Raw genomic sequence first — 113000 nt, 5'->3', positions numbered from 1 at the left:
CAATGCCTGGGAGAACAACGACTTCGTCGAGGCGGTGAAGAAGACCGGGCGCAAGAAGCTGATCGTCGCCGGCGTCTCCACCGAGGTCTGCGTCACCTTCGTCGCTCTCTCGGCCATCAAGGAAGGCTTCGATGTCTATGCCGTGATCGATGCATCGGGCACTTGGAACAAGCTTGTTCAGGAAGTCGCGGTCGCTCGCATGGCGCAGGCTGGCGTCAAACCGATCACGTGGGTCGCGGTTGGAGCGGAGTTGCAGGGCGATTGGCGCAGCGCGACCGGCCCCCAGCTTGCCTCCATCATGGGCGAGCACCTGCCGTATTACGGAAACCTGATTAGCAGCTTCAATGCGGCGAAGGGGCAAACCAAAGCGGCCTAGCCGAAGCTCCAGGATCTCGCCGCATTCTGCGCCGGGATCCTCTCATATTCCCTATGCGGAGATGCGATCATGCTGAAGATTATGCGCGCTGATTCAAGCCAAGTATTCCGGCGCGGTCCATTTCAAGTACGGCGAAATCGTCCGGGTCTTGTTCTGGGCTCCAACGTCGACGTGGCATTTGGCCCGCTAAGCGTGATCGATCACGCCAATCTTGGACCGGGTACCGTCGTTCGCATGCATGAGCACAATAATGATGAGATTTTGAGCTACATGTGGCGCGGCACGATGATCCATGAGGATTCCGCTGGCCATCGCATCCCTATATCAGCGCATAAGCTGATGATGATGAATGCTGGCCGGAGTTTCTGGCATGAGGAATCGACGCCGGACGGGCCGGTTGAAATGTTGCAGATCTTCATCCGGCCGCGCGAGGCCGATCTGCCGGGCGATGTGCAGTTCTTCGATCGGCCGGACAACATCATGGACGGCAGGTGGCACCTGGTCGCCGGACCGCAGGCCAGCGACGCTCCACTGAAGATCCGCCAACAGGTGACAGTCTATGACGCCAACCTCCGCGCAGGGGACGAGATCGCGTTGCCGACCGTGCAGGGCCTTTCTCCCTGGGTCTACGTCATGGACGGGATCGTCACCATTGGTACCGAGACACTCGCCAAGGGCGATGCCGTCACCGATCTCCATCAGCCCCTCCCGACTCTCCGGGCAAAAGGACCCACCACCCTTGTCGGCTTTCTGGTCGACCGGACCGCTCCTGCGACACAGGCTGGCACGATCAGCGGAAGATAGGTGGTCAATGACCAAGGCATCCGAGTTTCGGGAGCAGGCGATGAGCGGGCTGGCCAGGCGGTGTCCCGAAACGACAATCGTGCCGAGCTCCTGCGGATGGCACAGCATCTCTCGCCGATCGATTACGAACGGAAGACCGCGATGACCCAGTGACCGCAAGCCCGGGACTGTCCACAAAGCCGGGACAACTCCACAAACCCGGCCAATGAAGGAAAAGGGGCAGATCTGCTGTTAATCGCGGGGATGGCTGCGGATCGCACGATGTGGGCGCAAGTGTGCGCATCGCTGTCCGAACACTTTCGCACCATCGCCTTCGACAACCGCGACGCCGGAGAGAGCACTATTTGCAGCGATAGTTATGTCATGCTGGCGCGAACTAGCTGCTCTTGATAGGCGGTCCGGCAAGACTGATCGGGGACTCTCGCAGTGCGATGGCCAGTGGAATCGCAAAAGCGGGTTCTGTTACCCGGACATCCTCGATCGGGTCCACGATCCCGACACTCCTCGGCGGCGCACTCGTGACGATTTGGGCAATCTCAGCCTTGGCCATCCGCTGATCGTCACGCAGTTGGCGAGCTAGGCGTCGTTCGGATTCCCTGAGGATGACGCCGCAATTTGGCCAGCCGGGCTGAGTGCACGATGCAGGATGTCGCCGGCCGCTACCAAATTCCGCAGTTCTTCAAACAGCTTTTGATTTCAATGCGTTCGCCCAAGGAGGCGGGCTGCAATGTGACATTTTCCGGAATGTCACAGGTCCCGCGCGCCATACGTTTCGCGCTCGTAATGCGCCAATCTGTCCCGTGTTCGCGGCTAGCGGAAGCCGGACGATGCGATACCCTCTTTGAAAACTCAGGGAGGGAAGCATGATAACGAAATTTACCCGCCGCCACTTTATCGCAGCCGGTACGTCAGCTGTCGCGATGCCTGTCCTCTTGCGCGGGGCCTCTGCGCAAGCCGCGTGGCCGTCTCGGCAAATCCGCATGATCTGCAGCTATCCGGCGGGAGGGCAGACCGACCTGCTCGCGCGCGCCTTCGGCGAATTCATCTCCAAGCAGGTGGGACAGACTGTCGTCATCGAAAACAAGGCAGGGGCCTCCGGCTCCATAGGCGCGGCGGAAGTCGCGCGCGCGGAGCCCGATGGCCACACCATCCTCTGCTCGATCTCGACCACCTATGTGATGAACAGGGTGATGATGAAGACCCCCGGATACGACATGGACAAGGACCTGACGCTTGTCAGTATCATTCCGGGCGCCGGCTTGCCGCTGGTCGCAAGCCTGAAGTCCGGGGTCACAACGCTGGATGAATTCGTCGCTTTCGCGCGCAAGAACGGCAAGGTGAACTTCGGCACCTACAGCGCAGGTTCTGCCCCGCACATGACGATCAATGAACTCAACAAGCAATATGGTCTCAACATCGAGCCGATCCACTATCGCGGCGAAGCGCCGATGTGGACGGGGCTGCTGGAAGGCACGCTCGATGTCGCGATGGGCAGCTACACGGCAGCGCAACCCGTGCTGCAAAGCAATCGTGGCGTTGCGTTCGCGGTGCATTCGAAGAAGGTCGGCGCGATTCCGAACGTCAAGACCCTGCCTGAGCAAGGCGCGACATCTAAGTTCTTTACAGTGAGCGGCTTCACCGGCTGGGCGTTGCCGAAGGCGACGCCGCAGCCGATCGTCGATCGGCTGGCGCAACTCTGCGTGGCGGCCAATAGCGATCCGAAGGCGAAGGAAGTTCTCGGTACCTTCGTGCTGGAACCGGCGCTCGGGTTTAAGGAAACCAATGCGTTGTATCAGCGCGAATTGCCGGTCTGGATGGAGAGCGCGCAGTCGCTAGGCCTGCAGCCCGTCTAGATTGAGCTCGGAAACGATGGCAGCCGACAGGTCAGCGCCCGCAACTTGTCGGCACCGCGCGGGTTTCGTGCGGCTCATCGCATGGGCCGGACCCGACAATCTAGAATTTGCTCAGCGATCGTTGGATCAGAGACAACGAAAGATGCGCTCGCGTCTGTTTCGGCGGAAATCAAGTGGACCCTCTCTCTGACCAGGGGTTTCGAAGAACGGACAACCAAAACAGGCAAATGGAGGAGATGCACAATGACGCGCAAGCAAGGCTCTCTGAATCCGTTGTGCGGTTCAATCACGCGGTCGCGGGCGCCCGGCGCGACGCGACGCCGACTGATGTCGCTTGCCTGCGCCGCGATATTCCTGCCGCTGATCGATCGGCACGCACGAGCGGCGAGTTGGCGCCCGACGAAAAGCGTTCGCCTTGTCGTTCCTTTCGCCGCAGGCGGCGCCAACGACATCATCGCGCGCGTACTTGCCGAGCGCCTGAGCGCGATGTGGGGTCAGCAGGTCTATATCGAGAACAAGCCTGGCGCAGGCGCCAATATCGGGACGACTGAAATCGCGCGGGCCGATCCGGACGGACATCATCTCCTGATCACATCGAGTGCGATTGCGGTAAACCGCTTTCTTTTCGACAAGTTGCCCTTTGACCCGATCGCAGATTTCGCGCCGGTATCGCTGGTGGCGGTCATTCCCAATGTGATGGTGGTCCCGACCGCCTCGCCGGCGCGAAGCGTGACCGACTTTATCGCAATGGCAAAGGCGAAGCCGGGGACATTGAATTTTGGCTCCGCCGGCATCGGCTCATCGCTGCATCTGATCGGCGAGTTGTTCAAACGCTCCGCTGGCATTGATATGAAGCATGTGCCTTATCGCGGCGCGGCGCCCGCGATGAACGATCTGGTGGGAGGGCGTCTCGACGTCATGTTCGATACGGCGACCGTATCCATGAGCCAGATTCGCGGGGGCACGATCCGCGCGATCGGCGTTTCGACGCGCGAACGCATTCCGGCCCTGGCCGAGGTACCGCCGATCGGTGATACCGTGCCCGGTTTCGATGTCGGCTCCTGGTTTGCGCTGTTCTACCCGGCGAAGACGCCGCGCGATGTCGTCGAAAGAGTATCGGAGGACGTGCGGGCGGCCTTGCAGCACGACGCGGTGAAGGCCCGGCTGGAGGATCTTGGCGCTCGCGTCGCGGGGTCGACCCCGGATGCCCTCGCGGCCCATGTGCGCGCCGAGATGGACCGGTGGGGCGTGGTCATCCGCGAAGCCGGCATCAAGTCGCAGGACAATTGATCGGGCCAACGGGTTCGCGTGCCTTTGGTGATGGACAATCGACTCCAGAGTCGGGTAGCCATACGTTCTGCCAAAGGAGGCCGTCGTGGCTCGCTGGAATAACGCCGTTGCCAGCGCAACGGAGCTCAAAAATCTTCGGAAGGATGCGCTTTACCGCGAGGCGGCGAAGGCCTTTCGCCGCAATGGCTACCATGGCACCTCGCTGGATGAGATCGCCGAAGGTCTGGGGATCAGCAAGCCGACCCTCTATCACTACGTCAAGACCAAGCGGGATCTGCTGTACCAGTGCCACATGGCCGCGGCCGAGCAGGCGCTGTCGACGGTGTGCCGGGACGAGGGGATCACCGGCATCGAGAGGTTGCGGCGGACGACGTCGGCCTATGTCCGATCAATGATCGGCGAGCAGAGCTATAGCGTTATTATCCTTGAAGAAAAATCGCTTTCTCCGGTCCAGCTTTCGACCGTCGTGCACGAGCGCGATCGGTTCGAGGGCGCTCTGATCTCGATGGTGCTGGAGGGTCAGCAGGACGGCACGGTCCTTCCGGGAGAACCGCGGTTCGTGGTCTTCAACGTTCTTGGCGCCGTCAACTGGGTCACCAAATGGTACCGGCCCGGTGGCTCCTGGAGCGAGGCGGATGTCGGCGAAGGGGTCGCGGGCTTTGTCTGCCGGGGCCTTGCGTCGCCTGGCGTCACGATTGATGGTAGTCAGTTACTGCCACGGTTGCCGTTGACGGCAACAATGTCGGTGCGGAAAACCCTGTCCACCTGACCATCCTGTTGACTTTCGACTCTGCAGTCGATTAGTCGTACCTGTAGTTGAGGCGGCCGATGAAGAGCGCGCCGGGTATGGCAGGACGTTGTGGCGGACCAGGTACGAGACGGAACGAGCCCGGCAGGGGCAAACAGCTCTCCTCCATTGTTGCGGGCAGTGGGACTCTCGAAGCGCTTCGGCGGCGTTCAGGCGTTGCGTGATGTGTCGTTCACGGTGGATCGCGGACAGATCGTCGGACTGATCGGGCCAAACGGCTCCGGCAAATCGACATGCGTCAATCTTCTCTCCAGCAATCTGCCCGTTAGCGCCGGTGAAGTCTGGCTCGACGGTGAATTGCTGACCGGCAAGCCGATTGATGCTGCCGTCGTTAAAGGCTTGTCGCGCACCTTCCAGAGCACGCAGATTTTCCCGGAAGACACGGCGCTCGAAAACGTGATGCTCGGGTGTCACACGCTGTTCAAGCAGGGCCCTGCGAAATCCGTTTTGCGCACCGCTTCGGCCAAGCGTGAAAATCTCGAACTGGTCACCCATGCAGAGCACTCGCTCGCACTGGTCGGCCTTGCCGCGCGCCGGGACCAGATCGCCTCGACGCTGTCCGCCGCCGAACAGCGCCTGCTGATGATCAGCGTGGCGCTGGCGTCAAAGCCCAAGGTCATTCTGCTCGATGAGCCGGCGGCCGGCATGGTCGCCAGCGAACGCCGCGCCTTGGCGGGCATCATCCGCGCCATGCCGTCGCACGGCATCAGTGTGCTGGTGATCGAACATCACATGGGGCTGATCATGGAGGTCTGCGACCGCATCGTCGTGCTGAACTTCGGCCAGAAGATCGCCGAGGGTACCCCGGCTGAAATCCGTAACAATCAGGCGGTCATCGACGCCTATCTTGGGCATCGCGATCATGCTTGAAGTCTCGGACTTGCGTATCGGTTACGGCCAGGTCGAAGTCGTACATGGTGTTTCGTTCAATGTGCGCCAGGGCGAATGCGTCGCGCTGATCGGCCCGAACGGCGCCGGAAAATCCACCATCCTCAAGACTGTCTGCGGGCTGATGTCGCCGCTCGGCGGTTCGATCATGTTCGATGGCCGTTCCACGGCTGGCCTGCCCGGTCACACGATTGCGGGGCTTGGCATTTCGATGTGCCCGGAAGGCCGCCAGGTGTTTCCGGAAATGACCGTGATGGAAAATCTGCAGCTCGGCGCCTACACGCGCCGGCGCCACGCGATCAAAGATGACCTTGATGAAATGATGACGCTGTTTCCGCGTCTGCGCGAGCGCGCCGGGCAATATGCCGGAACGCTGTCGGGCGGCGAGCAGGAAATGGTGGCGATCGCACGTGCGCTGATGGCGCGCCCGAAACTCTGCATTTTCGATGAGCCCTCGCTGGGCATTGCGCCGCGCGTGGTCGATGAAATCGAACAGACCCTGCTGGCCATCAAGGCACGCGGCGTCACCATTCTGCTGGTCGAACAGTCGGTTTCGATGGCGCTTCGCGTCGCCGACCGCGGCTACGTGATCGAGGCCGGGCTGATCGTGCTTAAGGGGTCGTCGACCGAACTCGCTGGCAACAAGAACGTCCAGAACGCCTATCTCGGTTTTTGAAGCAAGAAACTCACAGGAGGAGATACTGATGAAGAAATTGTTGGGAGCGGTGCTGTCCGCAGCGCTGATCGGAGCGCCCGGCGCATTCGCCGCCGAAAAGACGCTGACGATCGGTTACAGCGATGCGCTGACCGGCGGCGGCGCCGTCTATGGCGTGCCGCAGAAGAAGGCGATCGATCTTGCGATCGAGGAGATCAACGGCGCCGGCGGCATCAAGGTCGGCGCGGACAACTACAAGATCAAGACCATCGAGTATGACGACAAGGCGGACTCGACCGAAGCCACCAACGTCGCGCGCAAGCTGATCGATCGCGACGACGTCAAGTTCATCCTCGGCTATTGCTGCTCCGCCTCGGGCGGCGCGATGGCCTCGTTCATCGGCCGCGAAGACGTCGTCGTGCTGGTCGGCACCGCGGGGGCGCGCTCGATCACGTCGATCGGCAACAAGAACGTGTTCCGTACCCGTCCGCCCGGTGATTACACCGGCGCGGCCGCGGGCAGGTTCATCGCCCAGCAGGGCGTAAAAACGCTCGGCGTTCTCGCCGTGCGCGACGTGGCGCTGTTCACCCAGTACCGGGATGCGCTGGTCAAGGCATTCGAGGAAGCAGGCGGCAAGGTCGTTGCGATCGAGACCTTCGGCGGTCAGGACCGTGACATGACCGCCCAGCTGACCAAGCTGCGCGGCCTCAATCCGGATGCGCTGTTCATTTCGGGCTACGTCGAGCAGGCTGCCTTCAGTCATCGTCAAGCTTCTGAACTCGGCATCAAGGTTCAGCGTTACGGTTTCTCCGGCGGCAGCGCCGAGCAGTTCACCAAGGTTGCCACCGCCGAGCAGATGAACGGCGCGTGGGACCTTCTGGCCATCGAGTTCAATGCCGACGTCCTCGGCCCGAAGGCGGTCGCCTTCGCCGAACGCTACAAGAAGAAGTACAACGAGAACCCGACGCCGAACCTGGCCTATGCCTATGATCAGGTCTATGTGCTGCGCGACGCGCTGCAGGCCGCGCAGACCACGACCGACCTGAAGAAGATTCAGGACACGATCCGCGCGCTGCCGGTCCCGAAGGAGGCGTTGTTGAAGTACCTGCCGATCAACGGCCGGATGTTCGACGACAAGGGGCAGGCCTACATCGCCAACGGCGCGTTCCAGTGGAAGAACGGCAACTGGGCGTTCGTCAAGGAGCTCCCGTCGGATGCCGCGGCCTACTCGAACTTCCTGAAGACGGTCAAGGATTGATCGCAGACCTAATTCAGCCCGCGGAATTTTCCGCGGGCTGATCATCGGACCAGCTCATGCTCATCGATTTCATCCAGCAGATCTTCAACGGCCTCGTCGTCGGCAGCATTTACACGCTGATCGCGCTCGGCCTGACGACGATTTTCGGTATTCTCGGCATCGCGCACTTCGCGCATGGCAGCGTCGCCATGTTCGGCGGATACCTGACCTACTTCCTGATCTCCGCGCTCGGGATCGGCCTGTTGCCGTCCTTCATTCTGGCGATGGCTGCCGGCGCGCTGCTCGGCATTATTCTTGAGCGCGTTGCATATTATCCGGTGCGCAATGCGCCGCCGATCAACTCCTTCATTATCGCGCTCGGTCTGACCCTGATTATCGAAAAGCTGAATCTGCTCGCGTTCGGTATCGATCAGGTCATCATCCCGACGCCGTTCGTCAATGTCATCAATGTCGGCGGCGTGACCATGCCGGAGCTGCGCATCTATGTGCTGGCGATCGCGGCGATCCTGGTCATCGGCATGACGCTTCTGATCCAGCGCACGTGGATCGGCATGGCGGTTCGCGCCGTCGCGCAGAACCGCGCAGCGGCCGTCCTGATGGGCATCAACGTCAATTCCGTATCGATGTTCGTGTTTGCGCTGAGCTCGGCGCTCGGCGTCGCGGCCGGCACGCTGGTCGGCGCGCTGTTCGCGGTTGCGCCGGGCGTCAGCAGCGGCCTCGTCATCAAGGGTTTCGCGGTGCTGATCCTCGGCGGCCTCGGCTCCATCCCCGGCGCGATTGTCGGCGGCATGGTGCTCGGCGTGTCCGAAGCGTTCGCGGCGGCGTTCATCTCGTCGGCGTATAAAGATGTGATCTCGTTCCTGCTGATGATCCTCGTTCTGCTGGTGCGACCTGAAGGCCTGATGCGCAGGAGCAGCCGCTGATGTGGACGCGATTTGCCATTGTTGCGGTCATTGCTGCCGCAATCGTCTTTCCGCTCTTCGTGACGGTGAACTACTTCATCCACCTCGCGATCCTGGCGATGATTTTCATGATCGTCGCGCAGGGCACCAACGTTATTCAGGGCTATACCGGCTACGTCTCGATCGCGCAGGGCGCGTTCATGGGCATCGGCGCCTATGCCTCGGCGTTGCTGAGCATGCGTGCCGGATTTCCGGTGTGGCTCTCGATGCTTGTGGCGCCGGCCATCACGGCGGTCGCCGCGGCGATCGCGGGCTATCCGTCGCTTCGGGTCAAGGGCCACTACTTCGCGATCGTGACGCTCGCCATGAACATGGTGGTGTTCACGGTGCTGGTGAACTGGATTTCGCTGACCAAGGGCGAGCCCGGCCTGCCGAGCATTCCGGCGCCCGAGGCGATCAATCTCGGCTTCATGGAAATCGCGTTCGAGAAGCGCCGCGCCTATTACTATCTTGCGCTGGCCGCGCTGGTTCTCGTGATGTGGATCGTGGCGGCTGTGGTGCGGTCGCGGGTCGGCCGGGTGCTGCTGGCGATCCGCCAGAACGAGACCTTTGCCGAGGCGGCGGGCATCGCCTGCTGGAAGTACAAGCTGTTCGCGTTCATTTTCAGCGCGTCGCTGGCCGGTTTCGGCGGCGCGGTCTACGCCCACTACATGGGCTTCATCAATCCGACGCCGTTCTCCGCGGACGCTTCGCTCAATGCCATTCTTGCGGTCATTCTGGGTGGCAGCGGCACGCTGACCGGCCCGCTGATCGGCGGCGCATTGACGGTGATCCTCCCTGAAGCGCTGCGCGTGGCTGAAATCTATCGCCTGATCGCCTATGGCCTGTTGCTGATCCTGGTGGTGATCTTCCTGCCGCGCGGTCTGGTGCCGGCGGTGGTTGATGGTGTCAGGTCGATCACGGGCAAGGGGAAGAAGACTCCGTGAGCGTGCATATCGGCAGCTTCGTTCGGCACCACGCCATCTCGCAGCCCGATGCGCCGGCGTTGCGGGTGGGCGAGCAGGCGCTGAGCTATCGCACGCTCGACCGCCGTGCGGCCGGCTGCGCCGTGCGGCTGCGCGATTTCGGTGTTGCCGCCAATGACCGCGTGATGTTCGTGCTGCCGAACTGCGTCGAATGGGTCGTGCTCTATCAAGGCACGCTTCAGGCTGGTGCGATTCCGGTGCCGGTCAATCCGCTGCTGGCGGCGGCCGAGCTGGCCGCGATCATCGCCGATTGCGAGCCGCGCGTGGTGTTCGCGCGCGCGGCGATGGCGGCGCAGTTGCGCCAGAGCATCGGCGGCATCAGTTCCGTGGTTGATATCGACGCGCAGCCGTGCACGTCTGGCGAAGCCGACCCGCAGCCGTTACCGCGCGCGGGCTCCGACGATGTCGCGCTCATTCTCTATTCATCCGGATCGACCGGGCTTCCGAAGGGTATCGAGCTTTCGCACGCCAACATCTTCTGGAATGCGCAGGCCTTCGCCTTCGATCTGCTGCGGCTGACGCCGCAGGATCGCGGACTGACAGGTCTGCCGCTGAGCCATGTGTTCGGTCACAGCTGTCTCTACACGGCGTTTCTGTTCGCCGGCGCATCAATCACGCTGGTTGAGCGTTTCGATGCCGCTGCGGTCCTTGCGATGATTCATTCGCAGCGGATTACCGTCTTCATGGGCGTCCCAACCATGTACTGGACGCTGCTGCGCGAGGAGGTTCCTGCCGGCTTCGATCTGTCGTCGTGGCGGGCCTGCGTCGCGGGCGGCCAGGCGCTGCCGGAAGATGTGCATCGCAAGTTCGAAGCCAAGTTCGGCGTCGCGATCTCCGAAGGCTACGGCATGACGGAAGCAAGCCCTTCCGTCACCGGCTGCCGTCTGTGGGGCGCGCCGCGCAAGTCCGGTTCGGCCGGACAACCTTATCTTGGCGTGCAACTGCGGATTGTCGACGACGAGGGTCGGGATGTTCCGCGGGATGAGCGCGGCGAAATTCTCGTCGCAGGCCCGGGCGTTGCGCGTGGCTACTTCCGTCAGCCGGAGCTGACCGCGCAGACCTTTCGTGAAGGCTGGCTGCATTCTGGTGACATCGGTTACGTCGACACGGACGGTTTCCTGTTCGTCGTCGATCGCAAGAAGGAGATGATCATCTCCGGCGGCTACAACATCTATCCACGCGAGATCGAGGAAGTCGCGCACGCGGTCGAGGGTGTTTACGAAGTCGCCGCGATCGGTGTTCCCGATGACCGGCTCGGCGAGCGCATTGTCGCCTACGTCGTGCTGGATGCCGGGGCTTCGGTGCCGGAGGCGACGCTGCTTCAGCGCTGCAGCGATCAGCTCGCGCGTTACAAGGTGCCGCGCGAAGTCCGCTTCATGGAAGCGCTGCCGCGTAATGCCACCGGAAAGATCGATCGCCGCAGGCTTCGCGACCTCGGCCGCGATCCGCAATAAGGACGGGTTTATGGATACGCAGGAATTCACCTCGCTGCTCGAGGAAATGACGCTGGCCGCGGAGGCCGCCGATGGCGAGCGCTTCGCGCGTTGTTTCACCGAGGATGCGATCTATTACGATTACATCTACGGCGCGCATCATGGACGCAAGGATATCGCGCACATGCTGCAGGACCTGTTCCGCCGCGATGCCGGCGACGACTACCGCTGGGAGATGATCGATCCAGTGTTCGACGGCCGCATGGGTTATGCGTGGTCGTTGTCGAGCTTCACGTCGCTGGTGCCGCAGTTCAAGGGCAACTTCGTCGTGATCGACGGTATGAGCCGCTTCATTATCCGCGACGGCCTGATCGCCGAGTATCGCGAATCCGTCAATGGCGGCGTGGCGATGCAGCAACTCGGCGTGGAGCCGGCGCGCATGGCGAAGATCTTCGCCCGCTGGGCCGGCTGGCTGAAAGAGCGCGCCGAGACCGTCACTTATCTTTCGAAGCAACCGAACTGGCGGAAGCGTCCACCGCAATCCTGAGCGAGGCCTTGTAGCATGACCTATCAGCACATCCTGTATGACGTTGAATCGCGTATCGCGACCATCACGCTGAACCGGCCGGATCGCATGAATGCGTGGACGCCGACCATGGAGCGCGAGGTGCGCCTCGCCATGGAGGCGGCAGCCAGCGATGACGGCGTGCGCGCCATCGTTCTGACCGGGGCTGGCCGCGCATTCTGCGCCGGCGCCGACATGGATGAACTGAAGACGCTCGATCCCAACGACATCAAGAGCGACCAGTGGATGAAGCCGTTCGACATGAACCGGCGCCCTGACTGGCAGACGCGCTATTCGTTCTATCCGGCGATCTCCAAGCCTGTCATCGGAATGCTGAATGGACCCGCTGCTGGTATCGGTCTTGTTCACGCGCTGTATTGCGATCTTCGCTTCGCGGCCGACAACACCGTGTTTACGACGTCGTTCTCCCGCCGTGGCCTGATCGCCGAGCACGGCATGAGCTGGATGTTGCCGCGCATCGTCGGCCATTCAAATGCGCTTGATCTGCTGATGTCCGCGCGGCGGGTCTTGAGCGCGGAAGCGCTGCAGATCGGTCTCGTGAACAGGCTCTATCCGGCGGCGGAGCTCCGCGCCAAGACGATGGAATACGTCAAGGACATGGTCGACTTCGCGTCGCCACGCGCGGTGGGCGTTATCAAGCGCCAGCTGTACGAAGTGCCGTTCCAGAGCCTTGCCGAGGCGACGATCTACGCCAACCGCGAGATGGAGCTTGCGGCCCGCAGCGACGATTTCCGCGAGGGCGTCGCGAGTTTCCTCGAAAAGCGCCCGCCGAATTTCTCGGGGACCTGAGGCACGATGGCACGTCTGTTCACGGTCGAGGAAGATGCGTTCCGGCTCACTGTCCGGAAATTTCTCGACGACAAGCTGCCGGCAGATCTGCGCCAGCGGATGCTGAGCGGCGAACGCCCGACCCGCGATGACAAGGTGACATGGAGCCGGTTGCTTCATGCGCGCGGCTGGGGCGGCTACACGTGGCCCGCCGAACATGGCGGCCCCGGGTTCTCGCCGATCCAGCGCTATATTTTTGAGGATGAGGCCTGGCAGGCCGGTGCACCGGAGGTCGTTCCGTTCGGCCTCAAAATGGTCGCGCCCGTGATCATGAAGTTCGGCAGCGACGCGCAGAAGCAACGTTTCCTCCCGCGGATCGCCTCGCTTGAGGACTATTGGTGCCAGGGTTATTCGGAGCCGGGCTCGGGCTCGGACCTTGCATCGCTGAAGACCCGGGCCGTTCGTGACGGTGACGACTATCTCGTCACGGGACAGAAAATCTGGACCACCGAAGCGCACGACGCCGACTGGATCTTCTGTCTGGTGCGGACCGCATCCGACGGGCGCAAACAGGATGGCATCTCGTTCCTGCTGATCGACATGAAGACGCCCGGCATCACCGTGCGTCCGATTATCACGTTCGACGGCGCACACGAGGTCAACGAGGTCTGGTTCGACAACGTTCGCGTTCCGGTCGCCAACCGGATCGGCGAGGAAGGGCAGGGCTGGACCTGCGCGAAGTATCTGCTCGAGAAGGAGCGGTTGAACTTCGGCGGTATGGGTTTCTGCAAGCGTGAGGTCGCGCGGCTGAAGCGGCTGGCACAGGCGAACGGGCGATCCCGGCTCGACAATCCGCTGTTTGCAGCGCGCGTCGCCGCGCTGGAGATGCGGATCGCGGCTGCGGATCTGACCAACTTGCGCTTCCTTCGTGCTGAAGAGCGCGGCGATGCGGTCGGGTTGCCCGCGCCCTACCTGAAAATCCTGAGCTCTCACCTGCAGCAGGATGTGCTTGAGTTGCAGGTGCGCTTGCTCGGACGAAGCGCGTTGCCGGTGCGGGGTGCCGATCTCAGCAACACGCCGCTGGCGCTCGATTCTGAACTCGCCAACGTCGCGCCGACCTACTGCAACTATCGCAAGACCACGATCTACGCAGGCTCAAACGAGATTCAGCGCAACATCGCGGCGAAGAGCCTGCTGGGGTGACATGATGTCCGACACCGCCAATGTCATTTTCGTTCCCAAGCAAGAGCACGGGCTCCTTGTTGACGCCCTCGATCATTTGCTGAGCGATCAGGCGCTGATCAAGGACGGCTGGCGGCCGTTGTGGCAGCAACTTGCAGAAGCGGGAATTCTCTCGGCGGCATTGCCTGAGAGCGATGGTGGTTTGCAGGACTCGCGGGCACTCGCACTGCTGGCCGAGCGGCTCGGCCGCAGTGGCGCGGTGTCGCCGTTCATTTCATCGGCTGCTGCGGCGACAGCGCTGCTCAGTCGCGTTCCGGCGGCTGATCGATTTGCGCAGCTTCGCGAACGCCTGGGTTCTGGCTCCGTCACCGTTGCAATGGACATTCCGGGAATAGCGCAAAGCGAGCGCGGCGCCGTCACGTTGACCGGCGGCAAGCTGAACGGTGTTGCCCGCCTTGTACCGTTCGGAGCCGAAGCAGATTTCATTATTCTGGTCGCGACGGGGAACGACGGCGAACCCGTGCTCGTTCTGGTGCAGAAGTCCAACATAGCGATCGAACAGTCCGTGATCGGAATCGATGGCGCGCCCTATGCGACGCTCCGCATCGACGGGGTTGCACTTCAGCCGGACTCGGAGCTTGCGCGCGGCGCGGAAGCCGAGCGGCTGATCGAATGGGGCAGGGATGTGCTTGTCACCATGCACTGCGCCGAGGCGCTGGGCGCGATGTCGATGCTGGTCGATCTGACCCGGGACTATCTCAAGGTCCGGCATCAGTTCGGCGAGCCACTTTCGGCGTTTCAGGTGTTGCGCCACCGGCTGGTCGACATGGACATGGCGCTGACCGAAGCGCGCTCGGTGGTCGAATGTGCCGCCGGTCTGATCGAGGAAGACGATGTTTCCTCCCGCAGGCAGGCCGTGATGGCGACGCACTTCACCGTGGCGCGTGCTGCCCTCAAGGTGTCGCAGGACAGCGTGCAACTCCACGGCGGCATCGGCATGGCCGAGGAGACCCCGGTTGGAGGCTATTTCCGCCGGTTGCTGACACTGCCGCTGCTGTTCGGCGACGAGGATGCCTGCGCGGAAAGCTATTCCAGCTAGCTGCTGCCTTCGCCAGTCTTTCCGGCGCGCTCGTAGGCTTCCACAAGATGGCGCCGCATCAGTTCGGCGGCGGCATCGCCGTCACCTCGGATCATCTCTTCGAGAATGCGGTCGTGTTCTTTCCAGACGCTGATCGACATGCCCGGATGGCGCAGCACTTCGCCCATCGCGCGGCGCAGGTGCCGCCAATGCAGCCGCATTGTCTCGGCGATCAGCGGATTGCCGGAGAGATCGTAGATGAATGAGTGGAAGTCCATGTCGGCCTGAAGACTGGCGCGGCTGTCGCCGGCCGCGACCAGCTTGCGACCGTGTTCGATCAAGGCGCGTCCGCGTGCGATCGACTCTTTCGTGAGGCGGGGCGTTGCCAACTTGACCGCAAGCGGTTCGACCGCCGAGCGGATCTGGTAAATCGCCTCGAAGAAATCCGGATCGACCGCAGTGACGGTCAGTCCCTGACGTCCCTGCGCGAGAAATCCCTGCACCTTCAACACCGCCAGCGCGTGGGTCACCGGCTGCCGCGATACATTCAGGCGCGCGGCGATGCTCTCCTGGGTGAGGCGTTCGCCCGGCTTGAACGTGCCGTCGCACAGGGCATCGAGGATCACCTCATAGACCTGATCGACCAAACTTTTCGGCGGGGCCAGAGACTCCAGCACTTCTCCTCCAGAGAATCGTCGCTGCGAACAGCATGGTTGCCGCTTGACAGGGTGGGGTGCAAGCCGCATCCTGAGTTTAGAATACTGAATTCAGAATGCAATATTGGCGTACCGTAAAACACGCCATTGACGGCCGAGAACGCAAAAAGCGTCCCTGAAAACAATGACAAGCCGGGAAGCGACCCAAGGAGAGCAATCATGAAATTGACCCCCGAGCAGCTCGAGCAATTCCGCACCGAAGGCTGGCTGTTCCTGCCGGAGCTTTTCAACGCCGAGGAAGTCGATGTCCTTCGCCGCGAGGCCATGTCGATTTACGACGAGCAGCGCCCCGAGGTCTGGCGCGAGAAGAGCGGTGCGCCGCGTACTGCCTTTGCCGCGCACCTTTATAATGAGGCGTTTCGCCTGCTCGGCGCGCATCCGCGCATGATCGAGCCGGTTGAGCAGATCTTTGGCGAGAAGGTCTACATGCATCAGTACAAGATCAACGCCAAATCGGCTTTCACCGGCGATGTCTGGCAATGGCATCAGGATTACGGCACCTGGAAGCGCGACGATGGCATGCCGTTGCCGCTCGCGATGAACATCGCGGTGTTTCTCGATGAAGTGATGCCGATCAACGGTCCGCTGATGCTGGTGCCGAAAAGCCAGAACGCGGGCGATCTCAAGGCGTCGCACGATCTTGCGACCACGTCCTATCCGCTCTGGACGCTTGACGAGGACACCGTGACGCGTCTCGTCAAGGAGGGCGGCATCGTCGCGCCGACCGGCAAGCCGGGCGGCATGCTGATGTTCCACGGTAATCTCGTGCATGGCTCATCCGGCAACATCACACCGTATCCGCGCAAGATCGTGTACCTGACCCTGAACGCGGTCTCGAACTACATCCGCACGCCGACGCGGCCCGAATTCATCGCCCATCGCGACTTCACCCCGATCCAGACCGTGGATGACGATGCGCTGGTCCGCTACGCACGCAGCCATCGTCAGGCCGCGGAATAAGGCAGGCGTTCTCAATTCGACACAGCGATGAAGCAATCCGGAACGGTTCTGGATTGCTTCACGTCGCGCGTCATGACGATATAGACTGACCGTCCCTCCTTAAGAGTTCTCGCAAATGAACCTGCATCACCTCCTCGAAAGGCGCCGCGCGGCGGGAAAGCCCGTGCGTGTGGCGCTGATCGGCGCCGGCAAATTCGGCTCCATGTTTCTCTCTCAGGTGCCGCATACGCCGGGCCTTGAAGTGCCGGTGATTGTCGATCTCGATCCGGAACGTGCGCGCGATGCCTGCCGGACGGTAGGCTGGGACGCTGCGCGGATCGCCGCTACCACCTTCACCAAGGATGGCGCTGCCGCGACCGGCGGCGACGTCGAGGTGATCGTCGAGGCCACCGGCAATCCCTCCGTTGGCATTCGTCACGCGCGCGCCGCGATTGCCGCGGGCAAGCATATCGTCATGGTCAATGTCGAAGCTGATGTGCTGGCCGGTCCGTTATTGGCCGAAGAGGCGCGCAAGGCAGGTGTGGTCTATTCGCTCGCTTATGGTGATCAACCCGCACTGACCGCCGAAATGGTGGACTGGGCGCGCGCCACCGGCTTCAAGGTCGTCGCCGCAGGGAAGGGCACCAAGTATCTGCCGATCTATCACGACGTGACGCCTGCCGGGGTTTGGGGGCACTATGGGTTGACCGCCGCCGAGGCGCAGTCCGCCGGGATGAATCCGCAGATGTTCAATTCGTTTCTGGATGGCACCAAGTCCGCCATCGAGATGGCTGCTATCGCCAACGCCACCGGTCTCGATGTGCCGTCAACCGGCCTTTTGTTTCCGCCCTGCGGCGTCGACGATCTGCCGCATGTGATGCGCCCGCAGGACAAGGGCGGCTGGCTGGAGAAATCCGGTGTGGTTGAAGTCGTCTCGTCGCTCGAGCGCGACGGCCGCCCGGTGTTCCGGGATCTGCGCTGGGGCGTCTATGTCGTACTCGAAGCACCGAACGATTACGCGGCGGATTGCTTCCGTCAGTACGGGCTGAAGACGGATTCGTCGGGCCGCTATGCGGCGATGTACAAGCCGTATCACCTGATCGGGCTTGAGCTGAACATTTCGGTGCTCTCTGCCGCGCTACGCAATGAGCCGACCGGACAGCCGCAGGATTTCCGCGGCGATGTCGCGGCCGTTGCCAAGAAGAATCTGCGCGCAGGCGAAATGCTGGACGGCGAGGGCGGTTACACGGTGTGGGGCAAGCTGATGCCGGCGGTAGAAAGCCTCAAGACCGGCGCGCTGCCGATCGGCCTGGCGCATCGCGTCAAGCTGACAAATGATGTCGCGCATGGCGCGGTGGTCCGGTGGGCGGATGTGGAGATCGATGCCAAGGACGATGCGGTCGCTTTCCGCCGTGCGATGGAAGCGAAATTCTCGCGCTAGCTGTTCAGCGCGTTACGTGGGCCGAGACCGCCAGCCACTGGCCGTCGATCTTGGCCCAGACGTCGGTGTAACGCCCGGCGCCCGTGCTGCCGTCCGGCATCTGGTAACTGGTGCGTGCGTGGATGATGGCGACGTCGCCGATGATCCGGATCAATACGTCTTCGGCCTTGAGATTCCTGATCGTCACGGGATTGGCGGTCTGCTTCAGAAACCCGGCGCGATCGACCAGCGAGCGATCGGGATTCGAGCAGTAGAAGTCGGGTGCGAGAATTTCATCGAAGCGGCGGACGTCGCCGTTCTGTACGGAATCAATGTAGTCGCGGTTGAGACCGGTGAGAGTGTCGTGATCCGATGTCATGGCAGGATCCCCTTCTGTGCTTTCGTCGTCGGCCAGATCAACGTGAGAACGTAGCGTCGTCCGATCAGCAGGCTGCGCAGTGCAAACCATCCGATGATCAGATTGGAGATGATGAAAATCGGCAGTGCCAGCTTCGAGATGATGCCGGTGTCGCCGCGCTCGACGAAACGGAACGCGGCGAGCGGCAATGCCGATACGCCGAAGCTGTAGGCCCAGGCCGCGAGCGAGAACGGCTGTTCGCGCAGCCACGGAATCAGCCGCAACATTACAAGGGCCTGAAACAGCGCGTAGCCGAACAGCATGTAGGCGAGATGATCGGGCGGACCGTTCGTCACGGAGAGATACGCCACGGCGCCGACTGCGGGCGGAGCGAGATGAATTCCCATCGTGGCGCGCAAAGCAACCGGCATACCATGCGCAATCAGCCGGTTGAGAATGACCGATTCCATCACGATGATGGAGAAGAAGCCGACCCCGAAGAACAGCAGTCCCGCATCGGGATAGCCGAACAGGCCGCAGGCGATGGCGCTGACGAAGCTGCCGCCGACGGTGGGCATGTAAAGCACTGGCGTCGTCGTCTCTGTGGTACGCCCGCCGACCCACAGCCCGCCGACACCCCAGACCGTGAAAGCGAGTTGCCCCGCTACGCCGCAGACGAAAAGTGCAAAAGCTATTCGCGGCAGATAGGGCGCGATCGACCATGCGACGATCATGGTCGTCATGGGAATGATCACGACGAAGAACGACTGGACGGGATGCCGGACTTCGGCCGCGGCTGCATCTGGAGCCTGAAGCCATTTCAGGATGTAAAGGATCAGCCATAACAGCCAGATCGATGCCGCGCTGAGCGCCAGGGTTTCGCCGATCAGCGCTGGCGCGTCCCAGACGTGGGAGGCCGCTCGCCAGCCGCTTCCGAGGCCGCCGATGCCAAGAACCATGCCGAACATGGTCGCGGAGAATTTGGAAATGTCGATACGCAACGCTAGCCTGCTTTTTTGTAATTGTGGGACAGGTCTTTAAGGCCGTAAGAACTCCTATCAAGCCAAAGGATCGATCACAATGGACTTCGCATTGAGCCCGCAACAGGAATCCATCCGCGATGCGATCCTGAAAATATGCGCCCGTTTTGGTGACGATTACTGGCTGGAGAAAGATCGCGCCGGCGGTTTCCCGCATGAGTTCTATAACGCGATGGCGCAGGCGGGCTGGCTCGGAATCTGCATTCCCGAACAGTTTGGCGGTTCCGGTCTCGGAATCATGGAAGCCGCGATCATGATGCGCGCGATTTCGGAGTCGGGCGCAGGCATGTCGGGCGCTTCCGCGATTCACATGAATGTGTTCGGGCTGAATCCGGTGGTGGTGTTCGGCGACGACGCGCAGCGCGCGCGCATGCTGCCCGGCATCGTCGAGGGCCGCGAGAAGGCGTGCTTCGGGGTGACTGAGCCGAACACCGGGCTGAACACCACGCAGTTGAAGACCCGCGCGGTGCGCAAGGGCGACAAGTATGTCGTCAATGGCCAGAAGGTCTGGATTTCGACCGCACAGGTCGCGCACAAGATTCTTTTGCTTGCGCGCACCACGCCACTGGAGGAGGTCAAGAATCCGACCCACGGTCTCAGCCTGTTTTACGCAGACTTCAACCGCGACCAGATCGCGGTGCACGAGATCGAGAAGATGGGCCGCAAGGCCATCGACTCCAATGAACTCTTTATCACCGACTTCGAGATTCCGGTTGAGGACCGCATCGGCGAAGAGGGGCGCGGGTTCGAATACATCCTGCATGGCATGAATCCGGAACGCGTCCTGATCGCGGCGGAAGCCGTCGGCCTTGGCAAGCTCGCGCTCGATCGCGCGGCGGCGTATGCGAAGCAGCGCATCGTGTTCAACCGGCCGATCGGACAGAATCAGGCCATCCAGCATCCGCTGGCGAAGAACTGGATCGATCTCGAGGCGGCGTGGCTGATGACGATGTCGGCGGCATGGCAATACGATCAGGGATTGCCCTGCGGTCCCGCCGCGAATGCCGCGAAGTATCTCGCGGGCGAGGCGGGTTTTGACGCCTGCCAGCAGGCGGTGATGACCCACGGCGGCTTTGGCTACGCCAAGGAGTATCACGTGGAGCGTTATCTGCGCGAAGTGATGATCCCGCGCATTGCGCCGATCAGCCCGCAGCTGATTTTGAGTTTCATCGGCGAGAAGGTTCTTGGATTGCCGAAGTCGTACTAGAGTAGCGATGGCGGGGCCATGCGGAGACAGTAGTATGGCATGCTGTTCCACGTCATTGACGATCACTGATATATCTGTTGACGTGCGATGAATGCAGCGCGTCTGCGGTATCAGCAACAACAATAACCGACGATAAGACAAAGAAGAGAACGGTCCAATGTCGCACGATCATCACCATTCCCACGACCACCCGCACGATCATTCCCACGCGCACGACGACGAGCGCTGGAAGCACGACGGCGTGCGGGTCATTCCCGGCAATCAACTCGATCCGAATGTGCCATCGACCGCGGGCATGGACCGCAAGGCCGCGATCAACTTTGCGCGCGTCGGTGCGCAGAAGCTGTGGGCCGGCACGGTGACCATCAGGCCCGATGCGAAAACCGGCGCGCATCATCATGGGCATCTGGAAAGCATCATCTATGTCGTGCGTGGCAAGGCGCGGATGCGCTGGGGCGAGCATCTCCAGTTCACCGCCGAGGCGGGGCCGGGCGACTTCATCTTCGTGCCGCCTTACGTGCCGCATCAGGAGATCAACGCCAGCCCGGACGAAGTGCTGGAATGCGTGCTGGTGCGCAGCGACGGCGAGGCGGTTGCGATCAATCTCGACATCGAGCCGGTCGAAAAGCCGGAGACCGTGCTGTGGGTTGATCCGATCCATCGCGATCCCGCGGAGAAGGCATAGTTTCGATTACGAGTTTGCCGCAGTCATGCCCGCGCTTGTCGCGGGCATTTGCGTTTCGGACGACGATACGCCGCGATCACTGTTGCGTGCATTTCAGGCTGTGATGGAGGCAATCGAGATTTTGCACTTCCCAATCAAGCATTTGCGGTGCGGCATTCTGACTTCTGACGATTATTGACATTCGTCAATCGTTATAAGATGCTCCCGGGAATATCCCAAGGGAGCTTCCGATGCGGCGTATCTATAAATCCTCCAGCCGAAACAATGGCTTGGCTGTTGTTGCCTTGATGGTTTCCGCTCTGGCGCTGGGTGCCTGCAGCAAGGAGCAGGCGCAGGAGGGCGAAAAGGGCCGCCCCGTCCTCGTGGCGACGGTCCACTACCAGTCCCAGTCCCCGGAGCGCAGCTTCGTCGGCACCATCCGCCCCCGCATCGAAACCGACATGGGTTTCCGCGTTCCCGGCAAGGTCGCCAAGCGCCTCGTCGAAGTCGGACAGATCGTCGATGTCGGCCAGCCGCTGGCGACGCTCGACGAGATCGATCTCAAATTGCAGGCCGAGCAGGCCGAGGCCGAATTCCGCGCCGCGACCGGCGTGCTGGCGCAGGCGAGCGCCGCCGAGGGCCGTGCCAAGGAATTGCGCGCAAAGGGCTGGTCCACCGAAGCACAACTCGATCAGGTCAAGGCGGCGGGCGACGAGGCGCGTGCGCGTCTCAACCGCGCCGAGCGTTCGGTCGAACTCACCAAGAACAGCCTGTCCTACGCCCATCTTGTTGCCGATACGCGCGGCGTCGTCACCGCGACGCTGATCGAACCGGGACAGGTGGTGGCCTCTGGGCAGACCGCGATTCGCGTGGCGCGCTCCGCCGAGAAGGAAGCCGTGGTCGCGGTGCCCGAAACGATGGTCGCCTTTGCCAAGAGCGGCGAGGCCAGCGTGACGCTGTGGTCGGAGCCCAACAAGAAGTATGCCGCGAAGCTGCGCGAGATCGCGCCGGCAGCCGATCCCGCAACACGCACCTATCTGGCGAAGTTCTCGCTGCCCGGCGCCGACGACGCGGTGTCGCTCGGCATGACGGCGACCCTGACGCTGGCTGACCCTGCGACCGAGCGGGTGGCGCGGCTGCCGTTATCGGCGCTGTTCAGCCAGGGCAACGGACCCTCGCTTTACGTCGCCGACGCCAAGACCGGCGAAGTGTCGCTGAAGCCGGTGGCCGTGAAGGCCTATGAGACCAAGGATGTCATTATCACCGGCGGTGTCGAGGAAGGCGCCAGCGTGGTGGTGCTCGGCGTGCAAAAACTCGATCCGGCCCAGAAGGTCCGTGTCGTCTCGTCGCTGTCGTTCTGATCAGGGCCTGACCCCGAAAAGTGGATACCGGTTTTCGGACAGGTCATGCCCAATAATAAGCGCATCCCCGCAGACATACCGAGGGTCCGATGAAGCGATTTAATCTCTCCGCCTGGGCCGTGGCGCACCCGACGCTGGTTCTGTTTTTCATCGTGATGCTCGGCATCGCCGGTTTCTTCTCGTATGAGCGGCTCGGCCGCGCGGAAGACCCGTCGTTCACGATCAAGGTCGTCATTATCAACGCGATGTGGCCCGGCGCCACCGCGAAGGAGATGCAGGAGCAGGTCGCCGATCCGATCGAGAAGAAGCTCCAGGAACTGCCGTATTTCGACAAGGTGCAGACCTACACCAAGCCGTCCTTCACGGCGATGACGCTGACCTTCAAGGACAACACGCCCGCGAAGGATGTGCCGCAGCTGTTCTATCAGCTGCGCAAGAAGCTTGGCGACATCAGGAATGATCTTCCACCGAACCTGATCGGTCCGAACATCAACGACGAATACGGCGACGTCGATTCAGTTCTCTACATGCTGACGGGCGAGGGCGCCGATTACGCGCAGCTCAAGAAAGTGGCCGAAGGCCTGCGCCAGCGGCTTCTCAAGACGGAGAACGTCACCAAGGTCAATCTGTACGGCACGCAGGATGAGCGCGTGTTCGTCGAGTTCTCGCACGCCAAGCTGGCAACGCTGGGCATCACGACGCAGGCGCTGTTCGATTCGCTGGCCAAGCAGAACGCAGTCGTTCCCGCAGGTACGGTTGAAACGTCGTCGCAGCGCGTGCCGCTGCGCGTTACCGGCGCCTATGACAGCGTCAAGGCGGTCGCCGAAACTCCGGTCGAGGGCAATGGCCGCGTGTTCCGGCTGGGCGACATCGCCATGGTCACTCACGGCTTCGTTGATCCGCCGAGTTATCAGGTGCGCCAGGAAGGCAAGCCCGCGATCGGCGTCGGCGTGGTGATGGCGAAGGGCGCCAACATTCTGGAGCTAGGCGAGGCGATCAAGAAAGCGACGTCGGAATTCATGGCGGCGGTGCCGCAGGGCATCGAGATCGAGCAGATCGCCGATCAGCCGAAGGTAGTCGAACACGCGGTCAGCGAGTTCGTGCATTCGTTTGTCGAGGCGCTGGCGATCGTGCTGTTCGTCAGCTTCCTCGCACTCGGCTGGCGCACTGGCATCGTGGTGGCGCTGTCGGTGCCGCTGGTGCTGGCGATTGTCTTCATCGTGATGAACGCGATGGGCATGGACCTGCACCGCATCACCCTCGGCGCACTGATCATCGCGCTCGGCCTTCTGGTCGACGACGCCATCATCGCTGTCGAGATGATGGTGGTGAAAATGGAGCAAGGCTGGGACCGCGTGAAGGCGGCATCCTTTGCCTGGGAATCAACTGCGTTCCCGATGCTCACGGGGACGCTGGTCACGGCCGTTGGCTTCCTCCCCATCGGCTTTGCCAATTCGTCCGTCGGCGAATATGCCGGCGGCATTTTCTGGGTGGTGGCGATCGCGCTGGTCGCATCTTGGTTCGTTGCGGTGATCTTCACGCCTTATATCGGCGTCAAGCTGCTGCCGAACCTCAACCACGGCAAGCATAACCACGATCCGCATGCGATCTACGAGACGCGGATGTATCGCGGCCTGCGCCGGGTGATTGAATGGTGCGTGCGCCGCCGCGGCACCGTGGTGCTGGCGACCATCGGCGTGTTCGTGCTGTCGATTGTCGGCTTCGGTCACGTGCAGCAGCAGTTCTTCCCGCTGTCGGAGCGCCCTGAACTGTTCCTGCAGTTGCGGCTGCCGGAAGGTACCGCGTTCAACGTCACGAAGGAAAGCGTGAAGAAGGCGGAAGCGCTGCTCAAGGACGACAAGGATATCGTGACCTACACGACCTATGTCGGACAGGGCTCGCCGCGTTTCTGGCTCGGTCTTAATCCGCAACTGCCGAACGAGGCGTTCTCGGAAACCGTGATCGTCTCGAAGGACGTTGCGGCGCGCGAGCGTATCAAGGCGCGGCTTGAGAAGGCCGTGGCCGACGGTGCGCTGTCGGAAGCGCGCGTGCGCGTCGACCGCTTCAACTTCGGGCCGCCGGTCGGCTTCCCGGTTCAGTTCCGCGTTGTCGGTCCCGACACCAAGACCGTGCGCGATATCGCCTATCAGGTGCGTGAAGTGATGCGCGCCAACGACAAGGTGGTCGATCCGCATCTCGACTGGAACGAGCAGACGCCTTACCTCAAGCTGGCCGTCGATCAGGATCGCGCCCGCGCGCTTGGCCTGACGCCGCAGGACATTTCGCAGTCGCTGGCGATGCTGATTTCCGGCGTGCAGGTCACGACGCTGCGTGATGGCATCGAAAAGGTCGGCGTGGTTGCCCGCGCCGTGCCATCGGAGCGGCTCGATCTCGGCCGTGTCGGCGATCTGACGATCTATTCGCGGGGCGGCGTCGCCGTGCCATTGTCGCAGATCGCCAAGATCGAATACGCCCATGAAGAACCGATCCTGTGGCGGCGCAACCGCGACATGGCGATCACCGTGCGCGCCGATATCGTCGACGGCGTGCAGGCGCCCGATGTCACCAATGCGATCTGGCCGAAGCTTGAAGGCATCCGCAATAGTTTGAAGCCCGCCTACCGCATCGAGATCGGCGGCGCGATCGAGGAGTCCGAAAAGGGCAATGCGTCGATCAACAAGCTGTTTCCGCTGATGGTGATCGGCATGCTGACGCTGCTCATGATCCAGCTGCAGAGCTTCTCGCGGTTGGTGCTGGTGTTCATGACCGCGCCGCTCGGCATCGTCGGTGCTTCGCTCGGGCTTAACCTTGCCGGCAGCCCGTTCGGTTTCGTGGCATTGCTCGGTTTGATCGCACTGGCCGGCATGATCATGCGCAACTCGGTGATTCTGGTCGATCAGATCGAGACCGATGTTGAGCATGGCCTGACCCGGCGCGAAGCGATCGTCGAAGCGACGGTGCGCCGCGCCCGGCCGGTGGTGCTGACCGCACTGGCGGCAATTCTGGCCATGATTCCGCTGTCCCGGTCGGCCTTCTGGGGGCCGATGGCCATCACCATCATGGGTGGATTGTTCGTTGCAACATTCCTGACCCTGCTGTTCCTGCCGGGTCTCTATGCGCTATGGTTCAGAAAGAGTCTGGACGAGCGGGGTGAGGGCGTGGTCCCGGCGCCCGCGCAACCCGGCCAGATCCGGCATGCGCCGCCGCTTGCGACCGCCGCCGAATAATCGAACCCTTGGTACGATGCTGATATGACACTGCTTCACGACGATACCGATTCCGAAAAGAAGGCGTGCATTCTCGCCACCGCGGAGCGTCTGTTTCGCGAGATCGGCTATCTCAAGACCACGGTTGCCGACATCGCCAGGACGCTCAAGATGTCACCTGCGAACATCTATCGCTTCTTCGATTCCAAGAAGGCGATTCATGAGGGCGTGGCGCGGCGGCTGATGGCCGAGGTCGAGGACGCGGCGGAGGCGATTGCAGCCAAGCCGACTCCGCCACGCGAGCGGCTGAAGGAATTGCTTGCAACGGTCAGCGTCATGAATGCCGAACGCTTCGTCGGTGATGCCAAGATCCACGAGATGGTTGCCATCGCGATGGAAGAAAGCTGGGATGTTTGCGATGCGCATATCCAGCGTATCGTTATGGCCATCGGCGCGGTGATCGCGGACGGCGCCAAGTCCGGCGTGTTCAACGTCAAGGACGTCGAACTGGCCGCCAAGTGCGTTTGCGCCGGGATGCTGCGGTTCTTCCATCCGCAGATGATCGAGCAGAGCGAGAAAAAGCCGGGGCCAAGCCTCGATCAAATGATAGACTTTATCATCGCTGGCCTTACGCTGGGCACGCCCGAACTGTCGGGCAGCGCACCAGCAGGCAAAGCAGTTCATGGCTGATTTTCACTACTACGAACCGTCGCAAGGTCACGGCCTCCGGCACGATCCCTTCAACGCCATCGTCGGCCCCCGGCCCATCGGCTGGATTTCATCGAAGGACGCCAAGGGACACGTCAATCTCGCGCCCTACAGTTTCTTCAATGCCTTTTGCTACGTGCCGCCGATCATCGGCTTTTCCTCGATCGGCTGGAAAGACAGCGTCGCCAATATCCAGGAGACCAAGGAGTTCACCTGGAATCTGGTGACCAAGCACATCGCCGAGCAGATGAACATGACGTCGGCGAGCGTGCCGCACGACACCGACGAGTTCACGATTTCAGGGCTGACCAAGGCCCCGTCGCGCAAGGTCGATGTGCCGCGGGTCGGTGAGAGCCTCGTCTCGTTCGAGTGCAAGTTCACCCAGATGATCCAGCTTGAGGGCGTGGGCGGCAGAAAGGCCGACGCCTGGGTGACCTTCGGCGAGGTCGTCGCCGTCCATATCGACAAGAGCCTGATCAAGGACGGCGTCTATCAGACCGCCGAGGCCTATCCGATTTTGCGTGCGGGGCGGATGGGCGACTATGCTCAGGTCCGGCCCGAGATGATGTTCGAGATGGTGCGGCCGCGGTAGCGGCATTTTGGCTCAAGTCTTGGTGATTTTGACGGTCTTGCCGATTGTTTAGGAGGCCGGCGCGGAACGTTGCGCGGCCGTGCAGGTTATTGAAACGTAGGTATTTTTGGGGGCTTTCGCTTCAAACGCGACATAACATCGAAGCTGGTTTTCAGCATTGCCGCCGCTAGGGTTGAGGCATGATTTTCCGGAATCCACTCCCGCATTTCGGAATCATGCCCTAGCATTTCAGCCCCGTGGTCACGCTGGCCTTTCCACAAAAAGGATCGTCCCATGAGTTTTTCCTTCCGCCGCGACCTCATCACCCAGCCGATCTTCGCGTGGGCGCACAAGGCGCTGCCGCCGATGTCCGATACCGAGCGCGAGGCGCTCGAGGCAGGCGACGTCTGGTGGGACGCTGATCTGTTCACCGGAAACCCCGACTGGTCGAAGCTGCTGGCCTTTGCACCGGCAAAGCTCACCGATGAAGAGACGGCATTCCTGAACGGGCCGGTCGAAGAGCTTTGCGCGATGATCGACGACTGGAAGGTCAACTGGGAATGGCGCGACCTGCCGCCCGACGTATGGGAGTTCATCAAGCGCAACAGGTTTCTCGGAATGATTATTCCGAAGGACTACGGTGGTCTCGGCTTCTCGCCCTACGCGCATTCCGAGGTCGTGCGGAAGATCTCGTCGCGCTCGGTGACCGCAGCGGTCACGGTGATGGTGCCCAACTCGCTCGGGCCGGGTGAACTGTTGATGCACTTCGGCACCAAGGAGCAGCGCGACAAATGGCTGCCGGGCCTTGCCGACGGCCGCGAGATTCCCTGCTTCGGACTGACCAGCCCGGAGGCTGGCTCCGACGCTGCTTCGATGATCGACACCGGCATCATCTGCAAGGGCACCTTCAACGGCAAGGAGACGCTGGGCCTGCGGCTGAACTGGCACAAGCGATACATCACGCTGGGTCCGGTAGCGACGTTGCTCGGTCTGGCCTTCAAGGCGTACGATCCGGATCACCTGATCGGCAATGAGGAAGAACTCGGCATCACGGTGGCGCTGATTCCGACCGATCTGCCGGGCGTCAGCATCGGCCATCGCCATCTGCCAGCGATGCAGGTGTTCCAGAACGGCCCGAACTGGGGCAAGGACGTTTTCATTCCGATGGACTTCATTATCGGCGGGCAGGAGCGCATCGGCCAGGGGTGGAAGATGCTGATGATCGCGCTGGCTGCAGGCCGCGGCATCTCGCTGCCGTCGCAGTCGTCCGCAGGCGCGGCGTATTGCGCGCGCGCCACCGGTGCCTATGCGCGTATCCGCGAGCAATTCCATGTTCCGATCGGGAAGTTTGAGGGCATCGAGGAGCCGTTGGCGCGTATCGCCGGCACGGCCTATCAACTCGACGCCGCGCGAAGGCTGACCTGCGCCGCGCTCAATCAGGGTATCCATCCGGCGGTGATCTCCGGCATCATGAAACTGCACGCCACAGAGCGCCTGCGCATCACGGTCGATGATGCGATGGATATTCACGGCGGCAAGGCGGTCATCGATGGCCCGCAGAATTACATGGGCAATCTCTATCGTTCGGTGCCGGTGGCGATTACGGTGGAAGGCGCGAACATTCTGACGCGCAACCTGATCGTGTTCGGGCAGGGATCGGTGCGCGCGCATCCCTATTTGCTGCAGGAGATGAACGCAATCGGCGAACCTGACCAGAAGAAGGGTCTGGCAGATTTCGATACGTCGTTCTGGAAGCACGTGGGTCATGCGCTCACCAACACATTCCGCGCCTGTGGCCGAAGCTGGACCGGCGGAGCGTTTGCGCCAGCGCCGGATGCCGGCGCCGCGACCGGCTACTACCGCCAGCTCTCGCGTTATTCCGCGGCGTTCGCGCTGTGTTCGGACATGGCGCTGTTGACGCTGGGCGGTGCGCTGAAGCGCAAGGAAATGCTGTCGGCGCGGTTCGGCGACGTTCTCTCCGAACTGTATCTGCTTTCGGCGGCGTTGAAGCGTTGGGAGGACGAGGGCCGTCAGGACGCCGATTTCGCGGCGCTCGAATGGGTGATGGCGAACGGTATCCGAACCATCGAAAACCGGCTGGCCGAGGTGATGGCCAACATGCCGAACCGCTTCGTGGCCGTGATCCTGAAGTTCCTGATTCAGCCGTTTGGCGCCAATCCGCTCGGACCCTCCGACAAGGTGGTGCATCGCTGCGCGCAACTGATCCTTGCACCGGGCGTGGTGCGCGACCGGCTGACCGAAGGATTGTATCACGCCAACGACGATGGACCACTAGCGCGGCTGGAGCGAGCATTCGTGCTGGTCACGGCGAACGAGGCAATCGAGAAGAAGATGCATGCTGTAAAAATCCGCGACTGGAGCGAAGCCGTGAAGCAGGGTGTCATCACCGCGGACGAAGGCGCAAAGCTCAAGGCGGCGCACGATGCCGTCGCGTTGGTGATCGAGGTCGATGACTTTGCGCCGGAAGCGCTGTCGCCGATTTACAAAGAGCGGCCTGATCTCAAGCAGACTTCGCCGGACCGGGCGGCAAGCTGATGGCGCGTCCAGTTTACATTATCGACGGCGCGCGAACGCCGTTCCTGAAAGCACAAGGCGGGCCGGGGCCATTCACTCCGGTCGATCTCGCGGTCCAGGCCGGGTGGCCCTTGTTGGCGCGGCAACCGTTTGCTCCCAGTGCGTTCGATCAGGTGATCCTCGGCTGCGTCAATGTCATCGCCGACGAGATGAATCCGGCGCGTGTCGCGGCACTCCGGCTCGGCATGGGCGAGCGCATGTTGGCGTTCACGGTGCAGATCAATTGCGGCTCCGGGATGCAGTCGATCGACACAGCCTATCGGTACATTGAGGCAGGAAAGGCCGACATGATCCTGGCGGGCGGCGCGGAGGCCCTGAGCTATGCACCGCTGGTGTTTCCGCAGTCGGGCGTGCGCTGGTTCGCGAAGTTCGCGTCTGCGAGGAACTCGATGTCGAAGATCACGGCGTTCCTGAAAGCGCGGCCTTCGTATTTCAAGCCGATCATCGGTCTTGAGCGCGGGTTAACCGATCCGATCACCGATCTCAACATGGGGCAGACCGCCGAAGTGGTCGCACATCTGATGGGCGTGACCCGTGAGCAGGCCGATGCCTATGCAGTGGAAAGCCATCGCAGGCTGGCCACCGCGCAGGCGCAGGGCTTTCTGCATGGCGAGGTCGAGACCGCATTCGCGCGTGACGGCAAGTTCTACGATCACGACGATGGCGTGCGGCCGGATTCGTCGATGGACAAGCTCGCGAGATTGAAGCCAGCTTTCGAGCGGCCATGGGGGCAGGTGACGCCGGGCAACTCATCGCAGATCACCGACGGCGCATGCTGGACCATTCTGGCGTCGGAAGATGCGGTCAACAAGTATGGCCTCAAGCCGAAGGCGATCATTGTCGACAGCCAGTGGGCGGGACTTGATCCCGGCATCATGGGCTTCGGTCCGGTGCTGTCGTCAACCGAGCTCCTGAAACGCAACAGGCTCAAGCTTGAGGACATTGAGACTTGGGAAATAAATGAGGCGTTTGCGTCGCAACTTCTTGGCTGTCTCGCCGCGTGGAACGATGACAGGTTCTGCCGCGAGGTGTTGGGACTTGACGGTGCAGCAGGTCAGATTGATCAGACGAAACTCAATGTCGACGGTGGAGCGATCAGTCTCGGACATCCGGTCGGCACCAGCGGCAACCGCATTGTGCTGCATCTTGTGAATGCCATGAAGCGGCTCGGCACCAAACGCGGCATCGCCACCGAATGCATCGGCGGTGGCCTTGGCGGCGCGATGCTGATCGAGACAGTGTAAGGGAACGGACATGGATTCACGCATCATGGATGTTCTCAAAGGCCGCGTCCTCGAACTCGGACCGGAGCCGGTCGCGGGACCCTACAGGAACTTCAAGCTGACCCGCGACGGCGATGGCATCGCGTGGCTGCTGTTCGATCGCGAGGGCACCAGCGCCAACACGCTGTCCGCGAGCGTCTTGGAGGAATTCGAGACAGTTATCGCCGCGCTGGAGCAGGATCGCCCCGCAGGCATCGTCATTCGCTCTGCAAAGTTCTCGGGCTTCATCGCGGGCGCGGACGTCAACGAGTTCCGCGGCGTCACCGATCCTCGCGATGTCGAAACTCAGATGGCGCGCGCGCATGCGGTCGTGGACCGGCTGGAGGCGCTGAAGGTTCCGAGCGTCGCCGTGATCCACGGCTTTTGTCTCGGTGGCGGCCTGGAGGTGGCGCTGGCGTGCAACACCCGCATCGCTATCGACAATGCGCGTTTCGGCTTCCCAGAAGTGATGCTCGGCCTGCATCCGGGCTTAGGGGGCACCGCGCGCTTCACGCATCTCGTCAGTCCGCTTGAGTCGATGACCATGATGCTGACCGGCAAGACCATCGACGCGCGCAAGGCGAAGACGTTGGGGCTGGTGGATGCTGTGACGCAGGAGCGTCATGTACGCGGCGCGGTCAAGGACGCGATCTTCGGGCGGCTGAAGCCACACCGGCAGGGCCTGCTCGCCAAGGCGATGAATCTCGGCCCGGTGCGCGGTTTGCTCGCAAACCGGATGCGCGGCGAGGCGGCGAAGACCGCGCCGAAGGAGCATTATCCTGCGCCTTACGCGCTGGTCGATCTGTGGGAGAAGCACGGCGGCGACCGCGCCGCGATGCTGGCCGCGGAGAAGGCTTCGTTCGCCAATCTGATGGTGACGCCGACCGCGCAGAACCTGATCCGCGTGTTCTTCCTGCGTGAGCAGATGAAGAAACTCGCCGACGGCAGGAACACGGTAAAACACGTCCATGTCATCGGTGCGGGTGCGATGGGTGGCGACATCGCGGCCTGGTGCGCTCATCAGGGTCTGCGTGTGACGCTGGCCGACATGAAGGCGGAACCGATTGCCGGCGCGATCAAGCGTGCGGCCGATCTGTTCGGCAAAATCATCCGCAAGACAACCGACCGGCGCGACGCGCTCGACAGGCTGATTCCGGATATGAACGGCGAGGGCGTGCGCAACGCCGATCTCATTATTGAGGCGGTGCCGGAAAAACTCGAACTGAAGCAGAGGGTCTATGCCGGGCTCGAGCCGGTCATGAAAGCCGGCGCGATCCTTGCCACCAATACGTCCAGTATTCCGTTGCAGGATCTGCGCACCACGCTGAAGAATCCCGAGCGGCTGCTGGGCCTGCATTTTTTCAATCCTGTATCGCGCCTGCAATTGGTCGAGGTGGTCAGCCACGACACCGTCGATCCGCAGGCGCTGGCGACCGCATTGAAGTTTGTCGGCGCCATCGATCGCCTTCCGCTGCCAGTGAAGAGTTCGCCGGGCTTCCTCGTCAACCGTGCGCTGACACCATACATGCTGGAAGCGATGGTCATGCTCGACGAAAAAGTTGACAAGGCGGTCATTGATGCTGCGGCCGAGAAGTTCGGCATGCCGATGGGGCCGATCGAACTGGCTGATCAGGTCGGGCTCGATATCTGTCTCGCGGTCGGGGACATGCTGCGCTCGAAATTCGGCGAAAGGGCATTGCCCGCCGCGCCGGACTGGCTGCGCGACAAGGTCAAGAAAGGTGAGCTTGGCCGCAAGACCGGCAAGGGCTTCTACGAATGGAAGGATGGCAGGGCGGTGAAGATGCCGTCGCCGGTTCAGCCGACCGAGGAGATGATCAACCGCCTCGTTCTACCGATGTCGAATGTCTGCGTCGCCTGTCTGCGCGAAGGCATCGTCGACAACGGCGACGTGGTGGATGGTGCGATGATCTTCGGCACGGGTTACGCGCCGTTCCGCGGCGGCCCGCTGAATTATGCCCGGACCCGTGGTGCTGCGAATGTCGCTACCGCATTGAGTGCGCTGGAAGCGAAGTTCGGCGAACGCTTTAAACCGGACGCGGGGTGGGATACCTTCGCCTGAGTCGCTCGGCTTCATTTGACGGATTCCACCGATGGCAGATACGCCTGTTCACGCCGCGCCCGCCCCAGCCGCGCCAGAGGGCGAACTGTCGATCCGCACCATGGCGATGCCGGCGGACACCAACCAGAACGGCGACATCTTCGGCGGCTGGCTGCTCAGCCAGATGGATATTGCGGGCGGTATTTTTGCGTCCAAGGTTTCGCAGAGCCGCGCCGTCACGGTCGCGATCGAGGCAATGACCTTCCGCAAGCCGGTCAATGTCGGCGACGTGGTTTCGGTTTTTGCACCACGGCCCGGCTCGGCCGCACCTCTATCACTGTCCATATCGAAGCGTGGGTGCAGCGCCGGAATGAATCGCAACTGATTCTCGTGACCGACGGGAACTATACCTACGTCGCTATCGACGACGAGGGCCGTCCGCAACCTATCCGTCAGCATTCGCAATCCGTCAGCGCCTGACGGAACGATTCGTCCTCAATGCACTAGGCAATTTTTCGCGACTGTGACGGTTGCACGAATTCGTTCGTCTCGTTTTGTGGCGTTGCACGTAACCGGCATTGCTATTTTGTCGCGGCGTGGTGACGATCTTCCGGCCTCTGCATTCCAGTTATAAAACTGTCGCGCGAAGCGCCTACAGGTGCGGCGGGCTGCTCGTGGAGAGTCAGTGCGCGTCTGTTTTGAAGTCATGTCGGATGGAAATCCGGCCTGAAGCGATGGCCCGGAATGTGCATAACAATCGGGGAGACGAGTGATGTGTTGGACAGCTCAGGGCTGAAACCTTTTCAGCCCTTCGGAGTTATTGCGCGTGAGGAACCCAAGACGGGGCACGGATAAGAAACATGTCGGACACCTACATCATCGAAGTCAGCTCGGAAGCCGCAGGCATCGTCGTTCGTGAGAAATCGGGTTTTCGTTTTTTCGCGGCGGTTCACAAATTCAATCCGCTTGATGGCCGCGTTTTCAAGAACGCGCGCGAGGCAGAGCGCGCCGCCACGAGATTCCTCGCCGGGCAGTTGGACCCGGTTCCCGCTTAACCGTTGATCTCAAGGCGAAGGCCGGGATCGCTCCCGGCCTTTTGAATTTGGATGTGCGTGATGGCCGGTTATTCGGCCGCGGCCTGACGCCCGAGCGCCGGATAGTCGGTGTACCCCTTGGCGCTCCCGCCATAGAACGTCGCCTTGTCGAAATCGTTCAGCGCCGCGCCGAGCTTGAGACGCTCCACAAGGTCGGGGTTTGAAATAAACAGCTTGCCGAACGCGATCAGGTCCGCCTTGTTCTTGTCCAGAACTTCCGTCGCCAGCTTGAAGTCATAACCGTTGTTGGCGATGTAGGTGCCGTTGAAGCGCTTACGCAGGCTGTCATGGTCGAACGGCGCGATGTCGCGCGGGCCGCCGGTCGCGCCTTCGATGACGTGGATGTAGACCAGCTTCAGCGCGTTAAGTTGATCGACGATGTGATCGAACAGCGGCTGCGGATTGCTGTCGGAAACATCGTTGGCGGGCGTCACCGGCGAAATGCGAATCCCGGTGCGGTCGGCGCCTGCCTCAGATGCGACGGCCTTTGAGACTTCAAGCATCAGCCGTGCGCGGTTCTCGATTGAGCCGCCATAGGCATCGGTGCGCTTGTTGGCGCCGTCCTTGGCGAACTGGTCGAGCAGATAGCCGTTCGCGCCGTGAATTTCGACGCCGTCGAAACCGGCTGCGAGCGCATTGGCGGATGCGCGCTTGAAGTTGTCGATGATGCCGGGGATTTCGCCGAGGTCCAGTGCGCGGGGCTCGGACACATCGACGAAGGTGCCGCCGACGAAGGTCTTGCCCTTGGCGCGGACTGCGGACGGCGCCACCGGTGCGCCGTCATTCGCCTGCAGCGCGGTGTGGGAAACACGCCCGACATGCCAGAGCTGAATGTAAATGTGGCCGCCACGTTCATGAACGCGGTCGGTAACTTTGCGCCAGCCTGCGACCTGCTCTTTCGTGTAGATACCGGGGGTGTCCTGATAACCCTGGCCCTGCTGCGAGACCTGGCTTGCTTCGGTGACGAGCAGCCCGGCCGAGGCGCGCTGCCCGTAATATTCGATAGCGAGCGGGTTGGGCACGAAACCCGCGACGGCGCGGTTGCGCGTCAGCGGAGCCATGACGGCGCGATTGGTCAGCGTGACGGCGCCGAGCTTGTAGGGGTCGAAAAGTTTGGAAGCGGACATGGCTGCTCTTTCCTGAGGCGATTTCGATGCAGATGCATGTAAGTATCGCGCGCGCGAAAATGCAAGTCACAGCCGATTGAAAAGTGCCCGTTCAGCCGCGCTGAATGGCAGACATGTGTTGGCCATCACGGAACAGCGATTGCGCTTCCTTAGAAGGATTCATTCGACCTCAGGAACAATGCAGCATGACCACCTCTCAACTGGAGGCCAGAAAGCCGAAAGGCGCTGTCGGCGCCATTGCGCGATGCTTCCCAGGCGATGAAGCGGTGGCGTCAGACTGCGCCGAGGAAATCTCGCTTGCCGAGTTCGACGCCGTTGTGACGAAGGATGTCGTAGGCGGTGGTGGCGTGGAAATAGAAACTCGGCAGCGCGAAATTGCTCAAATACCGTTGACCGCTGAGGGGCACGGGTCGTCCGGAACCAACGTCGACGGTGATGTTTCGTGTTTCCGCACCGTCGAACTGTGAGCGCTCGAATGCCCTCACATACGCGATGGTCTTCCCGATGCGTTGATTCAACTCGGCGAAGGTCGTTTCGGTATCAGCGGTTATAGGGATTTCAACCTGTGCGAGGCGTGCACAGGCCCTTCCCGCCAGATCGCAGGCATGCTGGATTTGGAGGGTGAGCGGAAACATGTCGGGAAACAGCCGCGCGCCGAGCAGGGCGTCCGGCTGAATTCCCCTGGCCTTCGCGTGGGCTTCTGCCTTGTCGAGAACCGCGGAAAGGCTGGTCAGGGTCTGAACAAACGCGGGCACTGACGAATCGAACAGCGACATGAAGGGTGCTTTCAGGACGTATGAAACGCGCTAGCTCTTACGCAACACCGAGGAAGTCGCGCTTGCCCAACTCGACGCCCTTGTGACGCAGGATGTCGTAGGCGGTGGTGCAATGGAAAAAGAACTGCGGTATCGCCGAGTGATTGAGAAACTGCTGGCCGGTCAGTGTCATGGTCTGGCCGGGACCGACGGGAAACGTAATCTCGCGCTTTTCGGCGCCTTCATACTTGGCCGGCGGCAGAGCCTCGATGTTCGCCAGAACCTTTTTGATCCGCGCCTGCAATTCCGCGAAGGTGGTCTCGGTATCGGCCATCACCGGCAATTCGGTTTGCGTGAAACGCGCGCAGGCCTTGCCGGAGAAGTCGCACGCGAGCTGAACCTGCTTCGTCAGCGGATACATCGTCGGATGCAGCCGCGCCTCAAGCAGGTCGCCTGGCGCGATCTTGTTTGCGGCGGCGTGTGCCTCGGCCTTGGTCAGAATGGCTGAAAGCGCGTTCAATGTGCGGATAAAGACCGGAGCTGAGCCGTCGTAGAATGAGATGGACACGTTGGGCAACCTTTCAGGGAAAATCTTGCCATGAAGTCAGGCTAGCCCGATGTAGATGTTCCCCGTGGCCTTACAAGGCCGATGTGTGACAATCAGCCGGGTCCGCCGCGCATCCGCGCCAGCAGTTCGGCGGTCGGCCACGAATCGGCGGGCAGGCCGTACTTCGTCTGCATGGTCTTGATCGCGATGCGGCTCTGCTGGCCGAGAATGCCGTCGATCTTGCCGACGTTGTAGCCTTGGCGTGCGAGCAGTTGCTGCAATTCCTTGATTTCGTTGAACGGCAATTGCGCAACGGGCGTTGCAGGTTTTCGCATCGGACCTGCGCCGGCGATGCGGGTGGCGAGATAGCCGGCGGTGGTGGAATAGATCAGCGAATTATTCCATTCGGTGTAGGCGGCGAAATTCGGATAGGCGAGAAACGCCGGCCCAAGGCGCCCCATGGGCAGCAGTACGGAAGCCGGCAGGTCGTCCTTCGGTAATGGACGTCCATCGGCATAGGTCACGCCCCATACGGCCCATTTCGAGCGCGGATGCTTGATGGTGAGATCTGCCTGATCCCAGGGAAGGTTCGCGGGCACGCGGATCTCCTGCAGCCACGGCTCGCCGCGCCGCCATTTCAATCCGTTCGCGATGTAGTTCGCGGTCGAGCCAATCACGTCGGGCGCGCTGCGCAGCATGTTGCGGTGGCCGTCGCCGTCGTAGTCCACGGCATAATCGAAGTAGTGGCGCGGCAGAAATTGCGCCTGGCCAAGTTCGCCAGCCCATGAGCCGATCATCTCGGCAGGCGAAAGATCGCCGCGGTCGATGATCTTCAGCGCTGCGATGGTTTCCTGTCGGAACATCTCGGAGCGGCGGCAGTCATAAGCCAGCGAGACCAGCGAGCGCAGCGTCGGCAGCTTGCCCTGAACCGCGCCGAAGTCGCTCTCCAGCGCCCAGAATGCTGTGATCACCGCAGGTGGTACGCCGTATTCCTTCTCGGCGCGCGCGAAGGCCTGCGCATAAGTCTGGATGAGCTGTTGGCCCCTCACGCGGCGGCCTTCGGAGGCCATACGACCAGAGAACTCGGTGAAGATCTGGCCGAAGACGCGCTGGCCACGGTCGCGGTTCACGATGCCCTGATCGTACACCATGCCGGGTGAGGCGGCGGCAATCGCACGCTGCGACACGCCGGCAGCGACCGCGTCTTGTTTCAGTTGCGTCAGAAACTGATCAAAGCTCTGGCCGTTGTGACAGCGCGCACCGGACTGTGCAGCAGCGGGCGTCGCGAACAGACCAAAGGCAATGAGAAGGGCAGAGGCAGGACGAAGGAGGGAGGAAATAGACATCGGGACCATATCAAAAAGGCAAAACGGGAATAGGGAAGGCGGTTGGCTAAAACCATCTGTACTCCAACACAAGTAAGCGATTTTCGCCATAGCGATCCCTGGGGATTTACTGTCGCAAAAGAAAATGCCCGGCCGAAGCCGGGCATTCTGTTTTTGTGATTGTGTCGTGCCAGATCCTTAGCCGAACTGGTTCATCGTGTTGTGGGCACCGCCCGCCTTCAGGGCCGCTTCGCCCGCGAAGTACTCCTTGTGGTCGTCGCCGATATCGGAGCCGGCCATGTTCTGGTGCTTCGCGCAGGCGATACCCTGGCGGATTTCCGCACGCTGAACGTTCTTCACGTAGCCGAGCATGCCCTGATCGCCGAAATATTCCTTCGAGAGGTTATCGGTCGACAGCGCTGCCGTGTGATAGGTCGGCAGCGTGATCAGGTGGTGGAAGATGCCGGCGCGCTTTGCCGAATCCGCCTGGAAGGTGCGGATGAGCTGGTCGGCTTCGATCGCCAGCGGCGTCTCGTCATACTCCACCTTCATCAGGTCGGCGCGGTTGTACTTGCTGACGTCCTTACCGGCGGCTTTCCACTCGTCGAACACCTGCCAGCGGAAGTTCAGCGTCCAGTTGAACGACGGCGAGTTGTTGTAGGCGAGCTTCGCGTTCGGGATCACCTCGCGGACGCGATCGACCATTTCGGCGATCTGCGCGATGTTCGGTCGCTCGGTTTCGATCCACAGCAGGTCAGCGCCGTTCTGCAGCGAGGTGATGCTGTCGAGGACGCAGCGGTCGACGCCGGTGCCGGAGCGGAACTGATACAGGTTGCTCGGCAGACGCTTCGGACGCAGCAGCTTGCCGTTACGGCTGATGATGACATCGCCGTTGCCGATCTTGGACGCGTCAACTTCGTCGCAATCGAGGAAGCTGTTGTACTGGTCGCCGAGATCGCCCGGCTTGTGGCTGACAGCGATCTGCTGGGTGAGGCCTGCGCCGAGCGAGTCGGTACGGGTCACGATGATGCCGTTGTCCACGCCCATTTCGAGAAACGCGTGGCGGCAGGCGCGGATCTTCGCGAGGAAGACTTCGTGCGGCACGGTCACCTTGCCGTCCTGATGGCCGCACTGCTTTTCGTCGGAGACCTGATTTTCAATCTGCAGGGCGCACGCGCCTGCTTCGATCATCTTCTTGGCGAGCAGATAGGTTGCTTCGGCATTGCCGAAGCCAGCGTCGATGTCGGCGATGACAGGCACGACGTGGGTCTGGAAATTGTCGATCTTCGCGATCAGCGCCGTTTCCTTGGCCTTGTCGCCGGCCTTACGCGCGGCGTCGAGTTCGCGGAAAATGTCGTTGAGTTCGCGCGAGTCGGCCTGACGCAGGAAGGTGTAAAGCTCTTCGATCAGCGCCGGCACCGAGGTCTTTTCATGCATGGACTGATCCGGCAGCGGTCCGAATTCGGAGCGCAGCGCCGCGATCATCCAGCCCGACAGATAGAGGTAACGGCGGTCGGTCTTGCCGCCGAAGTGCTTCTTGATCGAGATCAGCTTCTGCTGGGCGATGAAGCCGTGCCAGCAACCCAGCGACTGGGTGTACTTGGTCGGATCGGCGTCATACGCGGCCATGTCCGCGCGCATCACGTCCGCGGTGTAGCGGGCGACGTCCAGGCCGGTCCTGAAGCGGTTCTGCAGGCGCATGCGTGCAACGGCCTCGGCGGTGACGCCGTTCCATGTCGTGTGGCCCTTGAGGAGGGCCTCAGCCGCAGTGATCTCGGCCTGATAGGAAGCCGGGCCTTGAATTGCTTGGTCGGAAATTCCGCGCGATTGGTAATTCATGGTTGTGATCCCTTGTGAAGTTGCCACTGTTTCAACGCATCGCGCGGTCAATCGCTAGGGGTTTCGAAGATAGCTTGTCAGACTTTACAAACTTTAATTGTAATGCTGTAATTACTTTACAATTTGGCTGGTTTGGCAGGATGACCGCCCATGGCTACATCGACAATTCGCTCGGTTTTTATGGGGCCGCGGCTGCGGCGGCTGCGGCGCGATCTGGGGCTGACGCAGGCCGATATGGCGGCCGATCTGGACATCTCCGCGCCCTATGTGGCGCTTCTGGAGCGCAATCAGCGGCCGGTGACGGCGGATATGCTGCTTCGCCTGGCGCGCACCTACAAGATCGATCTCGCGGATCTCGCGGGCGATGGCGGCGCAGATCATACCGCGCGCATGCAGGCGGTTCTCAAGGAGCCGATGTTTGCCGATATCGATATTCCTCCGCTTGAAATCAGCGATATCGCAATCGGCTATCCGGGACTGGCGGAAGCATTCCTGCGGCTCTACACGGCCTACCGCGAAGAACAGCTCGCACTGGCAGATCGCAGAAGTCCCGGTTTGACCGGGACTGCATCGGGCTCGGGACGCGGCGGTTTGGACGTCAATGACCCGGTTGCGGAAGTCCGGCGGTTTCTGGCCGCGCGCCGGAATAATTTCGCGGATCTCGACGACGCGGCCGAGCGAATTTTGCATGGTCCTGCAGGTCAGGGCTGGTTTATCGAACGGCTGAGCAGCCGCCATAACCTGCGCGTTCGCCACCTGCCGCCCGATGTCATGCTCGGCTCGGTCAGACGGCTGGATCGTCACCGCAAGGAAATCCTGTTTGACGACTCGCTCGACACCGCGAGCTTCAATTTCCAACTGGCCCAGCAACTCGCCTATCTCGAATTTGAGGATGAGATCGGTGCCGCGCTGAAAGCCGGCCAATTCAGCACCAAGAGCGGCGAACTGCTGGCGCACCGGTCGCTTGCGAGTTACGCAGCCGCCGCGCTCATCATGCCGTATTCCGCATTCGCCAAAGCGGCGGAGACGCGTCGTTACGATGTTGAAGCGCTGGCGCGCCAGTTCGGAACCAGCTTCGAGCAGACGGCGCATCGCATCACGACGTTGCAGAGACCGGGTTCGGAAAAGGTTCCGTTCTTTTTGATCCGCGTCGATCCGGCTGGCAATATTTCGAAATTGCTCGACGGCGCAGGCTTTCCCTTCGCGAAGCACGGAGGAGCCTGTCCGCTGTGGTCAGTTCACGGAGTCTTCAAAACGCCGCGCCAGATCGTGACGCAGTGGCTGGAATTGCCTGACGGTCAGCGATTCTTTTCCATTGCCCGCACAGTCACCGCCGGTGGGGGCTCGTTCGGCGCGGTACGCGTGGAGCGTGCGATTGCGATTGGTTGCGCCGCTGAGCATGCCGAAAAGCTGATCTATACCAGCGATGAATCCGGGCCTCGCGCCGATGCGCCGACGCCGATCGGCGTCGCATGCCGCGTCTGCCATCGTCCGACATGCGCCGCGCGATCCGAACTTCCGATCGGCCGCGAACTTCTTCCCGACGATTACCGGCGGCTGAGCGTTCCGTTCGGGTTCTCGTCCGACTGATTGTTTGTGACGCGCCTGCGCGCTGTAAAATGATGCGAACCTGCAAACCGCCACACTGGATTAATGCAGAATTTGCATTACAAACGGCGGCAACGTGACTAGATAGGGTCCAGGATCAATACACGGCGCGAAGGTGCAAGCGGCTGAAATGCCGAGCATGAACCGGAAGTGGATTGATTTTCCGAAACGATCATGTTCACAAAACAGTCTATTGCACTTCAAGCTAACTGACGGAGACACAAATGAGCGGCAGCAATTTCTGGGTGATTGGCGGTGAGTTCGGCTCGATGAACTTCCACAAGCTCGTGGAAGGCTCGGCTCAGGTCCAGGGTCCGTTCAAGACCCGCAAGGAGGCCGAGGATGCCTGGCGTGTCGTCTCGGAAGAAAACCGTCATCGCGCGGGCGTGCGTTTCTCCATTGTGGAAGAACCTCACCGCACCAGCAGCACCTGACAGCTCCCGGGGCGAGGTTCGCCCGCCCGATTTACGGCCTTGTTCCGCTGGGAACAGGGCCGTTTTTCATTTTGGGACATGAACAACGCCATGAAATGGCACGCGAAAGCGCCTGGGACCTTTGCGGCGGAACAGGGTTACTGATAGATTAAGCGGGTCAAAATAATGCTATCGAACCCGAGGTCTTCAGATCATGGCGGAACAGAGCGTCCCGAACGATTTGGCGGGCAAACCGAGCCCGGTTCGGTTGCGCGATGCCTTGCGTAAAGCCCGTATCGAAGCCGCGGATCGGACCGGCGTCGTCGTCGATCTGCGCGACGCGGAAGTCGCCCGGCTCGAGATTTTGCACGAGGCGCTTGATTCGCTGTTCTCGGAAATTCCGCCGGGGGTCGACCTGTTCGATCGCGGCATCAGCCAGGGCGACACGCCGCGGTTGTGGATCGACGCCGTGGCGCATATCGCGATGGGGCGCGACAAGCGAATCTATCGCTTCACGCAGGACACCCGGTTCGGCCGAATCGTGATTGCTGAATCGCACGACATCCCGGTGATGGTTGATGCGGTAACCGACTATATCGCGCGCCGCTTGATCGAGCGCGAACATGCGATGGTGGTGACGCCAGCCCCGGCCCCCGCGCCAGTCGTGACAGCTGCCGCCGCTGCAACCGCCGCCCCTGTTCCCGCGAAGCGCCGCAGCGCTGTGTGGACGTTTGCGTTTGGATTCGCCGCAGGTCTCGCTGCGCTGTTCGGCTTCGCGCTGGTGATGGCGCTGCGCGGAATTTAGTTTTTACCGCAGCATCAAATTGGTTTCATAAATCACCCCACCCGGCTGACCTTTGGTCAGCCACCCTCGCCATCGAGGGGAGGGATGTGCCGTTGCAATGATGTGCCCCTTCTTCTCCCTCCCCTTGTGGGGAGGGTCGGCGCGTAGCGCCGGGGTGGGGGTGAGTGCAAATCCTAGATCAGCCGCTCGTCCCTGATCGCGCCGAGCGTCCCGTCGGTGAATCCGCGTACGCGGTGATCGCAGCGCCATGTGTCGCTGGCCCGTTCAATCGCAAACAGATTGTAGGCCGCGGGGTGATTGTGCCCGTGCGCCATGGCGGAGGCCGACGGCACGCCGATTGCGGGAATGCGTCCGCACGGTCCGTCGAGCCAGATGGTGGCATGACGATGATCGTGTCCGTGCAAGATCAGATCGACGCCGTAACGTGAGATCAGTTCGAGCAGTTCATCGGAATCGCGCAGCCGCGCCGCCCATCGCCCGGGCGACGTCACCGGCGGGTGATGGATCATCAGCACGCGAAACAAATTCTCGGTTGCCAGCTGTTGCAGCAGCTTCTCGAGATCGCCGCGCTGTTGCTGTCCGAGCCGCCCGGTCGCCATGAACGGCGCGGTCGGAACGGCAGTCGATACGCCGATCAGCGCCAGCGGCCCGCGGCGGCGTAAATAGGGAAAGGCTGTATCGCTGTTTGCTGCAATGCTGTCGCCGCGAAAATAGTCCGCCCACGAATAGGGAAAGTGCTCGCGGATGCCGCGCACATAGGCGTCGTGATTGCCTGGCACCAGCGAGACGTGATCCGGTGCGCCAACGCTCTCCAGCCACCTGCGGGCTTCGGCGAACTCGAGAGGGAGCGCGATGTTGACGAGGTCACCGGTGACGGCGATGTGATCGGGCTGTTGCGCGTGCATGTCGGCGACGAGTTCGCCGAGCACCTCGCGGCGATGGACCATGTGCCGCTTGCGCTGCCAGTTGAGATATCCGATCGCGCGCTTGCCGGCGAGTTCACGCAGCCGCGGTCGCGGCATCGGGCCGAGATGCGGATCGGACAGATGCGCGAGCACGAACGACGTCATTGAAACGTGACCGTCAGGGATCGAAATGCTATCACGCTCCAGTTCGCAACCACTCTCGCGTCCTCATGTCATGCGTTCGGGGACAGACTGACATAACACGATCGCCGGACGGAATCTCGCGCCATGAACATTCAGGACGCCCGGCTGCGGTTCGAGCCTTTGATCCGTCGCGTCTTTCATTTCTATTCACGGTTTGCCCGGGGCATGACGCTCGGCGTGCGCGCGGTTGTGCTCGATGGTGAGAACCGCGTGTTCCTGGTCAAGCACAGTTATGTCTCCGGCTGGCATCTGCCCGGAGGCGGCGTTGAAACCGGCGAAACCTTTCTGAGTTCGCTGAAGCGCGAATTGATCGAGGAAGGCCGGATCGAGATGACCGGCGAGCCGCGGCTGCATGGCCTGTTCTTCAACCGCCGGGTGTCGCCGCGCGACCATGTCGCGGTCTATGTCGTGCGCCAGTACCGGCAGGACCGGTTGCCCGAGCCCAATCATGAGATTGTGGCGTGCGGGTTTTTCGGGGCGGCCGAACTGCCGCCCGAGACCACCCGCGGGACGCGGGCGCGGATCGCGGAAGTGCTGGAGAACCATCCTCTGACCGAAGACTGGATTTAACCATTTGGGTCATTCCGGGGTGCGAGCACGACGCGAGCGAGCCCGGAATCCACCTGTTCTGGATTCCGGGTCAGCGCGTGAAGGACGCGCATCCCGGAATGACGGCGGGTAAAGCTCCATATGATAGAGAGAGATTCACTCCGACGACGCGTTGAACCAATGGACCGTGCCCGCGCCAGATGCTATCTGCGCGTCTGATATGTCCGATCTTTCCCTGACCATCCTGGCCGAGACCCCCGGCGACGAGCAGGCCATTGAGCGCCTGCACGAACGCACGTTCGGCCCCGGCCGTTACGCACTCAGCGCCTATCGGCTGCGCGAGCATGTCGATCATCTGCTCGACCTGTCGTTTACTGCGCGGATCGGCACGCTGATGGTCGGCTCGGTGCGGCAATTGCCGATCTGTGTCGGCAATACACCGGCGCTGTTGCTCGGGCCGCTCACTGTCGAGCCGCCGTTTCGCGATCGCGGTGTCGGCCGGGCGCTGCTCGACCGCGCCCTGAAAGATGCAAAAACCAAGGGACACAGTCTCGTGCTGCTGGTCGGTGACGAGGCGTACTACAGCCGTACCGGTTTCAAGCGGATTCCGAAGGGGCGTGCGACGATGCCGGGGCCGGTCGATCACGCGCGGCTTCTGGTGCGCGAACTGGTTGACGGCGCATTCGAAGGCGTCAGCGGCGCCATCCGGCCGGACTGGACATTCGTTCCCTCTCCCCGCTGAGCTGCATAACCGATGTCATCCCCGCGAAAGCGGGGGTCCATACTCCCTAGAGGTTGAGTTTGTGTGCGGGACGTTGCCCCTCTTTGCACAACAGAGAGGCCGGTGGTTATGGGTCCCCGCTTTCGCGGGGACGACATCGTGTGTGAGGTTAGCCAAACCCTCGGCCTCAATACTTCACATTCGCGAACATACGCACGCCGATGCCCGGCAGCAGGACCTGATCCTTGCTGTAGGAGACGGAGTTGCGGATGTCCTCGTTGAGCAGGTTGTCGCCGACGACGCCGAACGTGACTTGCTGTGCGCCCCACCAGTCGCTCTTGGCGAGTTTCGTGGTGTAGCTGAGTTCGGCCTTCAGACGATTGTAGCCGGGCGTCGATGTTTCGATTCCGCCGATGTCGTTCTGTGCGAAGGCATGCAGCAGGTTGACGCGCGCGAGCCAGTTGGCGTCGCGGTAGTAGATGCCACCGCCGAGCCGTTGCGGCGGAATGCGCGGCACGTTGGTGCCGTCGGTGAAGGTGGCGCGCACGATGTCATATTGTCCCTCGACGCCGAATTGTCCGGCCCATAGCGGGAGCACGTCGTACTGAAACTGGAATTCGGCGCCGCGGAAGGTTGCGTCCTTCTGCGAATAGATCGCCTCATTGAGTTCGAGGCCGGCACCCGCGATGCACGCGACATCCTCGCAGGTGTTTCCGGTCAGCCGGCGATAGATAAAGCCGTCGAAGCGCGTGGCGTAGCCGGTCAGTTCGAACCGGAACGGTCCCGTCGCTTTCCGCAGTCCTACCTCGATCGACTTCGCCGTCTCGATCCCGAGATTCGGATTTCCGATGTCGAATGTGGTGGTTGCATCGTGGCTGCCGCGTGAGAACAGTTCCGCGGGTTTGGGTGCGCGTTCGGTGTACTGGCCGGTGATGCTGGCTGCGAGATTCCAGGGCAGATTCTGGATCAGGCCGACGCTGCCGCTCTTCGGCGTGAAGTTCAGGCTGCGCGATGTGGCCGGGCCGATGCCGGCGGGATCGACGTTGAGATCGAACAGTTCCGGGATGAAGGACGGCATGGTGCCGGTGAGATTGACGTGCTCGATGCGGGCGGCGACCTGCGCCTTGGTGATTTCGCTGAATTTCAGCTCGTTGAAAATGTATCCCGCAACCTTGGTGTTCTTGTTCGGATCCCACAGGCCGTTGAGCGGGCTGCCCGGATCGTCCGGACTTGGCGCGGTTAGTTCCTGATGCGAGGCCTGCACGCCCAGCGCCGTGGTCAATGCTGCGAAGCGCAGATTCAGCGGCATGAATTGCACCTCGACGCGGCCTTCCTGCTCCTTGTTGGTGAAGGTCTGGCGCGCACCGTCGCTGGAGAAGTCCGCCGGATCGGCGAGGCCGATTTCGTTGTGCCTGTAGTCGGTGGCGCCGGCCCAGAAGCGGATCACGTCGATGGTGGTGGCGTCCGGATGATAATCGCCCTTGACCGTCAGCTTGGTCTGGCGCGCGCTGATGCGGGTACGATGCTCTTCACCGTCGATGCCGGGGATATGATAAATGCTGTTGTTCTGCTGTATCGCCGCACCGATGAAGCCACCCGCGAAGAAATAGGATCCACCGACCGACGCGCCGTCGGATTGCGACGATGAGTTCGGCTGCTTGCCGGTGAACGGCCGCGTCGGATCGAAACGGTAGGGCGAGTTCGGCACGCTGTAGTCTTCGGTCTTGCGCGCGAATGCATCGGCATGGATTGCGACATTGTTGCCCGCGGCATCAAGCAGCACCGCGCCTTCGCGGCCAAGATCCACGCTCGAGAGCGCGGAGCGCGCCTCGAAACTGGCGCAGGGGTTTGAGGCTGAGAGTTGCGGCGCCTTCACGTTGTACCCATAGGTCTGGATCGACGGCACCGCGCTGCACGGCAGCGTTTCGGGAACGCGGTTGTTGCTGGCGCTGACCACGCCGCCGATCGACTGCGATCCGTAACGCAACGTTGCCGGCCCGCGAATGACCTCGACCTGATTGGTCGACAGCGGATCGATCGGCACGAAGTGATCCTCGCCGAGATCGGATGCGCCGTTGCTGCCGATGCCGTTCTCGACGATGCCGACGCGATTGACGTCGAGCCCGCGAATGATCGGACGGCTCGATGCGCCGGGCGCGAACGACGAGCCGGTGATGCCGGGCTTGTTGTTCAGAAGGTCGCCGAGCGTCGAAGCCGCGCTGCGTCGGATTTCCTCGTTCGGCACCACGGTGACGGTGGCGAACTGGTCGGTGACGATTGGCAGTGTGCCTGCGTAGGTCTCCGGATTTGGCGCAGGTGCTTCGGAGTGGGCTGCGGTCGTGGTGCGACCCGGCTGCGCGCGATGCCGGTGCGGCCGCTGGATCGGGCTCGGCGCCTGAACGACAATTTCAGGCAGCGTTTCGGCCGATCCCGGGCCTGATTGTTGCGACTGTGCCGCGCTGTTGATGAGAAGCGCTATCGCGACGGCGGAGCTGCCGGCCAGCGAGGCACGAAGAAACGTATACGACATGATGCTTGATCCTGATGCCGCCTCCGATCCCATGGCGCGGGACCGGGCAGCTAACCTCGAATGTCCCGCGATCACCGCTGCGCGGCGATCATCGGGATCGGACAATAATTCGAGTCAGGCGTGCGGAGGCGCGCGGGAGTGAAACGCGCTCCGGCGTGTTTCGGCCGCGATGGCTTCGGGATCAAAAGCGGTCTGTAGCGCCGTGATGGTCAGCGGGCGCGTCAGCGAAGGAGGGGCTGCCGCGACGAGGGTGTTGGCCATCGCCACGGTGGCGCAGATGGCGCAGAGGTCGCGGTGGACGTCCTGATCGTGATCGGCATCCGGCGTGGACGCCTGAGGCTGGCTTGCCGAGATCCCTGCGACCGCGACGTCGTGGTGGGTGTGGCCGAAAAACAGGCCAAGCTGCAGCGCCAGCGCAAACAGCGCCAGCAGCGACAGCCTTTTCGCCTTCAATCGCAACCAGTTCATCGTCAGTTGTGCCCCGTCCCACCCGGTTCGACCCCTGATAGGGCCGGTTCCGGATGTTATAATATAACATCGCTGGTCGAGAGCAGGGTGTCAACATGCGACGGTTGGCCGTGAGGAAGAAAGGCGGCCGCACGAGGCCAAATGGCCACAGCGCCGAACGTTCAGGGCCGCGGGTCGCCCGCGGTGATAGCGGATAGTGGCGTGCGCGGTATGGGCGGTATGGTTGACCGAATCGTAACGAGCGGCTGTTCTCATCCGCGCGAGGAGAGCGTGAATGCTCAAGTATTTTGAGAACGTCCGTCTTGTACAAATGGCTGACGGTAAAACCTACAAGCTCATTCGGGATCTGGGCTTGGTCAAAGGCGGGAAGGGGCTTCGCTGCCACGAAGCGATCATGACCTTCCAGTTCAAGCTGAAGCCGGTCAGCATTCATGTTCCGTTGTCGGAGCTCATCTCGATGCTGTCGGTTGCGGTGGCACGGCGCTCGGCCGCATAACTTTCCGCCACATCACTCCTCCGAGTTTTCCGGCCAAATCGCTCATTGGCCCAGTCGGCCAATGGCTCACGCCGATTGAGATCGTCAGCGCCCCTCGCGCAGCCAGGTGCTGGCGAACGCGCCGAGCAGGAGCAGAAGCCCGATCAGTCCGGCGAAGATCGGCAGCACTCCGATGCCGCGCACCACGCTGGCGTCGCGCATCTTGACCCCAAGCCAGCCTTCGCCGCGAAACACCGTCGAGGCGCGTACCGGAAGCACGCGCGGCAGGTCGATGCTGCCACTGTCGGCCACGCGGCGGGTATCGCCGCCGGTCGCCTGCAGCAGCGGACGCAGCGCCTCCGTCGTCGACGTCACCTCGGCGAACTCTTTCGGGTTGACCGGGCCGACATTGATCAGCGCCTTGAGCGAGCCATCGGTTGCCTGCCACAGGCCGAGTTCATCCGCGCCGATCGAGGCGCGCCATTCGCCGGGATCGCCGGCGGTCAGCGTGACCTGACGCGTTACACCCGACGGTGAGGTCACGGTGACAGGCAGCACGGTGTCAGCCATGGTCTGGCGCACCACGACCAGATCGCGGCCTTCCACCTTGAGCCGCAATGCTTCCTCGTCAAGCTCGGGCTGTTTCATCAGCCAGTGCGACATCCGCCGCAGCAGGTCGAGATGCGGGCCGCCGCCTTCATAACCGCGCGCCCACAGCCAGATATGATCGGACAGCAGCAGTGCGACACGGCCTTCGCCCTGCCTTGACAGCAGCAGCAGCGGCTTGCCGTCGGCGCCTTCCATGATCGGCGGATTGGCGGGATTGCGCGTGTCGACGAGACGGAAGAAGCGGCTCCAGTGCGGCGGTTCGCTGCTCGAGCCTTCAAGCCCGCGCGTGACCGGGTGGCGCTTGCCGAGATTGGTCAGGCGGGCCGTGAACGCCTGCTCGCTGACGCCGACCGGCTCTGCGGGCAGGATTGTATCGAGCGGCGTGCGCCAGATGCTGGTCTGGCTCGCGTAGTCGGGACCGGCGGACACCAGCACCGCGCCGCCGCCGCGCACATAGCGTGCGATGTTGTCGAAATAGGAAATCGGCAGCACGCCCTGCCTGGCGTAGCGGTCGAAGATGATGAGCTGAAACTCATTGATCTTCTGCTGGAACAGTTCGCGCGTCGGGAACGCGATCAGCGACAGTTCATTGATCGGCGTGCCATCCTGCTTCTCGGGCGGACGCAGAATGGTGAAATGCACAAGATCGACGCTGGCGTCGGACTTCAGCAGGTTGCGCCAGGTGCGTTCCCCTGAGTGCGGCTCGCCGGAGACCAGCAGCACGCGCAGCTTGTCGCGCACGCCGTCGATCGACACCACGGCGCGGTTGTTCACCGGCGTCAGTTCGCCCTCAAGCTTCGAGGCTTCGATCTCGACGATGTTCGGGCCTGCATGCGGAATATCGATGGTCACGCTGACCTGTTCGCCGCTGCGTACCGCGCGCTCGCTGAGCACATCGCCATCGCGCCGGACCACAACGCGCGCGCTTTGATTGGTCACGCCCTGATCGTCGAGGCGATAGGTGATGGTCTGGGTCTGGCCGACGATGCCGAAACGGGGCGCCGCGACGATGGCGACGCGGCGGTCGCGCTCGTTGCTGCGGCCTGTGATCAGCGCATGAACCGGCGCATTGAAGCCGATGGCCGCGGCATTGGCGGGAATGTCATGCACGCGCCCGTCGGTGATCAGGAATGCGCCGGCAACGCGATCGGTCGGCACATCGGACAGCGCCGATGTGACCGCGGAAAACAGTTTTGTGCCGTCGGTTTCGCCGTCAGCCTGTCCGGCCTCGACTGTGCGCACCTCAAGCCCCTTGATCTGCTTGAGCCGGTCAACCAGCGCATCGCGCGCCTCATTGGTTTCGCGGGTCCGTTCGCCGAAATTCTGGCTCGGGCTCCTGTCGACCACCACAGCGACGACCGAGGAGAGAGGTTCGCGTTCCTCACGCGTGAAGGACGGATTGGCCAGCGCCAGCAGGATCAACGTCAGAGCCGCAACGCGTATCGCAGCGCCGCGCGAGCGCGCGATCATGAGGACAGCCGCGATCACGACGATCGCAGCGAGGCCGATCCACAGCACGAGCGTGGGAACGAGAGGCGCGAAGGCGATACCGTATTGCATGAATTATTGCCCCAGCCGTTCGATGAGGGCGGGTGCGTGCACCTGGTCGGCCTTGTAGTTGCCAGTCAGGGTGTACATCACGATGTTGACGCCGGCACGGAAGGCCATTTCGCGCTGGCGCGGATCGCCCGGCGTCAGCGGCAGCATCGGCTGTCCGTCGGTCCGCATCGCCCATGCACCGGCGAGATCGTTCGAGGTGATGATAATCGGCGAGACGCCGTCGCCGCCGCGTGCCGGCCGGTCGGCGGCTTCTTCGTCATCGACCCGTGGCAGCGTTTCGACCCAGGTCTGTCCGGAATTGAAGCGGCCCGGGAAGTCGCGCAGCAGATAGAACGTCTTGGTCAGCACGTGTTCGCGCGGCACCGGCTCAAGTTCGGGTATGTCGAGCGAGGACAGGATTTCGCGCAGCGTCAGCATGCCGGGCGTTTGCGATTCTCCGCCGGGACCCGGCGGCGCCTCAATGGCGTCGCGCGTATCGAACAGCACCGTGCCGCCCTGCTTCATGTAGGCGTCGAGCTTGTTGATGGCATCCTGCGATGGCTTCGGCGCGCCGGTGATCACCGGCCAGTAAACCAGCGGGAAGAATGCGAGTTCATCGCGCGCCGGATCGACGCCGACCGGCTCGCCGGCTTCCAGCGCGGTGCGTTGTGCGAGAAACAGCGTCAGCCCCGACAGGCCGGCCTTCACAATGGAATCGACGTCGGCATTGCCGGTGACGACATAGGCAAGACGGGTTTGTGCGACAGCCTTGATGGCGAAGTCGTCGCTGGCGGCGCTGCTTGCAGGAGGTTTCGCCGGCATGCTCTTGGCCGGAGCCTTCGGGGCCTGCGCGTAAGTCGGCGAGGGTACGCCACTCGCAGACGCCAGCGCAAACGCGATGGCGAGTGCCGCGGTTGCGGTCCGGCGCCGCAGCAAAGCCGCCAGACCGCCGCCGAGAATGGCAACGATGATCGCGTCGATCAGGAACAGTGCGAGCGCGGTGGAGAGCAGGATGCCGCGCAGGTCGCGCGGCTCGGCGTTGGTGTAGGTCGCGCGCCGCGCCTTCAACGCGGAGGTGTCGAGCGGAGCGAGCCTGTCCGCCGCAGCAAGTGCGTTCACCGCGAGCGGGCCATCGGCGGGGCCGTAAAGACCGGGGGGGTGATCGAGCGTGGCGCGGTCGCGATAGTCGGCGCGCAGCGGCTTCGCTGTGGAGGGCGGCGGCCCGAATGCGCCAAAGCCGTCGAGGGTGCGGATCGGCGCAACAGTTTCCGCTCCGGCTTCGGCGGCGACACCTGCGCCCGCATTGGCCGTATAGCCCGACATATCGACGATTCGCCGCAGCATCTCCACGAAGGTGCCAGACAACGGCAAATCCGACCAGCGCATATCGGCGCTGATATGGAACAGCGCGATCACGCCTTTGTCCCGATGTTCGCCGGTCACGAGCGGTGTGCCATCAGCGAGCGAGGCCCAGCTCCGCGCAGCGAGCCCGGGATCGGGCTCGGCCAGCACCTGACGTGTCACGGTGATGTCTTTCGGAACGGCGAGACCAGCGAACGGTCCGTCGGCCGCGAACGATGCCAGTGGCTGCGGTTTTTCCCAGGTGAGGCTGCCCCCCAAGCTGCGCCCGCCGCGCCGCAGTTTCACCGGCACCAGATCGTCATCGCCTGCGGCGAGGCGCGGCCCGGCGAAGCGCACCAGTACGCCGCCCTGCCTGATCCATGTGTTGAGCCTGTCGCGGATTTCAGGTGACAACGTGCCCACATCGGCAAGCACGATCATCGGCAGCTTCTGGTCAAGGAATTGTCCGATTGCGACGGCCGGCGAGCCACGCTCGCCGAGCCGTACGTCTGCGAACGGCGCCAGCGCGCGCGTGAGATAGAAGGTCGAGGCGAGCAGCGGCTGTGCCGTGTCGCTGGTCGCGCCCGAGACGATGCCGATGGCGCGGCGGCGCCAGCGCTTGTCGAGCAGTTGCACCGCGCCGGCCGAGCGCTCGCCGGAGACCTCGAGGCGCGTGATATCGTTGCGCAGTTCCACCGGAAGATCAAAGCTGGCTTCGGTCTCGCGATCCTGTATGCCGAACGCAAACTTCGCCTCGCCGATCGGCGAACCCTTCTGGTCGAGCGCGCGCACAAGTCCGGCATCGCCGCCGCCGCTATTGGCGCGCAGGACTTTCACCGTCATCTTTGCGGCGGCGTTCTCCGCCGCGACCAGCGCATGTGCGGGCGGAGTGCCGCCTTCGAAAATCGTCAGGGCGCGATCCTGAATTGCTTTCGTCAGACCCTCGGTGAATTCGCTGCCGCGTCCGGTATCGATGCCGTCGCTGAGCCAGACGATTTCGCTGTCGCCGGTTTTGGCGAGAAAGCGCGCCAGCGCCGGGAGGGTTTCGACTCGCTCGACGGCATAGGGCTTCGGCGCAAGCTGCCGCAGCGCCACCCGCGCGGTGCCCGCAGGAATCAGCGTGATGTCGCGGGTCGCGTCCGATAGCGGAACGAGCGCGACCGCGCGCCGGTCGGCCTCAGCGTTGGAAATCAGTTCGTCGGCGGTCTTGATGCGCGCATCCCAGTTGGACGCCGCACTCCAGCCGTCATCGAGCAACAGCACGAGTGGCGCGCTGGAGCGCGTCACGCCCTCGCTCGGATTCCAGATCGGACCGGCGGCCGCAAGAATGACGAGCGCGGCGGCGAGCAGGCGCAGCAGCGTCAGCCACCATGGCGAGCGTGACGGGGTTTCTTCCTTCGGCGCGATGTCGAACAGCAGGCGCGTCGGCGGAAAATCGACGCGGCGAGGGCGCGGCGGCATCACGCGCAGCAGCCACCACAGCGCCGGCAGGCTCAGCAGCCCCATCAGCAGCCACGGTTCGGCGAATGAGAGCGGCAGGCCCATCATGAGGTGCGCCCCGCTGTCACGGCGACGCGGCCCGCGCTGCCCTTGGCGACCATCATGCCGCTGTGCAGATACAGCAGCAGCTCGGCAGCGGAGCGATCGGTGGTGTGGGTCGAGAACAGCCAGTCGAGCTTGTTGGTTTCCTCGCGAATGGCGGCGCGATGCGCGGCGACGCGCGCGGTGTAATCCTTCGCCCAGGTCTCGGCGCGGCCGGCGGTGATGACGTCGCCACCCTCAGGCTCGACGAATTCGACGCGGCCGGAATAGGGAAACGTTTCCTCGGCAGGATCGACGACTTGCAACAGAGTGCCGTGCGCGCCCGACGAGGAGAGGCCGGCAAGCATGGTGCGGATGTCGCCGATCGGCGACCAGAAATCAGACAGCACCACGACCTCCGCCAGCGCCGACGGCACAAAGGCCGGCGGCAGGCTCGAACGCGCTATGGTGTCGTGCACGATCGCCTGCGCCATCTTGTCGACGATGTTGCTGCTTGAGCTCGGGTTCATCAGGCCGGGAATGCCGACGCGCTCGCCGCCGGCGACCAGCAAGTCGGCCAGCGCAAAAGTCACCACCAGCGCGCGCTCAAGCTTGCTGTCGCGCGCAGTCTTCGAGGCGAACGCCATCGATTTTGAGCGATCCGGCCACAGCCATACAGTGTGCGCGGCCTCCCATTCCTGCTCGCGGACGTAGAGATGATCGTCGCGCGCCGAACGCCGCCAGTCGACGTTCTGCGAGGCTTCTCCGGAAACGAAGCGGCGATACTGCCAGAAATTTTCGCCGGTGCCGGCGCGCCGCCGACCGTGCAGGCCGTGGATGACATTGGCCGAGATGCGCCGCGCCTCCAGCACGAGACGCGGCAGCGACGCGGCGAGCGAACGGCTTTCTCCATCGGCACGCCGGACTGCTTCGATCTCCTGAAGTGCGGGTTGCGGCCGTGCTGCCATCAGCCGATCCGTGATTTCAGTTGTTTAATGATGTCGGGAATGGTGCGGCCCTCGGCGCGCGCCGAGAACGTCAGCGCCATGCGGTGTTTCAATACAGGCTCCGCGAGATCCAGCACGTCGTCGATCGACGGTGCGAGCCGTCCATCGAGCAGCGCGCGCGCGCGAACAGCGAGCATCAGCGCCTGGCTGGCGCGCGGTCCCGGTCCCCACGCGATCGATTTGCCGAGTTCGCCGTTGTCCTCACCCGGACGCGCCGACCTGACGAGCGACAGAATGGCCTCGACCACGGAATCGCCAACCGGCAGGCGGCGCACCAGCCGCTGGGCGGTGACCAGCGTTTCGGCGGTCATCGCGGCTCTCGCCACGGTCTGTTCGGCGCCGGTGGTTTCAAACAGGATTTTACGCTCGGCATCACGGTCCGGATATTCGACGTCGATTTCCATCAGGAAACGGTCGAGCTGTGCCTCGGGCAGTGGATAGGTGCCTTCCTGCTCCAGCGGGTTCTGCGTGGCGAGCACATGGAACGGCTTCGGCAGATCGTGCCGCGCGCCGGCCACTGTGATGTGCTGCTCCTGCATCGCCTGCAACAATGCGGATTGCGTGCGCGGGCTGGCGCGGTTGATTTCGTCCGCCATCAGGAGTTGCGCGAACACCGGTCCGGCGATGAAGCGGAACGAGCGCTTGCCGCTGACGCTCTCATCGAGCACTTCGGCGCCGAGAATATCGGACGGCATCAGGTCAGGCGTGAACTGCACGCGCTTGGCGTCGAGGCCGAGCGTGATGCCCAGTGTTTCGACGAGCTTGGTCTTCGCCAGACCCGGAACACCGATCAACAATGCATGTCCGCCGGACAGGATGGTCACCAGCGCATTCTCGACGACGCGTTCCTGTCCGAAGATGACAGTCGAAACCGCCTCGCGGGCGGTGCGGATGTTCCCCGCGATCTGCTCGGCCGAGCGCACGATCACGTCTTCCAGTTTCTCGACACCTTCTGCGCCAGCCATATTCATCGCTCCTTGCGTGGGCTGTAAGATTCCGTCTTCGGGTTCCGCGGGACTCAAAGCCCGGACTTCAGACCGCAGGCCCATGCTAAACCCGTGCAAAGGCCATGTATTCTCTTATGTATTCACTCATTCAGGCTGTCCCCACATTAGCGGGTAGGGGGCTTGAAACTCATCACGATGTGGCGAGTAATCGCGCCGGACGCCGGGGTGATTTGTTGGTCGTTTTCATGCGTTCTCGATCAGCGATCTCTCGGCTTTCGGGTTCTTGTTGTGCACCATTCGTGCCAAACAGAAGCGTCAACGGTCAGGGCAAACAATGGCGAACCAAGGGCAGAAACAGGAGCCGAACCCGGTCCAGCGTCTGGACGGCCTGACTCATGCTGCGCGCGGTGCTGCGACAAAAGGTCTGCCGCCGGTCCATTTGTGGAATCCGCCGTTCTGCGGTGATCTCGACATGCGGATCGCAAGCGACGGCACCTGGTTCTATCTCGGCACGCCGATCGGGCGGCCGGCGCTGGTGAAGCTGTTTTCCACGATTCTCAAACGTGAGGACGGCAAGTATTTTCTTGTCACGCCGGTGGAAAAAGTCGGCATCCGCGTCGATGACGTGCCGTTTCTCGCGGTGGAGATGGAGAAGGCCGGCGAGGGCGCGGCGCGGACGCTGAGTTTCCGCACCAATGTCGACGAATGGGTGCCATGCGATGGCGCTCACCGGCTGCGTTTCGAAGCCGCCGCCGACGGCGGGCTGACGCCATACCTTCATGTCCGTGCGGATTTGTGGGCAAAGGTTACACGCGCGCTCTATTATGATCTGGTGGAGATGGGCGAAATTCGACTCGTCGATGGCCGCGAGATGTTCGGGGTCATGTCGGGCGGCGCATTCTTCTCGATGGCGGACGCAGCGCAGGCGCGCGATCCTGTTTGACGAAAGAGGATTTGGATTGACGAAGACTGTTTTGAAGGACGCTGTCCCTACCAGCATCGCGGCAGCGGCCGAGATCACGACCGGCGAATTCTTTCGCCGGTCGCGTGAGCGCCTGAACTTCGATGTGCCGCCGGGACTGACCGACGCAGCCGTGCTGGCGCCGACCGGCGATTTCGGCACCGATGCGATGCTGCAGATTATTGCGAAGGAACGTCCTGTGCGTCCGGCGGCGGTTCTCGTTCCGATCGTGGAGCGCGATGTGCCGATGGTGCTGCTGACCAAGCGCGCCGAACATCTTAACGAGCACGCCGGACAGGTTTCGTTTCCCGGCGGCAAGATCGATCCGACCGACGCTTCGCCGATGGATGCGGCGCTGCGCGAGGCCGACGAGGAGATCGGACTCAAACGAGATTTCATCGAACCGATCGGTTACCTCGATGTGTATGCGACCGGTTTCGGATTTCGGATTCTGCCGACGCTGGCGCGTGTCCGGCCGGATTTCGAACTCACGATCAACGCCAATGAAGTCGATGCCGCGTTCGAGGTGCCGCTGGCGTTCCTGATGGACCCGGTCAATCACAAGCTCGGCAGCAAGGAATTCCGTGGCATGCAGCGCTCGTTCTACGAGATGCCGTTCGAGACGCATTATATCTGGGGCGCGACGGCGGGCATGCTGCGCGCGCTGTATGAGCGGATTTGTCTTTCATGATCCGTCCTGTCCTCACCGAAATCGGAATTTTTCTCATTCCTTTCGCGGTCTATGCGGCATTTCTGATCGCAAGCCGGTCCGGCGTCTGGGTCAAGTCGTCGTGGCCGCTGCACATCGTCGGCAAGCTGGCGGTGGCTGCCTTCGTGCTCGTTATCATCAGCCTCGTGTTGCTGGCGCATTTTTCCGGTGCGCCTCCGGGCTCGACCTACACTCCCGCGCATGTCGAGGATGGCAAGCTGATCCGGGGGTCTGAGAAATGAGCGCTCCGCGTTCGCTGCGCGACGCCCCCTGGTTGAGGTCAGGTGCGACGGCGCGGGTGCTGGCGTTGCTCAATGCGGACGGCGAGGAGGCGCGGGTGGCCGGCGGCGCGGTGCGCAATGCGCTGCTTGGTCTTCCCGTCGGCGATATCGACATCGCGACCACGGCGCTGCCGGAGGACGTGATCCGCCGCGCCAAGCTCGCGCATATCAAGTCGGTACCGACCGGCGTCGAGCACGGAACGGTGACGCTGGTGATCGAAGGCCAGCCGTTCGAAGTGACCACGCTACGCGAAGACATCGAAACCTTCGGGCGCAAGGCCAGGGTTGCCTTCGGCCGCGACTGGGCGCGCGATGCGATGCGCCGTGACTTCACCATCAACGGCTTGTCGGTGACGCCGGATGGCGTTGTTCACGACGCGGTCGGTGGGCTGGCGGACATCGAAGCCCGCCGCGTGCGATTCATCGGCGAGCCCGCGCAGCGCATTGCCGAAGACTACCTGCGCATCCTTCGTTTCTTCCGGATTCACGCGGCCTATGGCGAGGGCGCGCCGGACCCGGCCGGGTACGACGCCTGTATCGCCGGGCGCGACGGTCTTTCAGGCCTGTCCGCCGAGCGGATCCGGATGGAAATGCTCAAGCTGATGGTCGCGAAGGGCGCGGCGCCGGCGCTGGTGGCGATGGATGATGCCGGTCTGCTGCTGCGGCTGACAGCGGGCGTGGTTTATCACGGCGCTCTCGCCAACATGATCGCCGTCGAACGCGAAATGGGAATCGGACCGGACGCAATACTTCGCCTTGGCGCGCTGGCGGTTGCGGTCACCGAAGATGCGAAGCGCCTGTCGGTGCGCTGGCGACTCTCGAATGCGGAGACCAAGCGTCTCGATTCGATGGGGCATCGCTGGTGGCGGGCAGCCGGCATGGATGAGGCGACGGCCCAGCGCAGGTTGTACCGGCTGGGCGCACCGCGCTATCTCGACCGGATCATGCTGGCATGGGCCCGGGCGGGGCGGGGTTTCAACTCACCGCAGTGGCGTGAGCTGACGACGCTGCCACAGCGCTGGACGGCACCGGTATTTCCGCTCAAGGCGGCGGACTTCATCGCGCGTGGCATCGCAGAAGGACCGGCGCTCGGCCATGTGCTGACGCTGGCCGAGGATGCGTGGCTGGCGATGCAGTTTCCGTTGGAAGAAGCGGCGCTGAAAAGCATCGCCGATGACACCGTCGCGCGGTTCGCGCGGGATCATCGGCTTTGATCGCACTTGTTGTACCTCGCCCCGCTCTCTTGCGGGGAGACTTCGCTGCGCTCAGTCCCCGACCTCTCCCTGTCAGAACGGGAAGAGGTGAAGAAAAACGCGCCACTCCCTCAAGCGATTTCCGCCGCTCTCTTGGCGTGATGGCCTTCGCTTTCGCTCTCGTCTTCTTCGCTGTCTTCGTCTTCGTCGTGCTCGTCCTCATCGTCGGACATGTCGATGTGAGCAGGTTCGAGAACAGCTGATGGAAGCGATTCGCGGAACAGATCGCCTTCCTCGCCGATCCAGATGCACGCGACCATTTCGTCGGTGACCTCGGCAACGGTCAGGGCCTGGCCGCCGGATTTGAGAACTACGACGTCGCCTGCTTTCAGTTTCATGGTCGGCTCCTTGCTGATGTGAGGAGCTTGCAGCCTAGCCGCATGTCATGACACGCCGACAAAGGGAGGTTGATAGGATTTGCGACAAAGAAAAAGCCCCGGACCATGTCCGGGGCTTTGACTTCTAGAGAACCGTCGGCGTTTAGCGAACGATGCCGAGGAAATAACCGAGCATGTCGAACTTGTAGTTCAGACCGACCTTGGCGGTATGAATGCCGGGGAGGCTGGTGGTGGTGAACACCTGAATCGGAGGGCCAGTGAAGTTGCCCGTGGTGGTGATGTTGTTGTCGAAGCCGAGATAGAGGTACTCGGCCTTCACGCTCCACTTGGTATCGAAGGCATATTCCCAGCCGCCGCCGATTGCGTAACCGAGGCGATACTTGGTGTGCATGGTGTCGATGTGGGTGCCTGGCGTACCGTTGGACACGCCGGTTTCGAAGTCGACCAGAGCGCCACCGGCCTTGACGTAGATCAGCGAGCGGTCGAACGCATAACCGAGGCGGGCAGCCCAGAGGCTGTAGAGACCTTCGGCGCGGGTCGTCGCAATGGAGGTCGCCGAGCCAGCGTAGGTGGACGAACCCTTGAGGCCGATGTAGCCGGTTTCACCTTCGTAGCCGATGACCCAGTTCGGAGCGAACTGGTAATTGTAGCCGCTGGTGTAGCCGCCGATCACGCTTGAGCCGTAGTTGTAGGACGCTGCCGGTCCAGCAAAGATCGGTGCGCCAGCTCCGGTGACCGGCACGCCGGTCACGACGTCGTTGGCACCGAAGGCGCCGCCGACATAACCGCCGATGTAGCCGCCGGTCCATGTGAACACCGGCACGGGAGGCGCCTTGCGGTAGATCGGCGCCGTGCCGAGATCGGCTGCGGAAGCCGCGCCTGCCAGGCTAACGCCGGCGGCCGCGAGGAGGAGTACAGCAATCTTGCGCATCGGAGCCCCTTAAAAACGATGGTGGCAGCATGATTCCGCCACACCTATGGCCATGAAAATACGTGGAGGGATGCCCGGGCTCAAATGGTTTCCGGCCGGTCCCGGGTTCTGCAATACCGTTCTTTGCCGAGTGTGCTGTCTCGGTGACACGTCGAAATCGCTCAGAAAGGGCGCTTTATTAAGCTTTTCTGAACGTTCGTCGCCCGGCCGAAGCCGCTAGGGCCACTTCACCTCGGGCGGCATCGAGGACAGGATCGAATCGACATTTCCACCGGTTTTCAGGCCAAAAATTGTCCCCCGGTCATAGAGCAGGTTGAACTCGACATAGCGGCCGCGGCGCACGAGCTGCTCCTGGCGATCGGTATCGGTCCAGGCGTTCTTGAAATTCCGCCGCACCAGCTCGGGATAGATTCCGGCAAAGGCCCGGCCAACGTCCCGGGTGAAGGCTAGATCGGCGTTCCAGTCTCCAGAATCGAGCCAGTCGTAGAAAATGCCGCCGATGCCGCGGGCCTCCTTGCGGTGGGGCAGGTAGAAATACTCGTCGCACCACGTCTTGAATTTCTCGTAAGGCGCGACCGCGGCGTGACCATCGCAGGCCGTCTTCATGGCGGCGTGAAAGGCAACCGTGTCGGGGTCATCCTGCGTCCGCCGCCGGTCAAGCACCGGGGTCAGGTCCGCGCCGCCGCCGAACCATGCCTTGGTCGTGACCACGAAGCGGGTGTTCATGTGGACTGCGGGCACGTTCGGATTGCGCGGATGAATGATCAGCGAAACGCCGGACGCCCAGAACCGCGGATCGTCGGCGGCGCCGGGAATCTGTGCCCGGAATTCCGGCGCGAACTCGCCATGCACGGTCGAGCAATGCACGCCGGCTTTCTCAAAGAGCCGTCCGCGCAGCACGGACATCACACCGCCGCCGCCGGGTTTTCCTGAGTGATCGGTGCGATCCCACGGCGTGCGCACGAAACGCCCGGCGTCGCCGGGATAGAGTTCCGCCGGAGCGTCGGCTTCAAGCTTTTCCAGCGCGAGGCAAATGTCGTCGCGCAGCCGCTCGAACCACACCCGCGCCTGCTGTTTGCGTTGCTCGATCGTGGTGACGGGCTTTTCCATCGGTCTCTCCGATCAGCCCTGCGGGCCGTAGTAAGTGCAACTTTCATTGCAACTGTCGCGATGAACGCTGACGCGGGTGACCTTGCCCGCGTGCTGGACCCGGTCCCAGATAAAGCGCGTGAGGTTTTCCAGCGTCGGCGCGCCCAGCGCCTCGACCTTGTTGAGCAGCTTGTGGTCGAGCATTTTCTGCACGTCAGCCATCGATTGTTCGAGCAGGCCCAGGTCCATCACCATCCCCGTGGCGGGATCTGGCGTGCCGCGAATGCTGATCTCGGCGCGGAACGAATGGCCGTGGATTTCGTCGCTGGCTTCGCCGAGCGTCGTGCCCGGCAGCGAATGCGCGGCCTCGAAACGGAACGATTTCGTCAATTCCCACATCGGTATTGTCCGGTCTTGGCTGATGCCAGCTCTATCTGATCCCAAGCGTCTTGTGCGTTTGAACGCTGAGACGCCATTGCGGATGGCGCAGGCAATACGCGATTGCTGCTTGCGTGCTTTGCGCTATGTCAGGTCCGTCCATCGGCTGCAATGAGAACCGCTCGAATTCCAGGCCTGCGAAATCCTCGGGGGCGTTTTCCGCCTGCGGATAGACCAGTTTCAATTCGTGCCCCTTGCGGATGACCAGTTCCGATCCGGCCTTCGGGCTGACGCAGATCCAGTCGAGGCCGGGCGGGGCAGCGATGGTGCCGTTGGTCTCGACCGCGATGGTGAAGCCGCGGGCATGCAGCGCATCGATCAGCGCCGGGTCGATCTGGAGCAGGGGCTCGCCGCCGGTCAGGACCGTATAGCGGTGGTCTTGCGAGCCCACCCATTGTGCGGCAATGGCCGAGGCAAGGTCGTCGGCATTCGCGTAGCGTCCGCCGAGCGTACCGTCCATGCCGACGAAATCGGTGTCGCAGAACTTGCACACGGCGTCGGCGCGGTCCTGCTCCCGGCCGGTCCACAGGTTACAGCCGCTGAACCGGCAGAACACGGCGGTGCGTCCGGCATGGGCGCCTTCGCCTTGCAATGTCAGGAAGATTTCCTTGACCGCGTAACTCAACTCGCCGTTCCTCGTGTTTGCCGGAGGGCCTCGCCCAGCGCCATCGCCACCGTCACGGCAACGTTCAGGGACCGCATCCCGGGTGCGATCGGGATGACCAGCCGCGCGTCGGCGGCGTTTACCACGTCATCCGGCACGCCGGCCGATTCCCGGCCGAACAACAGGATGTCGTCATCCCGATAGATATGATCGAGATAGGGCGTTGCCGCCTTTGTTGAAAAAAGAACCAGCCGGCCGCCAGATCGGGCACGCCAAGCCTCGAAGGCGGCCCATGAATCATGACGCACGATGGTGACCTGGTCGAGGTAGTCCATTCCCGCGCGGCGGAAATGCCGGTCGGAAACGGGAAACCCGGCCGGTTCGATAACGTGTGCCTCGACGCCGAGACAGGCGCAGAGCCGCAGAATCGTCCCGGTGTTTTGCGGGATATCAGGTTGAAAAAGGACGACACGCATCGGAAAGCGGCCCTTGGCCCCGGTGGAAAACGTGAGGAAAAATCACAGGTATGGGCGGTTTTAGTGCGTCGCACTAAATGTGCCGATAGCGGGCTTGCGCTCTCCCGGCAAGGGTGCCAATAGATCGATTCTAGATCGTATGTTCTGCCCGGTTGAGTAGGACAAGTGGTCATTCTGCCACCGCGGGGCCCGCGGGCACCGGCTTCCTCTCCCGGCGCATGCGATGCGTCGTACGGGGATGGGTCAGCCGGTTGCAGTTCGGAAAGGGTTTGCAATCGTGACGTCTTCATCATCGGCCGCTGCGACACGCCGTGATTTTCTCTATGTAGCGACGGGATCCGTAGCTGCCGTTGGCGCTGCGGCAGTGGCCTGGCCGCTGATCTCCCAGATGAATCCGGACGCCTCGACCATCGCGGCAGGCGCCCCGATCGAAGTGGATCTCACGCCGATCGCCTCGGGACAGGACATCAAGGTGTTCTGGCGCGGCAAGCCGATCTACATCATGAACCGCACCAAGAAGCAGATCGACGAGGCGCGCGCTGTTCCGACCGCGAGCCTTCCCGATCCGCAGAGCGACCAGTCGCGCGTCAAGGAAGGCCACGACCAGTGGCTCGTCGTGGTCGGCATCTGCACGCATCTTGGCTGCATTCCGATTGCCCACGAAGGCACCTATGATGGCTTCTTCTGCCCGTGTCACGGCTCGCAGTACGATACCTCGGGCCGTATCCGCTCGGGCCCGGCGCCGACCAACCTGGCCGTGCCGCCTTATTCCTTCATCTCCGACACCAAAATCAAAATCGGCTGATTTCTTAATCTGACCCGATCGCGTCGCTTCTTCTTTGTCAGGATCGCATCATGAGCGGACCATCGAACTACAACCCGCAAAACCCAGCCTTGAAATGGGTTGAACGGCGTCTCCCGATCGGGGGACTGATCCACTCGTCTTTCGTGGCCTACCCGACACCGCGTAACCTCAACTACTGGTGGACGTTCGGCGCGATCCTTTCGATGATGCTCGGCGTGCAGATCATCACCGGCATCATCCTGGCGATGCACTACACCCCGCATGTCGATTTCGCCTTCAAGTCGGTCGAACTGATCGTTCGCGACGTCAATTACGGCTGGCTGCTGCGCTACCTGCACTCCAACGGCGCATCAATGTTCTTCATCGCCGTGTACATCCATATGTTCCGCGGCCTTTATTACGGCTCATACAAGGAGCCGCGCGAGGTCCTGTGGATTCTCGGCGTCATTATCTATCTCCTGATGATGGCGACAGGCTTCATGGGTTATGTGCTGCCGTGGGGCCAGATGAGCTTCTGGGGCGCCACCGTCATCACCAACCTGTTCTCCGCCATTCCGTATTTCGGCGAGAGCATCGTGACGCTGCTGTGGGGCGGCTATTCGGTCGGCAACCCGACGTTGAACCGCTTCTTCTCGCTGCACTACCTGCTGCCGTTCGTGATCGCCGGCGTGGTCGTGCTGCACGTCTGGGCGCTGCATGTCGCCGGACAGAACAATCCGGCCGGCGTCGAGCCCAAGACCGAGAAGGACACCGTGCCGTTCACGCCATACGCGACCCTCAAGGACGCGTTCGGCATGACCTGCTTCCTGCTGTTCTTCGCCTGGTTCCTGTTCTACATCCCGAACTATCTCGGCGACCCGGACAACTACATTCCGGCCAACCCGGCCGTGACGCCCGCGCACATCGTTCCTGAATGGTATTACCTGCCGTTCTACGCGATCCTGCGTTCGATCCCGAACAAGCTCGCCGGCGTCATCGCGATGTTCAGCGCGATCATCGTGCTGGCATTCCTGCCGTGGCTCGACAGCGCCAAGACACGTTCGTCGAAGTATCGTCCGCTCGCCAAGCAGTTCTTCTGGATCTTCGTGGCGATCTGCCTCGGCCTCGGCTGGCTGGGCGCAAAGCCCGCGGAGGGCATCTATGTCATTGCCGGTCGCGTCCTGACGTTCGCCTACTTCGCCTACTTCCTGATCGTGCTGCCGATCCTCAGCCGCATCGAGAAGGCGCGTCCGCTGCCGAACTCGATCGCGGAAGACGTGCTGCGCAAGACGGGCAAGACGCCGGTTTCGGCCATGATCGCGCTCGCGGTTGGCGGCATGCTGATGCTGGGCGTCGCCGACAACGCACGCGCGGCTGAAGGTGCGCCGACGCCGCCGTCGCTGAAGTGGTCGTTTGCGGGCCCGCTGGGCAAGTTCGACCAAGGTCAGCTGCAGCGCGGCCTCAAGGTGTACAAGGAAGTCTGTGCGGCTTGCCACGGACTGTCGTTTGTCGCGTTCCGCAATCTCGCCGATCCCGGCGGCCCGGGCTATTCGCCCGCGCAGGCGGCGGCTTTCGCGTCGGAATACAAGGTCAAGGATGGACCGGACGACAAGGGCGAGATGTTCGAGCGTAACGGCCGTCCGGCCGACTACTTCCCCTCGCCATACCCGAACGAGCAGGCAGCACGCGCCTCGAACGGCGGTGCCTATCCGCCGGACCTGTCGCTGATCGCCAAGGCTCGTGGCTACGAGCGTGGCTTCCCGCAGTTCGTGTTCGACGCCTTCACCCAGTTCCAGGAAAAGGGGCCGAACTACCTCGACGCGCTGCTGCAGGGCTACGAGGACAAGGCGCCAGCCGGCTTCGCGCTGCCTGAGGGTTCATACTACAACAAGTTCTTCCCGGGCCACGCGATCAAGATGCCGAAGCCGCTCAGTGACGGTCAGGTGACCTACGACGATGGTTCGCCTGCGACCGTGCAGCAGTATGCCAAGGACGTTTCTGCGTTCCTGATGTGGACCGCCGAGCCGCACCTGGAGGCCCGCAAGCGCCTCGGTCTGCAGGTTATGATCTTCCTGATCGTGCTGTCGGGTCTGCTGTACTTTACCAAGAAGAAAGTCTGGGCTGACGCTCACTAAGGTTTCTTGGAGCTTTCGTGACAATCGAACTGCGAAAGGCCCCGTTGCGGGGCCTTTTTGCTGCGCCAATGCTTCAATGCAGCACGAACCCGATAGCTATTCGCGTCGCGGACACGGTTCGGGACGCGAATGTCAAATGCACTCCACTAGCGTCCGGTGATCGGCTCAACTAACCTTGGCAGCCTGGGGTTGAGGGACACATGACGGTCGCACCGATCGACGACATTCTGCTCAACATCAATCCGACGGGGCAGCTTGTCCTTGGCGGCGTGCTTGCGCTGATCATCTATGGCGTCGCACTCGATCTGCGGATCGACGATTTCATCGAAGTGTTTCGCAGGCCGATCGCGCCTCTCTCCGGCCTGCTGGCGCAGCTTGCGGTGCTGCCTGCGGTGACATGGGCGATCACCATGCTGCTGAAGCCGCAGCCCAGCATCGCACTCGGCATGATGGTGGTGGCCGCGTGCCCGGGCGGCAACATCTCCAATCTGATCACGCATATGGCGCGGGGCAACACCGCGCTGTCGATCAGCATGACCGGCGTGTCGAGCCTGCTTGCCATCGTCACGACGCCGCTCAACATCCTGTTCTGGGCCGCGCTTAACCCCGATACGGCGGCGCTGCTGCGACAGGTGAGCATCGAGCCGCTGTCGTTCCTCGGCTCGACCATGGCTATCCTCGGCATTCCGATGGCGCTGGGCCTCGCGACCGTGCACTACTGGCCGCGCCTCGGCCATCTACTCCGCCGTCCGCTGCAGATCCTGTCGTTTCTGTTTCTGGTCGCGTTCATCGGCGGCGCGATCTTCACCAACGCGCGTTATCTCACGACCTTCGTGCAATCGATCCTGCCGTTCGTTGTACTGCATAACGCCATCGCCATCGGGCTTGGCTGGGGCACCGCCAAATTGCTGCGCCTCAGCGATTATGACACCCGGGCGATGACCATTGAGGTCAGTATGCATAATTCGGGGCTCGGCCTTGCGCTGATCCTCAACCAGTTCGACGGCGTTGGCGGCGCGGCGCTGGTCGCGGCGGGGTGGGGCGTCTGGCATCTGATTTCCGGGTGGGCGCTGGCGGCGTGGTGGAAGCGCCGCGATCCGCATCCGCGAGGCGAAAGCCAGATCGCACGGACGGACACGGCAGAATGAGCGAAGCTCACTCAGGACAATATGCCATGCACGGCGGCGTGCTGGTCACCGGCGCTGCGGGCTTCATCGGCAAGTCGCTGATCGCAGAACTCGCGCGCGCCAATACAAACTCGGAGATCATCGCGCTCGATATGCGCGAGGTCGTCGCCCATGAACGTCTCCCCAACGTCACGTATCTGACCGGGGATATTCGCGATCCCGCGCTCAGGGACCTTTTCCAGTCGCATCGCCCGCAGACCGTCGTGCATCTCGCGTCCGTCGTCGCGGTCGGCGGCGATCCGCAGCGCGACTGGGAAATCGACGTGCTCGGCACCAAGAATGTGCTGCAATCCTCACTCGATGCCGGTGTTGAACACCTGATCGTCACGTCAAGCGGCTCGGCCTACGGTTATCATGCCGACAATCCGGTGCCGCTGCACGAGAGCGATCCGCTGCGCGGCAACGCGGATTTTCCCTATGCGCGCAACAAGCGCGAGGTCGAGGAAATGCTGATCGAGTGGCATGATCTCTATCCCGATCTTCATCAGACGGTGTTTCGGCCCTGCACGGTGCTCGGGCCGACCACCAACAACCAGATCACCGCGATCTTCGAGCGGCCGGTGGTGATGGGCGTCAGCGGCACCGCGACGCCGTTCTCGCTGATCGCCGACAGCGATGTGGTAGAAGCTCTGGCGCTGGCCGTGCGCCAGCCGAAGCCTGGCACCTATAATCTGGCCGGCGAAGGGACGCTGAGCCTGCGCGAAATCGCTGAACTCAATCACCGGCCCTACGTATCCATTCCGCCCGCGCTGCTGAAGTTTGCGCTGTGGCTGCTGCATCTGCTGCGCGTCACCAAGCTCGGGCCGGGACACGCCAAGTTCATCCAGTACCGGCCGGTACTGTCCAACGACAAGCTGAAATCCGAATTCGGTTTCACGCCGCGCTATGACGCGCGCAAGGTGTTCGAGCGTTATCGCGATGGCCGGGCGGAGCGAGAGACATGACGACGCTCGTTATCGGCGCGGGGCCGGCGGGCCTTGCCGCTGTCAGGAGTCTCAAGCAGGCCGATCTGCCGGTGAAGTGCGTGGAGAAGAACGCCGATGTCGGCGGGCAGTGGCTCTACGGCGCCGAGCCCAGCGCGGTCTACGCTTCAACCCATCTGATTTCCTCCAAGCGCACCACGGCCTATGCGGATTTCCCGATGCCGGAAGACTGGCCCGCCTATCCGGGTCACGAGCGCATATCGGAATACTTCAAGTCGTTCGCAAAGCATTTCGATCTTTATCCCTCGATCCGCTTCAACACCGGCGTACGCACCATCGAACAGCGCGACGGAAGCTGGCTCGCGACTTTTAATGACGGCACCACCGACGATTATGAGAGCGTGATCTTCGCCAACGGGCATCTCAGCGATCCATTGATGCCGAAGATTCCAGGCGACTTCAGCGGCAAGCTGATGCACGCGAAGGACTACAAGACCGCCGATATTTTCGAGGGCAAGCGTGTGCTCGTCGTCGGGATGGGCAATACCGGCTGCGACATCGTCGTCGATGCGATTCACCGCGCCAAGCAGGTGCTATGGAGCGTTCGCGGCGGAAATCACTTCGTGCCGAAATTCCTTGCGGGAAAGCCGGCCGACGAGGGCAATCACAAGCCGAAGCGTTTCATCATTCCCAAGCGATTGCGCTCGATGCTGCACGAGCCGATCCTGCGGTTTCTGGTGGGGCCGCCGGAGCGGTTCGGCCTGCCGAAGCCGGAGCATCGGCTTTACGACAAGACGCCGATCGTGAACTCCCTTGTGCTCCAGCATCTGGGGCAGGGCGACGTCACGCTGCGCAAGCCGATCAAGGAATTTCGCGACGACACGGTTGTCTTCATCGATGGGCAGGAAGATCAGGTCGATCTTGTGCTGCTCGCAACCGGCTACGAGATCACGTTTCCGTTTCTCGAAGACCTCACCGAACTAAACTGGCAACCGGAAAAGGGCGCACCGCGTCTCTACCTCAACATTTTTCCGTCACGCCCGAACGGTCTCTACGTCGCGGGACTGCTGGAAGGTGCAGGCGTTGGCTGGCCGGGCCGCGCGCTGCAGACCGATCTGATCGCCGCCTACATCAAGGCGCAAACGGAAAACCCCGACACGACGGCGGATTTCCGGGAAAGGATTGCCGCATTTTTTGCCCGGCTGCCGAACAAGGATCGCGGGGAACACGGAATTTTCGTCGACTTCCTGCAATACAAACGTGATCTTCAGAAGGCCATCGCGAGCTTGAGCGTCGCTTCGCCCGCGGTATAAAGCATCAGAAAATATCGGAGGACATTATGGGTACAGCGATCACGTTCAAACGTCCCGACGGCAAGGAAGCAAAGGGTTATCTCGCCAACGCCGCGCGCGGCAACGCGCCGGGCGTCGTCGTCATTCAGGAATGGTGGGGTCTGCAGGACCAGATCAAGGGTCTGTGCGATCGCTTCGCGGTAGCCGGTTTCGATGCGCTGGCGCCCGATCTCTACAACGGCGTGGTGGTGCCGTATCACGACACCGACGCCGCGAACAAGGAGATGAACTCTCTCGATTTCATGGATGCCACGACACAGACGGTCCGCGGCGCGGCGCAGTATCTCGCCCGCAACGGCGCCAAGGTCGGCCTCACCGGTTTCTGTCTCGGCGGTGCGGTCACGGTGATCGGTTCAACCCGGATTCCTGAACTGGCGGCGGGCGTTGCGTTCTACGGTATTCCGCCGGAGCAGGCGGCTAAGCCCGCTGACGTCAAGATTCCGCTGCAGGGCCACTTCGCCAACCGCGACGATTGGTGCACGCCGCAGGTGGTCGATGCGTTCGAGAAGGGTCTGAAGGCCGCCGGAAAGACTTCCGAGTTCTTCCGATATGATGCTGACCACGCCTTCGTCAACGAGCAGCGGATGTCGGTGCATGACCGGGAAGCTGCCGAGCTGGCCTGGGGCCGCGCGACCGACTTTTTCAGGAAACATCTGGGGTGAGCTTCACCATCTCCGACCTGCGGCAGCAGCCAGCGTTCTTTGACGCTGTTGCTGACCGCATCTGGCGGGCATGGTGGAAGGAGCAAGGCGTCCCGGTGGACTACATCGCCGGGCGATTGCAGGAGAATATGACGCCGTTGCCAATCCCTTTTGCGCTGGTGGCGCACAGGGGCGATACTTTTCTGGGCACGGCATCGGTTATTGCCTCAGACCTCGAGGATCGCCCCCAATACTCGCCCTGGGTGGCGGCGGTCTGGGTCGATCCAAAGTACCGGATGCAGGAGATCGGCACGGAACTGGTCGGCCGCGCGGTCAGCGAGGCCTTCGCACTCAGTTTCCGGCGGGTCTATCTGTGCGCCCAGAAGGAGAGGCGGCGGTTCTACACCCGGCAGGGCTGGGCGCCGATCGAGGAGAATGTAGGGGAGCACAAGCTGACGGTCTTTGTGAAGCAGGCCTAGTGTGGTGGCTCGCAAGTCCGCCTCATTCTCCAGCGCGTTCATCTGCGGACTTGCGAACCGAAACCACACTAGAATCACAATTTTCTAGTGCCCCTTTGAATCCGAAGTTCGCTACGGAAGGTGCTGCGGAGTGAAGCGAACTTCGGATTCAGGGCACTAGGTCTTGACATCGCCCCCCGGCAGTGATGTTTTGCCCGCCATGAGCACCCTGTCCAGCCCAGCCCGTCTTTGGTGGCGCACCTTCTAAAGGTGGCCGGTGCGATTTATTTCATGAACAATCGTCGAGGCCGTCATCGCAGAGCGACGGCCTTTTTTCGTTTGTCCTGTGTGGCGTTCCTCCAGCAAGTCTCGTAAGAGGACCAGATGAACAGGACAGTTTTCGCGCTTCCCGCGCAGAGCGAATACCGGACCGCCCGCGGCCTCGATGTGGCCCGTTCCGTCGAGCATTTCACTGGCGGCGCGGCGCTCGATCGGCTGATCGAGCAGCTCGATACCAGCCGTGGCGTGGTGCTGTCGTCGGGCACCACGGTGCCTGGCCGCTACGAAAGCTTCGACCTCGGCTTTTCCGATCCGCCGCTGCGGCTGGAATCCACCGGCACGGATTTCTTTATCGAAGCGCTGAATGCACGCGGCAAGGTGCTGGTGGCGTTTCTCGCTGAGACCCTGAAAGAGCCCTGCGCCGTCATCACCGGGAAGAGCGCGACGCGCCTTGCGGGTCATATCGTGCGCGGCGATGCGCCGGTTGACGAGGACCAGCGCACGCGACGTTCGTCGGTGGTGTCGCTGGTGCGCGACATTATCGCGGCATTCAATTCGCCAAGCGACGGACTGCTCGGGCTGTTCGGCGCATTCGCCTACGATCTGGTGTTCCAGTTCGAAGACCTTGTGCAGAAGCGTGAGCGCGAGAAGGACCAGCGCGACATCGTTCTCTACATTCCGGATCGTATCCTGGCCTACGATCGCGCCACCGGGCGCGGCGTAATCCTGAGCTATGAGTTTGCGTTCGGCGGCCAGTCCACCAAGGGCTTGGACCGCGAAACGCCGCCAAGCGTCTACGCCAAGACCAAGCGCGAGGGCTTCGCCGATCATGCGCCCGGCGTCTATCAGGCCACTGTCGAGACGGCGCGTCAGGCGTTCGCACGCGGCGATCTGTTCGAGGCGGTGCCGGGGCAATTGTTTGCCGAGCCTTGCGAGCGCACGCCGGCGGAAGTGTTCCAGCGTCTGTGCAAGATCAACCCGTCGCCTTACGGCGCGTTGATCAATCTCGGCGATGGCGAGTTTCTGGTGGCGGCGTCGCCGGAAATGTTCGTGCGTTCCGACGGCAAGCGGATCGAAACCTGTCCGATCTCCGGCACCATCGCGCGCGGCGTCGACGCCATCAGCGATGCCAAACAGATTCAGGAGTTGCTGAATTCGCAGAAAGACGAATTCGAACTCAACATGTGCACCGACGTCGACCGCAATGACAAGGCGCGCGTTTGCGAGCCGGGCACAATCAAGGTGCTGGCGCGGCGGCAGATCGAGACTTACTCGAAGCTGTTCCACACCGTCGATCATGTCGAAGGCATGCTGCGCCCAGGTTTCGATGCGCTCGACGGCTTCCTGACCCACGCATGGGCGGTCACGGTGACCGGTGCGCCGAAGCTGTGGGCGATGCAGTTCGTCGAGGACCACGAGCGCTCGTCGCGGCGCTGGTATGCCGGCGCGCTCGGATTTCTGGGTTTTGACGGCAGCATCAACACGGGTCTGACCATCCGCACCATCCGCATGAAGGACGGTCTGGCCGAAGTGCGCGTCGGCGCGACGCTGCTGTTCGACAGCGATCCTGTCGCGGAAGAGAAGGAATGCCAGACCAAGGCTGCGGCGCTGTTTCAGGCGCTGCGCGGCGATCCGGCGAAGCCGTTGTCGGCGTTCGCGCCGGACGCCACCGGCTCCGGCAAGAAAGTACTGCTGATCGATCACGAGGATTCGTTTGTGCACATGCTGGCGGACTATTTCCGTCAGGTCGGCGCGACCGTCAGCGTTACGCGGCACAATCACGCGCTCGAGATGCTGAAGAAGGACAGCTACGACCTTCTGGTGCTGTCGCCCGGCCCCGGCCGCCCTGAGGATTTCGGCATCTCGAAATTCATTGGCGCGGCGCTGGACAAGAAGCTGCCGGTGTTCGGCGTCTGTCTCGGCGTGCAAGCCATCGGCGAATATTTCGGCGGCAAGCTCGGGCAATTGTCCACTCCTGCGCATGGACGGCCCTCGCGCGTTCAGGTGCGCGGCGGCACACTGATGGGCAATCTGCCCAATGAAGTGGTGATCGGACGGTATCACTCGCTCTATGTGGATCGCGTCGGCATGCCGGACGTGTTGGAGGTCACTGCCAGCACCGAGGACGGCATCGCCATGGCCATCGAGCACAAGACGTTGCCGGTCGGCGGCGTGCAGTTTCATCCCGAGTCGTTGATGTCGCTGGAAGGCAATGTCGGACTGCGGATTGTGGAAAATGCATTCAGGCTCGGCCGGCCTGCGAGTTGATATGTGTCCGTCATTGCGAGCGCAGCGAAGCAATCCAGTGCGCGGAAACGAGAGGTCTGGATTGCTTCGTCGCTTCGCTCTTCGCAATGACGAATTCTTTGGTTCAACCGGATTAGACAAACAATGACTCTCGAAGACGATTTGAAAGCCACCGTCCGCGCCATTCACGACTATCCGAAGCCCGGCATTGTTTTCCGCGACATCACCACGCTGCTTGGCAATGCCTGGGCGTTTCGCCGCGCGGTCGATGAGCTGGTGCAGCCCTGGGCCGGCTCCAAGATCGATAAGGTCGCGGGCATGGAGGCGCGCGGCTTCATTCTCGGCGGCGCGGTGGCGCATCAGGTCTCTGCTGGCTTCGTGCCGATCCGCAAGAAGGGCAAGCTGCCGCATACCACGGTGCGTATCGCCTACTCGCTGGAATATGGCCTCGACGAGATGGAGATGCATGCCGACGCCATCAAGCCCGGTGAACGCGTCATCCTGATCGACGATCTGATCGCGACCGGTGGCACGGCGGAAGGCGCGGTGAAGCTGCTGCGCCAGATCGGCGCCGATGTGGTCGCTGCCTGCTTTATCATCGACCTGCCGGAACTTGGCGGTGCGGCGAAGCTGCGCGCGATGGATGTGTCGGTGCGGACGCTGATGACATTCGACGGTCATTGAGGCATCCGGCTAGGTGCAATCCGGTAGCCGTCAGAAGATGCTCTGAAACACAAGGGGCGGCAGATGGATCTTCAGCTCACGGGTAAAATCGCAGTCGTTACCGGCGGCACGCGCGGCATAGGCAAGGCGATTGCGCGCTCGCTCGCAAGCGAGGGCATGGATGTCGCGATCGTCGGTCGCGATGTTGAAGCGGCGAAGGCGACAGCCTCGGAAATTTCAAGTGAGACGGGCCGCATGGTGCGCGCCTATGCGGCCGACACCGGCAAGGACGATGCGGTGCGCGCCGCTGTCGCCGCGATTCGCTCGGATTTTGGCCGGATCGATGTGCTGGTCAACAGCGCGGCGCAGCCGAGCGGTCAGGCCAAGCCGCCGTCGCTGAGCGAGATCACCGACGAAATGTTCTGGAGCGATGTTAACGTCAAGGTCATGGGTTATCTGCGCATGGCCCGAGAAGTCGCGCCACTGATGACGGAGCAGGGCTGGGGCCGCATTATCAATATCAGCGGGCTTGGCGCGCGTCAGACTGGCACCACCGTCGGCAGTATCCGCAATGTCGGCGTGGCGGCGCTGACCAAGAATCTCGCCGATGAACTGGGACCTCGCGGCATCAATGTGACCTGCGTTCATCCCGGTCTGACCCGGACCGAGAAGACGCCGGGCGTGATCGCGTGGCGCGCGGGGCTCACGAAGAAGACGGAAGCCGAAGTCGAGAAGGCGATGAACGATCTCAACACGATCCGCCGTCTGGTGACGGCCGAGGAGATCGGCCACATCGTCGCATTTCTGGCGTCGCCAAAGTCGATCGCCATCAATGGCGATGCGATTGCGGCGGGCGGCGGCGCGCCCGGAAGCATCTATTACTGAATCAGCCCAACTTGTGCAGGATCAGGTTCAGCTCCAGCTCGCGGAAGCGCGTGTAGTTGGTGCGTACCCATTGATGCAGTTCTGACGACTGATCCTTGTTGGTGCGCAGGTAATGCGAGAATGAAAAATTCAGCCGGCCGATGATCGACTTAAGGAACGCAGGCAATGCCGCGACCTTGAACGGGCGCACGCGGGCGAATTCTCTCGGCAACGGTCCCCACAGAACATGCTCGTTCTCGACCGGCACGATGGCGGCGTTCGGGAACGTCTCGCGCAGCATCGTCCATGCGACGCTGGAGGCGCGGTCACGGTCTGGGATGAACAGGACGATCGGATCAACGCCGCGCCGGTCCGCTTCCTTCATGAAGCCGATTTCCGCGATGAGCTTGAAATAATCGTCGAAGGCGTGAAAGCCGAGGTCGATCACCTTGGGCACCCCGTCATTGACGATAAGACGGTCCATCAGCGCCATCTGCCCGAAGGTGTCGCTGATCAGCGCAGTCTCGGTGACGCCGGGGAGATAGTTCAGCAGCGACGGCTCGCGCAGGTTGATATCGAAAGCGGTCACCGCGCCGCGCTGAAGCACGAGGAACTCGGTCAGCGCCCGCGCGATCAGCGTCTTGCCCACCGCAGGGCGGGGCGAGCAGACGATATAAACAGGCGTGCGGCGCATCGGCGCGATGTCCGGCAGTCAGACGGTTAGATCTCGCTTGTCGGTGCGCGAGATGTGGCTGACTTGTCCTTCGAGCCGACGATCTCGGTCAGCTTGATGCGGTCGAACTCACCCCACACATTGCCCAGCCAGTGGCGGACATAGCCGCGCAGCACGAACGAGTAGTTGGCGGCTTCATCCTTCGTCCCCTTGTTGGCGACGAACTTGAGGAACGGCACCGAGGCGACTTCGACCTGCTCGTAGGCCATTTCGTTCAGCTTCGGAATCGTGATCTCGGTGGCGTTCTTGATGCGGTGGAAATACGAGTTGTAGGTCGCCTGGTCCCACTCGAAGAAGCTGGTGTTGTTGATGAAGTTCTTCACCAGGAAGTATTTCGCGCCGTCCATGAAGTTCGCGGTCTCGGCGATCTCGTCCAGCGAGGCGATCGACGGGCCGAGAATGTGGAACACGGCGAAGGTGATCTGGCCGGAGCGGGCGGCGTCGAGGAAGCCGATGTCGCGCAGTGCCGCGAGGGTGGGGGACAACAGTCCTGCGCGGACGTCGATGACGGTCACGCTGGTGCCCGATGAATTCAGCGTATCGAAGATTTTCATCTGATCGGACGTCGAGGTGACGTCGACGATCTGGGTGATGTCGGGATGAAAGCGCATCAGCGTGCCGCGCGGCGATTCGGTATCGAAGGCGCGGGTTGGGATGTTGTTTGCGCTGAAATAGTCGAGAACGGTGCGCGAAACGGTGGTCTTGCCGACCCCACCCTTGTCCGCGCCCACTACGATCACTGCCGGTTTCGCCATAAGACCCCTTTACGCGCTAAACACGTCCGCCTGACGACGGGAGCTTAGCCTGCTTTCCGCCGGAACATGGCAGAATCGAGGGATAATTCAATTCTTGACGACGCTGTTATGCTTAATAAACAACGGCTTCGTTAATGCCGAGGCTTATCGGCGGCCCCATGGCCCGAGAATCGAGCCCGCCGGAGACGGCGTCGGCTGCGGGGAACTGCCCCATGGTCCGGTATGTGGAGGCTCCGGCCGTGCTTCAGGTGAGGTATCCCCGGATTGGGGTGCGTTATCGCCGGTTTCAGCATCACCGCCCGGCAGCGGCATCGGGCCGGGATCGTGGCCGCCGGCATACTTCACCAGCGCCTTGACCCGCAAATCGACCGAGGGGTGGGTTGCGAACAGGTCGGCGAAGCCCTCGCGCGGATTGTCGATGCACATTTCCATCACGGCGGAGGTCGCACCTGGCAGTTCGCCGCGGCCCTCGATCTTGCGCAGCGCCGAGATCATGGCGTCCGGGTTCTTGGTGAGTTCGACGGAACCCGCATCCGCCAGCAGTTCGCGCGAGCGCGACAGGGCGAAACGCACCACCAGCGACAGGCCCCACGCGAGGCCGATCAGGGCAATCGCCAGCAGCACGATGGCGAAGGCGCCGCCGCCCTTCTTGTCGCCGTCGGACGATGACGACGAGGACCGCCCACCGCCGCTGTAGCGGACGCCCGAGTTGAAAAAGATGCGGAAAAACAGTTCCGCGAAAAAGCCGATCACGCCGGCGATGACGACGGCGATCACCAGCAGCTGCACGTCGCCGTTGCGGATATGGGTCAGTTCGTGGCCGAGGACGGCTTCCATCTCCCGGTCGTTGAGCGCCTTCATCAGGCCCGTGGTGACGCTGATCGCATACTGGCTGCGGTTGAGACCGGTAGCAAAGGCATTGAGCGCGGGACTGTCGACGATTTTGAGCTTCGGCATCGGAATGCCGCGCGAGATGCAGAGATTTTCGAGCAGATTGTAGAGCCGCGGCTGTTCCTGCCGCGTCACGTCATGCCCGCCCGTCACCGCATCGATGATGTTCTGGTGAAAGAAATAGGCGATCACGATCCAGAGCGCGGCCCCGATAGTGGCGAAGGGAAACGCCTTGATGAGGTCGCGCCCGGCGAGGGTAACATACGCCTCGAACGGACGGTTGCTGTTGAGCGCGACCTCCGCCAGCAGCGCACCGGCGAACACCATCACGTAGACGAGCAGGAACAGGCCGCCGAGCAGCAGCATCGAACGAACCTTGTTCGATGCGATGTGCGTGTAGAGACCGTACGCGGCCATGATGCGCTGCTCGTCGTTTTCGGTGTCAGGCGATCAGAACTTGACCGACGGCGCCTGTTCGAGCTGACCGCGCTGCTCGCCGAGGTCGAAGAAATCCTTCTTGGTGAACCCGAGCGCTCCGGCGAACAGGGCGGCCGGCAGTTGCTGGATGCCGGTGTTGTATTCCTGAACCGCATTGTTGAAGAAGCGGCGGCTGGCGGCGATCTTGTTTTCGATGTCCGACAGTTCGCTCTGCAACTGCTGGAAATTGGCGTTGGCCTTGAGGTCCGGATAGGCCTCCGACAGGGCGATCAGGCGGCCCAGCGCCGCGCCGAGCTGGCCTTCCGCTGCCGACACCTGCGCCGGTCCCTGAGCGGACATGGCGGCGTTTCGGGCCTTGATAACGTCTTCCAGCGTACCGCGCTCGTGGGTGGCGTAGCCTTTGACGGTCTCGACCAGGTTCGGAATCAGGTCGTGGCGCTGCTTGAGCTGCACGTCGATGTCGGCGAACGCCTGTGACACGCGCTGCGCCAGCGCGACCAGCCGGTTGTAGGCGCCGAACACGAACAGCGCGATGACGACGATGGCACCGAGTAAAATCCAGCCGGACGACATGAGGGAAAACTCCTTGAGGACGACGAATGCGCCGAACCTAGCCGAAAAGATCGGCGCGCGGCAGGGCCCGCGACGCAGATGTCGCGCTATTTGGTCGCCTTCAAGGAGGGATGGTTCAAATATGAACTGAAATAAGCGGGTCCTTTGAAAACGGACGGCGCCTTCAATCTCCCGACTGGCCGTCCCCGCCTGCGCGGGGACGACAAGACTTAATTCGCTTACGGCTTGGCCATGTGCCATGCGCCGTTGAGGAAGCCGTCGCCGGTGGTGTCGCCGGGCTTGGTGTCCTTCGCGAAGGTGTAAAGCGGCTTGCCCTTGTAGGCCCACATCTTGCTGCCGTCGTCGCGGGTGACAATGGTCCAGTCGCCCGAGGCCTTGGCGTCCGCGGCGGCCATCAGCGGCGGCCAGTTGGTGGCGCAGGGACCGTTGCAGGCCGACTTGCCGACGCTGTCCTTGTCGAATGTATAGAGCGTCATGCCCTTGGCATCGACATAGGTCTTGCCTGCCGGAGTATCTGCGACCTTCGCCGCCTGCGCGAAAGCTGCGGATGATGCGAGCATGAAAGAGACAGCCGCAATCGCGGCGAATGTTCTGGACATCGCTGTTTGACTCCTGATGAATATTGCGTCGGACGCGAACGCGTCATCAGGACAAACTCCGGCGTGGCGAAATTATTCCGGTCCGCCGTTCCCGGCGGGAAAAACCGCGTCGCCCCAGTCCCATTTTTTCGCGCGCTTGTATGCAGATTTGTCGCGATGCGGGATGCTCGCGGCTTCTATCCCGTCGGCCGTGCAGATTTTTGCGGTCACCGCGATCTTGGTCACCTGCGGCTGTGCCAGCACGCGCGTCGGCCGCAGCGCAGGACGCGTGCGTGACAGGACGACATAGCTGAATTTTTCATCCTCGTAGGGAAGGTCGGCGCCCTTGAGGTGTTTATGCGCGCGCGATCGCTGCAGCCGTTGCGTAAAATGACACCAGTCGGGTTTGGTCAGTGGACATGCTGCATCGTGCGGGCAGGGGGCGATCACATGTGCGCCCTTGGCGATCAGCCGCGCGCGCAGATCGATGATGCGCGCATATCCCGCCGGCGTGCCGGGCTCGACGACCACCAGCGTGTCGCGCGTTTTCGCCCACATGGCATCGGCCAATGCCGAGCGCTCGCTCGCGCTCAACTCGTTGATCACGTAGCTTGCGACGACCAGATCCGCCTCGGGCGAAGCAGTGAGCAGTTTGCGCGCGTCGCCGGAGTTGTAGCTCATCGCGCCGAGCCGCGGGTGTGACTGCGCCAGTTCGGCCGCGAGGTCGCGCAGCGCCGTGTTGGCGTCGAGCAAGGTGAAAGTATTGAGCGAGGGGAAGGCTTCGCTTGCCGCCCATGTCGCGGTCCCCGGGCCAGCGCCGATATCGAGCAGGCTCTTAGGTGCGAAGTCCGGATTGACCTCCGTGAAGGCATTGAGGCTCGCGGCAACCGCCGCATAGGTCGCCGGCATCCGCGCCAGCGCATAGGCGAGAGCGTCGTCGCCTGTCCTGATGCCGCCGGAGCCGCCGCCGTCACGATAGGTCCGCGAGATGGTGTCCGCGCGCTGCGCGGCGTCGTTGCGCGACAGGCCTTCCGCCTTGCGGGTCAACGCGGCTTTGAGTTCGGCGGGGAGGTTGGGAGCGATCATTGGCGGAGCATACTATGTCGTCCCCGCGAAAGCGGGGACCCATAATCGCGAAGGCCTGCTGGTTGGAAGGAGCCTTCCGGCCATCTTTTCAAATTGAGAGGCCGGTGGCTATGGGTCCCCGCTTTCGCGGGGACGACATCCAGGGAGTAGTGGGCTGCGCTCACCGACCCTCCCGCTCAAGGGGAGGACGCAACAATCACGCCACGTTCTGGTCGAGAACCTTCATCGCGCCGTCGAGATCGACCGACACCAGTTGCGACACACCACGCTCCGCCATGGTGACGCCGAACAGCCGGTTCATGCGCGCCATGGTGATCGGATTGTGGGTGATGATGATGAAGCGCGTCTCGGTGGACGAGGTCATCTCATGCAGCAGGTTACAGAACCGCTCGACGTTGTGGTCGTCCAGCGGCGCGTCGACTTCGTCCAGTACGCAGATCGGCGACGGGTTGGTGAGGAACACCGCGAAGATCAGCGCCAGCGCGGTCAGCGCCTGTTCGCCGCCGGAGAGCAGCGACAGCGTCTGCGGCTTCTTGCCGGGCGGCTTGGCGATGATTTCGAGGCCCGCCTCGAGCGGATCGTCGCTTTCGATTAGGGTCAGTTCGGCCTGACCGCCGCCGAACAGCTCGGTGAACAGTCGCTTGAAGTGGGTGTTGACTGTCTCGAACGAAGTCAGCAGGCGTTCGCGGGCTTCCTTGTTGAGGCTCTGGATGCCGGTGCGCAGCTTCTTGATCGCTTCCACCAGATCGTCGCGCTCGGTGGTCAGCGTCAGGTGCTGGGCCTCGACCTCGCGCAGCTCTTCTTCGGCGCGCAGGTTGACGGCGCCGAGGCGTTCGCGGTCGCGGCGGAGTTTTTCAAGGTCGGTTTCGATGTCGGTCACGGCCGGAAGCTCGGTCTCCGGCGTGATCTCGGCCAGCGCGGCGACGCCGTGCGGCTCGACTTCGAGCATGTCGCGGATTTCGCGCTCGATGTCGTCGAGCCGGCGGCGCGTGCCTTCCATCCGCTCTTCGGAGCGGGCGCAGGCTTCGCGCGACGCGGACAGCGCATCGAGCGAGGCGCGGGCGACGCGATCGGTTTCCGCCATCGCGGTTTCGGCCGAGGCCAGCGCATCGGCCGCCGTGCGGCGCTCGGCTTCGGCGTATTCGATCTCGCTGATCAGCGCGCTGCGCTTCTCGGCGAACACCTCGGGTGCGTTTTCAAGCTCGGCGCGCTCGGTCTTGACCTCGACGATGCGGGTCTCAACTGTCTCGATCTGCGACGCGGCGTTTTCCTTGCGGCTCTGCCATTCGTTGCGCTCGGCGACAATCGCCTGCACGCGCCGGTCGGCGAGTTCGGCTTCACGCGCCAGCGCCTGCGCCTCGGCGCGGACCTGCGCCGCGAGACGGCGGTGGCCGTCCATGTCGGCGCGCACGGTGGCGAGCTTTTCCTCGTTTTCGGCGCTCGAGGGCAGTTCGCTCAAAACGGCGACAGCGGCTTCGTGTGCGCCATGCGCCTCGGTGCGATCCTCGGCAAGGCGGGTGCGGCGCTCGTCCAGCGCGGAACGGCGCGAGGCGTGGCGGTTGATCTCGCGCTCCGCGTTCGCGTGCTGCTCGCGCGCCGCATTGGCTTCGCGCTGGGCGGAGCGTGCGGCTTCACGCGCGGCGCTCTCGGCAGCGGACGCGGCCTTGAGTTCGGCGTCGGCATTGTCCAGTGCCTGACGCTTGGCGACGGCATCGGCGCGTGCCTGCTCAAGTTCGGATTCGATGTCGATAAGGCGGGCGCGCTCGGCCAGCCGCCGAGCCGCGCCGGTCGGCGCATGGGCGGCGGCGACGAATCCGTCCCAGCGCCACAGGTCGCCTTCGCGCGAGACCAGCCGCTGGCCGGTCTTCAGCTGCGAGGCAAGCTGCGCACCGCGTTCGCGGCTGACGACGCCGATCTGGGCCAGACGCCGCGCCAGTTCCGGCGGAGCGGTGACATGGGCGGCAAGCGCCTCGATGCCTTCGGGCAGCGACGGATCGCCGTCGGCGACGCCGAGATTGGACCAGCGCATCGGCGCGGTCGGATCGACCGGCGCGTCGAGATCGTCACCGAGGGCTGCGCCCAGCGCCTTTTCGAACCCCTTGGCGACGTTGACGCCGTCGATGATCGGCGGCCACAGGTTCTTGGTTTCGCCGTTGACGATCTTCGAAATCGTCTTGGCTTCGGTCTCCAGCCGCTGCACGCGTTTTTCTGCGTCGGCAAGCGGCGCACGCGAGGCCTCAAGCGTGGCGCGGGCATTTACATGCGCGGCCTCGCTGGCCTGGGTCGTGGCTTCGGAGATCAGCAACGCTTCCGCTGCCGCCTCCATTGCAGCGACCAGCGTATCCAGATCGCCAAGTCCACCGGTCTCGGCGGCGAGCTTCTCGACTTCGCCTTCGACGCTGACGATGTCCTGATCGAGCCGCGCGAGGCGGTCGCGGTGGGTGCGGACGTTGGCTTCGAACTGGTTGCGCTTTGCGGTGAGATCGGCGAGCGCGGTGGTCAGTTCGGAGAAGGTCCGCTCCGCTGCGGCGAGCGTGGCTTCGGCCTCCGCAACGCGCTCATCGGCGCCGCTGCGCTTGTCAACGCGCGACTTGATTTCATCCTTGAGGTCGTTGTCCTCGGCCTCTAGCCGCGCCAGCGCGACGTCGGCATCGGACAGTTGGCGCTGCTCGCGCTCGATGTCGGCGGCGAACTGGGTCAGACGCCGGTCGAGCTCAATGACGCGCTCCCTGGCGCGCGCTTCCTCGCGGTCGAGCATTTCGCGGGTGTTGGTCAGGCGCTGCAAGCCGGCTGCGGCGCGCGCTTCGTTCTCGCGCAGGCCCGGCAGCTCGGAGGCGCGGATCGCCTGAATGCGTGCGGCTTCTGCCTGCTGGAGGGTGCGTTCGGCCTGCTCGCGGACGTTCAGGTCGTGGGTCTGGCCTGCTTCGGCGACGTCGGTATTGGCCTGCAGCCAGCGCAGGTGAAACAGCAGCGCTTCGGCCTTGCGGACCTTGGCGGCGACTTCGCGATAGCGGATCGCCTGACGCGCCTGCTTCTTCAGGCCCTCGATCTGGCTCGCCAGCTGACCGATGACGTCTTCGACGCGGGTGAGGTTGGTCTCGGCCGCCTTGAGGCGCAGTTCAGCTTCATGACGGCGTGCATGCAGACCGGCGACACCGGCAGCGTCTTCCAGCACGCGGCGGCGCTGGTCGGGACGCGCCTGAATGATTTCGCCGATCTTGCCCTGGTGGACGAGGGCAGGCGAGCGCGCACCGGTGGCGGCGTCAGCGAACAGAATCTGCACGTCGCGCGCGCGTACGTCGCGGCCGTTGATGCGATACACCGAACCGGCTTCGCGCTCGATCCGCCGTGAAATTTCCAGCACTTCCTGATCGTTCATCGCGGACGGCGCCGAACGATCGGAGTTGTCGATGGTCATCGCCACTTCGGCGTGATTGCGTGCGGGGCGGTTGCCGGAGCCTGCGAAAATCACCGCGTCCATGTCGGCGGCGCGCAGCGACTTGTGCGAGGTTTCGCCCATCGCCCAGCGCAGCGCTTCGACCAGATTCGATTTGCCGCAGCCGTTGGGGCCGACAACGCCGGTCAGACCCGGCTCGATCAGAAAATCGGTCGGCTCAACGAAGGACTTGAATCCGTGAAGGCGAAGGCGCGTGAGTTTCATGCGATGGACACTCTGTTGGCCGGGGAACTCTCGAAGTCGGAATTATCCAGCCGGGGCAAGGTCATAGCAGGCCTGTGCCAGTATAACTGAGTCGCGGAATGCGCCTCGAACTGTCCGCACAATGGCGAGGCAGGCCGCCGAGGGCAACCGGCCCGCGGGGCTTTTCCCAAGGGATTTAAAGGGATTTCCGAGGGATTTCAGTGTGTTTCGGGCGGATGTTCCCGAAAACTGGACCGGTTCCGCCCGAATGCCTCAGCTCTTGATCAGCGGCTTGATCAGCTTTTCGAAGGCGTCGAACGAGGTGTCGCCCTTCACGGCGGTTCCATTGACGAAGAAGAACGGCGTCGAGTTGACCTTCAGCTTGCTGTAGGCGTGCTCACGCACATCCAGAATGCCCTTCTGGATTTTCGGATCGCCCTGCACGCAGTCCTTGATCATCTGCTCGCTGAAGCCGGCCTGCTTGCCGATGCGGTTGATGGTGCCGAGCGCGTCCGAGGCCAGATCGTTCTGCTGCTTGAACAGCATGTCGACGATCGCGAAATATTTCGGGGCATCGTCCTTGGCGACGCAGCGCGCCAGCGCCGAAGCCGCCAGCGCCACCTGATCGAGCGGGAACTCGCGGAAGATGAAGCGCACCTTGCCGGTGTCGATGTAATTGGTCTTGATCTGGGGGAACACGTCCTTGGTGAACGACGCGCAGTGCGGGCACGTCATCGAGGCGTATTCAATGATGGTGACAGGCGCGTCTTTCGATCCCATCGCCATGTCGCCGAGCTCGCCGACTTGATTGATTTCCGCTGCGGTCTGGGCGCTGGCCTGGCTAACCAGCTGCCATGGCGAAAGGCCGAGTGCTGCGGCGAAGCCGGTCAGGGACAAGGCGGCGGTAAAAGTGCGGCGCGTGATGTTCAACGGTCTGCTCCGGGAAATACGTGCGAACGGCGTCGTCACGCCTGATGAGGAACGTTTCGCTAGCTTGAAACGACAATTGTGGCAATGCCGGGCCGCGGTCGCGCGCCGTTCTGAACCTCAATTTCGCTTGATCGAGGCGCCCAGCCGCGCCAGCGCCGCACGCAAACCGTCATCTTCCACGGTGCCGAGCGAGGCTTCGACCTTCGCGACAGCTGCGGCGTCGGGTCCTTTTCTGATTTTCCGCACGGGTTTGCGCGACAGCGGCGCCTGCCGCAGCGCGATCCGCCCCACCGCGTTCCACCCCAGGAAACGGTTGACCCGCTCCAGAATGACATCCGAGGTGTGCTGGATTTCCAGCGCCATCGGGCCTTCGACCCGCAGCACCAAGGTGGCCGGTTCGGGAATCTGGTTCTCGACCGGACGCGGCCACTGGATTTTCAGCGGTTCCGAATGGGCTGCGACGTTGGGTCCTGCGATCTCCGCCCATCGCGTTACCAGTTCACGCGAGGCAAAGCCCTGCTTGGCGAAGGCGTCATTGATCGCACTGCCGAGCAGTGCGGATAACGGCTTCGCGGTGAGGGGACCGGGCTTGTTCATGGGCGGTTGTCGTCGGTACATAGTGTCCCATGACCTTATCAGGCGCTGCCGCGCGGCGAAAGAAATCTGAGGACAGCGCGGCAGCCGATCGCCCGGCGCTGCTGCTGGCCTGGTACGACCGCCACCGCCGCCAGTTGCCGTGGCGCGCGCCGCCGGGCCGCGCGAGCGATCCGTATCGCGTATGGCTGTCGGAAATCATGTTGCAGCAAACCACCGTGAAAGCGGTCGGGCCGTATTTCGAGAAATTCACTGCGCGCTGGCCGACCGTGGCGGCGCTCGGCGCTGCATCGCTCGATGACGTTTTGAGAATGTGGGCGGGGCTTGGTTACTATTCCCGTGCGCGCAACCTTCATGCCTGCGCCGTCACGGTGCTGCGCGATCACGGTGGTGCATTTCCCGACACCGAAGACGGTTTGCGGTCGCTGCCGGGGATTGGCCCCTACACGGCTGCGGCCATTGCCGCGATTGCATTCAGCCGGCAGACCATGCCGGTCGATGGGAATATCGAACGCGTGGTGTCGCGGTTGTTCGTCGTCGAAGATCCGTTGCCCAAATCCAAACCTCAGATTCAGCAATTGGCGGCGACGCTGCTTTGGGATTCACGCGCGGGCGACAGCGCGCAGGCGCTGATGGATCTCGGGGCCACGATATGTACGCCGAAGAAACCCGCCTGCGCACTTTGTCCACTCAGCGACAATTGCGCCGCGCGAATACGGGGCGATCAGGAGACGTTTCCGCGCAAGGCGCCGAAGAAGACCGGCGCGCTGCGGCGAGGTGCAGCCTTCGTCGTCACACGCGGCGATGAACTGCTGGTTCGTACGCGCGGGGAAAAGGGGCTGCTCGGCGGCATGACGGAAGTGCCGACATCCGAATGGCTCGCCGGTCACGACGACAGGGATGAGCGCGGGCAGGCGCCCGCGCTCAAAGTCTCACGCTGGCATCGCAAAACAGGCGTGGTCACGCATGTGTTCACGCATTTCCCGCTCGAGCTTGTGGTTTATGTCGCGAATGTCCCTGCGCGCACGCGCGCGCCGGACGGCATGCGCTGGGTGCCCGTCGCCACATTGAAGGACGAGGCCTTGCCGAATGTCATGCGCAAGGTCATCGCGCATGGATTGGGGGAGTAGCGAGAGCGGCAATGGTACGATTGGCCGCGATGTGAATCCCTCCCCCTTGTGGGGAGGGGCAGTCGAGCGTAGCGAGACTGGGGGTCTTCTAATTTCTCCCCCACCCGGCGCGCCCGTTCGCTTCGCTCTCGGCGCGCCACCCTCCCCACAAGGGGGAGGGAAAAGGCGGTGCCGCGAGTGCTACCCCGCGCTCGACAGCATCGATGTTTCAGGCCGGGGCACGATCGGCGGCTTGGCGTTGAGGGCATCGACCTGAAAGCCTGCGACGCGCTTGTAGGTGTTGGCGACGTCTTCCAGTTCCTGCTGCGTCATCACGTCGGTCACGACATTGAAGCCGTTCGGCGCGCGTTCCTCGACCAGTTGCATCACCTGCTCGGGTCCGTTGCGGCGGTTGAGCTTGACGAGTTCGGTGGTCGCCGGACGGCGTTCGGTCTCATAGGCCTGCAGAGCCTCCGACGTCTCGCCGTGATTGAGAATCTCGCGCGTAATGACGCGGGCATCGAGAATGGCCTGCGATGCGCCGTTGGAGCCGATCGGATACATTGGATGTGCAGCGTCGCCCATCAGCGTGACGTTGCCGAAGGTCCAGCGGTCGATCGGATCGCGGTCAACCAGCGGATATTCGTAAGCGTGCGCGCAATTGCGGATCAGGCCGGGGACATCGAGCCAGTCGAATCTCCAGTCCTCGAACCAGGGCAGGAATTCGTCGAGCCTGGCTGCGCGGTTGTAGTCCTCGCGCCGCCACTGATGGTCCGGCGGAAAGAAGCGCTCGGCAATCCAGTTGATGCGGAATTTTCCGTCTCGCGTCGGCGCATTCGAAATCGGATAGCAGACGAACTTCAGGCTTTCGTGGCCGGCCATGATCATGGTGCGGCCGGACAGGAAAGCGTCGCTTTCGGTGATGCCGCGCCAGAGGATGCGGCCATTCCAGATCGGCGGACCTTCGGCGGGATAAAGTTTGCCGCGCACGGCGGAATGGATTCCATCGGCCGCAATCAGCAGCGTGCCGTCATAGGTGCCGGCGTCGTCGCCGGTGGCCTTGTCGATGAAGCGGGCCGAAACGCCGTTCGGCGTATCGGTGAAACTCGCCAAGTGGTGGCTATTGAGCAGATTGTCGGAGTCCAGACGTTCAATCACGGTATCGAGCAGGATCTGGTGCAGCACACCGCGATGGATCGAGAACTGCGGCCACTTGTACCCGGCTTCAAGCCCGCGCGGCTCGCTCCAGATTGGTTTTCCGTGCTTGGAGAAGTAGGACAGTTCCTTGGTTCTGACGCCGGCGGCATCGAGCTTGTCGAGCAGGCCGAGTTCGGTCAGTTCGCGCACCGCATGCGGCAGCACGTTGATGCCGACGCCCAGCGGCTTCAGTTCCGGCACGCTTTCGAACACGCGGCACGGAATGCCGATCTGATGAAGGCTGAGCGCGAGCGTCAGCCCGCCGATCCCGCCGCCTGCGATAAGAACCGTCATGATACGCTCCTGTAACTGCCGTCGTCATGGCACGGGAAACGGCGAGGGGGCAACTGCGAAAGGGCGTTCCGGAGCGCGGCGCTAACCCGTCTTTCGCTTCGGCCGCGCCATCTCGCGTCCGATCTCGAGCATGATGCTCCGCAGCCAGATCGAGCCGGGGTCCATCTGCACGCGGGTCGGATAGAACATGAACTGCTCGTCGATCCCCGGATCGATAGGCGGGAACACTGTGACCAGCGACAATTGTTTCGACAGTGCGGCAATCAGGCGGCGCGGTACGAACGCAACGAGATCAGTGCGCGCAGCGACATGCAGCGCTTCGATGTAGCTCGGCACCACCAGCGCGATGCGCCGCTCCAGCTTTTTGGTCTGCAGCCAGGTGTCGATCAGGTCTTCGCTCTGGCCGCGAATGACGACAGCGACATGCCGCGCCTTGAGAAAGGTGTCCTTGTCTTTCAACCGCGCTCCCGCCGGATGACCATGCCGCACCGCCAGAGCGTCGGCGTCGGTGTAAAGCAGCTGCCGGTGAAATCCCTTGAAGGCATCCCCGATGCTGATCACGATATCGATCGTACGCGCGAACTCTGCGGTGAAGATCGCGGGGCCGCGCCACGGAACAACGTCGATCCGCACGCCCGGCGCGGCGGCGTCCAGCCTTTTCATCAGCGGCGGCATCAGCAGTTCAACCGCGAGATCGGGCATCATCAGGCGGAAGCGCCGTTCGCTGCGCGCGGCGTCGAAATCGTCCGGCATGAACAGGCCGCGCACCTGATCCAGCGCCTGGGCCAGCGGGGCGCGTAATGCCTGTGCGCGCGGCGTCAACTCCATGCGCGCGCCGACGCGCACCAGCAAGGGATCGCCGAGGATGTCACGCAGGCGTTGCAGCGCGTGACTGGTCGCCGGTTGCGACAATCCGATCCGCATGGCTGCCCGGCTGACATTGGCCTCCAGCAGCAGTGCGTCGAGAGCGACCAGCAGGTTGAGGTCGAGCGAAGCTAAATTCATCGTGCGAATATATATCATACGAAGCATCGATTGGAAGAATATCGATGGGAGGCCCATCATCCGCCCATCAATTCAAGCAGAGGACGGAACTCATGAGTGCCGAAGCCAACAAGAAATTGATCCAGCAGATCTTCACCGACTCCGCCAACCGCAGCGGAATGACCTTCATCGATCACCTCGCGGACGATGCGGTGTGGGTCCAGACCGGCCAGTGTTCCTGGTCGCGTAACTTTACGAGGAAGGATGAAATCACAAACGGCCTTCTCGGCTATTTGCGAACCTTGCTGGCGGATCGCCCGCGGACGCTGGCGTTCAACTTCATTGCCGAGGGCGACACTGTTGTGGTCGAGGCAAAAGGTGACAACGTCACAAAGTCTGGCGAGCGCTACGACAATGAATACTGCATGGTCTGGCGCGTCGAAAACGGCAGGATCAAGCAGATCAAGGAATACTGTGACACGGCATTGGTCGAGCGCGTGCTCGGTCCGTTTCCGAAATCGCAGATGCGGGCAGCGGGTTGAAGCGGTGGCCCGCGCTTATCCGGGTGTCAGGCCGCGGCTCGCGTTGCGGTTGCTAGATTCGATGCGGGATACTGTTCGCGATGCTTTTGAAGTTTTCCGGACCTGGCGCCGACGTATTCGCGATCGCCGCGAACTCGGAGCGATGAGTGAGCGCCAGCTCAACGATATGGGAATGAGCTGGCCGGAGATCGCGTTCGAGATCGAAAAGCCGTTTTGGCGGGAGTGAATGGTGGACGGCGGGTCAGCCCGCCGCCATCTCGCTGCGGATTTCGGCGCGCAACTCGTCGATCAGCCTGAGACCCTTCTTGGTCTCGACGTGCCAGAAGGTCCAGCCGTTGCAGGCTTCGGCCCCCTGAGCGAGCGCGCCCATGCGGTGGATCGAGCCGACCTTGTCGCCGAGCATGATCGCGCCGTCGGCACGCACCAGCGCGCCATGCTTCTTCTTGGAATCGACCAGTTTGGTGCCGGGCAGGATCATGCCGCGCTCGACCAGCTCGGAAAACGCGACACGCGGCGCACCGCGCGCGGTCATGAATGGAGCAAGCGTCGCTTCCGGCAGCGGCTCGATGGCGGCAATACGCGCTTCGGCGGCCTTGGCATAGGTCTGGTCGCGCTCGAAGCCGATATAGCTGCGGCCGAGGCGTTTCGCGACAGCGCCGGTGGTGCCGGTGCCGTTGAACGGGTCGATCACGAGGTCGCCGGGCTTTGACGACGACAGCAGCACACGCGCCAGCAATCCTTCGGGCTTCTGGGTCGGATGGACCTTCTTGCCGTCGCTGCCCTTGAGACGTTCTTCGCCGGTGCAAAGCGGGATCGTCCAGTCGGAACGTGCCTGCACGTCCTCGTTGGCGGCCTTCAGCGCTTCATAATTGAAGGTGTAACCCTTGGCGTTCTCGTCGCGCGCCGCCCAGATCATGGTCTCGTGGGCATTGGTGAAGCGGCGGCCGCGGAAATTCGGCATCGGGTTGGTCTTGCGCCACACGATGTCGTTGAGAATCCAGAAGCCCAGATCCTGCATGATCGCGCCGACGCGGAAAATGTTGTGATAGGAGCCGATCACCCAGATCGTCGCCGACGGCTTCATGGCGCGGCGCGCGGCAAGCAGCCATGCACGCGTAAAATCATCATAGGCGGCGAAGGATGAGAACTTGTCCCAGTCGTTGTTGACCGCATCGACATGGGATTCGTCGGGGCGCTTGAGGTCGCCCTTCAATTGCAGATTGTATGGAGGGTCTGCGAAGACCAGATCGACCGATCCGGCTTTCATCTTCGACATCTCCGCGACGCAATCGCCGATGACGATGTGCGAACTGGGAGCATTTTCAAATTGAGTGCGGGGCGCCTTTGCAGACGCCCCGCGACGCGACACTACCATGACTCAAAACCTGACTCAGGCGACGCAGCCGGCGACGCGGGACTAACAAATCCGACTGTCATCACCATGAATGGCCAAGGTAAAAATGAGCTTAATCAAAAACAGGTTTGTGACGAATCCGAAATTGATTCCGAAATCCGGTTTGCATCGCGGATCGCAAACGCACGCTGAGCGTTGAGCGATGCAGCAATCGGCGGAATTGCTGGCACTGCGCACCTTTCGTTGCGAAATTCAGCCCGCATTCATGTCGTGGAGTGGAAACACATCGAAATGCCGCATGAGTGTCCTGAATCCGAACTAGGCAATTTTTGCCGGGCGCTGTATGAATCGTTAACAGGACTTTCGGCTCCATCGCGTTGTGAGCACGACGCGCCCGCCGGTTGAGGAGATTTCCGATGCGTTACGATGATTTCCGCCGCAGCGACAACATCGACGATCGCCGCGACGACAGCGGCTACGGCGGAGGCGGCGGAGGTTTCGGATTTCCGATGGGTGGTGGCGGCGGGCTCGGCATCGGTACCATCGTCGTGCTCGGCCTGATCGGCTGGGCGGTCGGCATCGACCCGCGCATCCTGATCGGCGGCGCCGAGATCCTGACCGGCGGCCAGCAGCAGGCGCCGAGCTATCAGACCGATCGCAGAACCAGCAGCCCGCCGAAGGCCGGCGCGCCGACGGACGAAATGGGCAGCATGATCGCCGGCGTACTCGGCGAAATCGATGACCGCTGGAGCGAAATCTTCTCGGCGAGCGGCCAGACCTATCGCGGACCCCGCATCGTGCTTTTCAAGAATGCCACCAACGGCGGGCGCTGCGGCATGGCGCAGTCGGCCATGGGCCCGTTCTATTGTCCGCCCGACAAGCAGATTTTCCTCGACACCGGATTCTTCCGCGAAGTCGAGACCCGTTTCCGCGGCTGCTCTGGGAACGCATGCAAGTTCACCACCGCCTACATCATCGCGCATGAAGCCGGTCACCACATCCAGAACCTGCTTGGCATCCTGTCGAAGGCGCAGCAGATGCAGCAGCAGGCCGGTAGCAAGGCCGAGGCGAACAACATTCAGGTGAGGGTCGAGTTGCAGGCGGATTGCCTGTCCGGGGTCTGGGTCAACCGCGAAGAGAAGAAGCGGCCCGGGTTCCTTGAGGCGGGCGACATCGATGCGGCGCTGCAGACCGCGTCCGCGATCGGTGACGATACGCTGCAGCGGCAATCGACCGGGCGGGTCGTGCCCGACTCGTTCACCCACGGTTCGGCCGCGCAGCGCAAGCGCTGGTTCATGACCGGCTTCCAGCAGGGCTCGGTGCAAGCCTGCAATACATTCGCGCCCGGCGTTCAGCTCTAGCAAGCGGGAGTCGTCATCCAGAGGTGCGAGCCATTTGGCGAGCCTCGAAGGATGACAGCGCCGTCGCCCTTCGAGGCTCGGGCAGGAATCGCCTCGCACCTCAGGGTGACGGCTAAGGAAAAAGACGTGATGTCCTCAATCGATGAAACCAGGAAGTTCGTCCCGCTCAACATCGCGGTGCTGACTGTGTCCGATACGCGCTCGCTGGCCGATGACAAGTCCGGCACGACGTTGGCGGACCGGCTCACGGCTGCGGGCCATCGCCTTGCCGCGCGGGACATCGTCACCGACGACGCCGATGCGATTCGCGCCAAGTTGCGGATGTGGATCGCCGATCCCGGCGTCGATGTGGTGATCACCACCGGCGGCACCGGCTTCACCGGCCGCGACGTGACGCCGGAAGCGGTTGAGCCGTTGTTCGAGAAGCGGATGGACGGTTTCTCGATCGCGTTTCACATGCTGAGCCACGCCAAGATCGGCGCGTCGACCATTCAAAGCCGCGCCACCGCCGGTGTCGCCGGTGCGACGTTCATCTTCTGCCTGCCGGGCTCGCCAGGCGCCTGCAGGGATGGATGGGACGGCATTCTCGCGCAGCAACTCGATTACCGCACCAAGCCGTGCAACTTCGTCGAGATCATGCCGCGGCTGGACGAGCACCTGAAGCGCGGCAAGGCGAGGGCGTAAGGCTCGTCAGTGCGCGGAGCGTAAGCGACGAAGCAATCCATCTTTTTTGTCGCTCTGCTTCGCTTCGCTCGCAATGACGATGAGTACGTCTAGAGCGTCAGCTCCCACGTCTCGCCGATCAGGTCGTGACCGAAACTGTGGTGCGGTTCGGTTGCGACATGCACGAAACCCGCGTTCTGATAGATTCCACGCGCGGCGAGCAGCATGCTCTGGGTCCACAGCGTGATCTTGCGATAGCCGCAACTCCGCGCGAAGGCGATGCACTCATCCACCAGCCGCTTGCCGAGGCCATGACCGCGCGCCGCCGGATCGATCAGCAGCAGACGAATCTTCGCAACCTCATCGGAGTGCTTCACCAGAAATACCGAGCCGACCTGCTGGCCGTCGATCTCGGCGATCCAGCAGCGTTCGCGCGCCGGGTCGAAGTCCTTCAGGAACTGCGCGGTGATCTCGGCGCACAAGGCCTCGAAGGAAATATCCCAGCCGTATTCGCGCGCGTAGAGCAGGCCGTGCTGCTGCACGATCCAGCCCATGTCGCCGGGCCGATGGACGCGCAGTGTTATCTCGGGGCGGCCGGCCTCGTCGTCGAGCAGCCGTTCGATGGCCGTCATTGCGGTGACAAGGCGTTCCTCGCCGCCACGCGGGAGTTTTTCAAGCATCTCCCCGATCTCATCATGCGAACTTCGATTGAGGCGGCCGTATGCCAGTCGTCCCTTGGCCGTCAGGGCCAGCCGGAATTGCCGCCGATCCGAGGGGACCGGCTTTCGCGTCACCAGCCCCTTGTCCATGAAGGCTTGAACGATGCGGCTCAGATATCCCGGATCGAGATCGAGTTGGGCGCCGATCTCCTTTGCGGTCGGCTCGTCGCGGTGTGCGAGCTCGAAAAGCACGCGGGCTTCCGTCAGCGAGTAGGGGCTTTCAAGGAGTTGCTGCTCAAGCACACCGATCTTGCGGGTGTAGAAGCGGTTGAACCGCCGGATCGCGGCGATCCGGGCTTCCTTCGCGGCTTCCTGAGTAATGTCCATCGGCGACCGACGCCTCGTCCTGTTCAGACGGGCATCTTCGGGATATTGTTGACGCAGTCAAGTATTATTGTTGACGTGGTCAACTAGTTTCAGGCGGCCACGAAAATCCGCGTCCGCAGCACGGCGCGGCCGGTGCGGCCGAGTTTGGAGAGCAGTTTGGCCTCGGCGCGGCGCGCCGCAGGGGCATAGCCGCCAACCCGCTCATAATGGTCGCGGGAAATCAGCAGGCCCTGATCGGGCGAGGGTCCGGAGATGAACCGCGCGAGGGATTTCACTCCGTCGCGCACGGTGGCGTCTTCATAGGGAGAGCGCGCGTAACGAAAGACACCGGCGCGCTGACGGCCGCTTAAAGAAACGCCCTGAATGAACTGGGTGGTTTCGTCGATCCATCCCGAATCCAGCACAGCGCCGGGCAGCAGGAACAACAGCCAGGGCGAGCGGCTTTGCTGGGCGCCTGCCGCAAGCGCTGCGCCGCGCGATCCGTCGAACTTCAGGAAGTTGCAGCCCGCGATGTCGGCCACCCGCTCGATCGCCTCGGATGCCGCACGATCCACCAGCACCACGTCCCGCACGAGGCCGGCCGCCGCGCCGGGCACCAGAGCCGCAAGGGTGGCAACAACGGGTTGCTCGGCGCCTTCGGTGGGAATGACAACGCTGATCATGAGTTGTTGAAATACGTGTCCGCCAAATGACTGATGCGAAACCGTTATCATCTTGTCACAGTCAGAACAGCCCGTCAGGTGCAGCTTTTTGCGGCATTCATGAACGCCGGACCATGTCGTTCAGCCACGAACGCTGGCCGGACGAGACGCCAAACCGGCGCCGCGCACGACCGGAAACCGGCGCAAATATTTTGGGGACGGGCGTCATTGAAGTTCTTGTTTTGTTCTCATTCGGTGCTATGTTCTCCCCATGAGCCATGCATCCCATGCCCTCAAACACCCGCCGGTGACGCCCCCCTCTGATCCGGCGGGTGTTCCTTCTCCCTTTCCTGAAATCGAAGTCGCGATCGACCGTCAGCGGCGCAGGGGCCGCGGGGCGCAATCCAACGCCAGCGGACGGTTCGAGGCCGAAGCACGGGTCACCTTCGACGACGGCTGGCAGAGCCTCGAAGAGTTGCCGCCGTTCAAGACCACGGTCGCGGTCGATACGGCACGCAAGGTCATCACCCGCAACGACTCGCCCGACATCGGCTTCGACCGCTCGATCAATCCGTATCGCGGTTGCGAACACGGCTGCGTCTATTGTTTCGCACGTCCGACCCACGCCTATCTCGGCCTGTCGCCGGGCCTCGATTTCGAATCCCGGCTGTTCGCCAAGCCCGACGCGCCGGAACTGCTCGAAAAGGAACTGGCCGCGCCGGGATACGAGCCGCGCATGATCGCGATCGGCACCAACACCGATCCGTATCAGCCGATCGAGCGCGAGCACAAAATCATGCGCGGCATTCTCGAGGTGCTGGAGCGCACCGGGCATCCGGTCGGGATCGTCACCAAATCGGCCTTGGTGACGCGCGACATCGACATTCTTGCGCGGATGGCAAAACGCAATCTTGCCAAGGTCGCGATTTCGGTGACGTCGCTGGACCCGAAACTCGCACGCACCATGGAGCCGCGCGCCGCGACGCCGCCGAAACGGCTTGAGGCGCTGCGTCAGCTCGCCGCGGCGGGAATTCCGACAACGGTGATGGTCGCGCCGGTGATCCCGGCGCTGAACGATTCCGAGATCGAGCGCATTCTCGATGCCGCCGCCCATGCCGGCGTCAAGGAAGCGAGTTATGTGTTACTGCGCCTGCCGCTCGAAGTGCGCGACCTGTTCCGCGAATGGCTGATGGCGAATTATCCGGACCGGTATCGCCACGTCTTCACACTGATCCGCGACATGCGCGACGGCCGCGATTACGACTCGCAGTGGGGCACGCGGATGAAGGGCACCGGGCCGATGGCCTGGATGATCGGACGGCGTTTTGAGATCGCCTGCGAGAAGCTCGGCCTCAACAAGCGGCGGTCGAAATTGACCACCAGCCACTTCGCCCGGCCCAAGCGCGGTAATGAGCAACTCGATTTGTTCTGATCTTCAATCCATCCCGGCCGCGACATTCGCGCTTCTGCAAGGCCATCAAATTCCCTATGAGTGGGATCATGAGCCCTGTAGACAAAAGCGCGGCGGAGTTCGGAACGATCATCGTTACAGAGCGATTGCTGCTGCGTGCGGCATGCGACAACGACATTCCGCTGCTTCAGAGCAAAATCTTCAGCGTGCCGGATGTCATGCAATATGTCTTTTCAGGTATTGCGTTGCAGTCTGACGAGTCTGAGGCGCTCATCAGGCAGCACTTCAATTTCGGAGAGGGAAAGACGGGCCTCTCGGTATTGACTGAGAAAACATCGGGAGCTGTTCTGGGATTTGCAGGTCTCTATCCATGCGACATTCTGGGCCGGGACGATTTCGAGATCGGATTCGTTCTTGCCAGGGAGGCGTGGGGACGCGGACTGGCGAGCGAGATCGGTGCGGCGCAACTGGCGTTCGGATTCCAAGAATTGGGATGTGGTCGCCTGGCGCTGGCTTATCCCGAAAATGTTCCGTCCAGACGAACTATCGAGAAACTGGGCATGCGCCATGTGACGGATGTCTCGATCAGCGGACGCGGCCCACGCCGGGTCTATGCCATCGATGCGGATGAGTGGCACTCAACCCGCCCTGAATAACGGGCACGGCTGAAAATTCCGGCTTGCGGGACGCTTCATGCGCCCGCAGCATCGCCGCATGATTCGGAACAAGTCCCCGGCGGTTCCACCCGCTGCAAAAAAAGCGAAACGCGGCGTCATCAGCGTCGCCGCGCCGAGTTTTCGCCGCGAGCGTGCGTTGCTGAAGCGTGGCGTCTGGCCGGTTGCGGGTTGCGACGAGGCCGGGCGCGGGCCGCTGGCCGGTCCGGTGGTTGCGGCTGCCGTGATCCTCGATCCGAAGCGGGTTCCGAAGGGCATCGACGATTCCAAGCGGCTGACCCGCGAACGCCGCGAAGCGCTGTTCGAGGAAATCTGCGCGACCGCGCTCGTATCGGTGGCGGTTGCGCCGCCATCGCGGATCAACCGCGACAATATTCTGCGCGCCTCGCTCTGGGCGCTGGCGCGCGCGGTGCTTGCGTTGCCCGAGATGCCGAAGCACGTCTTTGTCGACGGGCGAGACCGGCTGGCTACCTCCTGCGATTGCGAGGCGGTGATTGGCGGCGATGGTATCGTGCTGTCGATTGCCGCGGCGTCCATCGTCGCCAAGGTTTCGCGCGACCGGCTGATGTGCCGGCTGGCGCAGGATCATCCCGGCTACGGCTTCGAGCAGCACATGGGTTACGGCGTCCCGGCCCATCTTGAGGCGCTCGACCGGCTCGGTCCGACGATTCATCATCGCCGCTTTTTCGCGCCTGTCGCGGCGTCACGCCGCAAGCACTTTGGGGAAGACGATACGCCGGCGACTGCCCAGATCGAGATGATCATGTCGTCGGAAGAGGCAATCGCGGCGATCTGAGCGGCTCGGTTGCCTGATCGCCTCATGCGCTTTATCAGTGAGGCGTCCCTCGCACGGCCGGTTTAAACGTTTCATGCGTTTCACATCCCTGATCGTTGAACTGGTCCGCGCCCGGCCGCGCCTGATCTTCTGGATCGTGGTGCTGGCGCAGTCGGCGCTCTGGTTGTTCTTGCCCTGGTTATTGTACGGAAGCCCGCCCGGCGACGTCGCCACGGTGCTGGCGTTCGGCCGGGAGTACCAGGTCGGCACCCATCTCGGCCCGCCCCTCGCGTTCTGGCTCGCCGATGTCGCTTTCCGCCTGTCCGGTGGCCATATTTTTGGCGTCTACCTGCTGTCGCAGCTCTGTTTCATCCTGACGTTCTGGGCGCTGTTCAAGCTGAGCCGCGCCATCGTCGGCGCGCAGCAGGCGATTCTCGCCGTGCTGCTGACGGCGACGATCACTGCCTTTTCGTTTCCGGGCGCAGAGTTCGGCCCGCTCATCGTCGCGCGGCCGCTGTGGGCGCTGATCCTGCTCCACACCTGGCAGATCGTCGGGCAGGCGCGGCGTCGCGCGTGGTTCTGGTTGCCGATCGAGATCGGCCTCCTGATCCTGACCACGTCGGCGGCATTGCCATTGCTGGCTCTGCTGGCGGTGTTCGTGCTGGCGACGCCGAAAGGCCGCCGCGCGCTGTTGTCGACCGATCCGCTTTATGCCGCCGTCGTGGTGATGGTGCTGGTGCTGCCATATGTGATCTGGCTGATCCGTGCGAATGCACTGGCGCTGCCGTCGCTGCCTGTGGTGGCGGAGCTTCAGGACCGGCTGCTCGGATGGGGCGGGCTGCTGGCGGGGCTGTTGTTCGGCTTGTCCGGCGTGGCGCTGCTGCTGATCACCAATTCGCGCGCCCTCGACCGCAAGAGTGAAGACCCGCCGCTGATCTTCCGTCCGCCGGTCGATCCGTTCGCGCGGCTGTTCGTTTATGTGTTCGCGCTGGTCCCTCCGGTTGTGCTCAGCTTCATCGCCGCGCTGTTTGACCGCGATCAGGTGATCGGCGGCGACGGAGTCGTTCTCCTGCTCGCAGGGCTTGCGGTTGTCATTGCGGCAGGAGATCTGATCGCGCTGCGGCGGCAACAACTCCTGCGTTCGGTGTGGCTGGTCATCATGGCGGCGCCGATTGCCGTTGTCCTCGGCGTGACATTCATCCAGCCATGGATCGGAAGCACCGAGGTCAAGACCTCGCTTCCGGCGCGGGATATCGGGCGCTTCTTCGGCGAGAACTTCGAGCGCCGCACCGGCCGCCCGCTGGCGGCAGTGGCGGGCGATCCGCATCTTGCGACGCTGATCGGCTTCGGGGCGTCCTCGCGCCCGCACGTGATGTTCGATGCAACACCGCAAGAGACGCCGTGGATCACGCCAAAGCTCTTCACCGAGAACGGCGGCGTGGTGGTCTGGCGCGCGGCGGATACTGCCGGCACACCGCCTCCTGACATTCTGAAGCGGTTTCCCGGCCTCGTGCCGGAAGTGCCGCGATCATTCGAGCGTCTGGTCAAGGGCCGCCAGGCGCTGGTGCGGATCGGCTGGGGCATTGTCCGTCCGCAGACGGCCCGGCCGGGCTCTCGATAACAGCGAGACATCATGAGCGAGCAGGCGGAAAAATCCGGGACGACATTTCTCGACCGCCAGTTCGGCCTCACCCAGCACGGCACGACAGTTCGCACCGAATTCGTCGCCGCGGTCACCACGTTCCTGACCATGGTCTACATCGTGTTCGTCAATCCGGTCATTCTCGCCAATGCCGGCATGGACAAGGGCGCGGTGTTCGTCGCGACCTGTCTTGCAGCGTCGGTGTCGACGCTGGCGATGGCGTTTCTGGCGAACTATCCGATCGCGCTCGCGCCCGGCATGGGGCTGAACGCGTTCTTCGCGTTCACCGTCGTGATTGGCTACAAGTACACGTGGCAGCAGGCGCTCGCCGCGGTGTTCTGTTCGGGCGTGATCTTCTTCGCGCTGTCGATCTTCCGGCTGCGGGAATATGTCATCGACGCCATTCCGCGAAACCTGAAATTCGCGATCTCCGCCGGCGTCGGGTTGTTTCTTGCGATCATCGCGCTTGAGCAGGCCAAGATCGTGGTGGCGAGCCCGGCGACCTTGGTAACAGCGGGTCCGCTCGGCGTCGCGCATCCGGCGCCGGTGCTGTGCCTGCTGGGCTTTGCGCTGATCGTGGCGATGAACGCGCGCAACATCGCCAGCGGAACGCTGATCGGCATTCTTGCGGTCTCGCTGATCGGGTTGCCGCTGGGGCTGACCAGCTTCAACGGTGTGGTGTCGCTGCCGCCGTCGCTGGCGCCGACATTGTTCCAGCTCGATTTCTCGCGCGCCACCGAACTGACATTCCTGATCGTGGTGTTCAGCTTTCTCTTTATCGATGTGTTCGACAACGCCGGAACGCTGATCGGCGTCACCCATCGCGCGGGCCTCACCGACAAGCACGGCAATCTTCCGCGCATGAAGCAGGCGCTGATGGCGGACAGTTTCGCCGCGATGTTCGGGGCGCTGATCGGCACATCGACCACCACGAGCTATATCGAAAGCGCCTCCGGCGTTGCTGTGGGCGGCCGCACCGGGCTGACGGCGGTATTCGTCGCGCTGTTCTTTCTGCTGGCGCTGTTCTTCGCGCCGCTCGCCGGGATGGTGCCGGCCTATGCGTCTGCCGCCGCGTTGCTCTACGTCGCCTGCGTAATGGCGCGGGGGCTCGCGGACATGGCGTGGGACGACGTGACCGAATACGCGCCTGCGGTTGTCACGGCCATCGCGATGCCGCTTACCTATTCGATCGCCACCGGCATCGGTCTCGGCTTCATCACCTACGCGGTAATCAAGATTCTCGCGGGACGCTTCGTAGATGCGAAGCCCGCGGTGCTGGTGCTCGCGCTGGTGTTCGCGGCCAAGTTCGCGATCGGCTAGCTACGCCACAGCCCGCCGCTGCATCAGTGCGGCAATGCCGAGGCCAACCAGTGCAAGCGCGACGGCCGGAAACACCACGATGTTGACCATCGACCAGCCGTAGCTCGCGAGCAACTGGCCCGACGAGAACGAGCCGATCGCCACCAGGCCGAACACGATGAAATCGTTGAAAGCCTGAACCTTCTTGCCTTCCTGCGGACGGTGCGTTTCCACGATCAGCGCCGATGCGCCGACGAACGAGAAATTCCAGCCGACGCCGACCACGAAAAGCCCGGCCCAGAAATGCATCGCGGTAATGCCCGACAGACCGATCACCGCAGCAGCAGCTTCCAGGATGAGGCCGGCCACCGCGACCTTCGCCGCTCCGAAGCGCGAGATCAGCGAGCCGGTAAAGAAGCTTGGCCCGAACATCGCAACGATGTGCCACTGAATGCCGAAGTTTGAATCGCTTAGCGACAATCCGCAGAACTTCATCGCCAGCGGTGCGGACGTCATCAGAAAATTCATCGCGGTATAGGAAACCGCGCCGCAGAGCGCGGCGGCGATGAATCGCGGTTTCCGGACGATCTCCAGCAACGGCCGCCCTCCGGTCATTTGAGCAGGGGCGGGCTTGGGTGCATTGACGCCGGCAAGTACAGCCATCGCCACCAGCGCAACGATGGTCTGAACCAGAAAGCTCACCGCGAACAGATAGGGTGGCCAGATATCCATGGTCCATTGCACGAGCTGCGGACCCAGCACGCCCGCGAACACGCCTCCCGCCATCACCCATGAGATCGCTTTTGGCCGATAGGCGGCGCTCGCGCTGTCGGTCGCGGCGAAGCGATAGGATTGCGAGACCGCACCGTAGAGTCCGCCGAGAAACGTCGCGACGCAGAACAGGATGAACGAGCCCTGCAGAATGGCGACGGCGGCGAGGACGCCGCACAGTGCGCCGCAGCCGGTGCCCGCGATGAAGGCCGTGCGGCGGCCGAAGGCCTGAGAGATCATGCCGGTGGGCAGGGTGCCGGCGGCAAGGCCGAGCATGAAGATCGAGAGCGGCAGGGTTGCGAGCGAGATGTCTGGCGCAAGCGTCGCACCGACGATCGAGCCGGTCGCGAAAATCACCGCCGCATTCGCGCCAGTCAGCGCCTGTGCGGCCGCAAGCCGCCGCACATTTGCCCGCGCCACCGTGTCGTCGATAGCTCCGTCTGCAATGTGCATATTCATTGTGGGCGCCCCGGATGGCTGCGTAATGCGCAGCACCGAAGGCTTATGGCCTGAACCGGTCATCTGCGCCACCAACATCCGCTGCATGGCTGCGGTGTGACATCATCGGATCGCCGTTGCGATCGAGGCGCGCCGCGATCCCGTCATTTGGTGTATTGTCGGACGTTCCCGCACGCCTGCAGGCGGATCGATGACAGGCAAATTCGAAGGAGGGAGCGATGGCTCACCTTGGAAGCTGTTTTTGCGGCGCAGTCAAAGTGGAAGTTGCCGGAGCACCGGAGGCCATGGGTTACTGCCATTGCAGTTCCTGCCGTTCGTGGTCCGGCGGGCCCGTAAACGCCTTCAGCCTATGGAAGCCGGAGGCTGTGCGGATTGCATCGGGAGCCGAGTATGTTGCGACGTTCCAGAAATCCGAACTCAGCCAGCGTCAGTATTGCTCGAAATGCGGCGGGCATCTGATGACCAATCATCCGCCCATCGGCCTCGTGGACGTGTTTGCTTCGACGATCCCGACCCTCGCCTTCATTCCCGGCGTGCATGTGAACTACGCCGAGACGGTGATGCCCATGCGGGATGGCTTGCTCAAGTTGAAAGACTTCCCGGCTGAACTTGGCGGCTCCGGCGAGATCATCGCGGAATAGTGGCCGGTCGATTCGATGCGGCGATCGCCGATGCCTTGAATCCGGTCTTGCGAACGTTCAGGCATCGGCTAGGCGCCTGATTCAGTTCGCTAGCTTGCAACACCGGCCAGTGCCTTCTGCACAGAGCGAAGGTCCTGCCAGGTCAGACGCTTGTAGATCGGCTGCCGCAGCAGATACGCCGGATGGAACGTCGCCATGGCTTTGATTTTCCGCGTGCCGGTGTCGTAGTCGATCCACTTGCCGCGCGTTTTCATGATGCCGTCCTTGAGGTCGAGCACCGCCTGCGACGACGGTTTGCCGAGGCAGACCAGCACGTCCGGATCGACCAGTTGAATCTGCCGCCGGATAAAGGGCAGGCAGATCTGCGTTTCCTGGGGCGAGGGATCGCGATTGCCCGGCGGCCGCCACGGAATGATGTTGGCGATGTAGACCTTGCTGCGGTCGAGGCCGATCGCCGCCATCATCAGGTCGAGCAGTTTGCCGGAGCGTCCGACAAACGGCAGTCCTTCGATGTCCTCGTCACGTCCCGGCGCTTCGCCGACGAACATGATCTTCGCCTCGGGATTGCCGTCGGCGAACACCAGCCGCGTCGCGGTCGACTTCAGCGCGCAACCGTCGAAGCGTTCGAGCAGTTCGCGCAGTTCCTGCAGCGATGCCGCACCGGGCGCGATCTCGCGGGCCGATATGATCGCTGCGTCGGGTGCCGGCGCAGCGCCTGCGAGCACGGGCGCAGGGATCGGGTTCGCGGTGCGAAACAGCGCGGGCTTGGCGGCAGGCCGCTCCTCGCTGGCCGGCTCTTCCACCAGGCGATTGACGGGAGTTTCCGACAACGCGCAATCCACTCCAGCCTCTAGATAAAAGGCGAGAAGTTCGCGGGCGGAGGGCATGGGTTCGAGCGTGGTCACGGAGTCAATCTAGGACGGATTGCGTTGCAGCGAAACAGGGTTGTTCTTGCGCCAAAAATCGGGAAGAACGATGATTAGAAACATTCTGAACCACCCAATGTCGAGATGACATCATGAGCACCGAAGAGCTTCCGCCGCGCGATTCCATGGAGTTCGATGTTGTAATCGTCGGCGCCGGACCCTCAGGTCTGGCGGCCGCCATCCGGCTCAAGCAGATCAATCCGGAACTGACGGTTGTCGTGGTCGAAAAGGGCTCGGAAGTCGGCGCTCATATTCTGTCCGGCGCGGTGATCGATCCGATGTCGCTCGACAAGCTGATCCCCGACTGGCGCGAGGATGCCGACTGCCCGCTGAAGACGCAGGTGAAGGACGACCAGTTCTTCTGGATGACCGGCAGTTCCGCGATCAAGCTGCCGAATTTCATGATGCCGCCGCTGATGGACAACCATCACTGCTACATCGGCTCGCTCGGCGACGTGTGCCGCTGGCTTGGCCCGCGCGCCGAAGCGCTCGGCGTTGAAATCTATCCCGGCTTCGCCGCGGTCGAAGTGCTGTATGGCGAGAACGGCGAAGTGCGCGGCATCGCCACCGGCGACATGGGTGTGGCGCGCGACGGTTCGCACAAGGCCTCCTATACCCGCGGCATGGAATTGCTCGGCAAGTACACGCTGTTCGCCGAAGGCGCACGCGGCTCTCTCACCAAGCAACTGATCGCGAAGTTTGCGCTCGACAAGGACAGCGAGCCGTCGAAGTTCGGCATCGGCCTCAAGGAGGTCTGGCAGATCGATCCGGCCAAGCACAAGAAGGGACTGATCCAGCATTCCTTCGGCTGGCCGCTGAACATGTCCACTGGCGGCGGATCGTTCCTCTATCACTACAACGAGAACCTCGTCGCCGTCGGCTTCGTCGTGCATTTGAACTACGACGATCCGTATCTGTCGCCGTTCGAGGAATTCCAGCGCTTCAAGACCCATCCGAAGATCAGCGGCGTATTCGAGGGCGCCAAGCGCATCGCCTATGGCGCGCGTGCGATCACCGAGGGCGGCTATCAGTCGGTGCCGCGCCTGACCTTCAAGGGCGGCGCGCTGATCGGCTGCGCGGCCGGCTTCGTCAACGTGCCGCGCATCAAGGGCGTCCACAATGCGATGGGCACCGGCATGCAGGCGGCCGAATATGTCGCGGCTGCGCTGGCGGAAGGCCGCGCCAATGACGAAATCGTTGAATACGAAAACGGCTGGCGTGATTCCGCCGTGGGCAAGGACCTGCACAAGGTCCGCAACGTCAAGCCGCTGTGGTCGAAGTTCGGCACCGTCGTTGGCGTCGCGCTCGGCGGTCTCGACATGTGGACCAACACGCTGTTCGGCTTCTCGCTGTTCGGCACCCAGTCCCACGCCAAGCCTGACCGCGAGACGCTCGATCCCGCCAAGGCGCATCAGCCGATCCCGGGACCGAAGCCGGACGGCAAGCTGACCTTCGACAAGCTGTCGTCGGTATTCCTGTCCAACACCAACCACGAGGAGGATCAGCCGATCCATCTCAAGGTTGCGGACATGAACCTGCAAAAGACTTCCGAACACGACGTCTTTGCCGGTCCGTCGAACCGCTATTGCCCGGCAGGTGTTTATGAGTGGGTCGAGGAAGCTGCCGGTCCGCGGTTCCAGATCAACGCGCAGAATTGCGTCCACTGCAAAACCTGTGACGTGAAGGACCCGAACGGCAACATCACCTGGGTTCCGCCGGAAGGCGGCGGCGGGCCCAATTATCAGTCGATGTAAGCACGATTGCGCGAGAACGGCTGATCGCCACGATTGCGCCATACTAACTGGGCTCCTCGACCGGCTCGAATCCTTGCGGATGCTGGCCAAACAAGCCATTGTCCCGGTGCTGCTGGGCTGACCGGTTGCACCACCTTCAATCATGGAGCCGGCGAGCGTGAAATTCCAACGTCGTTTCAGCCGCGTGGCCGTCGCCACCCTCGGATTTGTCTCGGTTCTCGCCAGCGTCGGACCGCTCGCGGCGCAGACCCGGACCAGCGCCAGCGAAGACGCCAAGCAGGCGCCATATCCGAGTGCGCGTGATCTGATCGGCCTGACGGTAGCGGGCAGCTACCTTGCCGCGCGCCATGCCAGCGTTGATCGTGATGCGACCGCGGCTGCGGCATTCTACCGCGCGGCGCTCCGCTCCGATCCCAAGAACAGCGAACTGCTGGACCGCGCCTTCATCGCCTCGCTCGCCGACGGCGACATCGACGAGGCCGTGAAACTCGCCGACCGCATTCTCACCATCGACAAGAACAACCGCGTTGCGCGGCTGGTCGCGGGCGTGCGCTCGCTGAAGCAGAAGAACTACGCCGTCGCCCAGCAGAACATCAATCAGTCGATCCGCGGGCCGATCACCGATCTCGTCGCGACGCTGCTGTCCGGTTGGGCCAGCTACGCCGCGGGCAACACCCAGACCGCGATCTCAAGCATCGACAAGCTGGCGGGTCCGGAGTGGTATCCGATCTTCAAGGATCTGCACACCGGCATGATCCTCGAACTGGCGAACAAGCAGAAGGACGCCGGCGTTCGCTTCGAGCGCGCCTACAAGCTCGACGATTCCGCGCTGCGGGTGTCCGATGCCTATGCGCGCTGGCTGTCGCGCAACAAGGACGCGGCGGCGGCCACAGCGGTCTATCAGGGCTTCGACAAGAAGCTCGCGCGTCATCCGCTGGTGGTGGATGGCATTCGCGAAACCAAGGCCGGCAAGAAGCTGCCGCCGCTGGCGGAAAATCCGCAGCAAGGAGCGGCCGAAGCACTGTACGGCATCGGCGCGTCGCTGACGCGGCGCGGCGGCGAGGATCTCGCGCTGGTTTATCTTCAGCTTGCGCTCTACCTCAACCCGAACCATTCCCTCGCCCTGCTGTCGCTCGCGGACCTTTATGAATCCGTGAAGAAGCCGCAGATGGCCATCAAGGTCTACGAGCGCGTGCCTGCGCATTCGCCGCTCAAGCGCAACGCGCAGATCCAGCTTGCGACCGATCTCGACACTGTCGACCGCACCGAGGAAGGCATCAAGATCCTGAACGCTGTCGTCGCCGATGATCCGAAGGATGTCGAGGCGATCATGGCGCTCGGCAATATCGAGCGCGCCCGCAAGAAGTTCGCCGATTGCGGCGAAACCTATGGCAAGGGCATCGAAGCCCAGGCCAGCACCGCCGACAAGCCGAACTGGGTGCTCTATTATTTCCGCGGCATCTGCTTTGAGCGCTCGAAGCAGTGGGCGAAGGCCGAGGTCGATCTGAAGAAGGCGCTCGAAATGCAGCCCGAGCAGCCGCACGTCCTGAATTATCTCGGATATTCCTGGATCGATCAGGGCATCAATCTCGATGAGGCCATGAAGATGATCCGCCGCGCCGTCGAGCAGCGGCCGGACGATGGCTACATCGTGGATTCGCTGGGCTGGGCCTACTACCGGATCGCCGACTACGAGAACGCTGTGAAGCATCTCGAACGCGCGATCGACCTCAAGCCGGAAGATCCTACCATCAACGATCACCTCGGTGATGCGTACTGGCGCGTGGGGCGGACGCTGGAAGCGAAGTTCCAGTGGGCGCATGCCCGCGACCTCAAGCCCGAGGCGGACGAACTTCCGAAGATCGAGGCCAAGCTGCGTGACGGCCTGCCCGAGGATACCTCCAACGCTGCCGCCGCCGAAAAGAAGAAGGAAGACGGCAGGGGCGGCTGATTTTATCAACGCCCGATCGTTCCGGTGTCGTCGGAATCGTCATTGCCGGGCTTGACCCGGCAATCCATCTTCTTGAATAAGTCCTCAACTCTCGATGGATGCGCGGGTACGCAAACAGGTTTACGCGGTCTGCGCAGGGCAGATTGCTATGCCCGCGCATGGCGCATTGGGTCAGAGGCGGCAAACAGAATGACACTCACTGAAACCGCGCGCGCCAAGGTCAACCTCACGCTGCGCGTCCTTGGCCGCCGCCCGGACGGCTATCATGACATCGAGAGCCTGGTGGTGTTCGCCGACTGCGCGGACACGCTGACGCTTACGCCGGGGCCCGAGCTTGGCCTTGCGACCGGAGGGCCGGGCGCGCAGGACTGCGGCGAAATGGCGGATAATCTGGTGATCCGCGCGGCGCTCCTCCTCGGAGAACGCATTCCGGGTCTCACGCTCGGACACTTCACGCTGGACAAGCATCTGCCGGTCGCCGCCGGAATTGGCGGCGGGTCAGCCGACGCGGCCGCGGCCTTGCGGCTGCTGGCGCGTGCGAACGGCATTGCCATCGACGATCCGCGCGTTGTCAGCGTCGCGCGCGATACCGGCGCGGACATTCCGGTGTGCCTGGCGTCACGCGCCTGCACGATGACCGGCGTCGGCGAGAACTTGTCGATGCTCGACGTTCCTTCGATGCCGTGCGTGATGGTCAATCCGCGCGTCGGCGTCGCGACCAAGGATGTGTTCACAGCGCTCGGTCTCGGCAAGGGCGAGCTTCTTGCGGGCGCCGGCGACATCATGTTGTCGCGAGGCTGGCCGGCCGACGGCGCGTCATTCGATGCGTGGATCGAGGCTATCGGAGCCGGCACCAACGATCTGGAAGCGCCAGCGCTGAAGGTCGAACCCGTCATTGATGTGGTGCTGTCTACGCTGCGCGCGACGCAAGGCGTGCAGCTCGCGCGAATGTCGGGCTCGGGCGCGACGTGCTTTGCGATTTATGAGACGATCGGCGATGCCGGACAGGCCGCGAAAGCGATTTCGCAGACCCATCCCGGCTGGTGGGTTCACGCCGGTGTGCTGAGCTAAGACGTCGCTCATAAGCGCGACACACAGCCTCCGTCGTCGCAAGGAGCCCGTCACAAACAGATTTGAGCCATTGATCTGGATCAACAGTCGCCGGTTCAGCGGGTAGCTCATGAGCCGTCCAATGGAGGAGATCCAGATGAAACTCTCAATTGCGTTGGCGGCTGCCCCGCTCATACTTGGTTTCGTCTCTGCGACCACTGATAAGGCCGGCGCTGTCGTTTACTGTCAGTATGTTGGTTATCCCGCTCACTGCGTGGCAAGAGCTGGCGTCGTGCTGCGGCCGCGGCCGGTTGCGAGGGCTGCCGCGAGAGAGGCGGTGCGGCCTGGAACGCCGATGAATCGTGGTGGTCCGGTCGATCGCGTCGGCAGGCGCTGACGAAGCGGCTCGTGCATTGCGCGTGAGCGATCGCTCAGTGCGATCGCGCGAGACAGAATGCGACGACCTGTTCGAGCGCGCTCTTCATCGGTGATTGCGGGAACAGCGCCAGCGCATCGACCGCCATCGCACCGTAATGCTGCGCGCGGCTCATGGTATCTTCCAGAGCGCGATGCTTGGTCATGAGGCCGATGGCCTGATCGAGATCGCCGTCGCCGATCTCACCCTTTTCCAGCGTGCGGATCCAGAATGCGCGTTCGACATCGTTGCCGCGCCGGAACGCCAGCACCACCGGAAGCGTGATCTTGCCTTCGCGGAAATCGTCGCCGACATTCTTGCCGAGCTTGGCGGCCTTGCCGCCGTAGTCCAGCACGTCATCGACAAGCTGGAACGCGATGCCGAGATTCATGCCGACCGAACGGCACGCGGTCTGTTCCGCCTTCGGGCGGTTGGCGATCACGGGACCGACTTCGCAGGCGGCTGCAAACAGTTCAGCCGTCTTGCCGCGGATCACGGCGAGATATTCGTCCTCGGTGGTGGCGGTGTTCTTGGCGGCCGCGAGCTGCATCACTTCGCCTTCGGCGATGGTCGCGGCTGCAGAGGAGAGAATATCGAGCGCGCGCAGCGAGCCGACCTCGACCATCATGCGGAAGGCCTGGCCGAGCAGGAAGTCGCCGACCAGCACGCTCGCTTCATTGCCCCACAGCATCCGCGCCGAGAGCTTGCCGCGCCGCAGTTCGCTTTCGTCTACCACATCGTCATGCAGCAGCGTCGCGGTGTGCATGAATTCCACGGCGGCGGCGAGCTTGATATGACCGTCGCCGGCATAGCCGGTGAGGTTGGCCATGGCGAGGGTCAGCATCGGCCGCAGCCGCTTGCCGCCAGACGAGATCAGGTGGTTGGCGACCTCCGGGATCATCGTGACTTCGGAGCCGGTTCGCGACAAAATCGTGCTGTTGACGCGTGCCATGTCGGGCGCGACAAGCTCGACCAGCCGATCTATCGATGGCGTCGAGTGGCTCTCAAAGGGTACAATAACCGCCACGTCCGGTCTCCGGATGAATTTGAGGGCACCATAGAAACTGCCGTGCGATGCGGCAAGAGCAACAAACGGCCCGGTTGGGCTGCGGGAGACGGCGGCCTTGCGTGAGCTCGTTCGGACCAACGATGTGGTGCTGGTGTCCGCGGTGGGAGCGCTGCTGGATGGCGCCAATATCCATCATCTCGTGCTCGACAATAACATGAGCATTATGGATGGATCGCTGGGCGTGCTGCCCCGGCGCATTCTGGTCCACGAAGATGACAATCTGGCCGCGCGCCGCCTGCTCGCCGATGCAGGTCTGGCCCATGAATTGCGGGACAATGACTGACCCGGTCCAGGCTGAATTCGCGGATGTCACCGAGGACATGTTTCTCGGCGGGCAGTTGCGGCTGCGCCAGCCGAGGCGAGGCCACCGCGCGGGTCACGATGCGATCCTGCTGGCGGCGGCGACACCGGCGCGGGCAGGACATCGTGTGGTGGAATTCGGCGCAGGCGTGGGGACGGTGGGATTGGCGGTGGCGCGCCGTGTGGCGGGCATCAATCTGGTGCTCGCCGAAATCGACGACAGGCTTGCAGCGCTGGCGCGCATCAATGCCGAGGCAAACGGCATCAGGGCGACGGTGACGGTGCTCGACGTCACTGCGAGCGCGGATGTGTTCGCGGCTTCAGGCCTCGGGCCCGACAGCGCCGATATCGTGCTGATGAATCCGCCTTTCAACGATGCGGAGAGACACCGCGCGTCACCGGACCCCGCGCGGCAGTCTGCCCATGTGGCGGCTGCGGACACGCTGGAGACATGGACCCATGCGGCGCGGCGGGTGCTGAAATCCGGCGGGGTGCTAACCATTATCTGGCGCGTGGACGGGCTCGCGCAGGTGCTGGGGGCGTTGGAGCGCGGCTTCGGCAGCATCGGGATTTTGCCCATTCACCCCAATCGGGATGGGGCGGCGATCCGCGTTATCGTCAGCGCGACGAAGGGCGGGCGTGCCCCGATGGTGCTGCATCCGGGCTTTATTCTGCAGGGCGCGAAAGGTGAGGTCGGAGCGGAGGCTGCGGCGGTTCTCTCTGGAGGGGCCGTTCTGTCGCTGGCACGAGAGCCAGGAGGTCGCTGATAGCCGGTGACCGGCTGCCCGTCAGGTGAGCAGTCTGCTTACTGCGATACCGATTTTGGACCCGTTTCGGGTGCCTTCGTAAAGTGAATCGTCGTCAGAAGAGCGCTAATCAGCAAGATCAGGAGGTAAATCTTCATTTCTGCACCTTTGAGGCTGCGCCGTTGCAGCCTGCGTAGTTGTTGCAATGCAAAGTGCGTTCCAGTTTTTTTGTCGCGCTCCGGGAAAGAACCGGAGAATTCTAGAAGAAATCCCGTCCGATCAGATATTTAGACGGAATTCAGGCACAATGGACGTGCTTAACGAATGTCGAATGTGCTCTAGGCTCCTGATGCCAGTTACCGAATAATAAACTGTAAACATGAAGGACATTCCATGGCGGAGAACGGTGCCAACGGTCACATTGGCGAGAGGTTGAAAAGTTTGCTGCCAGCGCGCTGGCGCGGCGGAGCCGTGGTGCCGGTGGTGCGCCTGTCCGGGGTGATCGGGGCGGTGACACCGCTGCGGCCGGGCATGGCGCTCGCCGGCGTGTCGCGGATTCTGGAGCGGGCGTTTTCCATCAAGGCGGCCAAGGCCGTCGCGCTGGTGATCAATTCGCCGGGCGGCTCGCCGGTGCAGTCGCGCCAGATCTATCAGCGCATTCGCCAGCTCGCCGCCGAGAAGAACAAGCGCGTGCTGGTGTTCGTCGAAGACGTGGCGGCATCTGGCGGCTATATGATCGCCTGCGCGGGCGACGAGATTTTCTGCGACCCGTCGTCCATCGTCGGCTCGATCGGCGTGGTCGGCGGCACGTTCGGCTTTGTCGACCTCATCAAGAAGGCTGGCATCGAGCGCAGACTCTACACATCGGGCGAGAACAAGTCGCAGCTCGATCCGTTTCTTCCGGAAAATCCCGATGACGTCGCGCGGCTGAAGGCGATCCAGCGCGAGATTCACGACAGCTTCATCACGCTGGTGAAGGACAGCCGCGGCGCGCGTCTCAAGAGTGAGGGCGACTATCTGTTCACCGGCGAGTACTGGGCCGGCGAGCGCGCGGTGAAGCTCGGTCTTGCCGACGCCATCGGCGATCTGCGCACGGTGCTGCGCTCGCGTTATGGCGACAAGGTGGAGACGCCGGTGATTGCGCCGCCGACGGGCCTTCTCTCCGGGCTCGCGGGCCGCAAGTCTGGCGCAGGCGCGGCGCTACCGGGTTTTCCGGGATTTTCGGAGGACCTGATTTCGGCGCTGGAAGAGCGCGCGATCTGGGCGCGCTACGGATTGTAGGACGGAGATCGATCATGCCGCCGCTAATCCTGGTCGCAGCTGGAATACTTGGCGGGGCCGCGCTGCTGCGTCTTGCGGTGCGCGAAGGCAGGCGCATCAATCGCGAGCTTGATGATGCGCGCAAGGCCAAGCCCGCCGAGAAGGAAAGCATGCCGAAACTGCGCCGCGATCCCGAGACCGGAACCTATAGGCCCGGGGTGTGATTGCAAAACGTGATGGACGGATGCCGTGATCCGTCAGCTGTGCCGGCGCACGTCGTTGATGGTCATAACGCAAAGCGCGCCCATGATGATGGCCGCAATCAAAATCTGAAAAGCGATCATTGTCGTCCCTGCCAAAACGCACCGCCGGTTAAGCCCGGCCGTTGGTTGCAATGCCGCCCTTGCTAGCTGTCAGTTCCTAACAAACGGAAAGCCCCGGGCAGCGTTGGGCGCTTACCTGGCGCTGCGGTTAAACCGGCGTTCGGGTGATCGCTAAAATCCGGCCGATTCCGGCAGGAATCGCCGCGAGAAGGGTGCCATCGCCTTGATTCCGTTAGCCTGCGCCGATACGGTCCGCGCGCAAATCACCCCTTCCAGACTGTCAAAGATTTCCGATGGATACCCTGCCTCCGCACATGCGTCCCGAGCGTTCGTTTCAGGGCCTGATCCTGACGCTGCAGCGCTATTGGGCCGACCATGGCTGCGTCATCCTGCAGCCCTACGACATGGAAGTCGGCGCGGGTACGTTCCATCCGGCGACGACGCTTCGCGCGCTCGGCCCGAAGCGCTGGAATGCGGCTTATGTGCAGCCGTCGCGCCGCCCGAAGGATGGCCGCTATGGCGAGAATCCGAACCGCCTGCAGCACTACTATCAGTTCCAGGTGATCCTGAAGCCGTCGCCGCCGGACATTCAGGATCTGTATCTGAAGTCGCTCAAGGCCATCGGCGTCGACGCGGCGCTGCATGACATCCGCTTTGTCGAGGACGACTGGGAGAGCCCGACGTTAGGGGCGTGGGGCCTCGGCTGGGAGTGCTGGTGTGACGGCATGGAAGTTTCGCAGTTCACTTATTTCCAGCAGGTCGCTGGCGTCGAATGCGCGCCGGTTGCTGGCGAACTGACCTACGGCCTTGAGCGTCTCGCGATGTATGTGCAGGGCGTCGATAACGTCTACGATCTCAACTTCAACGGCCGCGACGGTGATGACAAGGTCACCTATGGCGACGTGTTCCTGCAGGCCGAGCAGGAATATTCGCGGCACAATTTCGAACACTCCGACACCGCGATGCTGTTCGAACAGTTCAAGATGGCCGAGAGCGCGTGCAAGAAATATCTCGACGCCGGGTGGAAAGACAGCAAGCGCGAGGCGCATCTGATGGCGCTGCCGGCTTACGACCAGTGCATCAAGGCGAGTCACGTGTTCAACCTGCTCGACGCACGCGGCGTGATCTCGGTCACCGAGCGTCAGAGCTACATCCTGCGCGTGCGCGAACTCGCCAAGGCATGCGGCGAAGCGTGGATGCACACTGAAGCAGGCAAGGTGGCTTAAGATGCCTGATCTTCTCCTCGAACTGTTCTCCGAAGAAATTCCCGCGCGCATGCAGGCGAAGGCCGCGGATGACCTGCGCAAGATGGTGACCGACAAGCTGGTCGCCGAAGGTCTCGTCTATGAGGGCGCGAAGGCGTTCGTGACGCCGCGCCGCCTCGCGCTGACTGTGCACGGCATTCCGGCGCGTCAGCCGGACCTCAAGCAGGAGCGCAAGGGCCCGAAAATGGGCGCGCCCGATGCCGCCGTGCAGGGCTTCCTGAAAGCCACCGGCCTCAAGTCGCTCGATGAAGCAAAAATCCAGCGCGACCCGAAAGGCGATTTCTATATCGCGCTGATCGAGAAGCCGGGCCGTCCCGCCATCGATGTGATCGCGGAAATCATCCCGCTGATCATCCGCACCTTCCCGTGGCCCAAGCAGATGCGCTGGGGCGAGCGCTCCGCGAAGAACGGCGCGCTGACCTGGGTGCGGCCGCTGCATTCGATCATCGCAACCTTCGGCCCCGAGACCGAAGAGCCGGAAATCGTGAAGTTCGACGTCGCCGGCATCGAGGCTGGGCAGACGACGCATGGTCATCGTTTCATGGCGCCCGCCGAAATCACTGTGCGCCGCTTCGACGATTATGCGTCGAAGCTTGAAGCCGCCAAGGTCGTGCTCGACCCGGAGCGCCGCAAGAACATCATTCTCGAAGATGCCAAGGAACTGGCGTTCGCGCAGGGTTTTGAACTGGTCGAGGATCAGGTGCTGCTCGACGAGGTCGCAGGCCTGGTCGAATGGCCGGTGGTGCTGATGGGCTCGTTCGACGAAGAATTCCTCTCGATCCCCGGCGAGGTGATCCGCGCCACCATCCGCAACAACCAGAAATGCTTTGTGGTGCGCTTTCCCTCCCCCCACGACAGTGGTGGGGAGGGATCAAGGGTGGGGGGCGCTTCATCGTCCGCCGCCGC

107 protein-coding genes and 1 pseudogene (1 of these 108 cut by a window edge) are annotated in these 113000 nt (G+C 62.6%); 69 read left to right on the top strand and 39 right to left on the bottom strand.

Annotated features, from left to right (window positions below; all coding sequences use genetic code 11):
• Positions 1–376 carry the 3' portion of an isochorismatase family protein gene (locus BN32_RS13380; protein WP_019198727.1) on the top strand. Its footprint begins 257 nt before the window's first position, so 376 of the gene's 633 nt are visible here — the last part of the coding sequence; its start codon lies beyond the left edge, outside the window; it ends in the stop codon at positions 374–376.
• A 69-nt stretch (positions 377–445) separates the two neighbouring features.
• Positions 446–1180, top strand: a complete 735-nt coding sequence (locus BN32_RS13375; RefSeq protein ID WP_019198726.1) for a pirin family protein — start codon at positions 446–448, stop codon at positions 1178–1180.
• 376 nt (positions 1181–1556) lie between these two features.
• On the opposite strand, the gene BN32_RS28220 is transcribed toward BN32_RS13375, so the two are convergent.
• A complete protein-coding gene (locus tag BN32_RS28220) occupies positions 1557–1730 on the bottom strand; it encodes a hypothetical protein (RefSeq protein WP_019198724.1) in 174 nt (57 codons plus the stop codon).
• A gap of 313 nt (positions 1731–2043) precedes the next feature.
• Here BN32_RS28220 and BN32_RS13370 point away from each other — a divergent pair, with 313 nt between their 5' ends.
• The 13 genes from BN32_RS13370 to BN32_RS13310 all read left to right on the top strand — a co-directional run bounded on the left by BN32_RS13370 (position 2044) and on the right by BN32_RS13310 (position 14927).
• The gene (locus tag BN32_RS13370; RefSeq protein ID WP_040425702.1) at positions 2044–3033 is read left to right on the top strand and encodes a Bug family tripartite tricarboxylate transporter substrate binding protein; all 990 of its coding nucleotides are present in this window, start codon (positions 2044–2046) and stop codon (positions 3031–3033) included.
• Positions 3034–3276: 243 nt separating this feature from the next.
• A complete protein-coding gene (locus BN32_RS13365; RefSeq protein ID WP_019198722.1) occupies positions 3277–4323 on the top strand; it encodes a Bug family tripartite tricarboxylate transporter substrate binding protein in 1047 nt (348 codons plus the stop codon).
• A gap of 85 nt (positions 4324–4408) precedes the next feature.
• Positions 4409–5092, top strand: a complete 684-nt coding sequence (locus BN32_RS13360; RefSeq protein ID WP_019198721.1) for a TetR/AcrR family transcriptional regulator — start codon at positions 4409–4411, stop codon at positions 5090–5092.
• A gap of 159 nt (positions 5093–5251) precedes the next feature.
• A complete protein-coding gene (locus BN32_RS13355; RefSeq protein ID WP_019198720.1) occupies positions 5252–6001 on the top strand; it encodes an ABC transporter ATP-binding protein in 750 nt (249 codons plus the stop codon).
• Entirely contained in the window at positions 5994–6695 is a 702-nt protein-coding gene (locus BN32_RS13350; protein WP_040426444.1) for an ABC transporter ATP-binding protein, read from the top strand. Before BN32_RS13355 ends, BN32_RS13350 begins: the two co-directional genes overlap by 8 nt.
• Positions 6696–6723: 28 nt before the next feature.
• Positions 6724–7932, top strand: a complete 1209-nt coding sequence (locus BN32_RS13345; RefSeq protein WP_019198718.1) for an ABC transporter substrate-binding protein — start codon at positions 6724–6726, stop codon at positions 7930–7932.
• A gap of 56 nt (positions 7933–7988) precedes the next feature.
• Positions 7989–8855: a branched-chain amino acid ABC transporter permease gene (locus BN32_RS13340; RefSeq protein ID WP_019198717.1), complete on the top strand. Its 867-nt coding sequence runs from the start codon at positions 7989–7991 to the stop codon at positions 8853–8855.
• Positions 8855–9820, top strand: coding sequence for a branched-chain amino acid ABC transporter permease (locus BN32_RS13335; RefSeq protein ID WP_019198716.1), 966 nt, complete (start codon positions 8855–8857; stop codon positions 9818–9820). Before BN32_RS13340 ends, BN32_RS13335 begins: the two co-directional genes overlap by 1 nt.
• Entirely contained in the window at positions 9817–11313 is a 1497-nt protein-coding gene (locus BN32_RS13330) for a class I adenylate-forming enzyme family protein (RefSeq protein ID WP_019198715.1), read from the top strand. The genes BN32_RS13335 and BN32_RS13330 overlap by 4 nt, the downstream gene beginning before the upstream one ends.
• 10 nt (positions 11314–11323) lie before the next feature.
• Positions 11324–11839, top strand: coding sequence for a nuclear transport factor 2 family protein (locus BN32_RS13325; RefSeq protein WP_019198714.1), 516 nt, complete (start codon positions 11324–11326; stop codon positions 11837–11839).
• Between the two features lie 15 nt (positions 11840–11854).
• Entirely contained in the window at positions 11855–12667 is an 813-nt protein-coding gene (locus BN32_RS13320) for an enoyl-CoA hydratase (RefSeq protein ID WP_019198713.1), read from the top strand.
• 6 nt (positions 12668–12673) lie between these two features.
• Positions 12674–13849, top strand: a complete 1176-nt coding sequence (locus tag BN32_RS13315; RefSeq protein ID WP_019198712.1) for an acyl-CoA dehydrogenase family protein — start codon at positions 12674–12676, stop codon at positions 13847–13849.
• Positions 13850–13853: 4 nt separating this feature from the next.
• Positions 13854–14927, top strand: a complete 1074-nt coding sequence (locus BN32_RS13310) for an acyl-CoA dehydrogenase family protein (protein ID WP_162161311.1) — start codon at positions 13854–13856, stop codon at positions 14925–14927.
• On the opposite strand, the gene BN32_RS13305 is transcribed toward BN32_RS13310, so the two are convergent.
• On the bottom strand, positions 14924–15583 hold the full coding sequence (locus BN32_RS13305; RefSeq protein WP_019198710.1) for a GntR family transcriptional regulator: 660 nt from the start codon (positions 15581–15583) through the stop codon (positions 14924–14926). The genes BN32_RS13310 and BN32_RS13305 overlap by 4 nt on opposite strands.
• A gap of 198 nt (positions 15584–15781) precedes the next feature.
• Here BN32_RS13305 and BN32_RS13300 point away from each other — a divergent pair, with 198 nt between their 5' ends.
• Positions 15782–16582 carry a phytanoyl-CoA dioxygenase family protein gene (locus BN32_RS13300; protein WP_019198709.1) on the top strand — a complete coding sequence of 267 codons (801 nt, stop codon included), beginning with the start codon at positions 15782–15784 and terminating at the stop codon, positions 16580–16582.
• Between the two features lie 115 nt (positions 16583–16697).
• Complete coding sequence (locus tag BN32_RS13295; protein WP_019198708.1) at positions 16698–18002, top strand: NAD(P)H-dependent oxidoreductase; 1305 nt, start codon at positions 16698–16700, stop codon at positions 18000–18002.
• Positions 18003–18006: 4 nt separating this feature from the next.
• On the opposite strand, the gene BN32_RS13290 is transcribed toward BN32_RS13295, so the two are convergent.
• Together BN32_RS13290 and tehA are read right to left on the bottom strand one after the other, a co-directional pair.
• Positions 18007–18360, bottom strand: a complete 354-nt coding sequence (locus BN32_RS13290) for a nuclear transport factor 2 family protein (RefSeq protein ID WP_019198707.1) — start codon at positions 18358–18360, stop codon at positions 18007–18009.
• Entirely contained in the window at positions 18357–19340 is a 984-nt protein-coding gene (gene tehA / locus BN32_RS13285) for a dicarboxylate transporter/tellurite-resistance protein TehA (protein WP_019198706.1), read from the bottom strand. The genes BN32_RS13290 and tehA overlap by 4 nt, the downstream gene beginning before the upstream one ends.
• A gap of 79 nt (positions 19341–19419) precedes the next feature.
• Between tehA and BN32_RS13280 the strand changes: the two genes are divergently transcribed.
• The 11 genes and pseudogenes from BN32_RS13280 to BN32_RS13230 all read left to right on the top strand — a co-directional run bounded on the left by BN32_RS13280 (position 19420) and on the right by BN32_RS13230 (position 34067).
• Positions 19420–20586 (top strand): acyl-CoA dehydrogenase family protein, encoded by a 1167-nt coding sequence (locus BN32_RS13280; protein WP_019198705.1) that lies wholly within the window; start codon positions 19420–19422, stop codon positions 20584–20586.
• 157 nt (positions 20587–20743) lie between these two features.
• Complete coding sequence (locus tag BN32_RS13275; protein ID WP_019198704.1) at positions 20744–21271, top strand: cupin domain-containing protein; 528 nt, start codon at positions 20744–20746, stop codon at positions 21269–21271.
• 230 nt (positions 21272–21501) lie between these two features.
• Positions 21502–22611 (top strand): efflux RND transporter periplasmic adaptor subunit, encoded by a 1110-nt coding sequence (locus BN32_RS13270; protein WP_019198702.1) that lies wholly within the window; start codon positions 21502–21504, stop codon positions 22609–22611.
• An 89-nt stretch (positions 22612–22700) separates the two neighbouring features.
• Complete coding sequence (locus BN32_RS13265) at positions 22701–25838, top strand: efflux RND transporter permease subunit (protein ID WP_019198701.1); 3138 nt, start codon at positions 22701–22703, stop codon at positions 25836–25838.
• A 24-nt stretch (positions 25839–25862) separates the two neighbouring features.
• Positions 25863–26507, top strand: a complete 645-nt coding sequence (locus BN32_RS13260) for a TetR/AcrR family transcriptional regulator (RefSeq protein ID WP_019198700.1) — start codon at positions 25863–25865, stop codon at positions 26505–26507.
• Positions 26500–27117 carry a flavin reductase family protein gene (locus tag BN32_RS13255; RefSeq protein ID WP_019198699.1) on the top strand — a complete coding sequence of 206 codons (618 nt, stop codon included), beginning with the start codon at positions 26500–26502 and terminating at the stop codon, positions 27115–27117. Before BN32_RS13260 ends, BN32_RS13255 begins: the two co-directional genes overlap by 8 nt.
• Before the next feature lie 273 nt (positions 27118–27390).
• A complete protein-coding gene (locus BN32_RS13250) occupies positions 27391–29652 on the top strand; it encodes an acyl-CoA dehydrogenase (RefSeq protein ID WP_019198698.1) in 2262 nt (753 codons plus the stop codon).
• Positions 29652–30935 carry an acetyl-CoA C-acetyltransferase gene (locus tag BN32_RS13245; RefSeq protein ID WP_019198697.1) on the top strand — a complete coding sequence of 428 codons (1284 nt, stop codon included), beginning with the start codon at positions 29652–29654 and terminating at the stop codon, positions 30933–30935. The genes BN32_RS13250 and BN32_RS13245 overlap by 1 nt, the downstream gene beginning before the upstream one ends.
• 10 nt (positions 30936–30945) lie before the next feature.
• Complete coding sequence (locus BN32_RS13240) at positions 30946–33033, top strand: 3-hydroxyacyl-CoA dehydrogenase NAD-binding domain-containing protein (RefSeq protein ID WP_019198696.1); 2088 nt, start codon at positions 30946–30948, stop codon at positions 33031–33033.
• 31 nt (positions 33034–33064) lie between these two features.
• Positions 33065–33492, top strand: a pseudogene (locus BN32_RS13235) (acyl-CoA thioesterase).
• A 380-nt stretch (positions 33493–33872) separates the two neighbouring features.
• Positions 33873–34067, top strand: a complete 195-nt coding sequence (locus BN32_RS13230; RefSeq protein ID WP_019198695.1) for a hypothetical protein — start codon at positions 33873–33875, stop codon at positions 34065–34067.
• Positions 34068–34135: 68 nt separating this feature from the next.
• Here the strand turns inward: BN32_RS13230 and BN32_RS13225 are convergent, their stop codons facing one another.
• From BN32_RS13225 to BN32_RS13205, 5 genes are all read right to left on the bottom strand, one after another.
• Positions 34136–35233, bottom strand: a complete 1098-nt coding sequence (locus tag BN32_RS13225) for an alkene reductase (RefSeq protein WP_019198694.1) — start codon at positions 35231–35233, stop codon at positions 34136–34138.
• A gap of 272 nt (positions 35234–35505) precedes the next feature.
• Positions 35506–36009, bottom strand: a complete 504-nt coding sequence (locus BN32_RS13220) for a DUF1993 domain-containing protein (protein WP_019198693.1) — start codon at positions 36007–36009, stop codon at positions 35506–35508.
• A 37-nt stretch (positions 36010–36046) separates the two neighbouring features.
• On the bottom strand, positions 36047–36550 hold the full coding sequence (locus BN32_RS13215) for a DUF1993 domain-containing protein (RefSeq protein WP_040426440.1): 504 nt from the start codon (positions 36548–36550) through the stop codon (positions 36047–36049).
• Between the two features lie 98 nt (positions 36551–36648).
• Positions 36649–37881, bottom strand: a complete 1233-nt coding sequence (locus BN32_RS13210; RefSeq protein ID WP_040426438.1) for a lytic murein transglycosylase — start codon at positions 37879–37881, stop codon at positions 36649–36651.
• 177 nt (positions 37882–38058) lie between these two features.
• Entirely contained in the window at positions 38059–39699 is a 1641-nt protein-coding gene (locus BN32_RS13205; protein WP_019198690.1) for an isocitrate lyase, read from the bottom strand.
• A gap of 150 nt (positions 39700–39849) precedes the next feature.
• Here BN32_RS13205 and BN32_RS13200 point away from each other — a divergent pair, with 150 nt between their 5' ends.
• From BN32_RS13200 to BN32_RS13190, 3 genes are all read left to right on the top strand, one after another.
• Complete coding sequence (locus tag BN32_RS13200; RefSeq protein ID WP_040425691.1) at positions 39850–41289, top strand: helix-turn-helix domain-containing protein; 1440 nt, start codon at positions 39850–39852, stop codon at positions 41287–41289.
• Between the two features lie 242 nt (positions 41290–41531).
• On the top strand, positions 41532–41741 hold the full coding sequence (locus BN32_RS13195) for a DUF4170 domain-containing protein (protein WP_019198688.1): 210 nt from the start codon (positions 41532–41534) through the stop codon (positions 41739–41741).
• Positions 41742–41934: 193 nt separating this feature from the next.
• The gene (locus BN32_RS13190) at positions 41935–42525 is read left to right on the top strand and encodes a hypothetical protein (protein WP_019198687.1); all 591 of its coding nucleotides are present in this window, start codon (positions 41935–41937) and stop codon (positions 42523–42525) included.
• 173 nt (positions 42526–42698) lie between these two features.
• On the opposite strand, the gene BN32_RS13185 is transcribed toward BN32_RS13190, so the two are convergent.
• Complete coding sequence (locus tag BN32_RS13185; protein ID WP_019198686.1) at positions 42699–43595, bottom strand: metallophosphoesterase family protein; 897 nt, start codon at positions 43593–43595, stop codon at positions 42699–42701.
• Positions 43596–43718: 123 nt separating this feature from the next.
• On the opposite strand from BN32_RS13185, the gene BN32_RS13180 reads away from it, so the two are divergent.
• Together BN32_RS13180 and BN32_RS13175 are read left to right on the top strand one after the other, a co-directional pair.
• On the top strand, positions 43719–44204 hold the full coding sequence (locus BN32_RS13180) for an NUDIX domain-containing protein (RefSeq protein ID WP_019198685.1): 486 nt from the start codon (positions 43719–43721) through the stop codon (positions 44202–44204).
• Between the two features lie 199 nt (positions 44205–44403).
• Positions 44404–44925, top strand: a complete 522-nt coding sequence (locus BN32_RS13175; RefSeq protein WP_019198684.1) for a GNAT family N-acetyltransferase — start codon at positions 44404–44406, stop codon at positions 44923–44925.
• A gap of 166 nt (positions 44926–45091) precedes the next feature.
• Here the strand turns inward: BN32_RS13175 and BN32_RS13170 are convergent, their stop codons facing one another.
• Positions 45092–47434, bottom strand: a complete 2343-nt coding sequence (locus BN32_RS13170; protein ID WP_040426437.1) for a TonB-dependent receptor — start codon at positions 47432–47434, stop codon at positions 45092–45094.
• Positions 47435–47548: 114 nt separating this feature from the next.
• The gene (locus BN32_RS13165; RefSeq protein WP_019198682.1) at positions 47549–47902 is read right to left on the bottom strand and encodes a DUF2946 family protein; all 354 of its coding nucleotides are present in this window, start codon (positions 47900–47902) and stop codon (positions 47549–47551) included.
• 274 nt (positions 47903–48176) lie between these two features.
• Between BN32_RS13165 and BN32_RS13160 the strand changes: the two genes are divergently transcribed.
• Entirely contained in the window at positions 48177–48398 is a 222-nt protein-coding gene (locus BN32_RS13160) for a hypothetical protein (RefSeq protein WP_040425689.1), read from the top strand.
• An 84-nt stretch (positions 48399–48482) separates the two neighbouring features.
• Here BN32_RS13160 and BN32_RS13155 read toward each other — a convergent pair whose 3' ends face one another.
• From BN32_RS13155 to BN32_RS13140, 4 genes are read right to left on the bottom strand one after another with little or no spacing between them, the layout of a single operon-like run.
• A complete protein-coding gene (locus tag BN32_RS13155; protein WP_019198680.1) occupies positions 48483–50546 on the bottom strand; it encodes a membrane protein in 2064 nt (687 codons plus the stop codon).
• A 3-nt stretch (positions 50547–50549) separates the two neighbouring features.
• Positions 50550–53414, bottom strand: coding sequence for a DUF4159 domain-containing protein (locus BN32_RS13150; protein ID WP_040425688.1), 2865 nt, complete (start codon positions 53412–53414; stop codon positions 50550–50552).
• Entirely contained in the window at positions 53411–54355 is a 945-nt protein-coding gene (locus tag BN32_RS13145) for a DUF58 domain-containing protein (protein WP_019198678.1), read from the bottom strand. Before BN32_RS13145 ends, BN32_RS13150 begins: the two co-directional genes overlap by 4 nt.
• A complete protein-coding gene (locus tag BN32_RS13140) occupies positions 54355–55359 on the bottom strand; it encodes an AAA family ATPase (protein ID WP_040426436.1) in 1005 nt (334 codons plus the stop codon). Before BN32_RS13140 ends, BN32_RS13145 begins: the two co-directional genes overlap by 1 nt.
• Positions 55360–55675: 316 nt before the next feature.
• On the opposite strand from BN32_RS13140, the gene BN32_RS13135 reads away from it, so the two are divergent.
• The 4 genes from BN32_RS13135 to BN32_RS13120 are packed head-to-tail and all read left to right on the top strand — an operon-like array spanning position 55676 to position 58506.
• Positions 55676–56284, top strand: a complete 609-nt coding sequence (locus BN32_RS13135) for a DUF1285 domain-containing protein (protein ID WP_019198676.1) — start codon at positions 55676–55678, stop codon at positions 56282–56284.
• A 16-nt stretch (positions 56285–56300) separates the two neighbouring features.
• Positions 56301–56993, top strand: coding sequence for a CoA pyrophosphatase (locus BN32_RS13130; RefSeq protein WP_019198675.1), 693 nt, complete (start codon positions 56301–56303; stop codon positions 56991–56993).
• Positions 56990–57253, top strand: coding sequence for a DUF6111 family protein (locus BN32_RS13125; RefSeq protein WP_019198674.1), 264 nt, complete (start codon positions 56990–56992; stop codon positions 57251–57253). Before BN32_RS13130 ends, BN32_RS13125 begins: the two co-directional genes overlap by 4 nt.
• A complete protein-coding gene (locus BN32_RS13120; protein ID WP_019198673.1) occupies positions 57250–58506 on the top strand; it encodes a CCA tRNA nucleotidyltransferase in 1257 nt (418 codons plus the stop codon). Before BN32_RS13125 ends, BN32_RS13120 begins: the two co-directional genes overlap by 4 nt.
• 110 nt (positions 58507–58616) lie before the next feature.
• On the opposite strand, the gene BN32_RS13115 is transcribed toward BN32_RS13120, so the two are convergent.
• From BN32_RS13115 to BN32_RS13090, 6 genes are all read right to left on the bottom strand, one after another.
• Positions 58617–58883, bottom strand: coding sequence for a YodC family protein (locus BN32_RS13115; protein ID WP_019198672.1), 267 nt, complete (start codon positions 58881–58883; stop codon positions 58617–58619).
• Positions 58884–59025: 142 nt separating this feature from the next.
• Entirely contained in the window at positions 59026–59814 is a 789-nt protein-coding gene (locus BN32_RS13110; protein WP_019198671.1) for an outer membrane protein, read from the bottom strand.
• A 216-nt stretch (positions 59815–60030) separates the two neighbouring features.
• Positions 60031–60924, bottom strand: a complete 894-nt coding sequence (gene hemF, locus BN32_RS13105; protein WP_019198670.1) for an oxygen-dependent coproporphyrinogen oxidase — start codon at positions 60922–60924, stop codon at positions 60031–60033.
• Between the two features lie 12 nt (positions 60925–60936).
• Positions 60937–61302: a 6-pyruvoyl trahydropterin synthase family protein gene (locus tag BN32_RS13100; protein WP_019198669.1), complete on the bottom strand. Its 366-nt coding sequence runs from the start codon at positions 61300–61302 to the stop codon at positions 60937–60939.
• Between the two features lie 31 nt (positions 61303–61333).
• Positions 61334–61966: a 7-carboxy-7-deazaguanine synthase gene (gene queE, locus BN32_RS13095; protein WP_019198668.1), complete on the bottom strand. Its 633-nt coding sequence runs from the start codon at positions 61964–61966 to the stop codon at positions 61334–61336.
• Positions 61963–62421, bottom strand: coding sequence for a tRNA (cytidine(34)-2'-O)-methyltransferase (locus BN32_RS13090; RefSeq protein ID WP_019198667.1), 459 nt, complete (start codon positions 62419–62421; stop codon positions 61963–61965). Before BN32_RS13090 ends, queE begins: the two co-directional genes overlap by 4 nt.
• A gap of 238 nt (positions 62422–62659) precedes the next feature.
• Between BN32_RS13090 and petA the strand changes: the two genes are divergently transcribed.
• The 10 genes from petA (at position 62660) to BN32_RS13040 (ending at position 73975) form a co-directional block, all read left to right on the top strand.
• Positions 62660–63226 (top strand): ubiquinol-cytochrome c reductase iron-sulfur subunit, encoded by a 567-nt coding sequence (gene petA, locus BN32_RS13085; RefSeq protein WP_019198666.1) that lies wholly within the window; start codon positions 62660–62662, stop codon positions 63224–63226.
• 50 nt (positions 63227–63276) lie between these two features.
• Positions 63277–65340 (top strand): cytochrome c1, encoded by a 2064-nt coding sequence (locus BN32_RS13080; RefSeq protein WP_019198665.1) that lies wholly within the window; start codon positions 63277–63279, stop codon positions 65338–65340.
• 200 nt (positions 65341–65540) lie between these two features.
• On the top strand, positions 65541–66488 hold the full coding sequence (locus tag BN32_RS13075) for a bile acid:sodium symporter family protein (protein ID WP_019198664.1): 948 nt from the start codon (positions 65541–65543) through the stop codon (positions 66486–66488).
• Positions 66485–67471: an SDR family oxidoreductase gene (locus BN32_RS13070; protein ID WP_040425686.1), complete on the top strand. Its 987-nt coding sequence runs from the start codon at positions 66485–66487 to the stop codon at positions 67469–67471. The genes BN32_RS13075 and BN32_RS13070 overlap by 4 nt, the downstream gene beginning before the upstream one ends.
• The gene (locus BN32_RS13065; protein ID WP_019198662.1) at positions 67468–68763 is read left to right on the top strand and encodes a flavin-containing monooxygenase; all 1296 of its coding nucleotides are present in this window, start codon (positions 67468–67470) and stop codon (positions 68761–68763) included. Before BN32_RS13070 ends, BN32_RS13065 begins: the two co-directional genes overlap by 4 nt.
• Before the next feature lie 26 nt (positions 68764–68789).
• Positions 68790–69464 carry a dienelactone hydrolase family protein gene (locus BN32_RS13060; protein WP_019198661.1) on the top strand — a complete coding sequence of 225 codons (675 nt, stop codon included), beginning with the start codon at positions 68790–68792 and terminating at the stop codon, positions 69462–69464.
• Positions 69461–69922 carry a GNAT family N-acetyltransferase gene (locus BN32_RS13055; protein ID WP_019198660.1) on the top strand — a complete coding sequence of 154 codons (462 nt, stop codon included), beginning with the start codon at positions 69461–69463 and terminating at the stop codon, positions 69920–69922. The genes BN32_RS13060 and BN32_RS13055 overlap by 4 nt, the downstream gene beginning before the upstream one ends.
• Positions 69923–70285: 363 nt before the next feature.
• Entirely contained in the window at positions 70286–72448 is a 2163-nt protein-coding gene (locus tag BN32_RS13050) for an anthranilate synthase component I (RefSeq protein ID WP_019198659.1), read from the top strand.
• Between the two features lie 123 nt (positions 72449–72571).
• Positions 72572–73111 (top strand): adenine phosphoribosyltransferase, encoded by a 540-nt coding sequence (locus BN32_RS13045; protein WP_019198658.1) that lies wholly within the window; start codon positions 72572–72574, stop codon positions 73109–73111.
• 63 nt (positions 73112–73174) lie between these two features.
• Positions 73175–73975, top strand: coding sequence for an SDR family NAD(P)-dependent oxidoreductase (locus BN32_RS13040; RefSeq protein WP_019198657.1), 801 nt, complete (start codon positions 73175–73177; stop codon positions 73973–73975).
• A gap of 1 nt (position 73976) precedes the next feature.
• On the opposite strand, the gene BN32_RS13035 is transcribed toward BN32_RS13040, so the two are convergent.
• From BN32_RS13035 to BN32_RS12995, 9 genes are all read right to left on the bottom strand, one after another.
• The gene (locus BN32_RS13035; protein WP_019198656.1) at positions 73977–74648 is read right to left on the bottom strand and encodes a P-loop NTPase family protein; all 672 of its coding nucleotides are present in this window, start codon (positions 74646–74648) and stop codon (positions 73977–73979) included.
• Between the two features lie 26 nt (positions 74649–74674).
• On the bottom strand, positions 74675–75442 hold the full coding sequence (locus BN32_RS13030; RefSeq protein WP_019198655.1) for a P-loop NTPase family protein: 768 nt from the start codon (positions 75440–75442) through the stop codon (positions 74675–74677).
• Positions 75443–75586: 144 nt separating this feature from the next.
• On the bottom strand, positions 75587–76750 hold the full coding sequence (locus BN32_RS13025; RefSeq protein WP_019198654.1) for a M48 family metallopeptidase: 1164 nt from the start codon (positions 76748–76750) through the stop codon (positions 75587–75589).
• Positions 76751–76783: 33 nt separating this feature from the next.
• Positions 76784–77344 carry a LemA family protein gene (locus BN32_RS13020; protein ID WP_019198653.1) on the bottom strand — a complete coding sequence of 187 codons (561 nt, stop codon included), beginning with the start codon at positions 77342–77344 and terminating at the stop codon, positions 76784–76786.
• 218 nt (positions 77345–77562) lie between these two features.
• A complete protein-coding gene (locus BN32_RS13015) occupies positions 77563–77943 on the bottom strand; it encodes a COG4315 family predicted lipoprotein (RefSeq protein WP_019198652.1) in 381 nt (126 codons plus the stop codon).
• A 72-nt stretch (positions 77944–78015) separates the two neighbouring features.
• Positions 78016–79008: a small ribosomal subunit Rsm22 family protein gene (locus BN32_RS13010; protein WP_019198651.1), complete on the bottom strand. Its 993-nt coding sequence runs from the start codon at positions 79006–79008 to the stop codon at positions 78016–78018.
• Between the two features lie 196 nt (positions 79009–79204).
• Positions 79205–82669: a chromosome segregation protein SMC gene (gene smc / locus BN32_RS13005; protein ID WP_019198650.1), complete on the bottom strand. Its 3465-nt coding sequence runs from the start codon at positions 82667–82669 to the stop codon at positions 79205–79207.
• A 252-nt stretch (positions 82670–82921) separates the two neighbouring features.
• The gene (locus BN32_RS13000; RefSeq protein ID WP_019198649.1) at positions 82922–83578 is read right to left on the bottom strand and encodes a DsbA family protein; all 657 of its coding nucleotides are present in this window, start codon (positions 83576–83578) and stop codon (positions 82922–82924) included.
• Positions 83579–83695: 117 nt separating this feature from the next.
• Complete coding sequence (locus BN32_RS12995; protein ID WP_019198648.1) at positions 83696–84175, bottom strand: DUF721 domain-containing protein; 480 nt, start codon at positions 84173–84175, stop codon at positions 83696–83698.
• Positions 84176–84204: 29 nt separating this feature from the next.
• Between BN32_RS12995 and mutY the strand changes: the two genes are divergently transcribed.
• The gene (gene mutY / locus BN32_RS12990; protein WP_019198647.1) at positions 84205–85302 is read left to right on the top strand and encodes an A/G-specific adenine glycosylase; all 1098 of its coding nucleotides are present in this window, start codon (positions 84205–84207) and stop codon (positions 85300–85302) included.
• A 180-nt stretch (positions 85303–85482) separates the two neighbouring features.
• Here mutY and BN32_RS12985 read toward each other — a convergent pair whose 3' ends face one another.
• Positions 85483–86772: a flavin-dependent oxidoreductase gene (locus BN32_RS12985; RefSeq protein WP_019198646.1), complete on the bottom strand. Its 1290-nt coding sequence runs from the start codon at positions 86770–86772 to the stop codon at positions 85483–85485.
• An 81-nt stretch (positions 86773–86853) separates the two neighbouring features.
• Positions 86854–87777: a LysR family transcriptional regulator gene (locus tag BN32_RS12980; protein WP_040426433.1), complete on the bottom strand. Its 924-nt coding sequence runs from the start codon at positions 87775–87777 to the stop codon at positions 86854–86856.
• Between the two features lie 92 nt (positions 87778–87869).
• Here BN32_RS12980 and BN32_RS12975 point away from each other — a divergent pair, with 92 nt between their 5' ends.
• Both BN32_RS12975 and BN32_RS12970 read left to right on the top strand, forming a co-directional pair.
• Entirely contained in the window at positions 87870–88298 is a 429-nt protein-coding gene (locus tag BN32_RS12975) for a nuclear transport factor 2 family protein (protein WP_040425684.1), read from the top strand.
• Between the two features lie 61 nt (positions 88299–88359).
• Positions 88360–88524: a DUF1127 domain-containing protein gene (locus tag BN32_RS12970; RefSeq protein WP_082773523.1), complete on the top strand. Its 165-nt coding sequence runs from the start codon at positions 88360–88362 to the stop codon at positions 88522–88524.
• 15 nt (positions 88525–88539) lie between these two features.
• Here the strand turns inward: BN32_RS12970 and BN32_RS12965 are convergent, their stop codons facing one another.
• Entirely contained in the window at positions 88540–89673 is a 1134-nt protein-coding gene (locus BN32_RS12965) for a site-specific DNA-methyltransferase (RefSeq protein WP_019198642.1), read from the bottom strand.
• 395 nt (positions 89674–90068) lie between these two features.
• Between BN32_RS12965 and ypfJ the strand changes: the two genes are divergently transcribed.
• Together ypfJ and moaB are read left to right on the top strand one after the other, a co-directional pair.
• On the top strand, positions 90069–91013 hold the full coding sequence (gene ypfJ, locus BN32_RS12960) for a KPN_02809 family neutral zinc metallopeptidase (protein ID WP_019198640.1): 945 nt from the start codon (positions 90069–90071) through the stop codon (positions 91011–91013).
• A gap of 129 nt (positions 91014–91142) precedes the next feature.
• On the top strand, positions 91143–91697 hold the full coding sequence (moaB, locus tag BN32_RS12955; RefSeq protein ID WP_040426431.1) for a molybdenum cofactor biosynthesis protein B: 555 nt from the start codon (positions 91143–91145) through the stop codon (positions 91695–91697).
• An 89-nt stretch (positions 91698–91786) separates the two neighbouring features.
• On the opposite strand, the gene BN32_RS12950 is transcribed toward moaB, so the two are convergent.
• Together BN32_RS12950 and BN32_RS12945 are read right to left on the bottom strand one after the other, a co-directional pair.
• Complete coding sequence (locus tag BN32_RS12950; protein WP_019198638.1) at positions 91787–92722, bottom strand: bifunctional helix-turn-helix transcriptional regulator/GNAT family N-acetyltransferase; 936 nt, start codon at positions 92720–92722, stop codon at positions 91787–91789.
• 89 nt (positions 92723–92811) lie between these two features.
• Positions 92812–93384 (bottom strand): glycosyltransferase family protein, encoded by a 573-nt coding sequence (locus tag BN32_RS12945; protein WP_019198637.1) that lies wholly within the window; start codon positions 93382–93384, stop codon positions 92812–92814.
• Positions 93385–93634: 250 nt separating this feature from the next.
• Between BN32_RS12945 and BN32_RS12940 the strand changes: the two genes are divergently transcribed.
• The 5 genes from BN32_RS12940 (at position 93635) to BN32_RS12920 (ending at position 99185) form a co-directional block, all read left to right on the top strand.
• Entirely contained in the window at positions 93635–94795 is a 1161-nt protein-coding gene (locus BN32_RS12940) for a PA0069 family radical SAM protein (protein ID WP_019198636.1), read from the top strand.
• Positions 94796–94863: 68 nt separating this feature from the next.
• A complete protein-coding gene (locus BN32_RS12935; RefSeq protein ID WP_019198635.1) occupies positions 94864–95430 on the top strand; it encodes a GNAT family N-acetyltransferase in 567 nt (188 codons plus the stop codon).
• Between the two features lie 58 nt (positions 95431–95488).
• The gene (gene rnhB, locus BN32_RS12930) at positions 95489–96244 is read left to right on the top strand and encodes a ribonuclease HII (protein WP_040426429.1); all 756 of its coding nucleotides are present in this window, start codon (positions 95489–95491) and stop codon (positions 96242–96244) included.
• Between the two features lie 73 nt (positions 96245–96317).
• Positions 96318–97844 carry a glycosyltransferase family 39 protein gene (locus BN32_RS12925; RefSeq protein WP_019198633.1) on the top strand — a complete coding sequence of 509 codons (1527 nt, stop codon included), beginning with the start codon at positions 96318–96320 and terminating at the stop codon, positions 97842–97844.
• A gap of 12 nt (positions 97845–97856) precedes the next feature.
• On the top strand, positions 97857–99185 hold the full coding sequence (locus BN32_RS12920) for an NCS2 family permease (protein ID WP_019198632.1): 1329 nt from the start codon (positions 97857–97859) through the stop codon (positions 99183–99185).
• Here the strand turns inward: BN32_RS12920 and BN32_RS12915 are convergent, their stop codons facing one another.
• The gene (locus BN32_RS12915; protein ID WP_040426428.1) at positions 99186–100394 is read right to left on the bottom strand and encodes an MFS transporter; all 1209 of its coding nucleotides are present in this window, start codon (positions 100392–100394) and stop codon (positions 99186–99188) included. It abuts the gene before it with no gap.
• A gap of 218 nt (positions 100395–100612) precedes the next feature.
• Here BN32_RS12915 and BN32_RS12910 point away from each other — a divergent pair, with 218 nt between their 5' ends.
• A complete protein-coding gene (locus BN32_RS12910; RefSeq protein ID WP_040425683.1) occupies positions 100613–101035 on the top strand; it encodes a GFA family protein in 423 nt (140 codons plus the stop codon).
• An 89-nt stretch (positions 101036–101124) separates the two neighbouring features.
• On the opposite strand, the gene BN32_RS12905 is transcribed toward BN32_RS12910, so the two are convergent.
• The gene (locus BN32_RS12905) at positions 101125–101922 is read right to left on the bottom strand and encodes a uracil-DNA glycosylase (RefSeq protein ID WP_040426427.1); all 798 of its coding nucleotides are present in this window, start codon (positions 101920–101922) and stop codon (positions 101125–101127) included.
• 131 nt (positions 101923–102053) lie between these two features.
• Here BN32_RS12905 and BN32_RS12900 point away from each other — a divergent pair, with 131 nt between their 5' ends.
• The 4 genes from BN32_RS12900 to BN32_RS26185 all read left to right on the top strand — a co-directional run bounded on the left by BN32_RS12900 (position 102054) and on the right by BN32_RS26185 (position 107113).
• On the top strand, positions 102054–103715 hold the full coding sequence (locus BN32_RS12900; protein ID WP_019198628.1) for an electron transfer flavoprotein-ubiquinone oxidoreductase: 1662 nt from the start codon (positions 102054–102056) through the stop codon (positions 103713–103715).
• Positions 103716–103857: 142 nt separating this feature from the next.
• Positions 103858–105666 carry a tetratricopeptide repeat protein gene (locus BN32_RS12895; protein WP_019198627.1) on the top strand — a complete coding sequence of 603 codons (1809 nt, stop codon included), beginning with the start codon at positions 103858–103860 and terminating at the stop codon, positions 105664–105666.
• Between the two features lie 189 nt (positions 105667–105855).
• On the top strand, positions 105856–106737 hold the full coding sequence (locus BN32_RS12890) for a 4-(cytidine 5'-diphospho)-2-C-methyl-D-erythritol kinase (protein WP_019198626.1): 882 nt from the start codon (positions 105856–105858) through the stop codon (positions 106735–106737).
• Positions 106738–106873: 136 nt separating this feature from the next.
• Entirely contained in the window at positions 106874–107113 is a 240-nt protein-coding gene (locus tag BN32_RS26185; protein WP_082757892.1) for a hypothetical protein, read from the top strand.
• 34 nt (positions 107114–107147) lie between these two features.
• Here BN32_RS26185 and BN32_RS12885 read toward each other — a convergent pair whose 3' ends face one another.
• A complete protein-coding gene (locus tag BN32_RS12885) occupies positions 107148–108158 on the bottom strand; it encodes a polyprenyl synthetase family protein (protein WP_040425682.1) in 1011 nt (336 codons plus the stop codon).
• Positions 108159–108255: 97 nt separating this feature from the next.
• Here BN32_RS12885 and BN32_RS12880 point away from each other — a divergent pair, with 97 nt between their 5' ends.
• The 6 genes from BN32_RS12880 to BN32_RS12855 all read left to right on the top strand — a co-directional run.
• Positions 108256–108483: a putative signal transducing protein gene (locus tag BN32_RS12880; RefSeq protein ID WP_019198623.1), complete on the top strand. Its 228-nt coding sequence runs from the start codon at positions 108256–108258 to the stop codon at positions 108481–108483.
• A complete protein-coding gene (locus BN32_RS12875; RefSeq protein WP_019198622.1) occupies positions 108476–109267 on the top strand; it encodes a tRNA1(Val) (adenine(37)-N6)-methyltransferase in 792 nt (263 codons plus the stop codon). Before BN32_RS12880 ends, BN32_RS12875 begins: the two co-directional genes overlap by 8 nt.
• A 372-nt stretch (positions 109268–109639) precedes the next feature.
• Positions 109640–110527, top strand: a complete 888-nt coding sequence (locus BN32_RS12870; protein WP_019198621.1) for a S49 family peptidase — start codon at positions 109640–109642, stop codon at positions 110525–110527.
• A gap of 14 nt (positions 110528–110541) precedes the next feature.
• Positions 110542–110730 (top strand): hypothetical protein, encoded by a 189-nt coding sequence (locus BN32_RS12865; protein ID WP_019198620.1) that lies wholly within the window; start codon positions 110542–110544, stop codon positions 110728–110730.
• Positions 110731–111122: 392 nt separating this feature from the next.
• Positions 111123–112055, top strand: coding sequence for a glycine--tRNA ligase subunit alpha (locus BN32_RS12860; RefSeq protein ID WP_019198619.1), 933 nt, complete (start codon positions 111123–111125; stop codon positions 112053–112055).
• A 1-nt stretch (position 112056) separates the two neighbouring features.
• Positions 112057–113000: glycine--tRNA ligase subunit beta (locus tag BN32_RS12855; protein ID WP_019198618.1), on the top strand; the 944-nt coding region annotated here is incomplete at its 3' end.

The sequence above is a fragment of the Afipia birgiae 34632 genome, assembly GCF_000308295.2.
Lineage (GTDB): Bacteria > Pseudomonadota > Alphaproteobacteria > Rhizobiales > Xanthobacteraceae > Afipia > Afipia birgiae.
Note: the sequence above shows the minus strand (reverse complement) of the source record. Positions and strands in the feature narration are given on the sequence as shown.

What these genes read in the sequence shown, in the direction of transcription:
- BN32_RS12870 (WP_019198621.1), top strand. Translation starts at nt 109,640, where the DNA reads ATGGCGGAGAACGGTGCCAACGGTCACATTGGCGAGAGGTTGAAAAGT.
- smc (WP_019198650.1), bottom strand. Translation starts at nt 82,669, where the DNA reads ATGAAACTCACGCGCCTTCGCCTTCACGGATTCAAGTCCTTCGTTGAG.
- hemF (WP_019198670.1), bottom strand. Translation starts at nt 60,924, where the DNA reads ATGGAAAAGCCCGTCACCACGATCGAGCAACGCAAACAGCAGGCGCGG.
- BN32_RS12920 (WP_019198632.1), top strand. Translation starts at nt 97,857, where the DNA reads ATGAGCGAGCAGGCGGAAAAATCCGGGACGACATTTCTCGACCGCCAG.
- BN32_RS13225 (WP_019198694.1), bottom strand. Translation starts at nt 35,233, where the DNA reads ATGTCCGCTTCCAAACTTTTCGACCCCTACAAGCTCGGCGCCGTCACG.
- BN32_RS13300 (WP_019198709.1), top strand. Translation starts at nt 15,782, where the DNA reads ATGAAATTGACCCCCGAGCAGCTCGAGCAATTCCGCACCGAAGGCTGG.
- BN32_RS13070 (WP_040425686.1), top strand. Translation starts at nt 66,485, where the DNA reads ATGAGCGAAGCTCACTCAGGACAATATGCCATGCACGGCGGCGTGCTG.
- BN32_RS13015 (WP_019198652.1), bottom strand. Translation starts at nt 77,943, where the DNA reads ATGTCCAGAACATTCGCCGCGATTGCGGCTGTCTCTTTCATGCTCGCA.
- BN32_RS12965 (WP_019198642.1), bottom strand. Translation starts at nt 89,673, where the DNA reads ATGGTAGTGTCGCGTCGCGGGGCGTCTGCAAAGGCGCCCCGCACTCAA.
- petA (WP_019198666.1), top strand. Translation starts at nt 62,660, where the DNA reads ATGGGTCAGCCGGTTGCAGTTCGGAAAGGGTTTGCAATCGTGACGTCT.
- BN32_RS13370 (WP_040425702.1), top strand. Translation starts at nt 2,044, where the DNA reads ATGATAACGAAATTTACCCGCCGCCACTTTATCGCAGCCGGTACGTCA.
- BN32_RS12925 (WP_019198633.1), top strand. Translation starts at nt 96,318, where the DNA reads ATGCGTTTCACATCCCTGATCGTTGAACTGGTCCGCGCCCGGCCGCGC.
- BN32_RS13200 (WP_040425691.1), top strand. Translation starts at nt 39,850, where the DNA reads ATGGCTACATCGACAATTCGCTCGGTTTTTATGGGGCCGCGGCTGCGG.
- BN32_RS13295 (WP_019198708.1), top strand. Translation starts at nt 16,698, where the DNA reads ATGAACCTGCATCACCTCCTCGAAAGGCGCCGCGCGGCGGGAAAGCCC.
- BN32_RS13245 (WP_019198697.1), top strand. Translation starts at nt 29,652, where the DNA reads ATGGCGCGTCCAGTTTACATTATCGACGGCGCGCGAACGCCGTTCCTG.
- BN32_RS13175 (WP_019198684.1), top strand. Translation starts at nt 44,404, where the DNA reads ATGTCCGATCTTTCCCTGACCATCCTGGCCGAGACCCCCGGCGACGAG.
- BN32_RS13240 (WP_019198696.1), top strand. Translation starts at nt 30,946, where the DNA reads ATGGATTCACGCATCATGGATGTTCTCAAAGGCCGCGTCCTCGAACTC.
- BN32_RS12945 (WP_019198637.1), bottom strand. Translation starts at nt 93,384, where the DNA reads ATGATCAGCGTTGTCATTCCCACCGAAGGCGCCGAGCAACCCGTTGTT.
- BN32_RS13115 (WP_019198672.1), bottom strand. Translation starts at nt 58,883, where the DNA reads ATGAAACTGAAAGCAGGCGACGTCGTAGTTCTCAAATCCGGCGGCCAG.
- BN32_RS13120 (WP_019198673.1), top strand. Translation starts at nt 57,250, where the DNA reads ATGAGCGCTCCGCGTTCGCTGCGCGACGCCCCCTGGTTGAGGTCAGGT.
- BN32_RS13065 (WP_019198662.1), top strand. Translation starts at nt 67,468, where the DNA reads ATGACGACGCTCGTTATCGGCGCGGGGCCGGCGGGCCTTGCCGCTGTC.
- BN32_RS13040 (WP_019198657.1), top strand. Translation starts at nt 73,175, where the DNA reads ATGGATCTTCAGCTCACGGGTAAAATCGCAGTCGTTACCGGCGGCACG.
- BN32_RS13375 (WP_019198726.1), top strand. Translation starts at nt 446, where the DNA reads ATGCTGAAGATTATGCGCGCTGATTCAAGCCAAGTATTCCGGCGCGGT.
- BN32_RS12915 (WP_040426428.1), bottom strand. Translation starts at nt 100,394, where the DNA reads ATGAATATGCACATTGCAGACGGAGCTATCGACGACACGGTGGCGCGG.
- BN32_RS13100 (WP_019198669.1), bottom strand. Translation starts at nt 61,302, where the DNA reads ATGTGGGAATTGACGAAATCGTTCCGTTTCGAGGCCGCGCATTCGCTG.
- BN32_RS13165 (WP_019198682.1), bottom strand. Translation starts at nt 47,902, where the DNA reads ATGAACTGGTTGCGATTGAAGGCGAAAAGGCTGTCGCTGCTGGCGCTG.
- BN32_RS13020 (WP_019198653.1), bottom strand. Translation starts at nt 77,344, where the DNA reads ATGTCGTCCGGCTGGATTTTACTCGGTGCCATCGTCGTCATCGCGCTG.
- BN32_RS13260 (WP_019198700.1), top strand. Translation starts at nt 25,863, where the DNA reads ATGACACTGCTTCACGACGATACCGATTCCGAAAAGAAGGCGTGCATT.
- BN32_RS13045 (WP_019198658.1), top strand. Translation starts at nt 72,572, where the DNA reads ATGACTCTCGAAGACGATTTGAAAGCCACCGTCCGCGCCATTCACGAC.
- BN32_RS13340 (WP_019198717.1), top strand. Translation starts at nt 7,989, where the DNA reads ATGCTCATCGATTTCATCCAGCAGATCTTCAACGGCCTCGTCGTCGGC.
- BN32_RS13290 (WP_019198707.1), bottom strand. Translation starts at nt 18,360, where the DNA reads ATGACATCGGATCACGACACTCTCACCGGTCTCAACCGCGACTACATT.
- BN32_RS13170 (WP_040426437.1), bottom strand. Translation starts at nt 47,434, where the DNA reads ATGTCGTATACGTTTCTTCGTGCCTCGCTGGCCGGCAGCTCCGCCGTC.
- BN32_RS28220 (WP_019198724.1), bottom strand. Translation starts at nt 1,730, where the DNA reads ATGGCCAAGGCTGAGATTGCCCAAATCGTCACGAGTGCGCCGCCGAGG.
- ypfJ (WP_019198640.1), top strand. Translation starts at nt 90,069, where the DNA reads ATGCGTTACGATGATTTCCGCCGCAGCGACAACATCGACGATCGCCGC.
- BN32_RS13125 (WP_019198674.1), top strand. Translation starts at nt 56,990, where the DNA reads ATGATCCGTCCTGTCCTCACCGAAATCGGAATTTTTCTCATTCCTTTC.
- BN32_RS13090 (WP_019198667.1), bottom strand. Translation starts at nt 62,421, where the DNA reads ATGCGTGTCGTCCTTTTTCAACCTGATATCCCGCAAAACACCGGGACG.
- BN32_RS12910 (WP_040425683.1), top strand. Translation starts at nt 100,613, where the DNA reads ATGGCTCACCTTGGAAGCTGTTTTTGCGGCGCAGTCAAAGTGGAAGTT.
- BN32_RS12980 (WP_040426433.1), bottom strand. Translation starts at nt 87,777, where the DNA reads ATGAATTTAGCTTCGCTCGACCTCAACCTGCTGGTCGCTCTCGACGCA.
- BN32_RS13255 (WP_019198699.1), top strand. Translation starts at nt 26,500, where the DNA reads ATGGCTGATTTTCACTACTACGAACCGTCGCAAGGTCACGGCCTCCGG.
- BN32_RS12935 (WP_019198635.1), top strand. Translation starts at nt 94,864, where the DNA reads ATGAGCCCTGTAGACAAAAGCGCGGCGGAGTTCGGAACGATCATCGTT.
- BN32_RS12890 (WP_019198626.1), top strand. Translation starts at nt 105,856, where the DNA reads ATGACACTCACTGAAACCGCGCGCGCCAAGGTCAACCTCACGCTGCGC.
- BN32_RS13265 (WP_019198701.1), top strand. Translation starts at nt 22,701, where the DNA reads ATGAAGCGATTTAATCTCTCCGCCTGGGCCGTGGCGCACCCGACGCTG.
- BN32_RS12940 (WP_019198636.1), top strand. Translation starts at nt 93,635, where the DNA reads ATGAGCCATGCATCCCATGCCCTCAAACACCCGCCGGTGACGCCCCCC.
- BN32_RS13335 (WP_019198716.1), top strand. Translation starts at nt 8,855, where the DNA reads ATGTGGACGCGATTTGCCATTGTTGCGGTCATTGCTGCCGCAATCGTC.
- mutY (WP_019198647.1), top strand. Translation starts at nt 84,205, where the DNA reads ATGACCTTATCAGGCGCTGCCGCGCGGCGAAAGAAATCTGAGGACAGC.
- BN32_RS12905 (WP_040426427.1), bottom strand. Translation starts at nt 101,922, where the DNA reads ATGCCCTCCGCCCGCGAACTTCTCGCCTTTTATCTAGAGGCTGGAGTG.
- BN32_RS13135 (WP_019198676.1), top strand. Translation starts at nt 55,676, where the DNA reads ATGGCGAACCAAGGGCAGAAACAGGAGCCGAACCCGGTCCAGCGTCTG.
- BN32_RS13155 (WP_019198680.1), bottom strand. Translation starts at nt 50,546, where the DNA reads ATGCAATACGGTATCGCCTTCGCGCCTCTCGTTCCCACGCTCGTGCTG.
- BN32_RS13110 (WP_019198671.1), bottom strand. Translation starts at nt 59,814, where the DNA reads ATGCGCAAGATTGCTGTACTCCTCCTCGCGGCCGCCGGCGTTAGCCTG.
- BN32_RS13145 (WP_019198678.1), bottom strand. Translation starts at nt 54,355, where the DNA reads ATGGCAGCACGGCCGCAACCCGCACTTCAGGAGATCGAAGCAGTCCGG.
- BN32_RS13160 (WP_040425689.1), top strand. Translation starts at nt 48,177, where the DNA reads ATGCTCAAGTATTTTGAGAACGTCCGTCTTGTACAAATGGCTGACGGT.
- BN32_RS13150 (WP_040425688.1), bottom strand. Translation starts at nt 53,414, where the DNA reads ATGATGGGCCTGCCGCTCTCATTCGCCGAACCGTGGCTGCTGATGGGG.
- BN32_RS13190 (WP_019198687.1), top strand. Translation starts at nt 41,935, where the DNA reads ATGGCGGAACAGAGCGTCCCGAACGATTTGGCGGGCAAACCGAGCCCG.
- BN32_RS13075 (WP_019198664.1), top strand. Translation starts at nt 65,541, where the DNA reads ATGACGGTCGCACCGATCGACGACATTCTGCTCAACATCAATCCGACG.
- BN32_RS13280 (WP_019198705.1), top strand. Translation starts at nt 19,420, where the DNA reads ATGGACTTCGCATTGAGCCCGCAACAGGAATCCATCCGCGATGCGATC.
- BN32_RS13035 (WP_019198656.1), bottom strand. Translation starts at nt 74,648, where the DNA reads ATGCGCCGCACGCCTGTTTATATCGTCTGCTCGCCCCGCCCTGCGGTG.
- BN32_RS12975 (WP_040425684.1), top strand. Translation starts at nt 87,870, where the DNA reads ATGAGTGCCGAAGCCAACAAGAAATTGATCCAGCAGATCTTCACCGAC.
- moaB (WP_040426431.1), top strand. Translation starts at nt 91,143, where the DNA reads ATGTCCTCAATCGATGAAACCAGGAAGTTCGTCCCGCTCAACATCGCG.
- BN32_RS12995 (WP_019198648.1), bottom strand. Translation starts at nt 84,175, where the DNA reads ATGAACAAGCCCGGTCCCCTCACCGCGAAGCCGTTATCCGCACTGCTC.
- BN32_RS26185 (WP_082757892.1), top strand. Translation starts at nt 106,874, where the DNA reads ATGAAACTCTCAATTGCGTTGGCGGCTGCCCCGCTCATACTTGGTTTC.
- BN32_RS13270 (WP_019198702.1), top strand. Translation starts at nt 21,502, where the DNA reads ATGCGGCGTATCTATAAATCCTCCAGCCGAAACAATGGCTTGGCTGTT.
- BN32_RS13310 (WP_162161311.1), top strand. Translation starts at nt 13,854, where the DNA reads ATGTCCGACACCGCCAATGTCATTTTCGTTCCCAAGCAAGAGCACGGG.
- BN32_RS13010 (WP_019198651.1), bottom strand. Translation starts at nt 79,008, where the DNA reads ATGATCGCTCCCAACCTCCCCGCCGAACTCAAAGCCGCGTTGACCCGC.
- BN32_RS12900 (WP_019198628.1), top strand. Translation starts at nt 102,054, where the DNA reads ATGAGCACCGAAGAGCTTCCGCCGCGCGATTCCATGGAGTTCGATGTT.
- BN32_RS13030 (WP_019198655.1), bottom strand. Translation starts at nt 75,442, where the DNA reads ATGGCGAAACCGGCAGTGATCGTAGTGGGCGCGGACAAGGGTGGGGTC.
- BN32_RS12985 (WP_019198646.1), bottom strand. Translation starts at nt 86,772, where the DNA reads ATGACGGTTCTTATCGCAGGCGGCGGGATCGGCGGGCTGACGCTCGCG.
- BN32_RS12865 (WP_019198620.1), top strand. Translation starts at nt 110,542, where the DNA reads ATGCCGCCGCTAATCCTGGTCGCAGCTGGAATACTTGGCGGGGCCGCG.
- BN32_RS13325 (WP_019198714.1), top strand. Translation starts at nt 11,324, where the DNA reads ATGGATACGCAGGAATTCACCTCGCTGCTCGAGGAAATGACGCTGGCC.
- BN32_RS13180 (WP_019198685.1), top strand. Translation starts at nt 43,719, where the DNA reads ATGAACATTCAGGACGCCCGGCTGCGGTTCGAGCCTTTGATCCGTCGC.
- BN32_RS13205 (WP_019198690.1), bottom strand. Translation starts at nt 39,699, where the DNA reads ATGAATTACCAATCGCGCGGAATTTCCGACCAAGCAATTCAAGGCCCG.
- BN32_RS13025 (WP_019198654.1), bottom strand. Translation starts at nt 76,750, where the DNA reads ATGGCCGCGTACGGTCTCTACACGCACATCGCATCGAACAAGGTTCGT.
- BN32_RS13275 (WP_019198704.1), top strand. Translation starts at nt 20,744, where the DNA reads ATGTCGCACGATCATCACCATTCCCACGACCACCCGCACGATCATTCC.
- BN32_RS13185 (WP_019198686.1), bottom strand. Translation starts at nt 43,595, where the DNA reads ATGACGTCGTTCGTGCTCGCGCATCTGTCCGATCCGCATCTCGGCCCG.
- BN32_RS13210 (WP_040426438.1), bottom strand. Translation starts at nt 37,881, where the DNA reads ATGTCTATTTCCTCCCTCCTTCGTCCTGCCTCTGCCCTTCTCATTGCC.
- BN32_RS12970 (WP_082773523.1), top strand. Translation starts at nt 88,360, where the DNA reads ATGCGGGATACTGTTCGCGATGCTTTTGAAGTTTTCCGGACCTGGCGC.
- BN32_RS13230 (WP_019198695.1), top strand. Translation starts at nt 33,873, where the DNA reads ATGTCGGACACCTACATCATCGAAGTCAGCTCGGAAGCCGCAGGCATC.
- BN32_RS12860 (WP_019198619.1), top strand. Translation starts at nt 111,123, where the DNA reads ATGGATACCCTGCCTCCGCACATGCGTCCCGAGCGTTCGTTTCAGGGC.
- BN32_RS13320 (WP_019198713.1), top strand. Translation starts at nt 11,855, where the DNA reads ATGACCTATCAGCACATCCTGTATGACGTTGAATCGCGTATCGCGACC.
- BN32_RS12950 (WP_019198638.1), bottom strand. Translation starts at nt 92,722, where the DNA reads ATGGACATTACTCAGGAAGCCGCGAAGGAAGCCCGGATCGCCGCGATC.
- BN32_RS13250 (WP_019198698.1), top strand. Translation starts at nt 27,391, where the DNA reads ATGAGTTTTTCCTTCCGCCGCGACCTCATCACCCAGCCGATCTTCGCG.
- rnhB (WP_040426429.1), top strand. Translation starts at nt 95,489, where the DNA reads ATGATTCGGAACAAGTCCCCGGCGGTTCCACCCGCTGCAAAAAAAGCG.
- BN32_RS12895 (WP_019198627.1), top strand. Translation starts at nt 103,858, where the DNA reads ATGGAGCCGGCGAGCGTGAAATTCCAACGTCGTTTCAGCCGCGTGGCC.
- BN32_RS12875 (WP_019198622.1), top strand. Translation starts at nt 108,476, where the DNA reads ATGACTGACCCGGTCCAGGCTGAATTCGCGGATGTCACCGAGGACATG.
- BN32_RS13060 (WP_019198661.1), top strand. Translation starts at nt 68,790, where the DNA reads ATGGGTACAGCGATCACGTTCAAACGTCCCGACGGCAAGGAAGCAAAG.
- BN32_RS13140 (WP_040426436.1), bottom strand. Translation starts at nt 55,359, where the DNA reads ATGGCTGGCGCAGAAGGTGTCGAGAAACTGGAAGACGTGATCGTGCGC.
- BN32_RS13345 (WP_019198718.1), top strand. Translation starts at nt 6,724, where the DNA reads ATGAAGAAATTGTTGGGAGCGGTGCTGTCCGCAGCGCTGATCGGAGCG.
- BN32_RS13315 (WP_019198712.1), top strand. Translation starts at nt 12,674, where the DNA reads ATGGCACGTCTGTTCACGGTCGAGGAAGATGCGTTCCGGCTCACTGTC.
- BN32_RS13195 (WP_019198688.1), top strand. Translation starts at nt 41,532, where the DNA reads ATGAGCGGCAGCAATTTCTGGGTGATTGGCGGTGAGTTCGGCTCGATG.
- BN32_RS13220 (WP_019198693.1), bottom strand. Translation starts at nt 36,009, where the DNA reads ATGTCGCTGTTCGATTCGTCAGTGCCCGCGTTTGTTCAGACCCTGACC.
- BN32_RS13365 (WP_019198722.1), top strand. Translation starts at nt 3,277, where the DNA reads ATGACGCGCAAGCAAGGCTCTCTGAATCCGTTGTGCGGTTCAATCACG.
- BN32_RS13080 (WP_019198665.1), top strand. Translation starts at nt 63,277, where the DNA reads ATGAGCGGACCATCGAACTACAACCCGCAAAACCCAGCCTTGAAATGG.
- BN32_RS13350 (WP_040426444.1), top strand. Translation starts at nt 5,994, where the DNA reads ATGCTTGAAGTCTCGGACTTGCGTATCGGTTACGGCCAGGTCGAAGTC.
- BN32_RS13050 (WP_019198659.1), top strand. Translation starts at nt 70,286, where the DNA reads ATGAACAGGACAGTTTTCGCGCTTCCCGCGCAGAGCGAATACCGGACC.